A 115,343-nucleotide genomic window follows, 5' to 3' on the forward strand; every position below is an offset into this window, starting at 1 on the left:
CTTCACGCCGGCCGGATTCGTAAGCGGGCCGAGCATGTTGAACAGCGTGCGCAGGCCCAGGTCTTTACGCGGGCCGGCCGCATGTTTCATCGCACCGTGGTGAGACTGGGCAAACATAAAGCCGATGCCGACGTTATCGATGCAGCGCGCCACTTGCACCGGCGTCAGGTTCAGGTAGATACCGGCCGCTTCCAGCAGGTCGGCACTGCCGCTCTTGCCGGACACCGCACGGTTACCATGCTTGGCCACGGTGCAACCCGCCGCCGCGACGACAAAAGAAGCAGCCGTCGATACGTTGAAGATGTTCGCCCCATCGCCGCCGGTGCCCACCACATCGACCACGCCGTCGAGGGTCCTGAGTTCGACCTTGTCCGCCAGCTCGCGCATCACCGACACAGCGCCGACAATCTCGTCGATACTCTCGCTCTTCATGCGCATCGCCATCATGAACGCGCCGATCTGCGCGTCGGTGCATTGACCGGTCATGATCTCGCGCATCACATCGCTCATTTCGGCGGTGCTCAGGTCCAGATGGCCGACGATACGGCTCAGGGCAGTCTTGATATCCATGGAAAGTCCTTAGCGCGTGCCGCCGCTCTGCTTGAGAAAGTTGGCGAACAGCTCGTAGCCCTGCTCGGTCAGGATCGACTCGGGGTGAAATTGCACCCCCTCGATATTCAATGTCTTGTGGCGCAGGCCCATGATTTCATCGACGCTGCCGTCTTCCAGCTGGGTCCAGGCGGTCAGTTCAAGGCATTCAGGCAAGGTCTCGCGCTTGACCACCAGCGAATGGTAGCGAGTGACCGTCACGGGCAGATTCAAGCCCTGGAAAACGCCCACGTTGTTATGGAACACCGGGCTGGTCTTGCCGTGCATCACCTGGCGCGCGCGCACCACATCGCCGCCGAAGGCCTGGCCAATGGACTGATGGCCCAGGCACACGCCGAGGATCGGCAGCTTGCCGGCAAAATACTTGATCACGTCGAGGGAAACACCCGCCTCGGTCGGTGTGCACGGCCCCGGCGACACCACAATGCGCTCGGGGTTAAGTGCCGCGATGTCGGCCACAGTGAGCTCGTCGTTGCGCACCACTTTGACCTCGGCACCCAGCTCGCCCAGGTACTGCACAACGTTGTAGGTAAAGGAGTCGTAGTTATCAATCATCAGCAACATGGGAGCAAACACCTCTGGAATTCACTGATTTCTAGCCACGGCCTTCAAGGGGATACCCGCTGCCAGGCGCACGTTCCGGTTGCCGGCGTCGCAGGCAAGGGGCGTCAAACAGAGGGTGAAGAAGGCCAAACGGTACAGGTCCGGCGGAGCCGGTGGAGAAAAAGTCAGGCGCGCCAACGCCAACGGGCGTGTGCCTTGACGACTCGCATTAAGAGTTTGCTGATGATCAACACGGGGAGGGTCTCGTCCATACGTTCAGGCACAGTAACGTAGCCTCGGCAGCGGTGCAATATGGAGCAGCAAATACTGGGTGCGCGACGCAGAGCATGCAGGAAAAAACGGTTTTCATTGAAGGCAACCCTTACTACATTGCTCATGTTTCGTCGCCTTTACAAAAACAACTAAATGGATTTTCGCTATGTTCAGACCCACGGTATTCGCCCCTCTCGCCGGCTGCCTGCTGTCATTGGCCTGTGCCCAGGCGCTTGCAGCGCCAGCGCCGTACTCAACCATGGTGGTGTTCGGCGATAGCCTGGCCGATGCCGGCACATTCCCCGACGGCTCCAACGGCGCCACATTGCGCTTTACCAACCGCACCGGTCCGACGTTCCAAGGCGATTTCGGCCTGGTTTCATCGACCCTGCTCGGTTCACGGCTGGGCGTGCCCACCCACGATCTGAATGCCTCCACCTCCCCCGTTCGGGCCGCCCAGGGCCTGCCGGACGGAAACAACTGGGCCGTGGGCGGCTACCGTACCGACAACATCCTGGACTCCATTACCTCGGTCTCCAACGCCACGATCCCGCCCAACAACCCGGGTGGCGGCACCGTGCTGCGCAGTCGACAGGGCTACCTGCCGGCAAACGGCGGGCGCGCAGACCCGAACGCACTGTATTTTCTGTCCGGTGGAGGTAATGACTTCCTGCAAGGGCGCGTCCTCAGCCCAAGCCAGGCCGCAGCCGCGGGCGGGCGTCTGGCCGACAGCGCGGACGCCCTGCAACAGGCCGGTGCGCGCTACATCATGGTGTGGATGCTGCCCGACCTGGGTTTGACTCCGGCCCTCAACGGCACGCCGCTGCAGGCCTCGAGTTCGGCGCTGAGTCGCGTGTTCAACCAGGCGCTGGTGCAGCGATTGTCACGTGTCGATGCCCAAGTAATCCCGCTGAACATCCCACTGCTGCTTCAGGAAACTTTCGCCGACCCTGGCCGCTTTGGTCTGGGCATCGGGCAAAACCTCACAGGAACGTGCTTCAGCGGCAGCGGCTGTACCGCCAATCCCACCTATGGCCTCGGCGGCAGTGCCCCGGACCCGACCAAGCTCATTTACAACGATTCCGTCCACCCCACCATCGCCGGGCAACGACTGATCGCCGACTACGCCTATTCGCTGCTGGCCGCACCCTGGGAGCTGACCTTGCTGCCGGAAATGGCCCAAGGGACATTGCGCGCGCATCAGGACGAACTGCGTAACCAATGGCAAGGCGACAACGGCGCGTGGCAAGCCATCGGCCAGTGGCGCGCGATCGTAGCCGCGGGCGGCCAGCGCCTGGACTTCGACGAGCAAAACCACTCGGCCAGCGGCGACGGCAGCGGCTACAACCTCAATATCGGTGGCAGCTATCGGCTCGATGAAGCCTGGCGCGTCGGCGTCGCGACGGGTTTGTACCGCCAGACTCTGGAAGCAGGCGCCAGCGATTCGGACTACAAGCTCAACAACTACATGGGCAGCGCATTCGCTCAGTATCAATACAACCACTGGTGGGCCGACACCGCGCTGACCGCCGGCAAGCTGGATTTCGACAGCCTCAAGCGCAAGTTCGCCCTGGGCGTCAGCGAAGGCGCCGAGAAAGGCGACACCGATGGCTGGCTGTGGGCCTTGAGTGGCCGCCTGGGCTATGACATCGCCGCACCGGGCAGCGAATGGCACCTGTCGCCGTTCGTCAGCGCCGACTATGCGCGAGTTCACGTCGATGGCTACGCAGAGAAGGACAACCGCTCAACTGCCTTGACGTTCGCCGATCAACAGCGCGACTCCAAACGTCTCGGCGTCGGCCTGCAGGGCAGCTACCGCGTGACGCCACTCACCCAGGTTTTCGGCGAAGTGGCCCACGAACATGAGTTCGAAAACGACACCCAGAAGGTGAAGATTTCGCTCAACAGCGTGCAGGGGATCGATTTCAAACTGGATGGCTACACGCCGCGCAGCAATTCGGACCGCTTGAGCCTGGGGGTCAGCCATCGACTGACCCAGGAGCTGGCGCTGAAGGCCGCGTATAACCTGAGAAAGGATGACAACCTGACCCAGCAAGGGGTCAGCGTCGGTGTCAGCCTGGACTTCTGACCCGTGCGAAGCAATGTGGGACGGTGCCCCGTTCCCACATTGTGGCCGCCATCAATCCTGCGGGGTCTGTTCGGCCAACGCCACGGCGCGGAACATCGCGCGGCGCTTGTTCAAGGTTTCCTCCCATTCGAGGGCCGGCACCGAGTCGGCGACAATGCCGCCACCGGCCTGAACGTGCAGCTCCCCATCCTTAATCACCGCAGTGCGGATCGCAATCGCGGTATCCATGTTGCCGTTCCAGGCGAAATACCCTACCGCACCGCCATACACACCACGCTTGACCGGCTCCAGTTCGTCGATGATTTCCATCGCCCGAATCTTCGGCGCACCCGACAACGTACCCGCCGGCAGAATCGCCCGCAGTGCGTCCATTGCGGTGAGCCCGGCTTTCAACTCGCCGGTGACGTTGGACACGATGTGCATCACGTTGGAATAGCGCTCGATCACCATCTTCTCGGTGAGCTTGACCGAGCCGATTTCCGAGACACGCCCGGTGTCGTTGCGGCCCAGGTCGATCAGCATCAGGTGCTCGGCGATTTCCTTGTCGTCGCTCAGCAGGTCTTCCTCCAGCGCCAGGTCCGCTTCTTCGGTCGCGCCGCGCGGGCGGGTACCGGCGATCGGGCGCACGGTGATCAGGTTGTCTTCGACACGCACCAGCACTTCCGGCGAACTGCCCACCACGTGGAAGTCGCCGAAGTTGAAGAAGTACATGTACGGCGTCGGGTTGAAGCAGCGCAGCGCCCGGTACAGGTCAATGGGGGCAGCCTTGAAATCGATGGACATGCGTTGCGACGGCACCACTTGCATGCAGTCACCGGCGAGGATGTATTCCTTGATGGTGTCGACCGCGCGCTCGTAGTCATTCTGGGTAAAGCTGGAGCGGAACACCGGGTCGGCCGCCGGCGGACGGCTCAGGTCCAGACCGCGGCGCGGGGTGATCGGTTGGCGCAGCTTTTCCAGCAGCGCTTCAAGGCTGGCCAGGCCTTGCTCGAACGCGTCAGGTTGGGACGGGTCGGCGAGGACAATGGCGTGCATCTTGCCGGCCAGGTTGTCGAACACCACCACTGCGTCGGAGACCATCAGCAGGATGTCCGGTACGCCCAGGGGATCCGGGTTCGGGCACTTGCCCAGGCGTTGCTCCACATAGCGCACGCAGTCGTAGCCGAAATAGCCCACCAGGCCACCGTTAAAACGTGGCAGGCCGGCAATGGTCGGCACGTTATAGCGCGCCTTGAACGCCTCGACGAAGGCCAGCGGGTCTTCTACATCATGGCTTTCGATCTCGACACCATCATGGGTGATGCTGACGTGGTGGTCATACACCCGCAGCACGGTGCGGCACGGCAGGCCGATGATCGAGTAACGGCCCCACTTCTCGCCGCCCTGTACCGATTCCAACAGATAGGAATTAGGCTGGTCGGCCAGCTTCAGGTAGATCGACAGCGGCGTATCGAAGTCGGCCAGGGTTTCGCAGGCCAGGGGAATGCGGTTATAGCCGGCAGCGGCCAAACGCAGGAATTCTTCACGGTTCATGAGGTGCCTCGTGGTGTGAGGGTCTGACGGTCAGGTAGGCAAAACGTGCCGCAGGGCGCGGCCAGGATCGGTCAGGCGCGCCAACGCCAGCGGGCCAGGGCCTTCATGACTTTCATCCAGAGCTTGCGAGTGACCACCACGATGGCATTTCCAGAAGGGGACGGATCAAGGTCGGGCAACGTTATCTCAGCGCCCGCTCCCAGGCAACCGGGGATTAACCGTCGCAGGTCATCGATCACCAGCGCCGGCGATTCTTCAGCAATCGGCCGACCATGGTTGTAGCCGTAACTGAGCGCCACACACTGCACGCCCGCCGCCTTGGCCGCCAGCACGTCACTGCGCGAATCGCCGACGAACAACGACTGGGAGGCCGGGATATTGGCCATTTTCATCACAAAAAACAGCGCCGCCGGGTCTGGCTTCTTCTGCGGCAAGGTATCGCCGCCGATGATCCAGCGGAAATAACGACCGATTTTCATCTGGTCCAGCAACGGCGCGACAAAGCGCTCCGGTTTGTTGGTGATCAGGGCCATTTCCACGCCCTGCTTGCTCAACCATTTGAGGGTGTCCCGCACGCCGGGGTAGACCACGGTCAGCTCGTGGCCGCCTTCATACGCTTCGTTGAACAATTCCAGCGCCCGCTCGGCCTCGACGTCATCGACACCTTCGGCATCGATGTGATTGGCCAGGGCGCGGCGCACCAGCATCTGCGCGCCGTTGCCGACCCATTCGCGCACAGCCTCAATGCCCACCGGCTTGCGCCCCAGCTTGAGCAGCATCTGGTCCACCGCCGCCGCCAGGTCGGGCACCGAATCGATCAACGTACCGTCCAGATCGAACATCACCAGCCGTGGCAATTTGCCGGGGAACAACTGCTCAAAGCCGCTCATGGACGCGCCAGCGCCAGTTCGGCGCGCATCGTGGCGATGACGTCCTGATAGTCCGGGGCGTTGAAGATCGCCGAGCCGGCCACAAACGTGTCGGCGCCGGCGGCGGCGATTTCGCGAATGTTGTTGACGTTAACTCCACCGTCGATTTCCAGGCGGATATCACGCCCCGACGCATCGATCAGCGCGCGGGCTTCGCGCAGCTTGTCGAGGGTGCCGGGGATGAACTTCTGCCCGCCGAAGCCTGGGTTGACGCTCATCAGCAACACCATGTCGACCTTGTCCATTACGTACTTGAGCACGTCCAGCGGCGTGGCCGGGTTGAACACCAGGCCGGCCTTGCAGCCGCCTTCGCGGATCAACTGCAGAGTGCGATCCACATGCAGCGAGGCTTCCGGGTGAAAGGTGATGTACGTGGCGCCGGCGTCGACGAAGTCGCCGATGATGCGATCCACCGGGCTGACCATCAGGTGCGCGTCGATCGGCGCGGTGATGCCGTACTTGCGCAGCGCCGCGCAGACCATCGGGCCGATGGTGAGGTTGGGCACATAGTGGTTGTCCATGACATCGAAATGGACAAAGTCGGCACCGGCGGCCAATACCTTGTCCACTTCTTCGCCCAGGCGGGCGAAGTCGGCGGAGAGAATCGATGGAGCAATGACGAAGGGCTGCATGACGCACCTTTTCTGAGCTAAATCACGATGGCGCGCATTGTATACCTCATGCTTTGCCGCGCGCACCGTGACCTGGCTCAATGGCTAGTAGGCGGCCCGGTAGATTTTCTCGATGTCGGCCGCGCTGAGCTTGCGCGGGTTGTTGCGCATCAGGCGCTCGATACCTGCCGCCTCGGCCGCCATGGCGGGGATGGCATCCTCGGTCACTCCGAAATTGCGCAGCCCGGAGGGAATCTCCACATCCGCGCACAGGCGCGCCATCGCGTCGACGGCCCGGTCGGCGGCCTCAGTGACGCTCAAGCCTGCCACTTCTACCCCCATCGCCTCGGCGATGTCGCGCATACGTTCGACACACGCCAACTTGTTCCAGTGCATCACATAGGGCAGCAGCAACGAATTGCTCACGCCGTGTCCGACGTTGTAGCGCCCACCCAGCGGATAGGCCAGCGCATGCACGGCACCCACGCCGGCGTTGCCGAAAGCCATCCCGGCCATAAGACTGGCGGTGGCCATATCATCGCGCGCCTGCAGGTTGGCCGGATTGGCGTAGGCCTTGGGCAGCGCGTTGACGATCAGTTTGATCGCGCCAATGGCCAGCGCATCGGTGATCGGCGAGGCGTTGAGCGACAAGTAGGATTCGATCGCGTGCACCAGCGCGTCCACACCACTGGCGGCGGTGACGCTGCGCGGGCACGTCAGGGTCATCTGCGGGCTGATCAGCGCGACATCCGGCAACAGGTAGTCGCTGACGATGCCTTTTTTAAGCTGGGCGACCTTGTCGGAGAGGATCGCCACATTGGTCACCTCCGAACCGGTGCCGGCGGTGGTGGGAATCGCAATCAGCGGCGGGCCTTTGCGCGGCACCTGGTCGACGCCGAACAAGTCTTGCAGCGCACCGTGGTAACCGGCATAGGCGGCCACGCTTTTGGCAATGTCGATGGCGCTGCCGCCGCCCACGCCGATCAAGCCGTCGTGCCCACCGTCACGGTACGCCTGCATGCAATCCTCGACGATGGCAATCTCGGGGTCGGGCTTCACGCGGTCGAAAATCTCGTAGCTGCGCTCGCCCAAATGTTCAAGCGCCAGCGCCACCGTGCCGGACTGGACCAGTGCAGCATCGGTGACGATCAGCGGGTTATCCACATCCAGGCGCGTCAGCTCGGCGGCCAATTGCTCGATGGCACCGGCGCCGGTCAGTAGTTTGTGGGCGATCTTGAATGAGGAAGTACTCATGTGCGCGGCCTCTTTTTAATGGATGGGCTGGCACAAGAGTAGCTGACTGAAACAGGTTGTCTTCCATTCAGCGGCTGAATGGTCAAGGAACCTAAGTGGGAGGGGCAGGCCTCTCCCGCAGTTTGATCTGTATTGACCTTTAAACCTGGGCGGTGCGCAGTTTCTCGCTACGCCCGCGCAACCACTCAAGGGTCAGCAACAGCAGCACCGAGAAGGCAATCAGCAACGTCGCCGCTGCCGCGATGGTGGGGCTGAGGTTTTCGCGAATGCCGCTGAACATCTGGCGAGGCAAGGTCGCTTGCTCGGGCCCGGCGAGAAACAGCGTCACCACCACCTCATCGAACGAGGTGGCAAAGGCAAACAGCGCTCCGGAGATCACCCCCGGCGCGATCAACGGTAATGTCACCCGGCGAAACGCCGTCAACGGCGAAGCCCCCAGGCTGGCCGCCGCGCGCACCAGGTTATGGTTGAACCCCTGCAAAGTGGCGGACACGGTGATGATCACGAACGGCACACCCAGCACCGCATGCACCACGATCAGCGAGAAGAAACTGTTGCCCAGGCCCAACGGCGCGAAGAACAGGTAGCTGGCCACGCCGATGATCACCACCGGCACCACCATCGGCGAAATTACCATGGCCATCACCAGCGCCTTGCCGGGGAAGTGCCCACGGGTCAGCCCGATGGCCGCCAGGGTGCCGAATACCATGGCCAGCACCGTGGCCGCCGGGGCGACGATGATGCTGTTTTTCAGCGCGCGCATCCATTCCGCCGAAGCGAAGAAATCCTGGTACCAGTGCAGGGAGAAGCCTTGCAGCGGGTACACCAGAAAACTGCCGCTGTTGAACGACAACGGGATGATCACCAGCACGGGCAGTATCAGAAACAACAGGATCAGGCCGCAGAGAATCCGCAAGCTGTAAAACCACACCCGTTCCACCGGTGACATATAAGGGCTCAGCATCGCAACGTCTCCTCAGCTCAGGCGCAGGCGGCTGGCGCCTACCAGCCGGTTGTAGATCAGGTACAGCAAAACCGTCGCCAGCAGCAGCAGGCCGCCCAGTGCCGTGGCCATGCCCCAGTTGATGCTGGTGTTGGTATAGAAGGCCACGAAGTAGCTGACCATCTGGTCGTTCGGGCTGCCCAGCAGCGCCGGGGTGATGTAGTAACCAATCGCCAGGATGAACACCAGCAGGCAACCGGCGCCGACGCCGGCGTAGGTCTGCGGAAAGTACACGCGCCAGAAACTGCTGAACGGATGGCAGCCCAGGGAAATCGCCGCACGCATGTAGGTCGGCGAGATGCCCTTCATCACGCTGTAGATCGGCAGAATCATGAACGGCAGCAGGATATGCACCATCGAGATATAGACTCCGGTGCGGTTGAACACCAGCTCCAGAGGCTTATCGATCAAGCCCATGCTCAACAGCGCGCTGTTGATCAGGCCACCGGATTGCAGCAGCACGATCCATGCCGCCACCCGCACCAGGATCGAGGTCCAGAACGGCAGCAGCACCAGGATCATCAGCAGGTTGCTTTTGCGCGCCGGCAGATTGGCCAGCAAGTAGGCCAACGGATACGCCAGCAGCAAACAAATGGCGGTGATCACCAGACCCATCCAGAAGGTGCGAGCGAAGATATCCAGATAGATCGCCTGGTCTGGAGTGGCCGGCGCCACTTCGCCGAGGTCGTCGATACGGTGATCCACGGCCGCCAGCAGGTAAAAAGGCGTGACGCTGCTGGTATTGCGCCGGATCGCCTGCCAGTACGCCGGGTCGCCCCAGCGCTCATCAAGGTTTTCCAGCGCTTCTTTATAAGAGGCGGGCGCGTCGGTGAACGGCAGCGCCCGCGCGGTTTTAGTCAGCAGGCTGCGATAGCCGGCCAGTTCCATGTTCAAGCGCTTGGACAGATCGCCCAGGGTCTGGTTTTTGCGCGCCTCGCCCAAGTCCTCGCTGAGGGCCTGGTACACCGGCTCACCCGGCAGGCCACGCCCGTCCCACGCCTTCACCGCCACCACGGTACGCGGCAAACCGCCGACCACTTCCGGGTTGCCGACGCTTTTGTAGAGCAGCGCAACAATCGGCACCAGGAACACCAGCAGCAAAAACAGCACCAGCGGCGCAATCAAAGCCTGGGCTTTCCAGCGATTGAGCCGCTCCGCACGCGCCAGGCGCTGCTTGAGGGTGGGGCTGTCGACCTCGTTAGAGGGAACGGCGATGGCCATGGCTGACTCCGAAACTTGAAAATGAATGCAATCTCACACACACAAGAAATCCCCTGTGGGAGTGGGCTTGCCCCCTCCCACAGGGTTATGCGGTGTTACTTGGCAGCCCAGGAATTGAAGCGCTGCTCAAGCTGCTCGCCGTTATCCGCCCAGAAGCTCACGTCGATCTGCACCTGGTTGGCGATGTTTTCCGGGGTGGTCGGCATGTCCTTGAGGATGTCCTTGGCCAGCAGCGGGACGGCTTGGGTATTGGCCGGGCCGTAGGCGATGTTTTCCGAGTAGGTCTTCTGCTGCTGCGGCGCGACCGAGAAAGCGATGAATTTCTTCGCCGCTTCGGCACGGTCCTTGGCCAGGCCTTTTGGAATGGCCCAGGCGTCGAAGTCGTAGATACCGCCGTTCCACACCACTTTCAGGTTGCTTTCTTTCTGCACGGCGGCGATGCGACCGTTGTAGGCCGAGCTCATCACCACGTCACCGGAGGCCAGGTACTGCGGCGGTTGAGCGCCGGCTTCCCACCATTGAATCGACGGTTTGAGTTCATCGAGTTTCTTGAACGCACGGTCCTGGCCATCTTTGCCGGCCAGCACTTTGTAGACGTCCTTCGGCGCAACGCCGTCGGCCATCAGCGCGAATTCCAGGGTGTATTTGGCGCCTTTGCGCAGGCCGCGCTTGCCCGGGAATTTCTTGGTGTCCCAGAAATCCGCCCAGCTGGTTGGCGCCGAAGTCAGTTTGTCAGCGTTGTAGGCGAGCACCGTCGACCATACGAAGAAGCCCACCCCGCACGGCTGGATCGCGCCCTTCACGTAGTCGGCGGTGTTGCCAAACAGTTTCGGGTCCAGGGGCTCGAACATGTCTTCGTCACAGCCACGGGACAGTTCCGGCGACTCCACCTCCACCAGGTCCCAGGACACGCTCTTGGTGTCAACCATGGCTTTGACCTTGGCCATTTCACCGTTGTATTCACCGGCGACGATCTTGCCGTTGCCTGCGCTTTCCCACGGTGCGTAGAAGGCCTTGACCTGCGCCGCCTTGTTCGCGCCGCCGAACGACACGACGGTCAGGTCCGGGCCGGCCATGGCATGCGTTGCGCCCATCAAGCCAATTGCCAGGGCCGAATACTTCAGGGATCTCAACATTGTTGTTCTCTCCACGTGCAGGGTTGGTGAAGCCATGGGGGCGATCAATTCGCCTCTAGAAGGGGGTCGAGTGCGCGAACGTGCTCGACTTGCCAGCCAATCGGTACCACGTCGCCGACGGCCAGGGCTGGGTCCAGCTCGGCGATCGGTTGTTTCACAAAAAAATCGGTCTTGCCGCAGACTTCCAGGCGCACGCGCACGTGGTCGCCCAGGTAGATGAACTCCGCCACGCGCCCTGAGAAGCGATTGACGCAGCTTTCGCTGGAGCCATTGAGGCTGACGCGTTCCGGGCGCACCGACAGCGTCACCGGGCCGCCGACCTGGCCGACGTTCACCGCCAGCGCCTCGACCTTCTCGCCCCGCGCCAGCTCAACCACGCAACGTTCGCCGCTGCGGCTGTGCAGGCGGCCGTTGAGACGGTTGTTTTCGCCAATGAAGTTAGCCACGAAGGTGTTCTTCGGCTCTTCATACAGGGTGCGCGGCGCGGCGATCTGCTGGATCTCGCCCTGGTGGAACACCGCCACGCGGTCGGACATGGTCAAGGCTTCGCCCTGGTCGTGGGTCACGTACACCACGGTCACCCCGAGGCGCTGGTGCAGGTGCTTGATCTCCATCTGCATGTGTTCGCGCAGTTGCTTATCGAGTGCGCCGAGGGGTTCGTCCATCAGCACCAGTTGCGGTTCGAACACCAGCGCCCGGGCCAAGGCCACGCGCTGTTGCTGACCGCCGGAGAGCTGCGCCGGGTAGCGCTGGGCGAAGGCGTCGAGTTGGACCATGCTGAGCACGCGCTTGACGCGCTCGCTGATGTCGGTCTTGCTCAAACCGCGCACCGACAATGGGAATGCGAGGTTCTCGGCAACGGTCATGTGTGGGAACAACGCGTAATTCTGGAACACCATGCCGATATCGCGCTTATGCGGCGGCACGTTGTTGATGGAGCGCCCGGCCAGCTGGATTTCACCGGCGGTCGGCGTTTCGAAACCCGCGAGCATCATCAGGCTGGTGGTCTTGCCCGAGCCGGAAGGCCCAAGCAAGGTGAGGAACTCGCCCTTGCGAATCTCCAGGTTGAGGTCTTTGACGATCAGGTTCTCGCCGTCGTAGCTTTTCTGCACGCCACGAAAGCTGACCAGCACATCATTTGAATCCACCTCGCTCATACCCGCACCTTTTATTTTGGACTGCTGTGGCACAAGCGTAGTCCAGGCGCGAAGCCCCGGAAATCGGGGGCCAGGAGAGAATCACATCAGCCGGTTGGAAGGTTGGGGGTAGGGATCGCCCTACACCGATGGCGGGCACCGGACAGTGCGGCGGCAAGAACCCAGCTGCAAGCGGCAAAAATGGGTGCGGCGCGGTTTTGCGGGGTGTCGCAAATAGATATGCCGCTACAGAAGCTTGTGTTCCATGGCGTACCGCACCAGCTCGGCCAGGGAGGTGATATTAAGCTTCTGCATCAGGCGCGCCTTGTGGGTGCTGATGGTCTTGCTGCTGAGGGCCAGTTGCTGGGCGATGTCATTGACATTGGCGCCCTGCGCCAGGCGTTCGAACACCGAGAACTCGCGCTCCGAAAGCAATGAATGCAGGGGGCGGGCATCGGTGAGGCCGACTTCGAAGACCATCCGGTCGGCCAGGTCAGGGTCGATATAACGCCCGCCGGCCGCCACCTTGCGAATCGCCGTGAGCAGCAACGCCGGATCACTGTCCTTGGTGGCGTAGCCGGCGGCGCCGACCTTCAAGGCCCGCGCGGCCATCTGCGCTTCGTCATGCATCGACAGCACCAGGATCGCCGGCGGGTTGTTCAATGCACGAATCCGCGCAATCGCTTCCAGGCCATTGACGCCGGGCATTGAGATGTCCAGCAGCACCACCTCACAGGCGACGTGGCGCAGCGTCTCCAATAACTGCTCGCCATTGCTCGCCTCCCCCACCACCTGCAGGTCTTTGGCCAGGCCGATCAATTGCTTGATGCCTTCACGGACGATGGTGTGGTCTTCGGCTACCAGTACACGTATCACAAGGGCTTCCTCTTATTGTCAGGCATCCAACGGCACCGTCACGCTCAGGGTGGTGCCCTCCCCCTGCTCGCTGTGCAGGCTCAGTTGGCCGCCCATGATCAACACCCGCTCGCGCATGCCGACCAGGCCGAACGAGGTCGCTCGACCTTGGGCCGGAACGAAGCCGACACCATCGTCACTGATGGTCAGGCGCAGGTCGGCACCTTCGATCGCCAGGCTCAGTTCCACAGTATGCGCCTGGGCATGGCGCATCACATTGGTCAGTGCCTCTTGCAGGATGCGAAACAGGCCGACGGCCTTGGCGTCGCTCAGCGCCGGCAGGTTATCCGGCACTTGCACCAGGCAAGGAATGTGCGTGCGCGCTTCGAAGCGCCGGGCCTGCCACTCGATGGCCGAGGCAATGCCTGCGTCGAGAATCGGCGGGCGCAACGCGGTAGCCACGTCGCGCACCAATTGGAACAGCTGAGCGATCAGGCGCTTCATGCTGTTCAAGCGCTCATGCAGGCCGGGGTCCAACTGCGCGTAGGCCAGCTCGCACATCGAGGTTTCCAGCTTGAGCACGGTGAGCATCTGCCCGAGTTCGTCGTGTACTTCCCGGGCGATGCGGGCCTTTTCTTCTTCGCGCACGGTTTCCAGGTGGGCCGACAGCTCGCGCAGTTGCGCCTCGCTTTGCAACAGGGCGGCCAGGGTGCGGCGCAGTTCGGTGACGTCGTTGAGGTAGACCACCAGGTATTCGGCGTCGGCAAAGCGTACAAAACTCAAGGAGACGTTAGCCGGCAGGATGCTGCCATCGGCGCGCACACAATCGGTGGCGAAATTCTGCGGCCCCTCTTCGCTGGCCCGCGCGCGCTTCCACAGGTTGAGCCAGCGGTCCATGTCCAGCGTGGGGTCAAGGTCGACCAGCGGTCGCTCGATCAAAGCGCCGGGGCCATAACCGAGCATGGTCTCGGCCGCCCGGTTGGCATAGCGTACATGGCTGTCCCAGTTGACCCAGAGAATGCCGACAGTGCTTTGATCGATGGAAAACTGCGTCAACCGTAACGCCTGGGCACCGGCGGCGCGGGCGGCGCTTTCTTCACGGGCGGCCAGCAGATCGTGTTCCAGCTGGCGCTGGTGGCGGCGCTGCCAGACCACCACCGCCAGGCTGGCGAGCAGCAGCAGGCCCAGCAACAGGCTGAGGTTTTGCCACAGCCCGGGAGATTGCGACAGCCGAGGGTATTGGGGCTGCAGCCAACGGGTGTGCAGTTGGTCCAGGTCACGGGCGGGGATGGCGCGCAGCGCGCTTTCCATGATGCCGGCCAGCTGCGGCCATTCGCGGCGGGTGGCCACGCGCAAGAGTTGCGGCAGGCCGATATCGCCCACCACCGCCAGCCCGGCGAATTCCGCCTCCGCTGATAAACGGCTCAGTTGCGCTTCATCCACCACGGCGTAGCGCGCCTGCTGGCTGACCAGCAACTGCAGGGCCTGACGCTCGATGGGCACGCCTTGCAGATTCAGATTGGGGTACGTGCTGCGCAGGTAATCGGCCACGGCGCTGGGCATGCGCACCGCGACGCGAGATTGATCATCGAGTTTTTCCAGCTCCACCGCACCGCCGCCCTCCCGAATGCCGACCACACGCTGGGGCACGCGCATGTAGGGGTCGCTGAACAACCACAGGCGCAGGCCGGCCGGGGTTTGCTGCAGGCCGGGCGCGATGTCCACTTCACCTTCGCGCACAGCCTCTTCGAGCTGCTCCTGAGAGGGAAAATTGCGCCAGGTCAGCTCGATATTCAGCGCCTTGGCCAGCCACTGCATCAACTCAACGTTGGCCCCGGACAAGCGCTGCAGGCGCCGATCGTATTGCGCATAAGGCGCTTGCAGTACCACACCCACGCGCAGTTCCGGGTGCGCCGCCAGCCATTCGCGCTGCTGCGCGGTCAACTGCGCCGGCCCGACGGCAGACGCGGGAGCGGCGTTTGCCATCAAGGCAACGCACCAACAGCCGATAACCAGCAGACAGCGAAAACCCATGATCCACGTCTCACATCACTGACAAATACTGACCAACCCATTAGGCTGCTGGAATCACTTCTGGCCGGGAATTAACGATGCCCTTTCACCACCGCTCGGCACTGCCAGCATTGTGCCTGTCGCTGCTTTTTACCAGTGCCTTTTCCGTACAGGCCGCTGACGCTCCCGCGCCAGAAGCCGAAAAGCCCGTGGAACGCCAACCTCTGCCCGAACGCAGCCAGGCAGAGGCCAGCGCTCTGGAACGCAAAATCCCGCAACAGGAGCAACAGCAATTACAGGCCGGCAGCGATTCTTTCCTGGCCCTGTGGAAACCGGCCAACAGCGCCGAACCCGAAGGTCTGGTGATTATCGTACCGGGCGCCGGTGAAAATGCTGACTGGCCGCAGGCAATCGGCCCGTTGCGCCGCAAATTGCCGGACGCCAATTGGGGCAGCCTGAGCCTGTCGTTGCCGGACGTCAGCGTAGACACGCTGCCGCCGCGTGTCATGGAAGCACCCAACGCCACGGTCGACACCAGCAGCAAGGAAGCCAGCACCGCCGACAAACCCATCGAGCAAGCCGCCAGCGCCGAAGCCGAGGGCACCGACCCTTCGGTGGTTCCGGGTGCCGACGAGCAGGATAAAACCGATGCGTCGCGTATCTTTGATCGCATCGACGCCGCCGTGGCGTTCGCCCAGACCCAGAGCGCACGCAGCGTGGTACTGCTCGGCCATGGCACCGGGGCCTGGTGGGCCGCGCGCTACTTGAGCGAGAAGCAGCCGGCCCAGGTGCAGAAACTGGTCATGGTCGACGCCAAGACACCCCACGGCCGGCAGCCGGATGTGCAGCAACTGGCCCCAGGCTTGAAACTGCCGACCGCCGATGTCTTCTATCAGGATATCCCGCAAGCCAGCAAAAACGCCCTGGCCCGCCTGCAAGCGGCCAAGCGTTTGAAGAATGACGGCTATAAGCAGGTGTCGCTCAAGACCCTGCCCGGCAACAGCGCCGCCGAGCAGGAGCAGCTGTACCGCAGGATCCGCGGTTGGTTAAGCCCCCAGGCCAACACAGATTGAAGAACAGCACTCCCTTGAACGGCGGCGACTAACGAAAATCCCGGCGTTCGCGAATCAATGCGTAGGCGTTATGCAACTCGCGCGTGCGTTCGGTAGCTTCACGCACCTGCGCCGGGCTGGCGCCGGTGCCGGCGATCTTGTCCGGGTGGTGGCGGCTGAGCAGGCGGCGATAAGCACGCTTGATCGCCGACGGTTCCGTGGTAGCCGTTACTCCGAGCAGGCGCAAGGCGTCTTGATAACTCGCGCCTCGGTTCGCCAACGGCTTGCGCTCGGGGGTGTAGTCAGCGGCCAGAGCCTTGAGCTGTTGCGGTGTCCAGCCGAGCCAGCGGCCCCATTGATTGATCAGATCGCGCTCCGCATCGTCCGCGCGACCGTCCGCCCAGACCATCCGCCAACACGCTCGCAATACGCCTTCGGCGGCATGGGGTTGAGCCTTGAGCACGCGCAGGTACCTGCGCACACGGTCAGAACCGGACTTGCCCCGGTTGAACGCCGCAATCGCCCGACGCTGGGCCGATGCGCTCATGTCCAGCGCGCGCATCTCTTGGCGCGCCTGCTGGATATGCCCGTCCACCACGCGGCCATTGCTCTTGGCCAGCCGCCCCAACAACACAAACAGCAATTCGTCATTGCGTAACGCCGGGCGGCCGCCCAGGCGTTCGCGCAACTGCGCCCAACTGTGCAGTTGCAGGCGACGATCCAGCGCCTGCCCCAACAGCGCCCCTAACAAAGCCCCCGGAATACTGGCAATGGCATAGCCAGCCCCGGCGCCGATCAGCGTCCCTGGCCACAACATGCTACTGCCCCGCTGTGAGCAGGGTTTCGACTTGCGCCAGGCGCTCCAGCGTGCCGACATCAATCCAGCGTCCTGCCATGTGCTCCCCCGTTACCTGACCTTTCGCCATGGCCGCCCGCAACAGCGGCGCCAGCTTGAAGGCACCCGCGCTGCAACCCGCGAACAACTGAGGGTGGAGCACGGAAATGCCACTGAAGGTCAGGTTATCGGCACCGGGCGCCGCATCATGAAGCAGACCGTGATCCAGGTAGAAGTCACCACCCGACGGGTGATGCGCCGGGTTATCGACCATGACCAGGTGCGCCAGGCCCTGGAGCGGTTGCTTGAGCCGGCTGAAGTCGTAATCGGTCCAGATATCGCCATTGACCACCAGGAAGGGTTCGTCTCCTAACAAAGGCAGTGCCTGGAAAATCCCGCCGCCGGTCTCCAGCGGCTCGCCTTCCGGGGAGTAACGGATGCGCAGACCAAATTGCGCGCCGTCGCCCAGGTAGCTTTCGATCTGCTGGCCAAGCCAGGCATGGTTGATCACGATGTCGGTGAAACCGGCCCTGGCCAGCGCCTCCAGGTGATACTCGATCAAGCGTTTGCCGCCGGCCTGCACCAGCGGCTTGGGCGTGTGCAAGGTGAGCGGACGCATCCGCTCGCCTTTGCCGGCGGCCAGGATCATGGCCTTCATACCACCGCCTCCGCGGGCTGGCGCAGGCTGGTCAACAATTCGGAGAGTTCGCTCAGCTCCGAACGCTCAGCCAAGACCGCCTCTATAAAGGCGAAGAAGCGCGGCACGTCCGCCAGATAACGAGGCTTGCCGTCGCGATGGCAAATACGCGCAAAAATACCGATCACCTTGAGGTGGCGCTGCACGCCCATCAGGTCGCTGGCACGCAGGAACTCATTGAAATCCGTCTGCACCGGAATACCCAGTTGCACGGCGCGCTCCCAATAAACACGCTGCCATGCCCGCACACGGGCCTGGGGCCAGCTGAGAAAGGCGTCCTTGAACAGGCAGGTGATGTCGTAGGTGACCGGGCCGTAGACCGCATCCTGGAAATCCAGCACACCGGGGTTCGGCTCGCTGATCATCAGGTTGCGCGGCATGTAGTCGCGGTGCACCAGCACCTTCGGCTGCGCCAGGGCGCTGTCGATCAACCGGTCGCTGACGCGCTGCCAGAGCGCTTGTTGCTGGGTATCCATGTCGATACCCAGGTGGCGGCGCACGTACCACTCGGGAAACAGTTCCAACTCGCGACGCAGCAGGGCGACGTCGTAACTGGGCAGCGGTGCATCCATTGGCAACTGCTGGAAGGCCAGCAAGGCATCGATGGCGTCGGCGAATAATTGATCGGCGTTGTGCTCGTCGATCACGTCCAGGTAGGTTTTTGTGCCCAGGTCATTGAGCAAAAGAAAGCCTCGCGGCAGATCCTGCGCATAAATTTTTGGAACATTTATGCCCGACGTCGCAAGTAAATGGGCGATATCGACGAAAGGTTTGCAGTTTTCCTGGGGGGGCGGCGCGTCCATTACCACGAAAGTCCGGCCACCGCCCTCCCATCGAAAGTACCGCCTGAAACTCGCGTCGCTGCTGGCCGCGGTCAATGTGGCCGGGGGTACGACGCCCCAGTCCTGAGCGTTGAAAAGGATCGGCAACTGCTCATCCAGCCAGACTTTCAGCTGTTGTAAACGTAGATCTTGCTCGGGCATTACAAGGGTCTCCGACGGCGCTAGCCGTCAAGCGGGTCATGCTTTATTATCACGCATCTTTTTCAGACCATCGAGAGGCGTGCGGCCCACACCGCGGGCAGATGGCACGCAGGAAGCCCGGACTAATAAGATGGCATTGAAATCCCCCGCGTTTCGTAGAAAATTTCCGTTGCTGGTAACCGGCAGTCTGCTGGCCATGCAACCCTTCGCCACCTCATTCGTGGTCGCCGCGGAACAGTATGACTGCTCAGTCTCTGCTTCGGGTGCCTGGGATTGCGCGCCGAAAACCGCCGCAGCCCCGCTACCACCGCGTCCGGTGCATGACGGCGCTGCCGTCAGCTCGGCCAACAGCACGGCACAGGCCGAGGCGGGTGGCAGCACCGAGGCCGAGCCCAAGACCGCACTGGTCACCGAAGCCAAGGGCCGCGGCCTGCGTTCGCGCAGCGCCGACTACAGCCACCTGGATTGGGTGCCGCGCGACAAGCTGACCGCAGCCCAATTGGCCGAAACCGGTCCATATTGCGGCGGTGCGTACATCGAACCGACGCGTCCGGGCATGAACGACAAGACGAACAAGAGCGACGCGCCGACCTTCATCGGTGCCAAGGCCTCTCGTTACGAGCAGGAATCGCAAGTCGCGACCCTGGCCGGTGATGTCGTCATGCGCCAGGGCAGCATGCAGCTCGAATCCCAGGAAGCCAGCCTGTACCAGGCCGAGAACCGTGGCGAGCTGAACGGCAACGTGCGCCTGCGTGACAACGGTGCGCTGATCGTCGGCGACCACGCCCAGGTTCAACTGGACACCGGCGCCGCGCAGATCGACAACGCCGAATATGTGATGCACAAGTCGCGAATCCGCGGCAATGCGCTGTACGCCAAGCGTGCCGAAAACGCGATCATCCGTCTCAAGGACGGTACGTACACCACCTGCGAGCCGGACAGCAACGCCTGGCAGCTCAAGGGCAACAACATTACGTTGAACCCCGCCACCGGTTTCGGCACGGCGACCAACGCGACGTTGCGGGTCAAGAACATCCCGATCCTGTACACCCCTTACATCTATTTCCCGATCGACAATCGTCGTCAGTCCGGTTTCCTGCCGCCGAGCTTCAGCACCGGCAGCGAGACTGGCTTTACGCTGACCACGCCGTACTACTTCAACCTGGCGCCAAACTATGACGCCACGTTGTACCCGCAATACATGACCAAGCGCGGCCTGTTGATGGAAGGCGAATTCCGCTACCTCACCAAGGCCAGCGAAGGTCAGTTCGGCGGCGCGTACCTGAACGACGACAACGACGAGCGCAGCAAGCAGACCGATTACGAGAAAACCCGCTATATGCTCAATTGGCAGCATAAGGGTGGGTTGGATTCGCGGTTGTCGACTCAGGTGGATTACACCCGGATCAGCGATCCTTATTACTTCCAGGATCTGAAAAGCAACCAGATTGGGGTGGAGTCTCAGGACTTCCTGAATCAGCAGGGCTCTGTGACGTATCGCGGAGATTCCTATCAGGCTCGTTTGAACCTTCAGGCCTACCAACTGGCGACGATTTCCCAGATCACGCCGTATGATCGGTTGCCGCAGATTACCTTCAATGGCGCGCTGCCTTATAACCCGGGCGGTTTGAGATTCGCCTATGAGACCGAAGCTGTAAGATTTGATCGGGATCTGGAAAACGGCACGTTTACTGACGAAAACGGTGTAATAAGCAATCGCCTGGATACCAACGTAAGAGGGCTGACTCGCGCAAATGGTACGCGTCTGAACCTGGCGCCGAGCGTCGAGTTGCCGCTTACCACATCGTATGGCTTCATCACACCGAAGCTTAAGTACGTTTACACCAAATATGATCTGGACCTCGACACCATTGGTAAGAACTCGCTGGCTGCAGGAGATGAGTTCAAGAGTTCCCAAGATCGCGCAGTACCAATCGCCAGCATCGACAGCGGCCTGTACTTCGACCGCCACACCAACTGGTTCGGCAAAGATTACAACCAGACCCTCGAACCACGGGCTTTCTACCTCTATGTCCCGAATAAGGACCAGAGCGATATCCCGGTCTTCGACACCAGCGAATACTCGTTCAGCTACGCCTCGTTGTTCCGCGACAACCGCTTCAGCGGGTCTGACCGGATCGGTGACGAGAACAAACTGTCCCTGGGCTTGACCAGCCGCTGGATCGAAGAAAACGGTTTCGAACGTCAGCGCGTCAGCGTCGGCCAGGCGGTTTACTTCAAAGACCGTGAAGTTCAGCTTCCAGGCGTACTGGCAGCCGACCGTGCCGATGCGCAGTCCGACGTATCGCCTATTGCCCTGGAATACGAATTCCGCTTCAACCGCGACTGGCGCGCCACTGCCGACTACAACTGGGATACCGAGGAACACAGCGCTCGCTCCGGCAGCGCGATGTTCCACTACCAACCGGAAGACAACCCCAACAAGGTGGTCAACCTCGGTTATCGCTATCGCAACGACCAGGTGGTCTACAACCAGTTGACCGGCAAGTGGCAGTTCGGGGGTGACTATGGCCAACCAGGTGATCCGAACTTCGTGAAGGATTACTACAAAATCCAACAACACGACTTCTCGATGATGTGGCCGATCATTCCGCAGTGGAACCTGATCACCCGCTGGCAGTATGACTATGCCCGCAACCGCACCCTGGAAGCTTTTGGTGGTTTCGAATACGACAACTGCTGCTGGAAATTGCGCGTCATCAACCGTTACTGGGTATCCAACGACGAATACACCCAGATCGCCCCGCTTAACGAAAAGGGTGACCACGGGCTCTTCTTCCAGATCGTCCTCAAAGGACTCGGCGGCCTGACCGGCGCCAAGGTAGAGAGCTTCCTCGACAAAGGCATTCAAGGTTATCGTGAACGTGAAGATCAAGCTTTCTGATTGTCTGCGCCCGCTCGTACTGGGCGCGCTGTTCCTGGGGACCGTCTCGGCACACGCGGCGGTCCAGCAGTTGGACAAAGTGGTGGCCATTGTCGATAACGACGTGATCATGCAGAGCCAACTCGACCAACGGGTCAAGGAAGTTCAGCAGACCATCGCCAAGCGTGGCGGCGGTGTGCCACCTACCAGCGTGCTGGACCAGCAGGTGCTGGAACGCCTGATCGTCGAGAACCTGCAATTGCAGATCGGCGAACGCTCCGGCATCCGTATCTCGGACGAAGAGTTGAACCAGGCAGTGGGCACCATTGCCCAACGCAACAACATGAGCATTGACCAGTTCCGCGCGGCGCTGGCTCACGATGGTTTGTCCTACGAGGACGCCCGTGACCAGATCCGCCGTGAAATGATCATCAGCCGTGTACGTCAACGCCGCGTCGCTGAGCGCGTCCAGGTTTCGGAGCAGGAAGTGAAGAACTTCCTGGCATCGGACCTGGGCAAGATGCAGCTTTCCGAAGAGCTGCACCTGGCCAATATCCTGATTCCGACCCCGGACAGCGCCAACTCCGAACAACTCAATGCGGCAGCTGCCAAAACCAAGGCGATTTATGATCGCCTCAAGGCCGGTGCCGATTTCGCGCAAATGGCGATCGCCCAGTCCGGCAGTGACAACGCCCTTGAAGGCGGTGATATGGGCTGGCGTAAAGCCGCTCAATTGCCACCTCCGTTCGATCGTGAACTGAGCGCCATGGAAGTGGGCGGCATTACTCAGCCAGCTCGCACGCCAGGCGGTTTCATCATCCTCAAGTTGCTCGAGCGCCGTGGCGGCCAGACGTCGTTGAAAGACGAAGTGCATGTTCGCCACATCCTGGTCAAGCCAAGCGAAATCCGTAGCGAAGCGCAAACCAAGGAGCTGGCCGAGAAGATCTACGACCGTATCCAGAACGGTGAAGACTTCGCCACCCTGGCCAAGAGTTTCTCGGAAGATCCGGGTTCTGCCCTCAACGGCGGCGACCTGAACTGGATCGATCCGAAAGCCTTGGTACCAGAGTTCCAGCAGGTGATGGCCGATACTCCGCAGGGCGTGTTGTCCAAGCCGTTCAAGACGCAATACGGCTGGCATGTCCTGGAAGTCCTTGGCCGTCGTGCCACCGACAACACCAGCCAGGCTCGCGAGCAACAGGCTCTGAACGTGCTGCGTAACCGCAAATACGACGAAGAGCTGCAAACCTGGTTGCGTCAGATCCGTGACGAAGCCTATGTGGAAATCAAGCTGCCAGGCGCCGGACCAACAGGCACCGACCAGGCAGCCCAGTGAAACCAAAGCGTTTCGCGGTGACTCCCGGCGAGCCCGCCGGCATCGGTCCAGACCTGTGCCTGCTGCTCGCCTCGCAACCTCAGCCACACCCCCTGATTGCCATTACCAGCCGTGGCCTGCTCGTTGAGCGGGCCGCGCAGCTGGGTGTGGCTGTCACCCTGTTGGATGCGTCACCGGGCAATTGGCCTGACGCGCCCGCGCCCGCCGGCAGCCTGTACGTGTGGGACACCCCGCTGCAGGCCAAGGTCGTAGCGGGTCGCCTGGACAAGGCTAATGCGGCATTTGTGTTACAGACCCTGACTCGCGCCGGGCAAGGCTGCCTCGACGGCGACTTCGCCGGCATGATCACCGCGCCGGTGCACAAGGGCGTGATCAACGAGTCCGGCATCGCGTTTTCCGGACACACCGAGTTTCTCGCCGAGCTGACTCACACCGCGCAGGTGGTAATGATGCTGGCCACGGGCGGCCTGCGTGTGGCGCTGGTGACTACACACCTGCCCTTGCGCGAGGTGGCCGACGCCATCACCGCCGAGCGTATAGAGCGCGTGACACGCATCCTGCACGCCGACATGCGCCACAAATTCGGCATTGCCCAACCGCGTATCCTGGTCTGCGGGCTCAACCCTCATGCCGGAGAAGGTGGCCACTTGGGCTATGAAGAAATCGACATCATCGAACCCACCCTGGAGCGTCTGCGCCAAGAAGGCATGGACCTGCGCGGCCCGCTGCCCGCAGACACTCTGTTTACCCCCAAATATCTGGAGCACTGCGATGCAGTGCTGGCGATGTACCATGACCAGGGGCTGCCGGTGCTGAAATACAAAGGCTTCGGCGCCGCCGTCAACGTGACCCTGGGCCTGCCGATCATTCGTACCTCCGTCGACCATGGCACCGCCCTGGACCTGGCGGGCAGCGGCAAGATCGATACCGGCAGCCTGCACGTGGCCCTGGAAACCGCCTACCGGATGGCCGAGACCCGTATATGACCGAGCATTACCAACACCGGGCGCGTAAGCGCTTCGGGCAAAACTTCCTGCACGACGCTGGCGTGATCGACCGAATCCTGCGCTCTATTCATGCCAAGCCGGAAGATCGCCTGCTGGAAATCGGCCCGGGCCAGGGAGCATTGACCCAAGGCCTGCTGGCCAGCGGTGGGCAGCTGGACGTGGTGGAACTGGACAAAGACCTGATCCCGATCCTCAATCAGCAGTTCGCCGGTAAGCCCAACTTCAACCTGCATCAAGGCGATGCACTGAAGTTCGACTTCAATACCCTTAACGCCGCGCCCAACAGCCTGCGCGTGGTGGGTAACCTGCCGTACAACATTTCCACGCCGCTGATTTTCCACCTGCTGAATAACGCCGGGATCATCCGCGACATGCACTTCATGCTGCAAAAAGAAGTGGTGGAACGCCTGGCTGCCGGCCCTGGCGGCGGTGACTGGGGCCGCCTGTCGATCATGGTTCAATACCACTGCCGCGTCGAACATCTGTTCAACGTCGGCCCGGGGGCCTTCAATCCGCCGCCGAAGGTCGATTCGGCCATCGTACGCCTGGTTCCCCACGCAGTGCTGCCACACCCGGCCAAGGATCACAAACTGCTTGAGCGCGTCGTACGCGAGGCGTTCAACCAGCGGCGCAAAACCCTGCGCAATACGCTCAAGGCGCTGTTGAGCAACGCCGAGATCGAAGCCGCCGGCGTCGACGGCAGCCTGCGACCCGAACAACTGGATCTGGCCGCGTTCGTGCGCCTGGCTGACCAGTTGGCCGTCCAGCCTGCGCCAGCCGCGGACTGAGCCTGCCGTGCACCAGGCCGGACAGCATGTCTGGCCTAGTACACACTTCTTGGCCTAGACTGATCCGCATCTGCTGTCTTCCGCTTTTGCTTTTAAGGCCTCTTGCATGTCCGATCCTCGCTACCAGATCGACGTCAGCGTCGTCACCCGCTTCCTGGCGGAACAATCGCAACCTGAACAAAACCGCTTCGCCTTTGCCTACACCATCACGGTGAAAAACAATGGGCTGGTGCCGGCCAAACTGCTCTCACGCCACTGGGTGATCACCGACGGTGACGGCCAGGTCGAAGAAGTCCGTGGCGCCGGCGTCGTCGGCCAGCAGCCACTGATCGACAGCGGCGCCAGCCACACCTACAGCAGCGGCACGGTGATGACCTCCAAGGTTGGCACCATGCAGGGCTCATATCAGATGAAAGCCACCGATGGCCATGTGTTCGATGCCATGATCAAGCCTTTTCGGCTCGCCGTGCCAGGAGCCCTGCACTGATGGCGACATATGCGGTCGGGGATTTGCAAGGCTGCCTGGAGCCCCTCAAGTGCCTGCTGGAACGGGTAGCCTTCGACCCGGCGCAGGATCGCCTGTGGCTGGTGGGCGACCTGGTCAATCGTGGCCCCGCGTCACTCCAGACCCTGCGCTACTTATATAGCCTGCGCAATTCGTTGGTCTGTGTTCTGGGCAATCATGACCTGCACCTGCTGGCCGCCGCGAATAACATCGAACGCCTGAAAAAGGGCGATACCCTGCGGGAAATTCTCGACGCACCGGACCGCGCCGAGCTGCTCGACTGGCTACGTCGGCAAAAACTCATGCATTACGATGAAAGCCGCAATATCGCGCTGGTCCATGCAGGTATTGCGCCGCAATGGACACTGAAGAAAGCCCTCAAGTGTGCCGCCGAAGTTGAATGCGCCCTCGCCGACGACAGCCTGTACACCGCCTACCTCGACGGTATGTACGGTAACGAGCCGGTCAAGTGGGATAACGATCTCACCGGTGTCGCTCGCCTGCGGGTCATTACCAATTACTTCACCCGCATGCGCTTCTGCACCGCCGAAGGAAAACTTGATCTCAAGAGCAAGGAAGGCGCCGACACCGCCCTGCCCGGCTATAAACCCTGGTTCGCCCACAAGGAACGCAAGACCCGCGACACGAAGATCATCTTCGGTCACTGGGCGGCCCTGGAAGGCCACTGCGATGAACCCGGCGTATTCGCCCTCGACACCGGCTGCGTGTGGGGTGGCGCCATGACCTTGATGAATATCGACACCGGCGAGCGCCACCGCTGCCAGTGCCCACCCCCTCTTGCCGTTACACAGCCGGCCGCCGCCAAGCGCTAGACACCGCTTGCCGCCCGCCCAAGGAGCCCGCCATGAGCGAATTCAAACGTATCCCTCCCGAACAAGCCCAGGCCCTGCGCGAACAAGGCGCAGTGGTGGTCGATATCCGCGACCAGCCTACTTACGCCGCCGCCCACATTACTGGCGCCCAGCACCTGGACAACGTCAACATCGCCGATTTCATTCGCGCCGCCGACCTTGACGCACCGCTGATCGTGGCCTGCTACCACGGCAATTCCAGCCAGAACGCAGCCGCCTATCTGGTCAGCCAGGGCTTCTCCGACGTCTACAGCCTGGATGGCGGGTTTGAGCTATGGCGTGCGACCTTTCCTGCAGAAATCGCATCAGGCGATTCGCAATAATTTTTTTCACACCCCGCCACCCCGCGTGTCACTTGGGCTCGCGCCGTTTCTGACGAACGGCGCGGGCAAACTAATTACGTCTCGCACCTTGACCTCTCCGATTCCGAACTATCCTTAAGCGCAGGCCATCCGAATCAGGGGAGAGCCGGTACACCGGCGTGCGGGTCATCGGTAGCGTTTCAGGGTGTTCTGGGGGGAAAACAACCATTGGCGATCGTCAATGGTTGCCAGCATCAACTGATTGATCCGGCGTCGGCTCCACGTATCGAGCGAGGTGACGACGTCATGAGTATTTTTAGCCACTTCCAACAACGCTTCGCGTCCACACAGCAGGAAGAACTCACGCTTCAGGAGTATCTCGACCTGTGCAAACAGGACCGAAGCGCCTACGCATCCGCTGCCGAACGCCTGCTGCTGGCGATCGGCGAGCCGGAGCTGGTAGACACCTCGAATAATTCGCGCCTGTCACGAATATTCTCCAACAAGGTGATCCGCCGCTATCCGGCCTTTGAAGACTTCCACGGCATGGAAGAATGCATCGACCAGATCGTTTCCTACTTCCGCCATGCCGCCCAAGGCCTGGAAGAGAAGAAACAGATCCTCTACCTGCTCGGCCCCGTCGGCGGCGGTAAGTCGTCCCTGGCCGAAAAACTCAAACAGTTGATCGAGAAGGTGCCCTTCTACGCTATCAAGGGCTCACCCGTTTTCGAGTCGCCCCTGGGCCTGTTCAACGCCACGGAAGACGGCGCGATTCTCGAAGAGGACTTCGGCATTCCACGGCGCTACCTCAACACCATCATGTCGCCCTGGGCTACCAAGCGCCTGGCGGAGTTTGGCGGTGATATCAGTCAGTTCCGCGTGGTGAAACTCTACCCGTCGATCCTCAACCAGATCGGCGTGGCCAAGACCGAACCGGGCGACGAGAACAATCAGGATATTTCGGCGCTGGTCGGTAAAGTCGATATCCGCAAACTCGAAGAATTCCCGCAGAACGACGCCGACGCCTACAGTTACTCGGGCGCATTGTGCCGGGCCAACCAAGGCCTGATGGAGTTCGTGGAAATGTTCAAGGCACCGATCAAGGTGCTGCACCCACTGCTGACCGCCACTCAGGAAGGCAACTACAACAGCACCGAAGGCCTGGGGGCGATTCCGTTCACCGGGATCCTGCTGGCCCACTCCAACGAATCGGAATGGCACACCTTCCGCAACAACAAGAACAACGAGGCGTTCATCGATCGGATCTACATCGTCAAGGTACCGTACTGCCTGCGGGTCAGTGATGAAATCAAGATCTATGACAAATTGCTGTTCAACAGCTCCCTGTCCAAGGCCCATTGCGCGCCCGACACCTTGAAAATGCTCGCTCAATTCACCGTGCTGTCGCGCTTGAAAGAACCGGAAAACTCGAATATCTACTCCAAGATGCGCGTGTACGACGGCGAAAACCTCAAGGACACCGACCCCAAGGCCAAGTCGATTCAGGAATATCGCGACTCCGCCGGCGTGGACGAGGGCATGAACGGCCTGTCGACGCGTTTTGCGTTCAAGATCCTGTCCAAAGTGTTCAACTTCGACCCCCACGAAATTGCCGCCAACCCGGTGCACCTGCTTTATGTGCTGGAGCAGCAGATCGAACAGGAACAGTTCCAGGCCGAGACCCGCGAGCGTTACCTGCGATTCCTCAAGGAATACCTGGCACCGCGCTATATCGAGTTTATCGGCAAGGAAATCCAAACCGCGTACCTGGAGTCTTACAGCGAATACGGCCAGAACATCTTCGACCGCTACGTGCTGTATGCAGATTTCTGGATTCAGGACCAGGAATACCGCGACCCGGAAACCGGCGAGATTCTCAACCGCGTAGCCCTCAACGAGGAACTGGAAAAAATCGAGAAACCGGCCGGCATCAGTAATCCGAAAGATTTCCGCAACGAAATCGTCAACTTCGTGTTGCGTGCCCGCGCCAACAATAACGGCAAGAATCCGACCTGGCTCAGCTACGAAAAGCTGCGGGTGGTGATCGAGAAAAAAATGTTCTCCAACACCGAGGATCTGCTGCCGGTTATCAGCTTCAACGCCAAGGCCAGCAAGGAGGACCAGCAAAAACACAACGACTTCGTTACTCGAATGGTCGAGCGTGGCTACACCGACAAACAGGTACGCCTTCTTTCGGAATGGTACCTGCGGGTTCGGAAATCGCAGTGAGAGAAGCAGCTGTAAGCTTCTAGCGACAAGCGGCAAGGGAAAAGCGACAGAGCCCGTCAGCGGGTTCTGCCTTGCGGCTTGAAGCTCACGACTTGAAGCTCCCCGGAGGGGCCCCATGAGCTATGTGATCGACCGACGCCTCAATGGCAAGAACAAGAGCACGGTAAACCGCCAGCGTTTCCTGCGGCGTTACCGTGACCACATCAAAAAGGCGGTGGAAGAGGCCGTCAGCCGCCGCTCCATCACCGACATGGAGCATGGCGAACAAATCAGCATTCCCGGACGCGACATCGACGAGCCGGTGCTGCACCACGGCCGGGGCGGCAAACAGACCGTCGTGCATCCCGGCAACAAGGAGTTCACCACAGGCGAGCATATCCAGCGCCCTCCAAGTGGGGGTGGCGGCAAGGGGCCGGGCAAGGCCGGTAATTCCGGCGAGGGCATGGATGAGTTTGTGTTCCAGATCACCCAGGAAGAATTCCTCGAATTCATGTTCGAGGACCTGGAGTTGCCCAATCTGGTTAAACGCAATCTCACGGGCACCGACACCTTCAAGACGGTGCGCGCCGGCATCAGCAACGAAGGCAACCCTTCGCGGATCAATATCATCCGAACCCTGCGCTCGGCCCACGCCCGACGTATTGCCCTATCGGGCAGCAGCCGCGCCAAGCTCAAACAGGCCAAGGAAGAGTTGGCGCGGTTAAAGCGCGAAGAACCGGATAACTTCGGCGATATCCAGGAAATCGAGACGGAAATCGAAAAACTCAGCGCGCGGATTCGCCGCGTGCCGTTCCTCGATACCTTCGACCTGAAATACAACCTGCTGGTCAAGCAACCCAACCCCAGCTCAAAGGCAGTGATGTTCTGCCTGATGGATGTGTCCGGATCCATGACCCAGGCCACCAAAGACATCGCCAAACGCTTCTTTATCCTGCTGTACCTGTTCCTCAAGCGCAATTACGACAAGATCGACGTAGTTTTCATCCGTCACCACACCAGCGCACGGGAGGTGGACGAAGAGGAGTTTTTCTACTCGCGCGAAACCGGCGGCACCATCGTCTCCAGTGCCTTGAAACTGATGCAGGAGATCATGGCTGAACGTTACCCCGCCAACGAATGGAACATCTACGCAGCCCAAGCCTCCGACGGCGACAACTGGAACGACGATTCGCCGATCTGCCGCGACATTTTGATCAACCAGATCATGCCGTTCGTGCAGTACTACACCTATGTCGAAATCACCCCTCGGGAGCACCAGGCCCTGTGGTTCGAATACGAGCGTATCGGCGAAGCCTTCGCCGACACGTTCGCCCAGCAACAACTGGTCTCGGCCGGCGATATCTATCCGGTCTTCCGTGAACTCTTCCAGCGCAGGTTAGTGACATGACCGCCAAAAAAGAGACTAAGCGCCAACCCATTTCCACCGGGTCCGAATGGACCTTCGAACTGATCCAGGCCTATGACCGGGAAATCAGCCGTATCGCGGCGGGTTATGCCCTGGACACTTACCCCAACCAGATTGAGGTAATCACCGCCGAGCAGATGATGGACGCCTATGCCTCGGTCGGCATGCCCCTGGGCTATCACCATTGGTCCTACGGCAAGCACTTCCTCAGCACCGAAAAGTCCTACAGCCGCGGCCAGATGGGCCTGGCTTACGAAATCGTGATCAACTCAGACCCGTGCATCGCTTACCTGATGGAGGAAAACACCATCTGCATGCAGGCACTGGTGGTCGCCCACGCCTGCTATGGGCATAACAGCTTTTTCAAAGGCAATTACCTGTTCCGCACCTGGACCGACGCCAGTTCGATCATTGATTACCTGGTGTTCGCCAAGCAGTACATCATGCAATGCGAAGAGCGCCATGGCATCGACGCGGTGGAAGACCTGCTCGACTCCTGCCACGCGCTGATGAATTACGGGGTCGACCGCTACAAACGCCCTTACCCGATTTCCGCCGAAGAAGAACGCCTGCGTCAGAAAGAGCGCGAAGAACACCTGCAGAAACAGATTAACGACCTGTGGCGCACCATCCCCAAGCGCGCCGGTAAAAACAACGACAAGGATAATGCACGCTTCCCCGCCGAACCTCAGGAAAACATTCTGTATTTTCTGGAAAAGCACGCTCCGCTGCTGGAGCCGTGGCAGCGCGAGATTGTGCGAATCGTGCGCAAAATTGCCCAGTATTTTTACCCGCAGCGCCAGACCCAGGTGATGAACGAGGGCTGGGCCACCTTCTGGCACTACACCCTGATGAACGACTTGTACGACGAAGGCCTGGTCACCGACGGCTTCATGATGGAGTTCCTCACGTCCCACACCAGTGTCGTGTTCCAGCCAGGTTTCGACAGCCCGTATTACAACGGTATAAACCCCTACGCCCTGGGGTTTGCGATGTACCGCGATATTCGGCGCATGTGCGAAAACCCCACCGAGGAGGACCGCCGTTGGTTCCCGGAAATCGCTGGCAGCGACTGGCTGTCCACCATCAAGTTCGCCATGAGCAGCTTCAAGGACGAGAGCTTCATCCTGCAGTACCTGTCGCCCAAGGTGATCCGTGACCTGAAGTTGTTCAGCATTCTCGATGACGACCTCAAGGACGACCTGGTGGTACCGGCCATCCATGATGAACCGGGCTATCGCATTATTCGCGAGACGCTGGCCGCGCAATACAACCTGGGCAATCGCGAACCCAACGTGCAGATCTACAGCATCGATGTGCGCGGCGACCGCTCGCTGACCCTGCGTCATCAGCAACATGATCGCAAACCCCTGGGGGACTCCACCGAGGAAGTGCTCAAGCACCTGCATCGCCTGTGGGGCTTCGATATTCACTTGGAAACCCTGCAGGGCGATCAGGTGATGAAGACTCATCATGTTCCGCCGCGCAGCGACCACAACGATAATGACTACGGTCGCCTGGACATGGCCGTCGTCCATCTGTGAAACAGCAAAGCCTCCATTGGCCAGGGACAGGCGTTATCCTGTGCCGCTAATGGAGGCTTTTTCATGAAAATCTATAAAGTTGGCGGCGCGGTGCGCGACCGCTTGCTGGGCATCGACGTCACTGACATCGACCGTGTCGTTGTCGGCGCGACCACTGAAGAAATGCTCGCCAAGGGTTTCAAGCCGGTCGGGGCTGATTTCCCGGTGTTCCTGGACCCGAAAAACGGCGATGAATACGCCCTCGCCCGCACCGAACGCAAGAGCGGCAAGGGCTACGGCGGCTTTGTATTCCATGCAAGCCCAGACGTTACGCTGGAGGAAGACCTGATTCGGCGCGACCTGACTATCAATGCCATGGCGCAAGACGATGACGGCAACCTGACCGACCCCTATCACGGCCAACAAGACCTGCAAGCCCGCATACTGCGGCATGTATCCCCGGCGTTTGCCGAAGATCCGTTGCGCGTACTCAGAGTCGCGCGTTTTGCCGCGCGTTATGCACACCTGGGTTTCACAGTGGCGCCGGAAACCCTCGAGTTGATGCGCCAACTCAGCGAATCCGGCGAACTGGAGGCCCTGACGCCCGAACGCAGTTGGAAAGAAATCTCTCGCGCACTGATGGAAGATCAACCTCAGGTATTTATTCAGGTGTTACGCGACTGCAATGCGTTGAAAACCCTGATGCCAGAAATCGATGCGCTGTTCGGCGTGCCGCAACCCGTGGCACACCACCCTGAAATCGATACGGGCGTGCACACCCTAAGCGTGCTGGAACAGGCCGCCGTGCATCGGCAACCGCTGACCGTACGCTGGGCTTGCCTGCTGCACGACCTGGGTAAAGGCCTGACGCCTGTGGATAAGTTGCCGCAGCATATTGCCCATGAACACAGGGGTTTGAAGCTGATCAAGGCGGTCAATGCGCGCTTCAAAGTGCCAAGGGACTGCCAGGAACTGGCGCTGCTGGTCGGCCAGTATCACACCCACGGCCATCGCGCATTGGAGCTGAAGGCCTCGACGCTGCTGGAGTTGTTGCAGAGTTTTGACGTGTATCGCCGGCCGCAGCGCTTCGAGGAGTTCGTGGTTGCCTGTGAAATGGACGCGCGTGGCCGCAAAGGCCTGGAGCAGCGCAGTTATCCACAAGCCGATTATTTGCGCGGTGCAGCGCAGGCAGCGCGCGGCGTGGCCGTAGCGCCGCTGCTGGAGAAAGGTTTCAAAGGTCCGGAACTGGGCGAAGCGCTCAAGCGGGAAAGGCTCAAGGCACTCAAGGCCTACAAGGAAAAGTGCGCGTTATAACAACCCACTCGGCGTGAGCTGCTGGCCCTGCCATTCGAACGGGACGGGGGCCAGCACCTGATCAATGTGCGCATCGCGCCATAAGTGGGCCATTGTCTTGCCCGCCTCAGGGTGCATGCGATCCGGCGCCATCAACGACAACGGCCATAACACAAAGGCGTTTTTCAGGATCTCTGCCCGTGGCAGCACCAAACCGTCAAAGTTACCCACCAGCTCGCCATACAGCAGCACATCGATATCCAGCGGCAAGCCTTTGCGGTCCGGTGCATAGCGGCCGTTATCCGCCTCGATCAACTTCAACCGACGATCCAGTTCCATCAACGCCAGATCGGTATACGCCGACACCACCAAATTGAAGAACGGCCCGCTCTTGATGCCGACCGGCTGACTCTCGAACACCGCCGAACAGCGTATGTCCACCAGCAAACCCGCCAGCGCGTCCAGCCCCGCGCGCAAGTGGCGCTCACGCTCGATGTTGCTGCCAAGACCAAGGTAAACCTGAGTTAGCGACATCCGCGCTCGATCTCCACACCGACACCCTTGGCGGCCGGCACGGCGCCGGGCTTGGTCAATTTCAGGCGCAGCCAGGGAATGTTGAACTCGCGCATCAGCACTTCAGCCAGGCGCTCGGCAAACGTTTCCACCAACTGGTATTGGGATTGCTCGGCGAACGCCTGGATGCGCGCAGACACGCTCGCGTAGTCCAGCGCCAGGGTCAGGTCGTCGCCGGCCGCGGCCGGGCGGTTATCCCAGGCGAAGCTCAAGTCCAGACGCAGGCATTGTCGGATCCCGCGCTCCCAGTCGTAGGCCCCGATCACGGTGTCGACTTCCAGGCCTTCGATAAACACTCTGTCCAAGCACTCTTCTCCGCAGCACGACAAGGGCGCGATGCCCCGTTAGAATCAGGGCGTCCTCGCCCGGAATAGTTAGCATGTTTTGGTCACTGGCGATTCTCGCCTACCTGCTCGGCTCGCTGTCCTTCGCCATTTTGCTCAGCCGCCTGACAGGTAACCCCGATCCGCGAATGGGTGGCTCCGGCAATGCCGGCGCTACCAATATGCTGCGCCTGGCCGGCAAGAAGCTCGCCGTACTGACGTTGCTGGGCGACGTCTGCAAAGGCTTGTTACCCGTTCTGATCGCCAGCCTCGCCGGCCTCACCCTGCAACAGCAGGCCTGGGTGGGCGTATGCGCCGTCCTCGGCCATCTGTTTCCATTGTACTTTCGCTTTCGCGGCGGCAAAGGCGTCGCCACGGCGGCCGGCATGCTGCTGGGGATCTACCCACCCGCCGCGCTGCTGGCCGTACTGGCCTGGCTGCTGACGTTTTACTTGACCCGCACCAGCTCGCTGGCCGCGCTGATCGCCACGCCCCTGACCCTGCCACTGCTGGCCTGGCAGGAGCCGGCGGCGCTGTTACCCATGAGCGTGCTGACGCTGCTGATCGTCTGGCGCCATCGCGGCAATCTACGCGACCTGTTTGCCGGGCGCGAACGGCATTTTTAAATACCGACGCACCTCGTGTCCTACAACGGCGACAGCTGCTCCATCGGCCAACGCGCCTGCACGCTGATCGCCAGGCTTTCATGCTGCCCCGCCTGTAACCGCTGACAACCGGCGTAGGCGATCATCGCGCCGTTATCCGTGCAGAATTCAGGTCGGGCATAGAACACATCGCCGTTCATATCGCCGAGCATTTTCTCCAGGGAACTGCGCAACGCCTTGTTGGCGCTGACGCCGCCGGCGATCACCAGACGCTTCATGCCCGCCTCCTTGAGGGCGCGCTTGCACTTGATGGTCAAAGTCTCCACCACGGCCTGCTGGAACGCCAGTGCGATGTCGCAACGGACTTGCTCGCTGTCGTCCCCGGCGCCGAGGCTTTGCTGCCAGGTGTTGAGTGCGGAGGTTTTCAGGCCGCTGAAGCTGAACATCAGGCCTGGGCGATCGCACATCGGGCGCGGGAAGGTGTAGCGGCCGGCGACGCCCTTTTCGGCGAGGCGTGCGATCTCCGGACCGCCGGGGTAATTGAGGCCCATCATCTTGGCAGTCTTGTCAAAGGCTTCGCCGGCCGCGTCATCCAGGGACTCGCCGAGTAGCGTGTATTGGCCGATGCCATCCACCTGAACCAGCTGCGTATGCCCGCCCGACACCAACAAAGCGACGAACGGGAACTGTGGCGGTGTTTTTTCCAACATGGGTGCCAGTAAATGACCTTCCATATGGTGCACACCGAGTGCCGGAATGCCCCAGGCGAATGCCAGCGCCTGGGCGCAAGAGGCCCCAACCAGCAGGGCTCCGACCAATCCGGGGCCGGCCGTGTAGGCAATCGCATCGATCTCGGTGGGCACGCAACCGGCCTCATCCAGCACCTGGCGAATCAACGGCAGCATGCGCTTGACGTGATCACGGCTGGCGAGCTCCGGCACCACGCCGCCATAGGCGCGGTGCAAGTCGATCTGACTGAACAGTGCATCGGCCAGAAGCCCGCGTTCACTGTCGTAAAGGGCGACGCCGGTTTCGTCGCAGGAGGTTTCAAGTCCCAGTACTAGCATGGGTTTGCGCCTTGTAGAGGCTGAATTCGAAGGCGCGCATAATAGTCGCCGCTCCACCTCCCGACTAGCGGTTTTCGATCAGAGGCTTTGCATTCCAGGCAATGAGGGGTTAACATCCGCAACCCTTAAAAACCGACGACCTCAGCCGTGAATTGTTTGCGACGAGAACGTTGATCCCGGTAATGAAAGAAGGTAGCTCTGGATGCCAGCCGTCAAAGTTAAAGAGAACGAACCCTTCGACGTAGCTCTGCGTCGTTTCAAGCGCTCCTGCGAAAAAGCCGGTGTACTGGCTGAAGTTCGTAGCCGCGAATTTTACGAGAAGCCAACTTCTGAGCGTAAGCGTAAGGCAGCAGCCGCTGTTAAGCGTCACGCCAAGAAAGTTCAGCGCGAACAGCGCCGCGCCGTTCGTCTGTACTAATACACAGACGATCGTAGCAAGCTTCTGCCAAGCCCGGCCCTCAGCCGGGCTAATGGCATTTGCGGATATCGCTTGATGCTTCATCGTCGACGCCGCACACGCGACCGAGACACTGCTTCACACGTCAGGACTGGCTCTTCTGCCAGCGGTGCGCGTCTCTTCTGACGAGCCTTACAAGGCTACTGACGAGCACACTTATTTTATAAACAGGCGATCAACTGCGTCGGCTGTGCCCACCACCGAGCTTCCGAGGCCTGCCATGGGTCAAGACCGGATGCCTGGGCAACATTTCAAAGCCGAAGACTGATAGACACTAACGTCAGCGAATGTTCGGCAGATACACTTCCTGACAGTCCAAACAGATAATTGATGATCAAGCCCGCATGACGTGCGCTTGAATACTTCATGGGCCCTCATTTACACGCAGTGATGACGAGAACGCCATGGCCGGGCTGATTCCCCAGAGCTTTATTGACGACCTTCTGAACCGCACCGACATCGTCGATGTGGTCAGCTCGCGCCTGCAAATGAAGAAGGCGGGCAAGAACTACACCGCCTGCTGCCCGTTCCACAAAGAAAAGACCCCCTCGTTCAGCGTCAGCCCCGACAAGCAGTTCTATTACTGCTTTGGCTGCGGCGCAGGCGGTAATGCCCTTGGCTTTATCATGGACCACGACAACCTGGACTTCCCCCAGGCCGTCGAGGAACTGGCCAAAGCCGCCGGCATGGAAATCCCCCGCGAAGAAAGCGGCCGTTCGCACAAACCACGACAACCCACCGACTCGCCGCTGTACCCGTTGCTGACGGCCGCTGCCGACTTTTATCGTCAAGCGCTTAAAAGCCATCCGCAGCGCAAAGCGGCCGTCGAGTACCTCAAGGGGCGCGGCCTCACGGGTGAAATCGCCCGCGACTTCGGCCTTGGCTTTGCACCGCCGGGCTGGGATAACCTGTACAAACACTTGAGCAGCGACACCCTGCAACAGAAAGCCATGATCGATGCTGGCCTATTGGTGGAAAACGCCGAGACCGGCAAGCGCTATGACCGCTTCCGCGACCGCGTGATGTTTCCGATCCGCGACAGTCGCGGCCGCACCATCGCCTTTGGTGGCCGCGTGCTGGGTGACGACAAGCCTAAATACCTGAACTCCCCGGAAACCCCGGTATTCCACAAGGGCCAGGAACTTTACGGGCTGTTCGAAGCGCGCAAGAACAACCGCAACCTTGACGAAATCATCGTGGTTGAAGGCTACATGGACGTGATAGCCCTCGCTCAGCAAGGCTTGCGCAACGCCGTCGCTACCTTGGGTACCGCCACCAGCGAAGAGCACATGAAGCGCCTGTTTCGCGTGGTGCCCAGCGTCCTGTTCTGCTTCGATGGCGACCAGGCCGGCCGTAACGCCGCGTGGCGAGCGCTTGAGGCCACGCTGTCGAGCCTGCAGGACGGGCGTCGCGCGCGCTTCCTGTTCCTTCCCGAAGGCGAGGATCCGGACACCCTGGTGCGCTCAGAAGGCACCGACGCCTTCCGTGCACGAATCAACCAGCACGCGCAGCCGCTGGCGGATTATTTTTTCCAGCAACTGACCGAAGAAGCCGACCCACGCTCCCTTGAAGGCAAGGCCCACATGGCGACCCTCGCGGCGCCGCTGATCGACAAGGTGCCCGGCGCCAACCTGCGCACACTGATGCGTCAGCGCCTGCTGGAAATTACCGGTTTGAGCGGCGAGGCCGTGAGTCAGCTGGTGCAGAGCGCGCCACAGGACGCCCCGCCCGCCTACGACCCAGGCATGGACTACGACGCCATGCCGGACTATGCCGATTTTCATCCACAGCAAGACGCCTATGCGCCCCAGCAGGAGTGGACGGCGAAGAAGCCCGGCGCCGGCGGCAAGAAATGGGACAACAAAAAACCCTGGAGCAAGAACGGCAAGCGTGGCGATCGAGATGAAGCCTATGCCCCGCGCACACCGGTCGCGGTGGAAGCGCCTACGCTGATTGCACTGCGCACGCTTATTCATCACCCGCAACTGGCGGGCAAAGTTGACAGTGCCGAGCACTTTGCCAACGAGAGCAACACTTACGCGCAGGTACTGATCGCTTTGATCGAGGCGGTGCAGAAAAACCCCAGGCTAAACTCCATTCAGCTGATGGCAAGATGGCATGGCACCGAACAGGGTCGATTATTGAAGGCACTCGCGGAAAAGGAGTGGCTAATTGACGGCGAAAACCTTGAACAACAGTTTTTAGACACCATTACTAGGTTATCCGCGGGCCAGCACACGCAGACCCTCGACGAACTTATCAAGAGAGCAAGGCAGCCTGGATTATCGGCTGAAGAGCAGATTCAGATAGCAAAACAGATGCGCGACCTCTTAAAACAGAATGTTTCCGCATCAAACCCGACCTCAGCTGGCGTGTGAGGTCATAGCTCGGGTATAATCCTCGGCTTGTTTTTTGCCCGCCAAGACCTTCAGTGGATAGGGTGTTATGTCCGGAAAAGCGCAACAGCAGTCTCGTATCAAAGAGTTGATTCTTCTTGGTCGTGAGCAGGGTTACCTGACTTACGCGGAGGTCAACGACCACCTGCCTGAGGATATTTCAGATCCAGAGCAGGTGGAAGACATCATCCGCATGATTAACGACATGGGGATCAACGTATTCGAAACTGCGCCAGATAAGGATTCCCTTATGCTGGCCGACGCCGATACCGACGAAGCCGCCGCTGAAGAAGCTGCCGCCGCGTTGGCTGCGGTGGAGACCGATATCGGTCGCACGACGGACCCTGTGCGCATGTATATGCGTGAAATGGGCACCGTCGAGCTGCTGACACGCGAAGGCGAAATCGAAATCGCCAAGCGTATCGAAGAGGGCATCCGCGAAGTGATGGGCGCAATTGCGCACTTCCCCGGCACGGTTGACCACATTCTCTCCGAGTACACCCGCGTAACCACCGAAGGTGGCCGCCTCTCCGACGTCCTGAGCGGTTATATCGACCCGGACGACGGCATTGCGCCGCCAGCTGCCGAAGTTCCGCCGCCTGTCGACGCCAAGGCCGCCAAGGCGGACGACGACACCGACGACGACGAGGCTGAAGCCAGCAGCGACGACGAAGAAGAAGTCGAAAGCGGTCCGGACCCGGTGATCGCGGCTCAGCGTTTCGGTGCGGTTTCCGATCAAATGGAAATCACCCGCAAGGCCTTGAAAAAGCACGGTCGCGCCAATAAGCAGGCTATCGCCGAGCTGCTGGCATTGGCTGAGCTGTTCATGCCCATCAAGCTGGTGCCTAAGCAATTCGAAGGCCTGGTTGAGCGCGTTCGCAGCGCCCTTGAGCGCTTGCGTGCTCAAGAGCGAGCAATCATGCAGCTTTGTGTGCGTGATGCACGCATGCCGCGTGCCGACTTCCTGCGCCAGTTCCCGGGCAATGAAGTGGACGAAAGCTGGACCGACGCTCTGGCCAAGGGCAAGGCGAAGTACGCCGAAGCCATCGGCCGCCTGCAGCCGGACATCATTCGTTGCCAGCAGAAGCTGAGCGCGCTTGAGGCCGAGACCGGGCTGACGATTGCCGAGATCAAGGACATCAACCGTCGCATGTCGATCGGTGAGGCCAAGGCCCGCCGCGCGAAGAAAGAGATGGTTGAAGCAAACCTGCGTCTGGTGATCTCCATCGCCAAGAAGTACACCAACCGTGGCCTGCAATTCCTCGATCTGATCCAGGAAGGCAACATTGGTTTGATGAAGGCTGTGGACAAGTTCGAATACCGTCGCGGCTACAAGTTCTCGACTTATGCCACCTGGTGGATCCGTCAGGCGATCACTCGCTCGATTGCCGACCAGGCCCGCACCATCCGTATTCCGGTGCACATGATCGAGACCATCAACAAGCTCAACCGTATTTCCCGTCAGATGCTGCAGGAAATGGGTCGCGAACCGACCCCGGAAGAGCTGGGCGAACGCATGGAAATGCCTGAGGATAAAATCCGCAAGGTGTTGAAGATCGCTAAAGAGCCGATCTCCATGGAAACCCCGATCGGTGATGACGAAGACTCCCATCTGGGTGACTTCATCGAAGATTCGACCATGCAGTCGCCCATCGATGTCGCCACCGTTGAGAGCCTCAAGGAAGCCACCCGCGACGTACTGTCCGGCCTCACAGCCCGTGAAGCCAAGGTACTGCGCATGCGTTTCGGCATCGACATGAATACCGACCACACCCTTGAGGAAGTCGGTAAGCAGTTTGACGTAACCCGCGAGCGGATCCGTCAGATCGAAGCCAAGGCGTTGCGCAAGTTGCGTCACCCGACGCGAAGCGAGCATCTTCGCTCCTTCCTCGACGAGTGATCCCAGAACCCCCGGCCCAGGCCGGGGGTTTTGTTTTGCCCAGATAAAAATCCCCGCGACACCCCTCCTGCGAAATGCCCGTCTACACTCGAAACAATTCCCCGTGCCATAACGAGACCGTTATGCCCAGTTTGCCGACCGTGATACTACTGTCGCTGCTGATCTGGACCGCAACGGCTGGCGCGTTGACTCTCACCGATCAAGAGCGTGCCTGGTTGGCGGACCATCAGGAGCTGCGCCTTGGCGTGGACACTTCGTGGCCACCTTTCGAATACCGTGACGAGAATGGGCATTATCAAGGTCTCGCCGCCGACTATGTGCGACTGATCCAGGATCGCCTGGGCGTCAAGGTCAAACTGATCGAACCACCGCGCTGGGGCATGGTGCTGGAGCTGGCCCGACACAATCAACTCGATCTTGTCCCCGGCGTCATGTCTACGCCCGAGCGCCAGAAATACCTGGCCTTTACCCGGCCCTATATCGACTTTCCGATGGTCATTCTCGCCCATGAAGGCGGAGCGCGACCGCGAAACCTCAAAGACCTCTACGGGCTGAAAATCGCCGTAGTGGACAGCTACGCCCCCCACGAACTGCTGCGCACCCATCACCCTGACCTGAATCTGGTGGCCATGCCCAACGTCAGCTCCACCCTGCAGGCTCTGGCCACCGGAAAAGTGGACGCCGTTGTCAGCGACCTCGCGTCCAGTGTCTGGAGCCTGCGCGAACTCAAACTTGAAGGCCTTTACGTCAGTGGTGAAACGCCCTACCGCTATCAACTGGCGATGGGGGTACCAAGCGAAGACAAGCTATTGGTGGGTATCCTCGATAAAGTGCTGGCCAACCTCAGCCTGGACGAAACCAACGCAATCCAGCACCACTGGGTTGGCAACTTCTCGGATAACCGCACGTTCTGGAGCGATCTGCTGTTATACGGCGTGCCGGCGCTACTGCTGCTCAGCACCGTATTGGTCATCGTCATCCGAATCAATCGTCGGCTCAGCTCGGAAATTTCCCGCCGTGTCGCACTCGAACAGGAGCTGCGCAGCAGCGAATATCATTACCGTGGCCTGGTAGAAAGTCTGTCCGCCATCGCCTGGGAAGCCAGCATTACCGACTTCACCTACAGCTACGTGTCTCCCCACGCCGAAGAACTGCTCGGTTATCCACGCGCCCATTGGCTGATACCCGGCTTCTGGCGCAACATCATCCACCCCGCAGACCTCACCCGCGCCGAAGCTTATTGCTGGCGCGAAACCCGTGCCAATCGCGATCACAGCGTCGATTACCGAGTGATCACCGCCGACGGCCGCTGCCTGTGGGTGCGCGATATCGTCAGCCTGATCGAGCACGGCCATGAGCCGGTACTTCGTGGCTTGATGATTGATATCAGCGAGGCCAAGCGCACCGAGGAGGCCTTGCAACGCTCCGAACAGAAGTTCGCCTCGGTGTTCCAGCAATGCCCCGACATTCTGGTAATCGCACGCCTGAGCGATGGCTGCCTGCTGGAGGTCAACAAAGCGTTTGAAGACCAGATCGGTTTAAGCGCCGCCGACGTGCTGGGCAAAACCGCCACTGACCTGAATATCTGGGGTGTTGACCAAGCAGGCCCCGACCTGCTGCATCGCGTACAAACCACCAGCATTCGCAACCTGGAAATGGCGTTCCGACGCAGCAATGGCCATGCCTTCACCGGGCTGGTGTCCGCCGAACCGTTCCAGCTCGATACGGTGGAAGCCATCGTGGTAGTGGTGCGCGACATCAGCCAGTTGAAGGAAACCCAGCAACAACTGCAGACCTCCGAGGAGAAATTCGCCAAGGCCTTTCATGCCTCGCCCGACGGTTTACTGCTGAGCCGCCAGCGCGACGGGCTGCTGATCGAGGTCAACGAGGGTTTCAGCCGCATTACCGGTTTCACCGCTGCCACTTCGATTGACCAGACCGCATTGGAACTGGGCATCTGGGTCGACCTCAACGAGCGCAAACATCTGCTGGAACTGATGCGGCGCGACGGGTTTGTGCGTGACTTCATCTGCCACATCCGCCGGGCCGACGGGCTGATACGCCTGTGCGAATTGTCCAGCCGCCCGCTGCCCATCGGTGACGAGGACTGCATGCTCACCATCGCCCGGGATATCACCGAGCGCCAATTGATGCAGGAAAAGCTGCAACAGGCCGCTACCGTATTCGAGAGCACCGCCGAGGGCGTGCTGATCACCGACACCCGGCAAAACATCAGCGCCGTCAACCGCGCCTTCAGCGAGATCACGGGCTACAGCGAGGCCGAAGCGCTTGGCGAAACGCCGAGGCTGCTGGCATCAGGGCTGCACGACAGCGCCTTCTATGCCGCCATGTGGCACCAGTTGACCGCCTATGGACACTGGCAAGGCGAGATCTCCAACCGCCGTAAGAACGGTGAGCTATACCCGAGTTGGCTGACCATCAGCGCCGTGCGTAACGGCGACCAGGTGACGCATTTTGTCGCGGTATTCGCCGATATCTCCAGCCTCAAACTCGCCCAGGCCCGCCTCGACTACCAGGCGCACCACGACCCCCTCACCGGTCTGCCCAACCGCACACTGTTTGAAAACCGCCTGCAGGCCGCGTTGAACGGCCAGCAGGAAACCGGCAAACAGGGCGCGGTGCTGTTTCTCGACCTCGACCGCTTCAAGCACATCAACGACAGCCTCGGCCATCCCGTTGGCGACCTGTTGCTCAAGGACATCGCCCTGCGCCTCAAAGAGCAACTGCGGGACATCGACACCGTCGCGCGCCTGGGCGGCGACGAATTCATCATCCTGCTGCCCGGCCTGCAACACCCCAGCGATGCCGAGCACCTGGCCAATAAACTGTTGGCGTGCTTCACCCCGCCATTCCAGGCCGGCGAGCACGAGTTCTTTATCAGTGCCAGCATCGGCACCAGTCTCTACCCGCAGGACGGCACCGACGTCGCCACTCTGGTCAAGAACGCCGACGCCGCGATGTACCGCTCCAAAGCCAAGGGGCGCAACCGGGTTGAAAGCTACACCCGCGACCTCACCGCACAGGCCAAGGAGCGCGTCGCCCTGGAACAAGAACTTCGTCGCGCCATCGAACGCAACGAATGCAGCCTCTACTACCAACCCAAACTGTGCCTCAAGACCCACGCGCTGATCGGCGCCGAAGCCTTGATCCGCTGGCACCACCCGACCTTCGGCGACGTGCCGCCCGAACATTTCATCCCCCTTGCGGAAGAAAACGGCATGATCCTGCAGATCGGCGATTGGGTGCTGGAGCAGGCCTGCCGCCAGCTTCACGCCTGGCAAGGCACTTTCGACGATTTCGGCCCGCTGTCGGTCAACCTCGCCGGCGCACAACTGCGCCACCCCAAGCTGCTGCCGCGCATCGAACAGTTACTGCGCGACTACCGCCTGGAGCCAGGCTGCCTGCAACTGGAGATCACCGAAAACTTCATCATGAGCCAGGCCGAAGAAGCCCTCGACGTACTGCACGAACTCAAGCGCCTGGGCGTCCAACTGGCGATCGATGACTTCGGCACCGGGTACTCCTCCCTCAGCTACCTCAAACGCCTGCCGTTGGACTTCCTGAAAATCGATCAATCCTTCGTCCGCGGCCTGCCCGACGACACCCATGACGCCGCCATCGTGCGCGCCATCATCGCCCTGGGCCACAGCATGCAATTCACCATCATCGCCGAGGGCGTGGAAAACCCCGCACAGCAAGCCTTTCTGGCCGATGAAGGCTGCGAACAAATGCAAGGCTACATCGTCAGCCTGCCTCTGCCGCCAGCACTTTTCGCCGCAACCTTCCTTCGTATGAAGGTTGAGGACTTTTCGGATAGCACAGCGAGGAAACCATCGTTATAATCCGCGACCTGTTAAGGGCCTATAGCTCAGTTGGTCAGAGCAGAGGACTCATAATCCTTTGGTCCACGGTTCAAGTCCGTGTGGGCCCACCAACTCCAAAGCCGCGCATTGCGCGGCTTTCGCGTTTCTGGCAGTTGGAAAGTCGCGGGCAATCAATCTCTAAAAACCTGATTCCTTGCAAAAACGTCCACATCTCACTTGGCAAACAACTGCCCAATATCCCTGAACGCCTTGAACTACAGCCCACCCGATTTGCCAGTTCCCCCACTGTTCGCGCGCTGCCTGCCGCCGATGCAAGTCTGTAACATGCGCATCCATCGCTGCCCCACGGAGTTCTGCCCTTGTCTGTCCTGGATGAAATCGATCGCCAGCTGATCGCTGCGCTGCAGATCAACGCCCGCGAAAGCGTGGCCATGCTGGCCAGGCGCTTAGGCATTGCGCGTACCACGGTCACCTCGCGCCTGGCGCGCCTGGAAAAAACCCAAGTGATCACCGGTTATGGCGTGCGCCTGGGCCAGCGCGTGGTGGATGGCGGCCTGCAGGCTTATGTCGGCATCACCGTACAGCCGCGCTCCGGTAAAGAAGTGCTGCGCAGGCTTAGCGCCATGGCCCAGGTGCAACAGCTGTGCGCGGTGAGCGGCGAGTTCGATTACGTGGCCTGGCTGCGTACCGATTCGCCGGAGCAGCTGGACCAACTGCTGGACCAGATCGGTAGCGTCGACGGGGTCGAGAAAACCACCACCTCGATCATCCTCAGTAACAAATTGGATCGCGGTCAGCCAATCTGACCGAACGTTTCGTCATATCGACTGAAATGAAGCCAATTCGACGACACATTGCGCCTTATTAACGAGCGCAACGCTGCCTAAACTGGCTGCCATCTTTTCCTATACTCAGCGGGTCGCGTCCCGCCGAGCCTTCAGTAAGGTCAGCCATGAGCATTCCGTCGAGCACTGTCAGCAAGCCCCATCGCCACCCCGCAGACGGGAAAAAACCCATCACCATTTTTGGCCCGGACTTCCCGTTTGCCTTCGATGACTGGATCGAACACCCCGCCGGCCTGGGCAGCATCCCGGCTGAACAGCATGGCGCCGAAGTGGCGATCGTGGGGGCGGGCATCGCCGGGCTGGTCGCGGCGTACGAGCTGATGAAGCTGGGCCTCAAACCCGTGGTGTACGAAGCCTCGAAGATGGGCGGACGCCTGCGCTCCCAGGCGTTTGAAGGGGCCGAAGGTATCATCGCCGAACTCGGCGGCATGCGCTTCCCGGTGTCGTCCACCGCGTTCTACCACTACGTGGACAAGCTGGGGCTGGACACCAAACCATTCCCCAACCCACTGACGCCCGCCTCCGGCAGTACCGTGATCGACCTCGAAGGCCAGACCCACTACGCACAGAAACTGTCGGATCTGCCAGCCCTGTTTCAGGAAGTGGCTGACGCCTGGGCCGATGCGCTGGAGGCCGGCTCGCAGTTCGGCGATATCCAGCAAGCCATCCGCGACCGCGACGTGCCACGCCTCAAGGCCCTGTGGAATAAGCTGGTGCCGTTGTGGGACGACCGCACCTTCTACGATTTCGTCGCCACCTCCAAAGCCTTCGCCAAGTTGTCGTTCCACCACCGGGAAGTGTTCGGCCAGGTCGGTTTCGGCACCGGCGGCTGGGACTCGGACTTCCCCAACTCAATGCTGGAGATCTTCCGCGTAGTGATGACCAACTGCGACGATCACCAGCATCTGGTGGTCGGCGGCGTGGCCCAGGTGCCCATGGGCATCTGGCGCCATGTGCCGCAGCGTTGCGCCCACTGGCCGGCGGGCACCAGCCTCAGTTCGCTGCACCGTGGTGCGCCACGGGCCGGGGTCAAGCGCATTGCCCACGCCGCCGACGGCCGCTTTGCCGTCACCGACACCTACGGCGATACTCGCGAATACGCGGCTGTGCTCACCACTTGCCAGAGCTGGCTGCTGACCACCCAGATCGAGTGCGATGAAACGCTGTTCTCGCAAAAAATGTGGATGGCCCTCGACCGCACCCGCTACATGCAGTCCTCGAAAACCTTCGTGATGGTCGACCGCCCGTTCTGGAAAGACAAAGACCCTGAAACGGGCCGCGACCTGATGAGCATGACCCTCACCGATCGCCTGACTCGCGGTACCTACCTGTTCGATAACGGCGACGACAAACCTGGCGTGATCTGCCTGTCGTACTCGTGGATGAGCGACGCACTGAAAATGCTCCCGCAGCCAATCGATAAGCGGGTGAAACTGGCCCTCGACGCGCTGAGCAAGATCTATCCGAAAGTCGATATCAAAGCCCGCATCATCGGCGACCCAATCACCGTGTCCTGGGAGGCCGATCCACACTTCCTCGGTGCCTTCAAGGGCGCGCTGCCCGGTCACTATCGCTATAACCAGCGCATGTACGCGCACTTCATGCAAAAGGACATGCCTGCCGAACAACGCGGGATTTTCATCGCCGGCGATGATGTGTCCTGGACACCCGCCTGGGTGGAAGGCGCGGTGCAGACCTCGTTGAATGCCGTGTGGGGCATCATGAATCACTTCGGCGGCCGCACTCATCCTGAAAACCCAGGGCCAGGTGACGTGTTCGACGAGATCGGGCCAATCGCCCTCGCCGATTAAGGAGCCAAGCCATGCGTGTCGCCCTCTACCAATGCCCGCCCCTGCCGCTGGATGTGGCGGCTAACCTCAAGCGCCTGCACACCGTGGCGCATGAGGCATCCGGCAGCGCCGATGTGCTGGTGCTGCCGGAGATGTTTCTTACCGGCTATAACATCGGTGCCGAAGCCGCCGGGGCCCTGGCCGAAGCGCAGGACGGGGACTCGGCGCAGGCGATTGCCGAGCTTGCGAAAAACGCCCGCCTGGCCATCCTCTATGGCTACCCGGAGCGCGCCGCAAACGGGGATATCTACAATGCCGTGCAGTTGATCGACGCCAACGGCCAGCGCCTGTGCAACTACCGCAAGACCCATTTGTTCGGCGACCTGGACCACTTGATGTTCAGCGCCGGGGAGGATGATTTCCCGGTGGTGGAACTCAACGGCTGGAAGCTGGGGATGCTGATCTGCTACGACCTGGAGTTCCCTGAAAACGCCCGCCGCCTGGCCCTGGCCGGCGCTGAACTGATTCTGGTGCCCACCGCCAATATGGCGCCGTTCGACTTTATCGCCGACGTTACCGTGCGTGCGCGCGCGTTCGAGAACCAGTGCTACGTGGCGTATGCCAACTACTGCGGGAACGAAGAGGACATTCACTACTGCGGGCAAAGCAGCCTGGCAGCGCCGAATGGCGAGCGCATTGCCCTGGCAGGCCTGGATGAAGCCCTGATTGTCGGCACCGTGGATCACCAGGCAATCCTCGACGCACGCATCGCCAATGACTATTTGCATGACCGCCGCCCCGAGTTGTACGGCACGCTGCACAAGCCCTGATCCCGCGGGTTTGCTAGCATGGGCACTTCCCACGTTCTGGAAGTGCCCATGCCCGCCCCGGCCCACCCTCACTCTGCCACTCTGACTCTGGCCAATGGCCTGCGTGTCATCCTGCACGCAGCGCCCCATTTACAGCGCTGCGCCGCTGTTGTGCGGGTGGCCGCCGGTAGTCATGACGCGCCCTTGGCGTGGCCGGGGTTGGCGCATTTTCTGGAACACCTGTTGTTCCTGGGAACCGAGCGTTTTCCGACAGGCGAAGGGCTGATGACCTACGTGCAGCGGCATGGCGGACAGGTCAACGCCAGTACCCGCGAGCGCATCACCGAATTTTTCTTCGAACTGCCGGTGCCGAACGTTGCACAAGGGCTGGAGCGCTTGGCGGACATGCTCGCCCGACCACGCCTGGCACTCGACGATCAGCTACGCGAGCGCGAAGTGCTGCAGGCAGAGTTTGTCGCCTGGTCGAGGGATGCCAAGGCCCAGCAGCAAGTGGCATTGCTCGAAGGTGTCGCGAACGGTCATCCACTTCGGAACTTCCATGCCGGCAACCGGGACAGCCTGCCGGTCGAAACGGAAGCCTTTCAGCAAGCCTTGCGAGCATTTCACGCACAGTTCTACCAGAGTGGGCAGATGACATTGAGCCTAGCCGGTCCCCAACCGCTGGACGAACTCCAAGCCCTGGCGCACCGCTTCGGCGAAATCATCCCCACCGGATCTGGACATCCACAGGCCGCACCACCGGCCCTGATGGACGGCCAGCCCCAGGCTTATCGCCATGTCGCCGGCCAGCAACTGCACCACGTCATCGCCTGCAACGCGCCACGCGAAACCTTGGAGTTTCTGTGCACCTGGCTCAACAACCCGGCGCCCGGCGGGCTGCTGGCTGAACTGCAAGCCCAAGGCATGGCCACCGCGTTACATGCCAGCGTGCTCTACCACTTCGCCGGGCAGGCGCTGTTGGATATCGACTTTACCCTCAACCAGCCAGGCGAATCGGTCACACCGGTTGAAGCCTTGCTGCACGATTGGCTGAGCTTTTTCGCATACAGTGACTGGACGCCACTGCGCGAGGAATTCGCCCGAGTGACCGTGCGCCAGCGGCAGGTTCAGGGCGCACTGGCACTGGCCCGCAACGACAGCGAAGCGCTGTCAGACCACAGCATCGCGGCGCTGCACACGCTGCTGGATTCACTGCAACTGCCAGCCGCCAAGCACACGTGGCAACGGCCACCCGACAACCCCTTCCTACGCCCCTCCGACACAGAACCGCGTGCCGGCCTGATTCGTGGCCAGACCAGCGCCCACCGCGGCTTGCGTACCTTTGCCCAGGACCGCTCGCGGGGTCGCCGGGAAGCATCCGCGCTGACCTTCAACCAGGCTGTACCCACAGACCGCCAGGAAGGCGCGTTGTACCTGAACTGGCGGTTTGACTCACCCGCGCCGTCCGGACTGGAAGGTGCGTTGCACGTCTTGAGCGAAAACGCTCGCCAGGCTGGGCTGGCGTTAACGTTTGAAACGACCGGCCACGATTGGCGGATCAGCATGGTCGGGCTTCACGCGCTCATGCCGAAGGTACTCGAAGCGTTGGCGCAAAGCCTTACGCAGGCGCACCCAACACCCGACACCACGCCACCACCGCTCGCCATTCGCGCATTGCTTAAAGCATTGCCCGCTTACTGCGCAGAGACCACGGCCGAGCGCGCACATCAGCCTGCTTCCTGGCATACCGCCCGTTGGCATGGGCTGGGTATAGGCTTGCCGGCAACATGCGAGGCGCTGATAAAAACAGCTGCCGCCGGCTTGCCGGGGCAACCGGCGGGCATTGAGCGCCAACCCCGTGACCTCAACGGTCAGTGCGTGTGGCATGCAGTTAAAACCGACGCCAGCGAAGCCGCGTTGTTGCTGTTCTGCCCGACACCCAGTCTTTCCCTGGCGGATGAAGCCGCATGGCGCCTGCTTGTTCATCGAGTGCAGGGGCCGTTTTACCAACGCTTGCGGGTGGAACAGCAAATCGGCTACGCCGTGTTCAGCGGTATCCGACAGATCAACGGGCAGACCGGCCTGTTGTTTGGTGTGCAATCTCCGCACCTGTCTCTGGATGAAATTGTGCAGCACCTGCACCGCTTCCTGGCGCAAGTGCCTACGCTGATCGAGCGCGATACAGACTTGGGCAACACGGCCCTGGCGCAGCAATTCAACGTCGACACGCTGCCGACATCGCAAGCAGCGGAACTGCTGTGGCATGCGCACCTGGCGGGCCATCCGTCGGATTACCTGGAGCGCCTCCAGCAACATCTATATGCCTGCACCTACGCCGATTTGCAGCATGCCGCCCAGCACCTGAAGGACGCCGTCGGTGGCTGGCTCTGGGTCGCCAACGGCGCGCCTTCGACGGACCTCTGGAAGGTTAAAGGTTGATCATTGCCAACCCTGCAACAGCCTTTTTCCACCAAGACAGCGCTAACTTGAAAAGAATTGCGTAACATTCCCACGCACACATCTGAACATCTCCGACTGGAGGTGGACTATATGTATTACTTGGTAGTAAACGTCCCATCCCTTCGTAGGAGTAAGAATATGACCTGGTCCAAACCTGCTTACACTGATCTGCGCATCGGTTTCGAAGTCACCATGTACTTCGCCAGCCGTTAATCGGCTGGGTATGACAACGCCTCGGTTCGCCCGGGGCGTTTTTGTTTTGAGCTTTGCTTGATGGAGCGATCATGTTTGTCCAGATTCTAGGTTCCGCCGCCGGCGGTGGTTTCCCGCAGTGGAACTGCAATTGCGTGAACTGCGCAGGTTTTCGTGATGGCAGCCTACGAGCCCACGCGCGCACCCAGTCGTCCATCGCAATCTCCGACGATGGCGTGAATTGGGTGCTGTGCAATGCCTCGCCGGATATTCGCGCGCAACTGCAAGGCTTCGCGCCGATGCAACCGGGCCGCGCCCTGCGTGACACCGGCATCAGCGCAATCATCCTGATGGACAGCCAGATCGACCACACCACCGGCCTGCTGAGCCTGCGCGAAGGCTGCCCGCATCAAGTCTGGTGCACCGACATGGTCCATGAAGACCTGAGCACCGGTTTTCCGCTGTTCACGATGCTGACCCATTGGAACGGCGGCCTGGCCTGGAACCGCATCGAACTGGACGCCGGCTTCACCATCCCGTCCTGCCCCAACCTGCGTTTCACCCCGCTGCCGTTGCGCAGCGCGGCACCGCCCTACTCGCCGCACCGCTTCGACCCGCACCCAGGCGACAACATCGGCCTGATCGTCGAAGACCTGCGCACCGGCGGCAAACTGTTCTACGCCCCGGGCCTGGGCAAGGTCGATGCGCCATTGCTGGACATCATGGCCGGCAGCGATTGCCTGCTGGTGGACGGCACGATGTGGGACGACGACGAAATGCAACGCCGGGGCGTCGGCACCCGCACCGGGCGCGAGATGGGCCACCTGGCACAGAACGGCCCCGGCGGCATGCTGGAAGTGCTTGAGCAGTTGCCAACGCAGCGCAAGGTACTTATCCACATCAACAACACCAACCCGATCCTCGACGAAGACTCCCCCGAGCGCGCCGAGCTGGTGCGACGCAATGTGGAAGTGGCTTACGACGGCATGAGCATTGAATTGTAGGAGCTAGCCAAATGACTGACATACCAATGACGCGCGACGCCTTCGAACAGGCCCTGCGGGCCAAGGGCGCCTTCTACCATATTCATCACCCCTACCATGTGGCGATGTATGAAGGCCGCGCCACCCGCGAGCAGATCCAGGGCTGGGTTGCCAACCGCTTCTATTACCAAGTGAATATTCCGCTGAAGGACGCCGCCATCCTGGCCAATTGCCCGGACCGTGAGATACGTCGCGAGTGGATCCAGCGCATGCTCGACCACGACGGCGCACCGGGTGAAGACGGCGGCATCGAGGCCTGGCTGCGCCTGGGCCAGGCGGTGGGTCTGGACCCCGAGCAACTGCGCTCCCAGGAACTGGTCTTGCCCGGCGTGCGGTTTGCGGTAGACGCTTACGTCAACTTCGCCCGTCGCGCCAGTTGGCAGGAGGCCGCCAGCAGCTCGCTGACCGAACTGTTCGCGCCGCAGATCCACCAGTCGCGCCTCGACAGTTGGCCGCAGCATTATCCGTGGATCGATCCGGCCGGTTACGAGTACTTTCGCACTCGCCTGGGCCAGGCCCGCCGCGATGTGGAACACGGCCTGGCAATCACCCTGCAGCACTACACCACCCGCGAAGGCCAGGAGCGCATGCTGGAAATTCTCCAGTTCAAACTGGATATCCTATGGAGCATGCTGGACGCCATGAGCATGGCCTACGAACTGAACCGCCCGCCGTACCACAGCGTGACCGACCAGCGGGTGTGGCATAAAGGGATCACCCTATGACCTTTGATCGCAGCAGAAAACCGACCTGGCGCCAGGGCTACCGCTACCAGTACGAGCCCGCGCAGAAAGGCCATGTGTTGCTCTACCCCGAAGGCATGATCAAGCTCAATGACAGCGCCGCGCTGATTGGTGGCTTGATCGACGGAGAGCGCGACGTGGCGGCGATCATTGCCGCGCTCGAAGAACAGTTCCCCGGCGTGCCTGAGCTGGGCGACGACATCGAGCAATTCATGGAGGTCGCCCGTGCAGAGCACTGGATTACCCTTGCCTGAAAAACCGCCGATCGGCCTGCCGCTTTGGCTATTGGCCGAACTGACCTACCGCTGCCCGCTGCAATGCCCGTACTGCTCCAACCCGCTGGACTTCGCCGAGCAGGGCAAAGAGCTGAGCACCGAGCAATGGTTCAAGGTGTTTCGCGAAGCCCGCGAGATGGGCGCCGCGCAACTGGGGTTTTCCGGCGGTGAACCGCTGGTGCGACAAGACCTTGCCGAGCTGATCGGCGAGGCGCGCAGGCTAGGCTTCTATACCAACCTGATCACCTCCGGCATCGGCCTGACCGAGCAGAAGATCAGCGACTTCAAGAAAGCCGGCCTGGACCATATCCAGATCAGCTTCCAGGCCAGCGACGAACAGGTGAACAACCTGCTGGCCGGCTCGAAAAAGGCCTTCACGCAAAAGCTGGAAATGGCCCGCGCGGTGAAAGCACACGGCTACCCGATGGTGCTCAACTTCGTCACCCATCGGCACAATATCGACAAGATCGACCGCATCATCGAGCTGTGCATCGCCCTGGAAGCGGACTTCGTCGAACTCGCCACCTGCCAGTTCTATGGCTGGGCGCAGCTCAATCGTGTGGGTCTGTTACCGACTCAGGAGCAACTGGTACGCGCCGAGCGCATCACCAATGAATACCGCGCCAGGCTCGAAGCCGAAGGCCACCCGTGCAAACTGATCTTCGTGACGCCGGATTACTACGAGGAACGCCCGAAGGCCTGCATGAATGGCTGGGGCAGTATCTTTCTGACGGTGACGCCGGACGGCACTGCCCTGCCGTGTCACGGCGCCCGACAAATGCCGGTGCAATTTCCCAATGTGCGCGACCACAGCATGCAGCACATCTGGTACGACTCGTTTGGCTTCAATCGCTTTCGCGGCTACGACTGGATGCCCGAGCCGTGCCGTTCATGTGACGAAAAAGAGAAGGACTTCGGCGGCTGCCGTTGCCAGGCCTTCATGCTCACGGGAGATGCCAGCAATGCCGACCCGGTGTGCAGCAAGTCCGAGCATCACGGCCTCATCCTCAAGGCGCGGGAAGAAGCCGAACACGCCACCCAGACCATCGAGCAACTGGCCTTTCGCAACGAGCGCAACTCACGCCTGATCGCGAAAGGCTGAGGGCCTTAACGCTTGGCGATGATGTACACCGCGTGGACGATGCCTGGGATGTAACCGCACAGGGTCAGCAGAATATTCAGCCAGAACGCGCCGGCGAAGCCCACTTGCAGAAACACCCCCAGTGGCGGCAGCAGAATGGCGATGATGATGCGAATGAAATCCATGGGTCAGCTCCAATCAATCGGCTCGTGTGAGCCGTGTAGCTAATCGACCTTGGGTGTTCGTGAGGGTTCAGTGGGATCTGGCACGGAGCCATGCGTTAACAATCAGGCAAAAAAACACCCCCAGCCAAAAAAATCAGGCTGGGGGTGCTGCGTATACCGCGAGACGGTTCAGGAAATCGGGTTAAACAGCGATGCCTTTGCGACATTGCAATTGCGCAGTGCGCACGCGGGAGAAAGCGCGGGCCAGGCGCAGAAGCATTTCGTCGATGTTGCTTTTGCTCACGGTCAGCGCGGGGGTGAAGCGCAGGCAGTCGGGCTGCGGGGCGCTGAGGATCAGGCCTTCATGTAAAGCCGCATTGACCACCGCATCCGCGGATTCTTCCGACAACGTCAGCCCCCATAGAAGGCCCTGGCCGCGCGGTGCGCCATGGTCATAACGGTAGGCCAGGCGCGCCAGGCCCTCGCCCAGATAGAGGCCGGACTCACGCACGTGCTCAAGAAAACCATGCTCCAGCACGTTGTTGAGCACCGCGGCACCGGCCGACGCCATCAGCGCATTGCCATGATGGGTGCCTTCCAGCTCGCCCAGGTCGAAGCAACAGGCGTTACCCCGCGCCAGCAAGGCCGCCAACGGCACACCGCCGCCCAAGCCTTTGCCCAGGGTGATGATGTCGGCGCGCACCCCATAGTGCTGCTCGGCCAGTAACGTCCCGCAACGCCCCATGCCGGTTTGCACCTCGTCGAGGATCAGCAGAATCCCCAATTCCCGGCACAGCCGTTCGACGCCCTTAAGATAGTGCTCGGTCGCCGGCACCACTCCGGCACCCTGGATCGGCTCAAGCATGATGGCCACGGTCTGGGCGTCCACGGCGGCGTGCAGTGCTGGCAAGTCGTTGAAGGGTACGTGGCTGAAGCCGGGCAACTGCGGCTCGAAACGGTTTTCCTGGGCGCCGGTGGAGGCCGCGAGCGCCGCGAAGCTGCGACCGTGTCGCGCGTTGCTCGCACTGATAATGCGGTAAGCCCCACCGCGATGCAGTTGGCCCCATTTACGCGCCAGCTTGATCGCCGCCTCGCACGCCTCCGCGCCGCTGTTAAGCAGGTAAGCCTGGTCGCTGCCGGTGCGATGGCACAAGCGTTCGACCAGACTGAGTTGCGTACGGTTGTGCAGGGCCATGCCGGGGTTGATCAATGCCTGGGTCTGGTCGGCAAGCGCCTTGATCAGCACCTGTGGGCTGTGGCCGAGGCTATTGGCGGCATTGCCCTGGCTGAAATCGAGATAGGCGCGGTCGTCACTGTCCCATAACCAGGAACCCTGTCCGCGCACGAATACTTGCGGGGGCTTGGCGACGGTGGGCATCAGCGCATCACCGGACGGTTCACCGGGTGACACTTCGAGCACCAGGTCATCCAGGCTCGGCGCGGGACGGCGCAAGGTGAACAGATTCACACTTCACCTCCAGCGGCAAGTGAACCTTGCCCACCCACGGGCTGGAGGTTTTTTGAGTTGCCTATATAAACGCTATCAACGTGAACGCTGTTCATTGCTCGATTCGGCCCTGTAAGCCCTGCGAATAGGCGCTAGACTAGGCGTCTCGAGGGCCCTGGGCCATTTCGTTTTTCCAGCTTTTTCGATAAGCAAACCTTATGGATTTTAAGCAACTGCGTTATTTCGTCGCGGTGTATGAAGAAGGCCATGTGGGCCGGGCTGCAGAACGCCTGTCGATTTCCCAACCGGCGTTGTCACAGCAGATCCGTCATTTGGAGCAGCACCTGGACGTCAGCCTGTTCGAGCGCAGCAGCAAACGCCTGCTGCCAACCCTGGCTGCGCACACGCTCTACAACCATGCACTGCCGTTGATCGATGGCATGCAGCACGCCGTCGAAGCGTTGCGTCACTTCAAAGGCCAGGCATTGCGCACGTTGGCCATCGGTGTGCTGCAGACCGTGCACACCAGCCTGGTGCCGCAGATGCTCGAACGGGTGCGCAAAGCCCAACCGCACCTGGTGGTGCAGATCTATGAATTGACCGGGCTGGAGATTGAACGGCGCCTGCTCAACGGCTCGCTGGACATCGGCATCAGCTACCTGCCGCCACGTCAGCCTGGGTTGCAAGGCGTGTTGCTATACGAAGATGAGCTGAAAGTGGTCATCCCCGAGGACCATCCTTTGCGGGAATTCAAGAAGGTCTCGTTGAAGCAGGCGGCTGAGTTGCCGATGTTGCTGCTGGGGGAGGAGTTTCAGATTCGGCAGATCTGGCAAGGCCAGCTCGCCAACCTCGGACGGCGTCCGCAGGTGCAGGCCGAGCTCAATACCATGGTGGGGATTCTCGACAGCTTGCCTCATACGCGGCTGGCGACGGTGCTGCCGGGACGCTCCCAGGATGAGCACAACAGTCAGTCACTGCTATGGAAACCCTTGAGCGAACCACGGGTGCCGCTCAAAGTCGGGTTGGTGTGCCGCGATGTGCAGCGCCAGCAGGCAACGATGGCCTTGCTGCGCACCTTGCTCGAAGACGTGATGAATGCCCCGCAGACGCCCGCCTGACTTTTTCGCGGGCAAAAGAAAACCCCGCCGAAGCGGGGCTTTGCAGACTGTTTCCCTGACATCCATTTCACTCCGCCGTCCTGGCAGAATCCTACGTGTCCGTGTTGTTGCTTTGCGCTTCCTGCGCGACGTCCATGTGAAGTAGATTATCGATGGATCCAATGTGGCGATAGAGGACGATTAGCAGCACGTCATGTAAGAGATTGCTTACACGCCCTCCACGCCTTTAGAACTGGGCTTCATCCAGCAAAAACAGCGATTCGCTCCCGGCTTTTACCGACGCACTCAACGAGTGGATACGCGGCAACAGGCGCGCAAAGTAGAAGCGCGCGGTGCCCAGTTTGCTGGCGTAGAAATCGTCTTCGCCCTCCTTGCCCCACGCGGCCTTGGCCATGCGCGCCCACATGTAGGCATACGCCATGTAACCAAACGCATGCAAATACTCCACCGACGCCGCGCCGATTTCGTTGGGGTTGGTCTTGGCGCGATCAAGCACCCAGGCGGTCAATTCATCCAGGTTATCCACCGCCGCATTCAGCGGGCGGATGAATTCGCCCAGCTCAGGTCCGGCGTTGGCGGTGAACTGGCGGATTTCGTCGGCAAACAAGCGGTAGAACGCGCCGCCACTGCCGACGATCTTGCGTCCCATCAAGTCCAGGGCCTGGATGCCATTGGTGCCTTCGTAGATCTGCGTAATACGCACATCGCGCACCAGTTGCTCCTGGCCCCATTCGCGGATGTAACCGTGGCCACCAAACACCTGCTGGCCAAGCACAGTGGTTTCCAGGCCCAGGTCGCTGAGGAAAGCCTTGGCCACCGGCGTGAGCAAAGCCACCAGGTTGTCGGCGCGCTCGCGGGCTGCGGCGTCGTCGCTGAACTTGGCGATATCCAGTTGAGTCGCCACGTAGGTGGAGAACGCACGACCACCTTCGTTCGACGCTTTCATGGTCAGCAGCATGCGACGCACGTCGGGGTGGACGATAATCGGATCAGCCACTTTGTCCTTGGCCTGGGCGCCGGTCGGCGCGCGGCTCTGCAAGCGGTCACGCGCGTACCCGATGGCGTTCTGGTAGGAACGCTCACCGGATGCCAGGCCTTGAATACCAACGCCCAGGCGCTCGTAGTTCATCATCGTGAACATCGCCGCCAAACCACGGTTAGGCTCGCCCACCAGGTAACCCACGGCTTCGTCGAAATTCATCACGCAGGTGGCGGAGGCCTGGATACCCATCTTGTGCTCGATGGAACCGCAGCTCACCGGGTTACGCGCACCCAGGCTGCCATCGGCATTGACCATGAATTTGGGCACCAGGAACAGCGAGATGCCCTTGGGCCCGGCCGGGGCGTCAGGCAACTTGGCCAGCACCAGGTGGATGATGTTTTCGGTCAGATCGTGTTCACCGCCGGTGATAAAGATCTTGGTTCCGCTGACCTTGTAGGAACCGTCCGCCTGCGGCTCGGCTTTGGTACGAATAATTCCCAGGTCGGTGCCGGCGTGGGCTTCGGTGAGGCACATGGAACCGGCCCACTCGCCCGAATACATTTTCGGCAGGTAAGTGGCCTTGAGCGTTTCGGTGGCGTGAGTCGCAATCGACACGCAGGCGCCGGAGGTCAGCATCGGGTACAGGCCGAAGGCCAGGCTCGACGAGTTGATCATCTCTTCAACCTGGGCCGACACTGCCTTGGGCATGCCCATCCCGCCAAACGCAGGATCGCCGCCCACCCCCACCCAACCACCTTCGGCGTAGGTTTTGTAGGCCTGTGGAAAACCATCCGGGGTGAACACCACCGTGTCCGCCCAGCGGCAGCCCTGCTCATCGCCGCCGCGACTGAGCGGGGCGATGGATTTGGCAGTGACTTTGCCGGCTTCTTCGAGGATCGCCTCAACGGTTTCGGCGTCCACGCTGTCCGCCAATGCCGGCAGTTGGGCCCACGTGTCGGCAACCTCGAACACTTCGTTGAGGACGAAGCGCATATCCCGCAGCGGCGCTTTGTAATCAGCCATGGCAAACCTCGTTAGAACGTAAAAAAGTGATTCGGTAGGATCGGTTTTACAGGCCCCGAGTGTAACCGAACAACTTTTGAGACACATAGGGTCCACTTGTGACTGATTGGTATTTTTAAGTCATCCAGGCAGAAATGCCTCCGCAGGCAGACTCATCAGGCAGTCACTGCCTGCTTCCACGGCCGCGCGATGGGTGGAGGTACGCGGCAACAGGCGTTTAAAGTAGAACTCGCAGGTGGCCAGCTTGGCCTTGGCGAACTCACCGTCGCTGTGGGCCTGCGCGGCAATGGCCATGCGCAACCACAGATAGGCGAGGATGATGTAGCCGCTGTACATCAAGTAATCCACAGCCGCCGCGCCCACTTCGTCCGGGTTCTTCATCGCGGCCATACCCACCTTGGTGGTCAGCTCGCCCCAGTCCTGGTTCAGTTGATTGAGCTGCGCCACATACGCGTTGAATTGCGGGTGCTCGGCATTCGCGGCGCAGAACTTATGCACCACTTTGGTAAACCCGCGCAGCAGCCTGCCTTGGCTGCCAAGCACCTTGCGGCCCAGCAGGTCGAGGGCCTGGATGCCGTTGGTGCCCTCATAGATCGGCGCGATGCGTGCATCCCGTGCCAGTTGCTCCATGCCCCATTCGCGAATGTAGCCGTGGCCGCCGAAGACCTGCATGCCGAGGTTGGTCACCTCCAACCCGGTATCGGTCATAAAGGCTTTGCAGATCGGTGTCAGAAAGGCCAGCAGGTCTTCAGCTTCCTGGCGCTGGGCGGCATCGTCGCTCAGATGGGCGGTGTCCAGCAGCTGCGCGGTGAAATAGGCCAGTGCGCGATTGCCTTCGTTGAAGGCTTTCATGGTCAGCAGCATGCGTCGCACGTCGGCGTGCACGATGATCGGGTCGGCGGCTTTGTCCGGGGCTTTGGCGCCGGTCAGCGAGCGCATCTGCAGCCGGTCATTGGCGTACTTGATGGCGCCCTGGAAACTCGCCTCGCCGTTGCACAGGCCTTGCATGCCGGTGCCCAGTCGCGCGTGGTTCATCATGGTGAACATGCAGTTAAGGCCTTTGTTGGCCTCACCGATCAGGAAGCCTTTGGCGCCATCGAAGTTGAGCACGCACGTGGCCGATGCCTTGACGCCCATTTTGTGTTCGATGGAGCCGCAGTGCACCGCGTTGCGCTCGCCGGAATCGGCGTGGAACTTGGGCACGATAAACAACGAAATACCTTTGGTGCCCGCCGGCGCGTCCGGCAGCTTGGCCAGCACCAGATGGATGATATTGGCGCTCAGGTCGTGCTCGCCGGCCGAGATGAAGATTTTGCTGCCGGTGACGGCATAGCTGCCATCGGCCTGGGGCACGGCGCGGGTCTTGATCAGGCCCAGGTCGGTGCCGCAATGGGCCTCGGTCAGGCACATGGTGCCGGTCCATTCGCCGGCTGTGAGCTTGCTCAGGTAGGTGTCCTTCTGCTCGGCCGTGCCGTGGGCGTGAATCGCCGACATGGCGCCGTGGGTCAGGCCTGGGTACATGCCCCACGAGGTATTGCTGGAGCCGATCATCTCGCTGAGCACCAGGCCCAGGGACTGCGGCAAGCCCTGGCCGCCGTAGGCCGGGTCGGCCGCTACTCCGTGCCAGCCGCCTTCCACGTACTGGGCGAAGGCTTCCTTGAAGCCTTTGGGTGTGGTCACCACACCATTGTCGAAGTGGCAGCCCTCTTCATCGCCGCTGCGGTTGAGGGGCGACAGCACGTTCTCGCAGAATTTCGCACCCTCTTCAAGGATTGCACTGACCATATCCGGGCTCGCGTCCGTCGCGCCCACTGCGGCGTAGTGGCCGTGGAAATCAAATACGTTGTCGATCAGAAAGCGCATGTCGCGCAGGGGAGCTTTGTACTCAGGCATGGCGATGTCTCCGGCGGCAGATGGCTCCAACCTACTGCCGGCCCGCGCGTCGTTCAATCACTGTAGGGCCGCTGAATACACCGCCATCAGTCAACCGGCAGCGCTCTGCATGCGCACCGCGCCACGACGGTTCTGCCCGGCCGCGACCACGCAGTTACGCCCCGCGCCCTTCGCTGCGTACAGTGCCTGGTCGGCGGATTTGAGCACCTCTTCGGGCGTACGCTGCTCCACCTGGCGCTCGGCGACGCCGATACTGACCGTCACCGAAACACTCGACGCCCCACTGCCCGCCCGGCGTTGGCGACCCTGCTGGTCATCCTGCGGGCGGTCCGAGTTGCGCAGCTTGATATCGTAGTTGGCGACGATCTCGCGGATCTCCTCCAGATGCGGCATGCATTCGTCCAGGGTCTTGCCGGCGAACACCACGGCAAACTCTTCGCCGCCGTAACGGTAAGCGCGCCCGCCACCATTGACCTTGGACAGCTTGCTCGCCACCAGGCGCAGCACCTGGTCGCCGACATCATGGCCGTGGGTGTCGTTGAAACGCTTGAAGTGATCGACATCGGTCATCGCCAGCACATAGTTGCGCCCCAGGCGCTGCATGCGCTCGTTGAGGGCGCGTCGCCCCGGCAGACCGGTCAGTTCGTCACGGAATGCCATTTGATAGGCCTCATGGGCCACACCGGCCGCAATCATCAGCATGACCTGGCTGCACATGATGTTCAGGGTGAACGGCAGGATGAAGGTTTGCGGCAGCATCCAGAACAACCCCATCACGCCTACCAGTTGCGCCGCATGCAAGGGACGTGGCTGGTACCAGTACTGCGCCGCGAGGGTGACAAAACCGATCAGGAACATCGGATACGACAGTTGAATCAGGCTCATCCAGTTGCCATGCAGCGCCGGCCAGCGAATTTCCGCCAACCAGTTCAACAGCGCCTGGGGATAACTTTGCTCCAGCGCCAACGCGACACTGCCGACAGCCAGCAGCACCGCGCAACGTGCGACAAAGTCGCGGAACAAGTGGGTTTTTTCCTGCCACAGCGCGTAGATGCTGAACAGTAACGGCAATAGCAGGCAGCACAGATGAAACACCACTGCCGCGTCTTCGCGCACGCGGCCGTTGTCGCGATAAAAATCAGTCTGGGTGTCGAGCAGGAAGTAAGCGACGTACACCGTGATCATCAAAAACAGTTCGCGCTGGCGGCGGTACACCGCGCAGTACGAACCACCGAGCAACAGCACCAGGGTCGGCAATACGTTGAACAGCGAGGTGAAGAAGACGTTGAGGTCCTTGACGTACGCAGCCGAGAGCCCGGCCAGCAACAGCAGCAATGACGGAAGGAAATGGCTGAAACGGACAGCGGACACGCGTGACAAGGGTAAAGCTCCGACCCGCAGAAAAGTAATGGCACTTCGCCTTAGCGCGAACAGTTAAGCACACCCTGTTCGACATGTATCACATTGCCATCACTTTAACGGCAGGCCTGCGCATTCCCTGAGCGATAAGCTGCGTTTTTTATCAGGCAAAAAAAACCGCCGCTCCCCAGGGGAAGCGGCGGCATTGGAAGTAACCCGGTAAGGCTTAGTAAGCCAGGCCGAAGTTTTCTTCTTTCATGTCCATCAGGTTGCTGGCGCCCGACAGCATGGTCGCCACGTGGGTACGGGTGCGTGGCAGGATACGCTGGAAGTAGAAGCGCGCGGTCTGCAGCTTGGCGGTGTAGAACGCCTCTTCGGTGGTGCCGGCAGCCAGTTTCTCGGCGGCCAGGCGTGCCATGTCGGCCCAGAAGTAGGCCAGGCAGGCGTAGCCGGAGTACATCAGGTAGTCCACCGACGCGGCACCGACTTCTTCACGATCTTTCATCGCCGCCATGCCGACCTTCATGGTCAATTCGCCCCACTCTTTGTTCAACGCCGCCAACGGCGCGACGAACTCGCTGACCGCTTCGTTGCCTTCGTTGGCCTGGCAGAACTTGTGCACGATCTTGGTGAAGCCCTTGAGCGCTTCGCCTTGGGTCATCAGCACTTTGCGGCCGAGCAGGTCCAGGGCCTGGATGCCGGTGGTGCCTTCGTACAGCATCGAAATGCGGCTGTCGCGCACGTTCTGCTCCATGCCCCACTCGGCGATGAAACCGTGACCGCCGTAGATCTGCACGCCGTGGTTGGCCGCTTCAAAACCGACTTCGGTCATGAAGGCCTTGGCGATCGGGGTCATGAAGGCCAGCAGGCCGTCGGCCTGTTTCTTGGCTTCGTCGTCGGTGCCGTACTTGACGATGTCCACTTGCTTGGCCGTGAAGTACACCATCGCACGGTTGCCTTCGGCGAAGGCTTTCATGGTCAGCAGCATGCGGCGCACATCAGGGTGCACGATGATTGGGTCGGCGGCCTTGTCCGGGGCTTTCGGGCCGGTCAGGGAACGCATTTGCAGGCGATCGCGGGCGTATTTCAGGCCGCCCTGGAAGCCGATTTCAGCGTGAGCCAGGCCTTGCAGCGCAGTGCCCAGGCGAGCGGTGTTCATAAAGGTGAACATGCAGTTCAAGCCTTTGTTGGCCGGGCCGATCAGGTAACCGGTGGCCGCATCGAAGTTCATCACGCAGGTGGCGTTGCCGTGGATGCCCATCTTATGTTCCAGGGAACCACAGCTCACCGCATTGCGCTGGCCGATCGAGCCATCGGCGTTGGGCAGGAACTTGGGCACGATGAACAGCGAGATGCCTTTGGTGCCGGCCGGTGCGTCCGGCAGGCGAGCCAGCACGATGTGCACGATGTTATCGGCCATGTCGTGTTCACCGGCCGAGATGAAGATTTTGGTGCCGGTGACTTTGTAGGAACCGTCGGCCTGAGGCTCGGCCTTGGTGCGCAGCATGCCCAGGTCGGTGCCGCAGTGCGGCTCGGTCAGGCACATGGTGCCGGTCCATTCGCCCGACACCAGCTTGGTCAGGTACGCCTCTTGCTGCTCGGGCGTGCCGTGCTCGGAAATGGTGTTCATCGCGCCGTGAGACAGGCCTGGGTACATGCCCCACGACCAGTTGGCCTCGCCGACCATCTCGCTGACCGCCAGGCCCAGGGATTCCGGCAGGCCTTGGCCGCCGTGCTCCACATCATGGGCCAGGCTTGGCCAGCCGCCTTCGACGAATTGCTTGTAGGCTTCCTTGAAACCGGTTGGCGTTTTAACGCCCGACTCACTCCAGGTGCACCCTTCCAGGTCGCCCACGCGGTTCAGCGGTGCCAGCACTTGCTCACAAAACTTGGCGCCTTCTTCGAGGATGGCGTCGACCATGTCCGGGGTAGCGTCCTGGCAAGCCGGCAGGCTCTGATAGTGCGCTTCATAGCCAAGCAGTTCGTCACGAACGAAGCGAATATCACGCAAGGGGGCCTTGTAGTCAGGCATAGCGATAAACCTCTGCTGATGTATCTGGAATGAACAACCGCGTGGATGTGCTGTGGCGGTCAAACAGGTGTTTGAAACATACGTTTACGACCTGGGGATGTCAAGCGCCGTCCAGATGCCGTTTGTCATGACGCACATCAATGCCGCCCACGACTACGCTTGGGGCGCAATGCCACATGAGGTGAGTGTAGAGAATCAAAACAAACACGCCGGGCCGAGGTCAGGACCAGCGCGTTGGATCGGGGGAGTGGATAGGAGCGTCCGGGCTGCCAAGCAGCCCGCGCGGGGCAGGCCCGCTGCGCAATAAAGCGCGGGCTAAGCGTAGGTGTCGATCAGCGTACCGAGCATTTCATCCGAAGCCTTGGCGACTTTGACGCCCAGCTCCACCTGAAACTTGCCCTCGGCCATTTCGACCATATTGCTGGCGGAGTTGGAAGGTTGGGCACGGTCGTTGGCGCGCAGGCGGTCGATCTGCGCATCCGACGGCTGGCTCGTGGCGGCGCTGGCAATTCTGCCGGCGGCCTGGTCGACACGGCTCTGCCCGGCCTGAATGCTGCTCAGGCCCGAATAAAACGCGCTGCTTCCAGAGATTTCCATGGCGTCAACCTGCCTTTAGAGAATCATGAGCTGTGATTGAAGCAGAGTTGGTGGCAAAACGCCCGTTAAAAACACTAATGGCACAATGCCCAAGCGATAGCCAAAATCAGTCAAGCAGGTCCAGTTGCAGGTACTCAGCGACCGCCTCGGCGCTGGCGTGCTTGAGCTTGGGTACGCGCCCCAGGCATGGCGCGGGCAAGCGCTCGGCCAGGGTGGCGAGGTTTTCTTCCAGACGAGAGGTCTTGGGGTCGACGATATTGGCCACCCACCCCGCCAGCGACAAACCATCCCGCGCAATCGCTTCTGCAGTCAACAAGGCATGGCTGATGCAACCCAGGCGTACACCCACGACCAGGATCACCGGCAGCTTGAGCGCCATCGCCAGGTCCGAGAGGTTGGCCTGATCGGCCAATGGCACGCGCCAGCCGCCGGCTCCTTCGATCAGGGTGAAATCGGCCTGCCGCGCCAGGACCTGTTGCATCGGCTTGAGCAGCGACTGCACCGTCAGTGCAACACCCGCCTCACGCGCGGCCAAATGCGGAGCGATGGCGGGTTCGAAGGCCACGGGGTTGACTTCGGCATAGATCAGCGGCACCGAACACTCAGCCAGCAGCGCCAGTGCATCGGCGTTGCGCAGGCCCTTGGGCGTCACCGCGCAACCGGACGCCACCGGTTTACCGGCCGCCGTGCTTTTGCCCGCCTGCCGAGCTGCGTACAACAGGCCCGCGGCGATGGTGGTCTTGCCCACATCGGTGTCGGTGCCGGTGATGAAATAGGCGGCGCTCATAGAGGCTTCTCCAGTACGGCATAGACCACTTGGTAAGTCGCCGGCAGACCCTGGGCCTGGCGGAACTGCTCATAGGCCTGCACCAGTGCAGCAATCCGCGCGCGCCCCGTCAAGCCACCCGGCCGGCCGGGGTTCAGGTTGTGCGCACCAAGTGCCTTGAGTTCATGGGTCAGGCTGCGTACATCCGGGTAGTGCAGCACATGGGCGTGACGCGTCAGGCTCAATGTACGCAGGCCACTGGCGGCGCACAGTTGCTGGTACGTGTCGAAGGTGCGGAAGCGGTTGACGTGCACCAGGCCATCGGCCGCGCGCCAACTTTCACGCAGTTCCTCCAGCGTGCCCACGCACAGGCTGGCGAACGCCAGCACACCGCCCGGCTGCAGCACGCGACGGGCTTCGCTGAGCACCGACTCGAAATGGGCGCACCACTGCACCGCCAGGCTGGAGAAAATCAGCCCGCAGCTGTCGTCTTTGAGCGGCAGACGCTCCGCGTCCCCGGCAATAAAGTGCGCCGCGCCGCCCAACGGCCGCGCGTGATTGAGCATGCCTTCGGCGATATCCAGCGCCACGCCGTGGCTGTGGGGCAGCCGCTCGCGCAACGCCCGACTGAAATAACCGGTACCGCAGCCCATATCCAGCCAGCGCGCGGGTGCGATGCCCGCCGGCAAACGCGCCAGCAATTCACCACCCACTGCCCGTTGCAACTCGGCAACGCTGTCATAGCTGGCCGCCGCGCGGGAGAACGACGCCGCGACCTGGCGTTTATCCGGCAAGGCGCCGGGCAGCGGGGGATGGGATAAGTCAGTCATCAACGCACTCATGCAAAAAAGCCTGGATGGCCGCCGCAACACCGTGGGGATCTTCCAGAAGAAAAGCGTGACCGGCCTGCTCAATCAGGCCGATTTCAACCTCGGGCAGCAGGGCCAGCAATTCACTGGCGGCTTCGGCGGGCACCAGCTCATCCATGCCGCCAAACAGGTGCAATTGCGGCCCGCGATAGGCCAGCAACGCATCGCGAGTGTCCAGTTGCGCGAGCAGTTCGAGGCCGTTCATCAACCCCTCAGAAGGCGTATTCGGTGCGCCGCCGACCAACAAACGCGCCAGACCGCGCGGGTCGGCGGCGCCCTTGGCACACAGCAGGCCGAAGCGCTTGAGCGTGACTTGGGAATCGGCGTGGCAACCGGCGAGGAAGGCATCGAACGTCTCGGCGGGCATCGCGTTGGGCCAGCCGTCATGGCCGACAAAACACGGGTTGCTTGCCAGTGTCACCAGGCCGCAGCAGCGTGCGCCGCGGCGTGCCGCCAGCTCGCTGGCCAGCATCCCGCCGAGAGACCAGCCGCCCAGCCAAACGTTGTCCGGCAGGGTGGCGTCGAGTTCGTCGAGCCATTCATTCAGGTCGCTGGAGTCCAGCGCGGGCAGCGGCTCGATGTGCACCTGCAGGTGTTCATCCACGCCACGCAAGGCCGCGGCCAACGGCTCCAGCGGTGAGATACCCAGGCCCCAGCCCGGCAACAGAATCAGTCGATCACGCATGGTCGCGCTCCCAACACACTTGCAACGCGTCTAGCAACAACTGCACCTGTGCTTCGGTATGGGCGGCCGTCAGCGTCACACGCAAACGCGCACTGCCGGCGGGCACGGTCGGCGGGCGGATTGCGCTGACCATCAGGCCACGCTCGCGCAGCATCCGGGACAGGCGCATAGCCCGGGCACTGTCGCCCACCAGGATCGGTTGGATCGGCGTAAAGCTGGGCATCAAGTCCAGACCGATCTGTTCGGCGCCGTGGCGGAACTGGCGAATGAGCGCATTGAGGTGTTCGCGGCGCCAGTGTTCGGTGCGCAGCAGCTCCAGGCTTTTCAAAGTGGCACAGGCCAGCGCGGGCGGTTGGCTGGTGGTGTAGATGTACGGCCGGGCGAACTGGATCAGGCTCTCGATCAGGTCTTCACTGCCCGCCACAAACGCACCGGCGGTGCCGAACGCCTTTCCTAAGGTCCCGACCAGCACCGGCACATCCTCCTGGTTCAGGCCGAAATGCTCGACAATCCCGCCGCCGTTGGCGCCCAGGGGGCCGAAGCCGTGGGCGTCATCCACCATCAGCCAGGCGCCTTTTGCGCGGGCTTCCCGAGCCAGCGCGGGCAGGTCCGCGAGATCGCCGTCCATGCTGAACACGCCGTCGGTGACCACCAGGGTGTTGCCGGTGGCCGTCTCCAGGCGCTTGGCCAGGCTGGCGGCGTCGTTATGCAGGTAGCGATTGAAACGCGCCCCGGACAGCAGCCCCGCGTCCAGCAATGACGCATGGTTGAGGCGGTCTTCGAGCACGGTATCGCCCTGGCCTACCAGCGCCGTGACCGCACCGACGTTGGCCATGTAGCCAGTGGTGAACAGCAGAGCGCGTGGGCGACCGGTGAGGTCTGCCAAGGCTTCTTCCAGTTCATGGTGTGGCGTCGAATGGCCGACCACCAGGTGCGAAGCGCCGCCGCCCACGCCCCAGCGGGACGCACCGGCGCGCCAGGCTTCGATCACCTGTGGATGATTGGCCAGGCCCAGGTAATCGTTGTTGCAGAATGCGAGCAATGACTGGCCGTCGACGACTACCTGCGGGCCTTGAGGACTGGCAAGCAACGGCCGTTGGCGATAAAGGTGTTCGGCACGACGGGCAGCGAGGCGCGCGGCGAGATCGAAAGACATGCAGGCCTCGGATTGGCAGGTTTAACTCGGTCAAACATAGGGGAGGGAGCTTGCTCCCGATGAGGGTGTGCCAGCGCATGTGTTGACTGACCCACCGCTATCGGGGGCAAGCCCCCTCCCACATTGGGATCGCACTTCAATTAAACAACGGCGTTGTAGAACTGCTCGCTGCTTTTCTGCTCCACCAAGGCCTGTTCGATCGCCGCCTGGTGCACCTCATCGGCGTGCTCTTCGCGCGCCTCCGGCTGGATGCCCAGACGGGCGAACAGCTGCATGTCCTTGTCCGCCTGCGGGTTGGCGGTGGTCAGCAGTTTGTCGCCGTAGAAGATCGAGTTGGCGCCGGCAAAAAAGGCCAGTGCCTGCATCTGCTCGTTCATGGCTTCGCGACCGGCCGACAGGCGCACATGGGAGGTGGGCATCAGAATGCGCGCCACCGCCAGCATACGAATAAAGTCGAACGGGTCGATGTCATCGGCATTTTCCAGCGGCGTACCGGCCACCTTCACCAGCATGTTGATCGGCACCGACTCGGGATGCTCCGGCAGATTGGCCAGTTGGATCAGCAGGTTGGCGCGGTCGTCGAGGGACTCGCCCATGCCGAGGATGCCGCCGGAACAGATCTTCATTCCCGACTCACGCACATAGGCCAGGGTCTGCAGGCGCTCGCTATAGGTGCGGGTGGTGATGATCGAGCCGTAGAACTCCGGCGAGGTGTCGAGGTTGTGGTTGTAATAGTCAAGGCCAGCCTCGGCCAGGGCTGCGGTCTGGTCCTGATCGAGGCGACCGAGGGTCATGCAGGTCTCCAGGCCCATGGCCTTGACGCCTTTGACCATCTGCAGCACGTAGGGCATGTCTTTGGCCGACGGGTGTTTCCACGCGGCGCCCATGCAGAAACGGGTCGAACCGATGGCCTTGGCGCGCGCGGCCTCTTCGAGCACCTTCTGCACTTCCATCAGCTTTTCTTTTTCCAGGCCGGTGTTGTAGTGACCCGACTGCGGACAATATTTGCAATCTTCCGGGCAAGCACCGGTTTTGATCGACAGCAGGGTCGACACCTGTACGCGGTTGGCGTCGAAATGCGCGCGGTGCACGGTCTGCGCCTGGAACAACAGGTCATTGAACGGTTGCACGAACAACGCTTTGACTTCGGCTAACGACCAATCGTGACGCAAGGTGGCGGTGGTGCTGGCGCTCATGGGCGATTCCTTGATTATGCTTCGGCAGGCGCTACGGGCAGGCAATACCCACAGGCACGACACGGATGCTCGGCATATTTAAGGAAGATTCATGCACTGTCAACCTGGACACAAACACCAAGTTTACAACTGGTTAAAAAACGAACAAATCTGTTTAATCTGCGATGAAACCACCGAATCGGCGCAGTGTGTGTGCAACGTCTGCGAAACCGAGCTGCCGTGGCTGCTGGACCAGTGCGACGTGTGCGCACTGCCCTTGCCGATGGACGGACTGACCTGTGGCCAATGCCAGAAAAAGCCGCCTGCGTTTAAACAGGTGATCGCGCCCTGGTCCTACAGCTTTCCGGTCGACAGCCTGATCAGCCGCTTCAAGCATCAGGCGCGCTGGCCGTTGGGGCAGATGCTTGCCCGACTGCTCGCGCAGCACGTGCAGCATCGCTTCGACAACACCGACCTGGCGCGTCCCGACTGCCTGCTGCCGGTGCCTCTGGCCCGCAAGCGCCTGCGCGAGCGCGGCTACAACCAGGCGCTGATGGTTGCGCGCTGGCTCAGCCAGGACCTGAACATTGCCTGCGATGCACAGCTGCTGCTGCGTCCCCACGAAACCGTCGCGCAACAGGCCCTCGACGCCCGGACACGCCGACGCAACCTGCTCAACGCCTTTGCCCTGGCGCCCGATGCGCAGGTGCAAGGCCGCCACTTTGCGCTGGTGGACGATGTGCTCACCACGGGCGCCACCGCCCACAGCCTGAGCCACCTGCTGATCAGTGCCGGCGCGCGCCAGGTCGATGTGTATTGCCTGGCCCGCACGCCCAGGCCCGGCGCCTGACTTGACGGCGGTCCGTCTTGCCCGCAACGTTCGGTCGAGCCCATTCAAGCGTATTGCCATGCCTCTGCCGACGCCCCTCAGCCAACACATCATCCGCCGCCCGCAGCGTATTGCGCTGCTGGCCCATATTGCCGAACAAGGCTCGATCACCCGCGCGGCCAAGAGCGCGGGCCTGAGTTACAAAGCCGCGTGGGACGCCATCGATGAGCTTAACAACCTCGCGCAACAGCCCTTGGTCGAGCGCAGTGTGGGCGGCAAAGGCGGCGGCGGTGCACGGCTGACCCACGAGGGCGAGCGGGTGTTGCGCCTGTATCAGCGCCTGCAACTACTGCAGGCCGAGGTGCTGGCGTCGGACGAAGCGGCCAGTGATTTCAACCTGCTCGGCCGCCTGATGCTGCGCACCAGCGCCCGCAACCAGTTGCATGGCCGGGTCCACGCCATCGAGTCTCAGGGCCGCAATGACCTGATCCATCTGCAGTTGGCCGGTGGCCTGACGCTCAAGGCGCAGATCACCCACGACAGCACGCAACGGCTGGAACTGGAACCGGGCGTGGAAACCGTGGCGCTGATCAAGGCCGGGTGGCTGGAGCTGCTGGGCCCAGGGCAAACCGCAACACCTGGAAACAATTGCCTGGACGGCGTAATCGAGACAATTCTCCACGCCGACGATGGCCCCGCCGAAGTGCGCATCATCTTGCCAAATGGCCTGGTCCTCTGCGCTTTGGCCCAGGCCAATGCATTTGAAGCACTGGGCGCGGCAACCGGCCAGCCGATCCAGGTGCAATTCGCGCCGAGCCAGGTATTGCTGGGAACGCCGGTATAAGGGAGGCGTTTCTTCAAACTGCAACAATTTCGTCACGGCCGCTGCTTAAGGTGTTGGCAAAAAGCACTCAAGGAGCCTGAGATGAGCCTGTTAGAAGAGAACCAAGCCACCGACCTCGAACAGATGGTCGGCCTGACCCGTCGCCGCTTTATCGGTGCCGGCGCCCTGTGCGGTGCCGCGATGTTCCTGGGCGGCAACCTGCTCAGCCGCAGCGCCCTGGCGGTCAATGCCGCTAACGCCAGCCCGTTGCTGGGTTTCGACAGCATCGCCGCCGCCACCAGCGACACCATCAGCCTGCCGCCAGGCTACAGCGCCTCGGTGCTGATCAGCTGGGGCCAGCCGCTGCACAAGAATGCGCCGGCCTTCGACCCGTCCGGCAACGGCACAGCGGTGGCACAGGAGCAGCAGTTCGGTGATCACAACGACGGCATGAGCCTGTTCCCCTTCCCCGGCGACAACAACCGCGCGCTGATGGCGATCAATAACGAATACACCAACTACCGTTATCTCTATGCCCACGGCGGTACGCCGCAATCGGCCGAAGAGGTGCGCAAGGCCCAGGCCAGCGAAGGCGTATCGGTCATCGAAATTCGGCGTAAGGGTGACACCTGGCACTTCGTTCAGGACTCACGCTACAACCGTCGCATTCACGGCAACACGCCGATCCGCCTCAGTGGCCCCGCCGCCGGCCATGAGTGGTTGAAGACCAGCGCCGACAAGTCCGGCAAGAAAGCCCTCGGCACCTTCCAGAACTGCGCCAACGGCATGACCCCCTGGGGCACCTACCTGACCTGCGAAGAAAACTTCACCGACTGCTTCGGCAGCAGCAACCCGCAGCAAGCCTTCGACGCCGGGCAGAAACGCTACGGCGTGGTGGCGGCCAGCAAAGAGATCAACTGGCACCTGCACGACCCGCGTTTCGACATGGCCAAGAACCCCAACGAACTCAACCGCCATGGCTGGGTAGTGGAAATCGACCCGTTCGATCCGCAGTCCACCCCGGCCAAACGCACGGCCCTGGGCCGCTTCAAACACGAGAACGCGGCACTGGCGCAAACCCGTGATGGCCGCGCCGTGGTGTACATGGGCGATGACGAGCGCGGTGAGTTCATTTACAAGTTCGTCAGCCGCGACAAGATCAACCACAAGAACCCCAAAGCCAACAAAGACCTGCTCGACCACGGCACCTTGTACGTGGCGATCTTCGATGCCGGCGACGGCAACGCCGACCATCCGCGTGGCAAGGGTCAGTGGGTGGAGTTGACCCATGGCAAAAACGGCATCGACGCCGGCAGCGGTTTCGCCAGCCAGGCCGAAGTGCTCATTCACGCGCGCCTGGCCGCCAGCGTGGTCAAGGCCACGCGCATGGACCGCCCGGAATGGATCGTGGTCAGCCCCACCGACGGCCAGGTCTATTGCACCCTGACCAACAACGCCAAGCGCGGCGAGGACGGCCAGCCAGTGGGCGGGCCCAACCCACGCGAGAAGAACGTCTACGGCCAGATCCTGCGCTGGAAGGCCAACGCCGACGACCATGGTGCCGACGATTTCAGCTGGGACCTGTTCGTGGTGGCCGGCAACCCGCAGGTGCACGCCGGCGCGCCCAAGGGCGGCTCGTCGAACATCAACCCGCAGAACATGTTCAACAGCCCCGACGGCCTGGGCTTCGATAAGGCCGGGCGTCTGTGGATTCTCACCGACGGCGACTACAGCAACAGCGGCGACTTCGCCGGCATGGGCAACAATCAAATGCTCTGCGCCGACCCGAGCACCGGCGAAATCCGCCGTTTCATGGTCGGACCGGTGGCGTGCGAGGTGACCGGCATCAGCTTCGCGCCGGATCAGAAGACGCTGTTTGTGGGCATCCAGCACCCGGGCGAAACCGGCGGTTCGACCTGGCCGGAGCACTTGCCCAACGGCAAACCGCGCTCGTCGGTGCTGGCCATTCGGCGGGATGACGGCGGGATCGTCGGCGCCTGACACGGCCTTATCGGGGGCAAGCCCCCTCCCACATTTTGACTGGTGATGACCTTCAAAGGTGGGGGGAGTTTGCCCCCGATGACAATGGCACAGTCGCCCCCTATCTCAAGCCGTGTGCGTTACCATACCCGGCCGGACGCGGCGCCCTGCTGCGCGCAGGAGTTCGCATGGCCCACCCGTTTGAAACACTCACCCCCGACCTGGTACTCGACGCCGTCGAAAGCATCGGTTTTTTAAGCGATGCCCGCGTATTGGCGCTCAACAGCTACGAAAACCGCGTGTACCAAGTGGGCATCGAAGACGCCGAGCCGCTGATCGCCAAGTTCTACCGGCCGCAGCGCTGGACCAACGAAGCGATTCTGGAAGAACACCGTTTCACCTTTGAACTGGCCGAGTGCGATGTACCGGTGGTGGCGCCGCTTATCCACAACGGCGAAAGCCTGTTCGAGCATGCGGGGTTCCGCTTTACCCTGTTCCCTCGGCGCGGCGGCCGTGCGCCGGAACCGGGCAATCTGGACCAACTCTATCGCCTGGGGCAACTGCTGGGGCGCTTGCACGCCGTGGGCTCCACGCGGCCGTTCGAACACCGCGAAGCATTGGGAGTGAAGAACTTCGGGCACGATTCGCTAACCACGCTGCTGGAGGGTAATTTCATTCCCAAAAGCCTGCTGCCGGCCTACGAATCGGTGGCGCGCGACCTGCTCAAACGCGTGGAGGAGGTGTACAAGGCCACCCCGCACAAGAACATCCGCATGCACGGCGATTGCCACCCCGGCAACATGATGTGCCGCGACGAGATGTTCCATATCGTTGACCTGGACGACTGCCGCATGGGCCCGGCGGTGCAGGACCTGTGGATGATGCTCGCCGGTGATCGCCAGGAATGCCTGGGCCAGCTGTCGGAATTAATGGACGGCTACCGGGAGTTTCACGATTTTGACCCGCGAGAACTGGCGCTGATCGAACCGCTGCGCGCCTTGCGTTTGATGCACTACAGCGCCTGGCTGGCGCGGCGTTGGGATGATCCGGCGTTCCCCCACAGCTTCCCGTGGTTCGGCACGGAGCGGTATTGGGGCGATCAGGTCCTGGCGTTGCGTGAGCAACTCTCAGCCCTCAACGAAGAGCCGCTGAAACTCTTCTGATTGCTTTTAAGGTGGGAGGGCCTTGCCCCTCCCATACAAAGCACAACTCATTACCAAGCAGTCCCATTGGTTGAGAAATATCCTTACAATCGCGCTTTGTTAGCTGCCTAAGCAAGGATTCCGCATGCAAGCCGCCAACCCCCGCAAGGGGTACATCCTGGGCCTGAGCGCCTACGTCATCTGGGGCCTGTTCCCGCTCTACTTCAAAGCCATCGCCAGCGTACCCGCCGCCGAGATCATCGTGCATCGGGTGCTGTGGTCGGCGCTGTTCGGGGGCTTGCTGCTGATGGTGTGGAAACATCCCGGCTGGTTTCGCGAGCTGCGCGACAACCCCAAGCGACTGGCGATTTTGGCACTGAGCGGTTCGCTGATTGCGGCCAACTGGCTGACCTATGTGTGGTCGGTCAACAGCGGGCGCATGCTCGAAGCGAGCCTGGGTTACTACATCAACCCGCTGGTGAACGTGCTGCTGGGCATGCTGCTGTTGGGCGAGCGTCTGCGCCGCTTGCAATGGGTGGCGGTGATATTGGCCGCCGTGGGCGTGGCGCAACAGGTGTGGCAGGTCGGTAGCTTGCCATGGGTGTCGCTGGCGCTGGCGTTGACCTTCGGTTTCTACGGATTGATCCGCAAGCAGGCACCGGTCAAGGCGTTGCCGGGGCTGGTGGTAGAGACGTGGATGCTGGTGCCGATTGCAGTCGCGTGGCTGCTGTTCAACCCCAGCGCCCACAGTGCGCAACTGGCATTCTGGAGCACCTCCGAAGCCTGGTGGCTGGTGGCCGCGGGCCCGGTGACGCTGATCCCGCTGGTGTGTTTCAACGCCGCCGCGCGGCATTTGCCTTACACCGCATTGGGCTTTTTGCAGTACGTGGCGCCCACGTTGGTGTTGCTGGAAGCGGTGCTGCTGTTCGGCGAACATTTGGCGCCGAGCACGCTGCTGGCCTTCGCGTTCATCTGGGCCGGGCTGCTGGTGTACAGCGTGGACGCCTGGCTGAGCGTACGTAAACGCTGATCAAATAACGTACAAAACTCTGCAAGCCACGGTCTGTGTGGCTTGCAGACATTCACCCCAAGGTTATCCACAACCTGGTCCCCGCCATTTGTGCACAAGCCATTGAAACTGCTCGTTTTTTGCTCAGTTTACGAAGAGCCTCGGCCCACGTGGCCTGCCGAGCAGTCTCTACAGGTTATCCACAGGCCCATGCAAGATTTCCATGCATAACCCTGTGATTACTCTTCGTGGTGCAGTTCCACCATCAGATCATCGGCCAGTTTTTCCAGCGAGGCTTGCAACGCATCCAGGGGCAACGTCGACGGCACCTGCAACAGCGCCTCGGCCTTGAACAGCAGGTCCCCACTCATCGGCGCCGGGCTTACGCCCGTACTCAGGCTCTCGAGGTTGACGCCCTGCCGGCTCAACAGCGCCGTGATCTCACGCACGATGCCCGCGCGATCATTGCCCACCAACGTCATCACGATGGGCTTGGAAGCCGGTGCCTGCCCGGTGCTGCCCTCGCCCACCAGCACGCGAATGCCGTGGGTGGATAAGTCCTCCAACGCCCCCACCAGGGCCTGACAATTCTCCGTCGGCACACTCACCCGCAGGATGCCGGCAAACTGCCCCGCCATGTGGGCCATGCGGCTTTCCAGCCAGTTGCCGCTGTGGGCAGCGATGTTCTGCGCGATGCGTTCCACCAGGCCGGGTTTGTCGGCGGCAATAATAGTGAGTACAAGATGGTCCATAGCGAAGCCCTCTGGAAGTCAATCTACAAGGTGGACCCGAGGGCCCTCGAAAACAAATCGTGTACCATTTTTATATTTATCTGGAACAATCCAATAGGTTTTTGAGAACATACCGTTCTCCGCTGTGACCGTACGACCAAAGTGGGTCGCTAAACGACGTATTTAGTCTAATTTTCACAACCGCAAGTCATCATGTAGTATGCCCAACCGTGCACTACATAATGAAAATCTGAAACAGCGCATAAGCTCCGCAGAGTGAGGCAAGCAATGACTGAACACGTTCAAGTCGGTGGCCTGCAGGTCGCCAAAGTCCTGTTCGACTTCGTGAACCACGAAGCCATTCCCGGTACCGGCATCACTGCCGACCAGTTCTGGGCCGGTGCCGACAAGGTCATCCACGACCTGGCGCCGAAGAACAAAGCCCTACTCGCCAAACGCGATGATTTCCAAGCGCGGATCGATACCTGGCACCAGACCCATGCCGGCCAGGCCCACGACCCGGTGGCCTACAAAGCCTTCCTGCAAGACATTGGATACCTGCTGCCAGAAGCCGCGGATTTCCAGGCCTCGACCCAAAACGTCGATGACGAAATCGCGCGCATGGCCGGCCCGCAGTTGGTGGTGCCGGTAATGAATGCGCGCTTCGCCCTCAACGCATCCAACGCCCGCTGGGGTTCGCTGTACGACGCGCTCTACGGCACCGACGCCATCAGCGAAGCCGATGGCGCCGAGAAGGGCAAAGGCTACAACAAGGTGCGCGGCGACAAGGTCATCGCCTTCGCCCGCGCCTTCCTCGACGAAGCCGCACCGCTCAGCGCCGGCAGCCATGTCGATTCCACCGGCTACAAAATTGCCGACGGCAAACTGATCGTCAGCCTCAAAGGCGGCAGCAACAGCGGCCTGCGCGACGACAGTCAATTGATCGGCTTCCAGGGCGACAGCGCCCAACCGATCGCGATCCTGCTCAAGCACAACGGCCTGCACTTCGAAATCCAGATCGATGCCAGCACCCCGGTCGGCCAGACCGACGCCGCCGGCGTCAAAGACGTGCTGATGGAAGCCGCGCTGACCACCATCATGGACTGCGAGGATTCCGTCGCCGCCGTGGATGCCGACGACAAAGTGGTGATCTACCGCAACTGGCTCGGCCTGATGAAGGGCGACCTGGCCGAAGACGTGGCCAAGGGTGGCAAGACCTTCACCCGCACCATGAACCCCGACCGTGTCTACACCGGCGTGGATGGCCAGGACGTGACGCTGCATGGCCGCTCGCTGCTGTTCGTGCGCAACGTTGGCCACCTGATGACCATCGACGCGATTCTGGATAAAAACGGCAACGAAGTGCCCGAAGGTATTCTCGACGGCCTGATCACCAGCCTGGCGGCGATCCATAGCCTCAACGGCAATACCAGCCGCAAGAACAGCCGTACCGGTTCGGTGTACATCGTGAAACCGAAGATGCACGGCCCGGAAGAAGTCGCGTTCACCAACGAGCTGTTCGGCCGCATCGAAGACGTGCTGAACCTGCCGCGCAATACCCTCAAAGTCGGGATCATGGACGAGGAGCGCCGCACCACGGTCAACCTCAAAGCCTGCATCAAGGCCGCCAGCGAGCGTGTGGTGTTTATCAACACCGGCTTCCTCGACCGCACCGGCGATGAAATCCACACCTCCATGGAAGCCGGCGCGATGGTGCGCAAGGCAGCGATGAAGTCGGAAAAGTGGATCGCGGCGTATGAAAACTGGAACGTCGATATCGGCTTGAGCACCGGCCTGCAAGGGCGTGCACAGATCGGTAAAGGCATGTGGGCAATGCCCGACCTGATGGCGGCGATGCTCGAACAGAAAATCGCCCACCCCCTGGCCGGCGCCAACACCGCCTGGGTGCCTTCACCCACGGCGGCCGCATTGCACGCGCTGCACTACCACAAGGTCGACGTGTTCGCGCGCCAGGCCGAGCTGGCCAAGCGCGAGCGCGCCTCGGTGGACGATATCCTGACCATCCCGCTGGCGCAGAACACCGCTTGGACCGAGGAAGAAATCCGCAACGAGCTGGACAACAACGCCCAGGGCATCCTCGGTTATGTGGTGCGCTGGATCGACCAGGGCGTCGGCTGCTCGAAAGTGCCGGACATCAACGACGTCGGCCTGATGGAAGACCGTGCCACCCTGCGTATTTCCAGCCAGCACATCGCCAACTGGCTGCGCCATGGCATCGTCAATCAAGCGCAAGTGATGGAAAGCCTCAAGCGCATGGCGCCGGTGGTGGACCGCCAGAACGCCGGGGACGCGCTGTATCGCCCTTTGGCACCGGATTTCGACAGCAACATCGCGTTCCAGGCGGCGGTGGAACTGGTGATTGAAGGGACCAAGCAGCCTAATGGGTATACCGAGCCGGTGTTGCACCGTCGGCGTCGGGAATTCAAGGCTAAAAACGGCCTGTAAATGAAAAAGCCCTGATCGAAAGATCAGGGCTTTTTCTTTGAGGGTGAACGAGCAAACGGTGAACGCATTCCTACAGGAAGTACGCGGTCAACAGTGTGAGAAGCCTGCCGCCGTTGAGCCCCGCACATTCACTGCAAAATCAGGAAGCCATCCCCAGCTCCCGCTTCACCAACTTCGCCAGTTTCACGCTATCAATCGGCTTGAGCAGAAAATCCACCACACTCAAATGCATGGCATCAATGACATCGGGCGCTTCGGCATCCCCCGACATGATGATGATCGGCAGCGCCGCGCGGGTGGATTCGCGCACCTGTTTGATCAGCTCCAACCCGTTGCTGGGTTGCATGCGCAGGTCGGTAATCAACAAGCCGATGGAGCTGCTGGATTTCAACAAGTCCCACGCCCGCTCACCACTGTCGGCGGTCATGCAGCGAATGCCGTCCAGGCCCAGGATCTCCGCCAGCAGTTCGCGCGCGTCCTTGTCGTCGTCGACAATCAACACGCGTTGTGGCGGTAGATCGGGTTCCAGCATCACGGCGTTGAGCGCCTCGCGCTCGGCATCACTCAAAATATCGTGGTCGGACATACGGTTCTCAGCGGTTCTAATCAATCTCCCAGCACTCGTCAGACATCTGCGGAAGGTCGAACAATGTGCACTTCGTCGGAAAGTTTGCCTAGTGGGCGTTCTACGGGGTTTGGACGATAACCATGTAAGGTTTTTCCCTAGTCCCGCTGCGTTTTCATAGACCTAGACTTACGTCCAATGGGCACCCGTGGCGCAGGAGCCGACCATGCACCTCGATAACGACAAAAAAACGCGGTCACTGTAATGAGTAAAGCTGATGCCTTCGCCCAGGCGGGGAAAACTGCCGTGTTGCAAAATATCCAGGGCACGCTGCAGTTCCTGCAACGCTTCCCGCCGTTCAACCAGATGGAAAACGCGCACCTGGCGTACCTGGTGGAACAATGCCAATTACGCTTTTATGCTCCCGGTGACAGCATCCTCAAACCCTCCGGCGGGCCGGTCGAACATTTCTACATTGTCAAACAAGGCCGCGTGATCGGCGAACGGCCGGACACCACCGAGACCACCTTCGAAATCACCACCGGCGAATGCTTCCCCCTGGCCGCGCTGTTGGGCGAACGCGCCACGCGCACCGAGCACAAGGCCGCCGAAGACACCTTTTGCCTGCAACTGAACAAGCCAGCCTTTATCAAGCTGTTCGCCCTCTCCAGCCCATTTCGCGACTTTGCCCTGCGCGGCGTCAGCAGCCTGCTGGATCAGGTTAACCAGCAAGTGCAGCAAAAAGCGGTGGAAACCCTCGGCACCCAATACTCGCTCAATACGCGCCTGGGCGATTTGGCCATGCGCCATCCGGTCACCTGCAGCCCGCACACGCCATTGCGCGAAGCGGTGACACTGATGCACGAGCAGCAAGTGGGCAGCATTGTCATCGTCGACGACAACAAGGCGCCGCTGGGGATTTTTACCCTGCGCGACCTACGCCATGTGGTGGCCGACGGCGTCAGCGATTTCAGCCAGGCCATCGACGCGCACATGACCCAGGCACCGTTCTTCCTGACGCCGGACCACAGCGCCTTCGACGCCGCCATCGCCATGACCGAACGGCATATTGCCCATGTGTGCCTGGTCAAGGACCAGCGCCTGTGCGGCGTGGTGTCCGAGCGCGATCTGTTTTCCCTGCAACGCGTGGATCTCGTGCACCTGGCGCGCACCATCCGCAACGCCCCGCGTATCGACAACCTGGTGGCGATTCGCGGCGAGATCGGCCAATTGGTCGAGCGCATGCTGGCCCACGGCGCGTCATCCACCCAGATCACCCACATCATTACCCTGCTCAACGATCACACCGTTTGCCGGGTGATCGAGCTGACCCTCGCTGAAAAGGGCGACCCGGGCGTGCCTTTCAGCTGGCTGTGCTTCGGCAGCGAAGGCCGTCGCGAGCAGACGCTGTACACCGACCAGGACAACGGCATTCTGTTCGAGGCCAGGGACGCCGCCGACGCGGCTGCGATCCGTGCTCGCCTGCTGCCGCTGGCCCAGCAGATCAACCAGAGCCTGGCGCTATGCGGTTTCAGCCTGTGCAAGGGCAATATCATGGCCGGCAACCCGGAGTTGTGCCTGTCGCGGGCCGAATGGGCACGGCGCTTTGCGGCGTTCATTCGCGAGGCGACGCCGGAAAACCTGCTGGGTTCGAGTATCTATTTTGACTTGCGCGTGGTGTGGGGCGACGAGCAAGGCTGCGAGCTGCTGCGCCAGGGCGCTCTCGATCAGGTCGCGGATAACCGCCTGTTCCAACGCATGCTGGCCGAGAACGCGCTGCGCCAGCGCCCTCCGGTCGGACGTTTCCGTGACTTTGTGCTGAGCCGCAAAGCCGGCGAAAAAGCCACCCTGGATCTCAAGGTGCAGGGCCTCACCCCGTTCGTGGATGGCGCGCGTCTGCTGGCCCTGGCCAATGGCATTCACGCCAACAACACGCTGGAGCGGCTGCGCCAATTGGTGGTCAGGGAGGTCATCGAAGCGTTGGACGGCGCCGCGTACGAAGAGGCCTACCACTTTATCCAGCAAACCCGCATGCAGCAGCATCAACGGCAAAGTCGCGAAAACCAGCCCTATTCGAACCGCGTCGACCCCGACAGTCTCAACCACCTGGACCGGCGCATCCTGCGCGAATCCCTGCGCCAGGCCCAGCGCCTGCAAAGCAGCCTGACCTTGCGGTATCAGCTGTGAGCCTGTTCGGCTGGCTGCGCACGGCCAAACCCCAGCTTGATGCGACGCAGCAACGACGCTTGGCGCAACTGCGCAAACCCGCGCCGCTGAGTGAAGACGCCTTGCGCAGCCAACGCTGGGTGGTGCTGGACCTGGAAACCAGCGGCCTGAACCTCAACCGTGACCAGGTGCTGTCCATTGGCGCAGTGGTGATCGAGGATGGCGCGGTGGATTTTTCCCAGTTGTTCGAACGCACCCTGCACCGCGCCCACACCCGACTCAGCCCCAGTGTGCTGATCCACGGCCTGGGGCCCAGTGCGATTGCCGCCGGCAGCGACCCGGTGGAGGCCCTGCTGGACTTCATGGAGTTCCTCGGTGACAGCCCGTTGCTGGCGTTCCATGCGCCGTTCGATCAACACATGCTGGGCCGCGCGCTCAAGGACAGCCTGGGGTATCGCCTGGTTCACCCGTTTCTGGATGTGGCCGACATCGCCCCGCTGCTATGCCCCGAAGCACCTATTCGCGAGGCTGGGCTGGACGATTGGGTCAAGTATTTCCACCTGGAGGTCGGCGAACGCCACCACGCCAGCGCTGACGCCCTGGCCACGGCGGAATTGATGCTGATCCTGTTCAGCCGTGCGCGTCGGCAGTTCATCGACACGCCGCACGCATTGCACGGGCGCGTAAGCCAATGGAAACGGCGCCAACAGGCGCCATCGTTTTAATCTCATCTCCCGACAGACGCCAATTGCGCCCACCCACCGCCTCTGACACAATCGCGAATAATTCTCGTTAGTTTAAACCTCTTGTTTATTCGGTGATGCCTTGTCGTCGATCCAGACCCCACACAGTGAGCGGGTTGGTGCGTTGTATCGCGACCATCGCGGCTGGCTGCTGGCCTGGTTGCGGCGCAACGTGGCCTGCCCGAGCCGCGCCGAAGACCTGAGCCAGGACACGTTCATGCGCCTGCTGGGTCGCGTCACGTTGCCGGAACCGCGCGAGCCAAGGGCATTTCTGGTGGCCATCGCCAAGGGCCTGCTGTTCGACTATTTCCGGCGCACGGCGCTGGAGCAGGCTTACCTGGCCGAGTTGATGCTGATCCCGGAAAGCGAACACCCCTCCCCCGAAGCCCAGCACCTGATCCTCGAAGACCTCAAGGCCATCGACCGTCTGCTTGGCACACTGTCGAGCAAGGCTCGCGCGGCGTTTCTCTACAGCCGCCTCGACGGCCTCGGCCATGCGCAGATCGCCCAGCGCCTCGGCGTGTCGGTGCCGCGCGTGCGCCAGTACCTGGCCCAGGGCATTCGCCAGTGCTACATCGCGCTGTATGGCGAGCCGACATGAGTGCGATCGGCACCCGACCGGTCTCGGCCCGCGTGCTCGATGCCGCCATTGCCTGGCAGTTGTCCCTGGATTCGGGCGATGACAGTGCCCTGGAACGGGAAGAGTTCAGCAAATGGCTGGCCAGCGATGAAGAACACGCCCGCGCCTGGCGGCAGCTGGGCATGCTCGACCAACGTTTCAGCGTCGCCTCGGGCCCGGCGCGGGCGGCGCTGTTGCAGTCGCGCCAGGCCATTCGCCAACGGGTGCGCAAGCTCGGCAGCGGCCTGGCGAGCATCGCGCTCATCTGCGGCCTGGCTTTGTTTGCGGGCGAGCGCTATGTGCCGATCCACTACTGGCTGGCCGATCAACGCACCGCCACCGGCGAGCAGCGCACCCTGAAACTGTCGGACGGCACGCAGATCAACCTCAACACGCACAGCGCCATCGACGTGCGCTTCGATGAAAAGCGCCGATTGATCGTGTTGCAGGACGGTGAAATCCTCGTCGAAACCGGCCACAACGACGCTCGCCCGTTCTACGTGCAAACCCGCGACGGCCGCCTGCGGGCGCTGGGCACGCGGTTTATCGTCAAGCGCGAAGACGACGCCACGCGCCTGAGCGTGCTGCAGTCAGCCGTGGCGGCGCAGCCGCAGGCACTGCATCAGGAACAGATCTTCAAAGAAGGCCAGCAGGTGCTGATGCGCAGCGACGGCCTCGGCCCACTGCTGGCGGTGAGCCCTGCCACCGATGCGTGGACACGCGGCATGCTGGTGGTGGACAACGCGCGCCTGGGCGACGTGATCGAGGAATTGAGCCGCTACCGGCCCGGTTACCTGGGTGTGGATAAAACCGTGGCCGACCTGCGCATCACCGGCAGCTTCCCGCTGCACGACACCACACTGGCGCTCAATGCGCTGTTGCCGACATTACCGGTGCAGATCAGGCAGCGCACGCCGTGGTGGGTGACGGTGGGTGCCAGGCCTTAGGCATCAGTAATGCCTGGGCTGAGGCTATCGGGGGCAAGCCCCTCCCACATTTACCTGAACAAAACCCGATTAACTGTGGGAGGGGGCTTGCCTCCGATAGGCCTTCAAACACACCGAGAAATCCCCGGCAAAAAATATTTTCATCCCGCCCTATCACTTTTCGAATCTCGCTCGGCACATAGGCAATTGCGAATTACTTCCATTCAGGAGCCGCCTTATGTCCCGCACGCTAGATACCCTGCTGCGCCCCAGTCTGTTGGCCGTGGCCATTGCCCTCAGCACACCGCTGATTACGCCTCAGCTGTTGGCCGCCGAACAGGCCTCCAGTGTGCGTGCCTACAACCTGCCGGCGGCGCCTTTGGCCAGCACGCTCAACCAGATCGCCAGCCAGGCCGGCCTGGCGTTGACCCTCGACCCGGCCCTGGCCGCCGGTAAAACCTCCGCCCCCGTAAACGGCCAGTTCGATGCCCAGAGCGCACTGCGCCAGGCCCTGCGCGGCACGGGATTGCAGTTGGAACAGAGCAGCGCCGGGACATTTACCCTGGTGGCGATTCCGGACGGCGTGGTGGCATTGCCGGAAACCAACATCACCGGGCAAGGCAGCTATGAAAGTGCCTGGGGCCCGGCCCAAGGCTACCTGGCGACACGCACCGCCGCCGGCACCAAGACCGACACCGCCCTGGTGGAAGCGCCACGCTCGATCTCCGTCGCCACCCGCCAGCAAATGCAGGACCGCAGCGTTCACACCCTCGATGATGCGGTGAAATACATGCCCGGCATCGTGTCCGCCAGCTACGGCAGCGACACACGCTACGACTGGATGCGGGTACGCGGCTTCGAACCCACCCAATTCCTCGACGGCCTGCCCCTGCCACGCGGCGTGTATGCCAACCCAAAAGCCGAGACCTGGAACCTCGACCGCCTGGCCCTGCTGCGCGGGCCGGCCTCGTCGGTGTACGGCCAGACCCCGCCGGGTGGCCTGCTGGACATGGTCAGCAGCCGTCCCAGCGAGCAGGCCAGCCATGCGGTGCAAGTGCAGTACGGCAGCGACAACCACCGCCAGATCAACTTCTCCAGCACCGGCAAGATCGACGACGACGGCCAGTTTCTCTATGGCCTGAGCGGCGTGGTGCGCGACTCCGGCACCCAGGTCGATCACATCGATAACAAGCGCTACAACATCGCCCCCAGCCTGACCTGGAACATCGACCCCGACACCCGGCTGACCTTGCTGTCGCAGTTCACCCGCGACGATACCGGCGCCACCAGCCAGTTCCTGCCGATCCAGGGCACCAAGATCAAATCGCCGCTGGGGGAGGTGTCTCACCACAAGAACCTCGGCGATCCGGACTATGAGTTCTACGACCGCACCTATTACGCGCTGGGCTATGCCTTCGAGCATCGCTTTAACGATACGTGGCAGTTCAAGCAGAACCTGCGTTACACCAAGTCCGAGCTGTCGTTCCAGCAACTGACCGTGGGCTCCTACGCCTTCTCGCCGGCCGATGCGGCGGGCAATATCAGCCGGTCCACCACCAATGTGGACGAGAACATCGGCCAGTTCGCCGTGGACAACAACTTCCAGGCCGACATTGCCACGGGCGACATCACCCACACCCTGCTGCTGGGCCTGGATCATCAGCGTACCGACACGTCCTATCTGTCGATCTTCGGCGTGGCCTCGGGCACCAATATTTTCAACCCGACCTACGGGGGCCCGACCGTACGTCCTGCACGCTCCACAGCGTTCTATGACTACAACCAGAAAACCGTGCAAACCGGGCTCTACGTCCAGGACCAAATGGCGTTGGACAACTGGCGCCTGACCTTGGGTGGCCGTGAGGACTGGGTGCACCAGGGCACCACCTACTTCAACAAGAACGACGCCACCAACACTGACCGCAGCAAGAACTTCAGCGGCAACGCGGCCTTGAGCTACGTGTTCGACTCCGGTTTCGTGCCGTACTTGTCCTACGCCGAGTCGTTCCAGCCGGCGAGCAACGCCAGCGTCGACCCCGTGAAGTCGTATAAACCCACCGAAGGCAAGCAATGGGAACTGGGGGTCAAATACCAGCCGCCCGGCTCCAACACCCTGCTGAGCGCGGCGGTCTATGACCTGACCCAAAAGAACGTGCTGGTGACCAGCTTCCAGGCCGGCGGCGTTTCCGTCACCGACCAGACCGGCGAAGTGAAGGTCAAGGGCCTGGAATTGGAAGCGGTGTCTGACGTGACCGATAACCTCAAGGTGATCGCCGCCTACACCCTGGCCAAATCCGAGGTGCAAAAAGGCCAATACAAAGGCAACCGCCTGCAACTGATGCCCAATCAGCAAGCGTCGCTGTGGACCGACTACACCTGGCACACCGGCGTGCTCGATGGCTTCGGCATTGGCTTTGGCGCGCGTTACACCGGCAACACCTACGGCGACCAGGCGAACACCTGGCTGGGTAAGGCCAACGCCTACACCGTGTTCGATGGCGCTGTGCATTACGACCTCGGTCGCCTGGACAACAGCCTCAAAGGCGCGTCGCTGAAGGTGAACGCCACCAACCTGTTCAACAAGGACTACCTGTCCACCTGCGATGGCAACTACTGCTACTTCGGCGACCAGCGCAGCGTCGTCGCCAGCGCCACGTACCAATGGTGATCGGCGCACAGGCAGCAGGCTGAAGCATGAAAAGCACAACCATCCGACGCTGGTCCTTCGTCCACACCTGGACCAGCCTGATCTGCACGGTGTTCCTGCTGCTGCTCGCCCTCACCGGCCTGCCGCTGGTGTTTCACCATGAGATCGACCATCTGCTGGGCAACGAACCCCAGCTCCAGCAGATGCCGGCCGATACGCCGCGATTGAACCTGGAACAACTGGCGAACAAGGCCCTGGCCCATCGCCCCGCAGAGGCCCTGCAATACCTGGCCTGGGATGAAGACGACCCGAACGGTGTGATCGCGATTATGGCCGCCACCGCCGGCACGGAGCCGAACGCGTCCCACACCTTCAAGCTCGATGCACGCACCGGCGAAGCGCTGGAGATGCCCTCGGCCAATGGCGGTTTCACCTTGTTTTTGCTGCGCCTGCATGTGGATATGTTCGCCGGTCTGCCGGGCAAGCTGCTGCTGGCGTTCATGGGCGTGCTGTTTGTGCTGGCGATCATTTCCGGCACGGTGCTGTACCTGCCGTTCATGCGCCGTCTGAAATTCGCCAGCGTGCGCCGGGACAAAACCACTCGCCTGCGCTGGCTCGACCTGCATAACCTGATCGGCGTGGTCACGTTGACCTGGGCGCTGGTGGTGGGCGTGACCGGCGTGATCAGCGCCTGCGCCGACCTGATCATCGCCGCCTGGCGCCAGGACAGCCTTACGGCCCTGATCGAACCGTACAAGGACGCGCCGCCGCTGACCTCACGCGCCCCGGCCAGCGAGTTGCTGAACATCGCCGCACGCGCCGCACCCGGCATGCAGCCGGACTTTATCGCCTTCCCCGGTACGCGCTTTTCCAGCGAGCATCACTACGCGGTGTTCATGAAAGGCAGCACCCACCTGACCTCGCACCTGCTCACCCCGGTGCTGATCGACGCCAGCACCCTGCAGGTCACGGCCATCGCCGAGCGGCCCTGGTACATGGACGCCATGGGCCTGTCCCAGCCGCTGCACTTTGGCGACTATGGCGGCATGCCGATGAAAGTCCTGTGGGCGCTGTTGGACGGGCTGACCATCGTCGTGCTGATCAGCGGGATCTACTTGTGGATCGCCAAGCGCAGGGCGGGCAAGGCATGAGGCCACGCCAGTCGAGTTTCTGGAAGGTATTTGGCATTCCGCTGGGGATTGGCGTGCTCAGCGCCGCGGGGTTGTTTGCGGCGTTGCTGGGGGATGGGCTATGGGATTCGTTGAGCTGGGTGGGGTTGGGCATACCGGCGGCCATTGGTAGTTGGGGGTTGTTCAAGCGTCGTGGCTGAGGGCCTCATCGGGGGCAAGCCCCCTCCCACATTTTTGATTTGTGAACACATTCAAAGTGTGGGAGGGGGCTTGCCCCCGATGAGCCCTCAACCTGCCCCTCGCCAGCCACCGCGCGACCCTCTAGGCTAGCCACAGTCAATCCAGAGGAATGCCCATGTCCACGCCCAACATGACCTTGTTCCACAACCCTGCATCGCCGTTCGTGCGTAAAGTGCGCGTGCTGTTGTTCGAAACCGGCCAGCAGGACCGCGTGGCCCTGCACGCCTGCATGCCGACGCCGGTCAACCCCGATGCGCAGTTGGTCGACGGCAATCCCGTGGGCAAGATCCCGGCCCTGCGCCTGGCCGATGGCAGCGTGCTGCACGACAGCCGGGTGATCCTCGATTACTTCGACCACCAGCACGTCGGCAACCCGCTGATCCCCCGCGACGGCTCGGCGCGCTGGCGTCGCCTGACCCTGGCCTCGATGGCCGACGGCATCCTGGATGCCGCCGTGCTGGTGCGCTATGAAACCGCCCTGCGCCCGGTGGAGAAACACTGGGATCAGTGGCTCGACGAACAGCGCAACAAAATCCGCCGCACCCTCGCCGAGCTGGAACAGAATGCCATCGCCGAACTGGCCAGCCATTTCGACGTCGCCGCGATCAGCGTGGCCTGTGCCTTGGGCTATCTGGATTTTCGCCATCCGGATATGCAATGGCGCGTAGACAACCCGCAGCTTGCCGCCTGGTACGCCGACGTCAGCCAGCGGCCTTCGATGCAGCAGACCCAACCACCGGCCTGACCTGCACACCGACCCAATGTGGGAGCGGGCTTGCCCGCGACTGCGGTATGTCATTCAGTACATCTGTTTGTGAACCACCGCTATCGCGGGCAAGCCCACCCCCACCTTGGACGGTGGCGACAGCAAGGAATGTGGCGATCCTTGTGGCTAACTGCGCCCCTACTTGTCGATCCTCGCGCAAGCCGATCATTGCACCGCCTCCAGATCAAACTGCAGCGGCTCGGTCGCCTTGCGCTTGCCCACGCCGTACCAGTCCAGGTTGCGCGTCAGCACCATCACCGTCCCGAGCAGGCCGAACAGCAGCAGCGAGCCCATCAGCAGTGCGTAATCCTCCGCACTCAGCAGCCCATACAACAAGCCATACAACGCCGCGAGCCCCGCTGAGAACCCCAGGCCATGGGCGACGCTTCGCAGCACATGGCACACATAGAAACCGATCAACATCACGCATGCGCTTGCGGAAATCAGGTACGCCAGGGCAAACCCCAGGTGCTCGGACAGCGACAACAGCAGCAGATAAAAGAACGCCAGCGCCACGCCCACCAAGGCATATTGAATCGGGTGTACCGCCAGGCTCTTGAGCACTTCGAACAGGAAGAAGCCGGCAAAGGTCAGGGCGATGAACAGCAGCGCATATTTGATCGCACGGTCGCTCTTGAGGTACTGGTCCACCGGATCGATGAAGTTCACGCCGAAGCTGCGGTTGTTGAAGTCCTCACAGCCCTGGCGATCCAGGCAGGCTTGCAGGGCCTGTTCGAGGTTGGTGGAGAAGAACGAGGTTTGCCAGCTGGCGGTGAAGCCTTTGTCGGTGATGTCACGCTGGGCCGGCAGGAAGTTGCCGATAAAGCTGGGGTGCGGCCAGTTGGACGCGAGGGAAACCTGGCTGGTCTTGCCCACCGGTACCACTTGCAGTTGTTCGGTGCCTTGCAGGCGCAGGTCGAAGGCGAAGTCCACCATCGCCGGCTTTTTGCTGTCCTGTTCCGGTAGCGCCACATGCACGCCCTCCCCCAGCCAGTCCACTTGTGAGCCTGGTTCGAATTCCAGGCGCTGGCTGCCCAGCTCCAGCTTCAGCGCATTTTCGATGCCGCGAATATCGCTGATACCCACCGCCAGAAAAGCCGGCTCAAAACGGTAATCCTCAAAGTGTTCGGTGATGCCCAACTGCGCAGGCAGCTCAAAACGCCCGCTGATACGGGTGTCGGCATGGAACAGCCGCGCCTGGTAAATACCCCGCGCGCGCAACTCGGTCTGCACCTTGCCATCGAGTTCAAAACGGTCCGGCAAGAAATACAAGCGGCCGCGCTCTTCACGGGTTTCCTCGTAGCGCTTGTTGAGCTTCTCGTTGAGCTTCCACTCACGCACGGTCTTGCGATATGGCACCACCATCACCGGCCCGGTCAGGCGCTGGGCGTAGCTGGAGCTGCGGGCGATGTCCATCACGACACCGTCGCGCAGTTGCTGGCGGTCACTGATGATGCCGTTGATCATCAACAACGGAATCAGCAACAGCAGGATCAGTAGCGCAATGGCGCCAAGTTTGAAAAGCAGGCTGCGGTTCATGGGGCTCTCCCTGTTTTGATGGGCAGAGCGTGAGCCGCGTGCGTGGGTGTTTTATGTGGGCATTGTGGAGACTGTGTGGAGATGCAGCACCACCTGCACGCCGCCCGACGTGTTGCCGATCTGCAGGGCGCCGCCGTGCAGCTTCATTACCTCCTCGACGAAGTTCAAACCCAGGCCCGTGCTCTTGCGCCCACTGACCGGACGCGGCAATGAATAGAACCGCTCACTCAAGCGGGGCAAGGCATAGTCGGGAATCGGCGCGGCCTGGTTGAACAGGCTCACCTGCACATCGTTGTGCCGGCTGCTCGCACTGAAGCGCAACGTGCCACCCGACGGGGTGAAATCCAGGGCGTTGTCCAGCAGATTGCCCAACGCCTGACGCAACAGGAAGGGTTCGCCAAACACTTTCACATCCGCCGCAATCGCTTGTTCGACGTGTAACCCGGCGCCTTCGATGCGCGCACATTGGGCATTGAGCACATCGTCTACCAGGGCCGCCAGCGGGATACTCACTTGTTCTTCCAATCCCTGGCGCTGCTCCACCTGCGCCAGGTTGAGCAGGCGTTCGATCAACTGCTGCAAGCGCGCGCTTTCGCTGTCGATATTGCCGACGAAGCGCTGCTGCTGCTCACGGCTCATATCGCCCTGCAACAGCTCCGCCGCGCCGCGAATGGCCGCCAGCGGGCTTTTCAGCTCGTGGGTCAGGGTGTGCACATAATGTTCGACGTAGGCCTTGCCCTCCAACTGCGTGCGCATGTGCTCCACCGCGGTGGATAACTGCTTCAACTCGCCGCCGCGGTAATGCGGCAACTCGGCACGCCGGCCCTCGCTGACCGCTTCGGCATAGGCGGTCAGTCGTCTTAACGCAACGCTTAACCACCACGACAACAAGGCGCCCAACAGCAAACCAAGGGTCACCAGGCCGGCGCCGTACCACAGCAGGCGCCGCTCGGTACGGTCGACGTAAGGCTGCAACGAGCTGTTCGGCTTGGCCACGGTGACCACGCCGATGATCTGGCCGTTATCGCGGATCGGCGCGCCCACGTGCATCACCGACGAGGTGGCGTCCTCCGGGTTGCTGCGGGTGGAGCGCGCGCCGTATTCGCCACGCAGGGTCAGGTAAACGTCGTTCCATTTCGAATAGTCCTGGCCCACCGCCACGCCGCTGGAATCGAGCAGCACGGTGCCGTTGGCGTCGGTCACGTAGATACGGTGGTTGACCTGGTTTTTCGGCAGCCCCCAAATGGTCGCGCCCGGCTGGCGGTTGCCGTAGGCCTTGAGCAATTCGGGCCAGTGGCTTTGGCCGAGGGTGCCATTTTTCACATCATCGCGCAGGATCTCGGCCAACAGGTTGGCAGTGTCCACCAGGGTTTCTTCGGTGGACTGGCGCACGCCGGGGCGGATTTCCTTCATTACGGTGCTGAGCACGAAATAGCCGGTCAGGCCGATAAACAGCGCGTACACCAGGAAAATCCGCAGCCCCAGGCGCATCAGCCGTGGCTCGGACTGTAGCTGTAGCCGAGGCCGCGATGGGTCTGGATCGGTTCGGCTTCGGCGGCAACGCCGCGCAGTTTGCTGCGCAGGCTTTTGATATGGCTGTCGATGTTGCGCTCGTAGCCGGCATCGGCGGGCACGCCCACGGCGTCGAGCAGCTGTTCGCGGCTGAACACCCGCTCAGGTTGTTCCAGCAGGCTCTGCAGCAGACGAAATTCATGGCGCGTCAGGCTCAAGGGCTGACCGCGATAGGCGATCTGCATGCGCTCCAGGTCCACCTGGAACAGCGTCGGCGCCACGCCGGGGCCGACGCGCTTGAGGATCGCCTTGACCCGCGCCGCCACTTCCCTTGGGCTGAACGGCTTGACCACGTAATCGTCGGCGCCGATCTCCAGCCCCACCACCCGGTCGATCTCGCCGTCGCGGGCACTGAGGAACATGACAGGCACTTCGCTGAAACGGCGCAACTGCTTGCAGGTCTCAAAGCCACTGATATCCGGCAGACCGATGTCGAGAATGATCAGGTCGGCCGGCGTCTTGCGTTGATGCTCCAGCGCCGCCTGGCCCAGGCTCAGCCAAGTAGTGCCGAAGCCCTCGCCTTGCAGGGCGAATATCAACGTGTCGGCAATCGCGGCTTCGTCTTCGACAATCAGGATGTGGGGCATGGCGGTCCGTCAGCAGTCCGGTTTGTCAGCAGTGTACCGACGGGCCGGGTTTACCGCAGCGCCGAATTCACGCAGGGCCTTGGCACCGATCAGCAGCGGGTAATTGAAACTGCTGCGGTCGGTGAGGTTGACCTCGACGGTGCGCTTGACGTTGCCCAGGCACATTTCCAGGTCGATGACCGGGCGTTTGGCCACGGTGGCTTCGTCCTTGTCATCATCTTCGTCGGCACGGCTCTTGATCTTGCTGATGCGCGAGACTTTGTGTTCGTAGACCTTGTCGGATGCGCCCGTGCCGCCGAGGCGGAAGCGCACCCAGTCGTCGCCATCGCGGGTGAAGGTCTGGATGTCACGGGCCGACAGCGAGGCGGTCAGCGCGCCGGTGTCCATCTTGGCCTTAAAGGTCTCGCCGATCTCCGGCAACTGGATGTATTCGTAGCGACCGTAAAGGGTCGGTTCGGCGGCCATGACCGGCAGGGCAACCAGGGCGAGGGAGGCAAGGAGCAGTTTCACGAAGTGATTCCTTGGAAAAGAAGTAGGCGGATTCTAGACCGCATAAGCGCTACTTAGTTAGATCCCCCGGCGTTTTGTGATTTGGCCTCTAGACTCAAGCTGCTTATCATGGCCCGCCCACACCCTGCCAAAGAGTTGCTTATGCGCCGCCTGCTCACCGGCTGTCTGGTTACATTGCTGCTGTTACTCAATACGCTGGTCCTGATCGGGCCGCTGATGGTGTTTGCCCTGCTCAAGCTGGTGGCGCCCGGTCGTTATCGGGACTACATGTCCTGCGCGGTGATGTGGATCGCCGAGACCTGGGCCGAGATCGACAAGCTGATCTTCGCCCTGTGCATTCCAACGCAGTGGGACATTCGTGGCGGGGAGGATTTGCGCAGCGACACGTCGTACCTGGTCATCGGCAACCACCAGTCCTGGGTGGACATCCCGGCGCTGGTCCAGGCCCTCAACCGGCGTACGCCGTTCTTCAAGTTCTTCCTGAAAAAAGAGCTGATCTGGGTGCCCTTCCTGGGGCTGGCCTGGTGGGCGCTGGATTACCCGTTCATGAAGCGCTACACCAAGGCGTTCCTGGCCAGGCACCCGGAGCTGGCGGGCCAGGACTTGAAGATCACCAAACAGGCCTGTGAGCTGTTCAAGCGCCAGCCGGTAACGGTGGTCAATTACCTGGAAGGCACGCGCTTCAGCCAGGCCAAGCACGCGCAGCAGGCGTCACCGTTCAAGCGGTTGCTCAAGCCCAAGGCGGGCGGTGTGGCGTTTGTGCTGGCGGCGATGGGTGAACAGCTGGATGCGGTTCTCGACGTCACCGTGGTCTACCCGTCGCAGCACACTCCGGGGTTCTGGGACTTGATCAGCGGCGCGGTGCCGAAGGTGATCATCGATATCCAGACCCGCGAGCTGGACCCGGCGTTGTGGCAGGGAGATTACGAGAACGATCCGGCGTTTCGCCAGACCGTACAGAGCTGGGTCAACCAGCTCTGGGAAGAGAAAGACGCGCGCATCGAACACCTGCGCACGCAGGGGTAATCAGCTGCCGGTGCCCCAGGCCTGAGCCAGTTTGCCCAGCACCGAGCTGTTGGCGCCCTGGCTGCCCAGGAACTGCAGGATCACCGGGGCAAACTGACCGACCATGCCGCTGTCCATGCCCAGGGCGCTGAACGCGGTGTTGAGGTCGTTGGTGTTCTTCACGTTACCCAGCAGGCCGTCGAGGCCGCTGGTCTTGCTGCCGCCGGTCTGGCCGAGCATCCCGCTCAAGGCTCCGAGGCTGCCCAGAGCATTGTTGCCCGACAACTGGTCAAGCCCGGGCACGCTCTGGCCCAACTGTGAGTAGTCTTTGCCGCTCAACTGGTTGCGCGCCAGGCCAAGCATGGCGCCGGTGCCGCCGATGGCTTGCTCCGGCGTGACGTTCAGTTGCGAGGTCAACGCGCTCAGCAGGTCGGCCGTCTCGGACGACGGTGCGGCAGCGGCGGCTTTGTTGTTGCCACCCTGCATACCGGAAATCGCATTGGCCGCGTCGCCCAGGCTGAAGCCTGCGGCGAATGCGGGCCCGGCAGCCAGCGTCATCAGGCAGGAAAGGGCGAAACCGCGTGAAATCTTCATTGGACCAACCTCGGGATATAAGGGCAAAAGCAGGCGTTGGACTGGGTAACCGGTCGGTTGTTCCAAGCCCTGGGAGGAACCGATCCAGCCAAAGCGGGTCCATGAACTGACTACAAAATTTGTCAGGAAGAGACTTATGACTGCGATCCAACCCCCAGTGATTGAGCACAAGCCTGCATTCTGGAGCCGCCCTCGCCTGTTCGTCGGCGCCTGTGTCGTGGTGGTTGCCGGCATCGGCGGCGCGATCTACACCCACGACAGCGTCAAATCCGCCGCCACCCTGGTGACCACCACCCAGCAGCCGGCCGCGCAGATCATGGCGCACAAGGATTACCTCGAAGTGCAACCCATCGCCGCCGCCGCGGCGGAGCCGGATAAGAGCCTGGAACTGTGGGCGATCCCCAAAGACGGCACCCCGATCTCCCTGGGCCTGTTGCCGGAGGACGGCAAAGGCATCATTGGCCTGAACCCACGTCAGCAAGCGTCCATCAGCAAACCGGTGGAGTTGATGGTGAGTTCGGAGACCAAAGGCGGTTCGGTGAGCAAGCAACCCACCGGCCCCACCGTCTATCAGGGCGCCCTGGCCAACCGCTGATATCCCAAATACCACAACCCCCTTTCCCACATTTTGGCTCTCATCGCATCACCGGATTGCTCACGCCAAAGCCCATATGCCCGAGGTCGTCTACATGGCGACACGGGTTTGATGAGCAGGTGAATGTGTGCAGCTTCGGCTTTTTGCAGGTTCTTTTAGCCGACCACAAACTTAATCACAACAAACGAAAGTCATCTCTTTGAGGCATTCGAAATAACGCACGCCTTCAATAATCACTAATCAATATATAAAACTGTCATTTATTACAGTATCCAACGCTAGAAGCCAAACTTATCATCAGACTTCAATTCACGTATAAGGGATGCGCCATGACTTACAAAATTGCTATGGGAACTTTGGCCGTTTTGGCATTCGCGGGAAGTGTTCACGCTGCAGATATCAAAGATTGCCCTGAAAAAAACTCTATTAAGTCTGAAAAGTTCCACGACGCTAGCCTTCCGGGGGCTTACGGTGACGGCTTCAAGTACACAGCTACCAGCAACGGCAAGACATGGACAGGGCAAACATCCGGAACTGAAGATGATTATCTAGCAGATAAATACGCACTCAAGGTAGAAACTTTCGGCGTAGTGGACGGAAAACTACGCTGCGACTACGGTGGAAAGCGGTTAGTAGAAAACGGTAAAGTTTCAGACCCCCACCTAAGACTCTCAACACCTCAATAAGTAATAAGGGCGGCCTTGAAGGTCGCCCTTATCATTTTCTACCACTCAGGCCGCGCTGAACAACTTATGCGGATCAATCACAAACTTCTTCGGCACGCCCGCATCGAACTCGCCGTACCCACGTGGCGCGTCGTCCAGGCTGATCACCTGCACGCCGACGATTTCGGCGATGTTGATGCGGTCCCACATGATCGCCTGCATCAGCTGCCGGTTGTACTTCATCACCGGGGTCTGGCCGGTGTGGAAGCTGTGAGACTTGGCCCAGCCCAGGCCGAAACGAATGCTCAGGCTGCCCATTTTCGCGGCGGCATCCACGGCACCTGGATCTTCGGTGACGTACAGGCCAGGGATACCGATTTTGCCGGCCACGCGCACCACGCCCATCAGTGAGTTGAGCACCGTGGCCGGGGCTTCGGCCTTGACGCCGTCATGGCCGTGGCCGCGTGCTTCAAAACCCACGCAGTCGACGGCGCAGTCCACTTCCGGCTCGCCGAGCAGCGCGGCGATCTGTTCATGCAACGGCGTATCGGTGGACAGGTCGACGATTTCAAAACCCTGGGCCTTGGCGTGGGCCAAGCGGATGGAGTTCACATCGCCGATGATCACCACCGCCGCGCCCAACAGCCGCGCAGAGGCAGCAGCGGCCAGGCCGACTGGGCCGGCACCGGCGATGTAGACGGTGCTGCCTGGGCCAACACCGGCGGTAACAGCGCCGTGGTAGCCGGTAGGCAGAATGTCGGAGAGGCAGGTCAGGTCACGGATTTTCTCCATGGCCTTGTCGCGATCCGGCAGTTTGAGCAGGTTGAAGTCGGCATACGGCACCAGCACGTATTCGGCCTGGCCGCCGGTCCAGTCGCCCATGTCGACATAGCCGTAGGCGCCACCGGCACGGGCCGGGTTAACGGTGAGGCACACCCCGGTATGTTGCTCTTTGCACGAACGGCAGCGGCCGCACGCTACGTTGAAAGGTACGGAAACCAGGTCGCCGATCTTCAGGTTTTCGACGTCGCTGCCCTTCTCGATCACTTCACCGGTGATTTCGTGACCGAGCACCAGACCGGTCTGGGCAGTGGTACGGCCGCGCACCATGTGTTGGTCGGAGCCGCAGATGTTGGTGGAGACCACGCGCAGGATGACGCCGTGCTCAATCTTCCTGCCACGGGGGTCCTGCATTTTGGGATAGTCGATTTTCTGTACTTCGACCTTGCCGTTGCCGAGATACACGACACCACGATTACCAGACATGTCAGTCACCTCTATATTTATCGTTGTTGAGAGAGTGGAGCGAGCTTCAAGCGGCAAGCTACCCGCCGCAAGAAGTGTGCAGTGCCGCTTTTTCCTGCGGCTTGAAGCTTGCAACTTGCCACTAAAGAACGACCGTCCTGTTAGCGTTCAAGAACACACGTTTTTCGATGTGATACCCAACGGCCCGGGCCAGCGTCAGCCCTTCAATATCGCGCCCCTTGGCAATCAAGTCCTCGGGATAGTGGCTGTGATCCACCACCTCCACGCCCTGGGCGATGATCGGGCCTTCGTCCAGGTCGTTGTTGATGTAATGCGCCGTGGCGCCCACCAGTTTGACGCCCTTGTTGTACGCCTGGTGATACGGCTTGGCACCCTTGAACCCCGGCAACAACGAGTGGTGAATGTTGATGGCCTTGCCATCGAGCTTGCGGCACAGCTCCGGCGACAGCACTTGCATATAACGCGCAAGAATCACCAGTTCAGCGCCGGTGTCTTCCACCACTTGCCACACCTGACGCTCCTGGGACGGTTTGTCGTTGGGGTCGAGGGGGAAATGGTAGTAGGGAATCTGATGCCAGTCGGCCAACGGCTTGAGATCGGGGTGGTTGGACACCACCGCCACCACGTCCATCGACAGTTGGCCGATGCGCTGGCGGTACAGCAGGTCGTTGAGGCAGTGATCGGCCTTGGAGACCATGATCACCACTTTTGGCCGGTAGTTCGGTGCCGTCAGCTCGAAGATCATGCCAAAGGCTTTACCGCGCGTGGCCAGGCCATCGCGGAAAGCCTGCTCGTCGAAATCGCCGGGCTGACGGAATTCAACGCGAATGAAAAACCGGCCCGAGAGGCGGTCATCGAACGAATGGTGCTCGGTGACGTAGCAGCCCTGCTCGAACAGGTAGCGGGTGACCGCGTCCACCGTGCCGAGCACGCTGGGGCAGTCGGCGGTCAAAATCCATGTATCGGGTGCGCGGCTCATTGTGCGTGACTCCTTGATCGTTCCTACGCTTTGCGTGGGAATGCCGCCATGGACGCTCGGCGTCCGCTCTTGGGACGCGGAGCGTCCCGGGATGCATGCCCACGCAGCGCGTGGGAACGATCATCCTCAGGCTTGAACGCTCAGACCGAACTCGGCCGAGGCATCCTGCAACCACAACCACCAGTAATCCGAAAAACTGCGACGAATCACCAGTTCCCAGGTGTCTTCAGCGGTATGGCGGATCACCAGTTGGGACTTGGCGAACACCGTGCCCACCGCCTTGCCCACCGGGAAGTTGTTGGGGTGGACGTCGTAGCTGGTGGACTTCATCAGCACGTCGCGTACGTTCGGGCCGCTCAGTTCAAGGATCTGCTGGCCGCCGCTGACATTGACGATCTGGATATGCAAATCAGCCAGAGCGGCACGCAGGTTCTGCTCGGCGGCGAACTCTTCACCGCTCGGCACGATCAGCAACCATTCATCCGGGCCGAGCCATTGCAGGCTGGTTTCGCCTTTGACGATCACCTGCAGGGCGCCCGGCAATTCGATGCCCAGAGCCTTGTGCACGCCGGCGGCAAAGGCCGCGTCATGGCCGTCACCACGGATCGTGAGATGGCCGAGCAGTTTCTTTTCACGCACGGTCACGCCGGCGTTCTTGCGACCCTTGCCGACCAGGCTGGCGAGGTCGGCATGGTGCAGTGACGACTCGGCCTTGGCGCCGGAGGTGGGGCGTTGTTGGTAAACATTGGCTGCTGTCATAAAGCACCTGTGTCTTAAATTGATCGTTCCCAGGCTCTGCGTGGGAATGCCGCTTTGGACGCTCTGCGTCCGCTCTTGGGACGCAGAGCGTCCCGGGATGCATTCCCACGCGGAGCGTGGGAACGATCAGGTGTCAAATGTTCTGGCGATCGCCTTTCGGGTCAAAGAACACCGAAGACACAATCTCCGCTTCGATCACGCTGCCATCGGCCTGGGGCGAGAACACCCGTTCGCCGATGCGCTTCAAGCCGCCCTTGACCACGCCCATGGCAAACGAATAACCCAGGGAGTTGTGCGCATAGCTTGAGGTGACGTGACCGACCATCTTCATCGGGATCGTCTGCTTCGGATCGAGCACCAGTTGCGCGCCTTCCGGCAGCCATACCTTCGGATCGATCGGCTTGAGGCCCACCAGTTGCTTGCGCTCTTCACGCACGCAGTCTTCACGGTTCATGCCGCGCCAGCCGATCCACGAGAACGGCTTGGTACGGCCTACGCACCAGCCCATGTTCAGGTCGTCCGGGGTCATCGAGCCGTCGGTGTCCTGGCCGACGATGATGAAGCCCTTCTCGGCCCGCAGTACGTGCATGGTCTCGGTGCCGTACGGGGTCAGGTTGTACTTCTTGCCGGCCTCGACGATTTTTTCCAGTACGCCCATGGCGTAGTCGGCCTGCACGTTGACTTCGTACGACAGCTCACCGGTAAACGAGATACGGAACACCCGCGCCGGAACACCGCCTACCAAACCTTCTTTCCAGGTCATGAACGGGAAGCCGTCCTTGTCCAGGTCGATGTCGGTGACTTCCGCCAGCAGCTTGCGGCTGTTGGGGCCGGACAGGGTCATGGTTGCCCAATGGTCAGTGACCGAGGTGAAGTACACCTTGAGGTCCGGCCATTCGGTCTGTTGGTAGATTTCCAGCCACTGCAGTACGCGGGCGGCGCCGCCGGTGGTGGTGGTCATCAGGAAGTGGTTGTCAGCCAGGCACGCGGTCACACCGTCGTCGAAGACCATGCCGTCTTCCTTGCACATCAGGCCGTAGCGCGCCTTGCCCACGTCAAGCTTGGTCCAGGCGTTGGTGTAGATGCGGTTGAGGAACTCACGGGCATCCGGGCCTTGAATGTCGATCTTGCCGAGGGTGGACGCATCCAGCAGGCCGACGCTGTCGCGCACGGCCAGGCATTCGCGTTTCACCGCAGCGTGCAGGTCTTCACCGTTGCGTGGGAAGTACCACGGGCGTTTCCACTGGCCGACGTCTTCAAACTCGGCGCCGTTCTTCACGTGCCAGGCGTGCAGCGCGGTGTAGCGCACCGGTTCGAAGATATGCCCACAGTGCCGGCCCGCTACGGCGCCGAAGGTGACCGGCGTGTAGTTGGGACGGAACATGGTGGTGCCCATCTGCGGGATGGTCACGTTCAGCGAGCGCGCGGCAATCGCCAGGCCGTTGACGTTACCCAGCTTGCCCTGGTCGGTGCCGAAGCCCAGCGCGGTGTAGCGCTTGACGTGCTCGACCGACTCGAAGCCTTCGCGGGTGGCCAGTTCGATGGCGGCAGCGGTGACGTCGTTCTGCAGGTCGACGAATTGCTTCGGCGCCCGTGCGGTCGGCTTGTCGTGCGGCACTTGGTAAACGGCCAGTGTTGGCTCTTCCAGACGGCTCAAGGCCTTTGGCAGGGTGCCTTCCACCGGGGCAAAACCGGCTTCGCTGGCGGCGCGCACGCCGCCTTCAAAACCATCGGCCAGGGAATCGCCGAGGCCGTAGACGCCGTTGATACCACCGACGCACACGCGTTTCTGCGGCGCTTCACCCGGTACAAAACCGAGAATGTCTTCACGCCAGGTCGGCTTGCCGCCCAGGTGCGAGGCCAGGTGGACCACCGGGCTGTAGCCGCCGGAGCTGGCCACCAGGTCGCAGTCCAGCCACTCGCCGGGGCTGGTGACCTTATGCGCCTTGACGTCAATCGCGGCGACACGCGCAGCGGTCACGCGCTTGGTGCCACGGGCTTCGACCACAGCGCTGCCGGTGAGGATGCGAATACCTTTGGCGCGGGCTTCCTCCACCAGCGCGCCGCGTGGGTTGTGGCGCACATCAGCGACCGCCACCACTTGCAGGCCCGCATCCAGCCAGTCCAATGCGACGCGGTAGGCGTGGTCGTTGTTGGTCGACAGCACCAGTTTTTTACCTGGCGCTACACCGTAGCGGCGCACGTAGGTGGAAACCGCACCAGCGAGCATGTTGCCCGGCACGTCGTTGTTGCCGTACACCAGCGGACGCTCGCACGCACCGGTGGCCAGCACCACGCGCTTGGCACGTACACGGTGGATACGCTGACGCACCACGCCAATCGGCGCGCGGTCACCGAGGTGGTCGGTCAGGCGCTCGTGAATGGTCAGAAAGTTATGGTCGTGGTAGCCGTTGACGGTGGCGCGGGGCAGCAGCACCACGTCCGGCAGGGCTTTCAGTTCGGCGATAACGCTGGCCACCCATTCAGTGGCCGGTTTGCCGTCCAGGCTTTCGCGCGAATCGAGCAACGAACCGCCGAACTCTTCCTGCTCATCGGCCAGGATCACGCGGGCACCGCTGCGCGCCGCCGCCAGTGCCGCAGCGAGGCCCGCAGGGCCTGCGCCGACAACGAGCACGTCGCAGTGTCGGTTGAAGTTGTCGTAGGTGTCCGGATCGTTCTCGGTCGGCGAGCGACCAAGGCCGGCAGCCTTGCGGATGTACTTCTCGTAGGTCATCCAGAACGATTGCGGGTACATGAAGGTTTTGTAGTAGAAGCCCGGTGGCATCAGCTTGCCGCCGACCTTGCCGAGGATGCCCATCATGTCGTTGTTGACGCTCGGCCAGCCGTTGGTGCTGGTGGCAACCAACCCTTGGTACAGCGCCTGTTGCGTAGCGCGCACGTTAGGGATTTGCGTGGCCTCGGTAGCGCCGATCTGCAGCACGGCGTTCGGCTCTTCGGCGCCGGCGGCGTAGATACCCCGTGGACGCGAGTACTTGAAGCTGCGGCCGATGATATCGACGCCGTTGGCCAGCAAAGCAGCGGCCAGGGTGTCGCCCTCGAAGCCTTTGTAGCTCTGGCCGTTGAAGCTGAAGGTCAGGACTTTATTACGGTCGATCCGGCCACCGTTGGACAGGCGATTGATCTGGCTCATACCTTCTCTCCAGAGGCCTTGGCGGTGAACTGAGGCTTCTCACCGATCTTGTAGGTTTCAAGAATTTCGTAGGTCACGGTGTCGCGGGTCGCGTTGAAGTACTGGCGGCAACCGGCGGCGTGAATCCACAGTTCGTGGTGCAGGCCACGCGGGTTGTCGCGGAAGAACATGTAGTCGCCCCACTCTGCGTCGGTGCAGGCATTCGGGTCCAGCGGACGCGGGATGTGCGCTTGGCCGGATGCATGGAATTCCTCTTCGGAGCGCAGTTCGCCACAGTGAGGACAGAAGATATGCAACATAGGGAATTTCTCCTGTTAGTGGGCGACGGCCGCGGCGCCGTGTTCGTCGATCAACGCACCGTTGTGGAAACGGTCGATGGAGAAAGGTGCGGCCAACGGGTGCATTTCACCCTTGGCGAGGCTCGCGGCAAATACGTTGCCTGAGCCCGGCGTGGCCTTGAAGCCACCGGTGCCCCAACCGCAGTTGAAGAACATGTTCGGTACCGGGGTCTTGGAGATGATCGGGCACGCATCCGGCGTGGTGTCGACGATGCCGCCCCACTGGCGGTTCATGCGCACCCGCGACAGCACCGGGAACATCTCGACGATGGCCTGGATGGTGTGCTCGATCACCGGGTACGAGCCGCGCTGGCCGTAGCCGTTGTAGCCGTCGATACCGGCGCCGATCACCAGGTCGCCCTTGTCGGACTGGCTGATGTAACCGTGCACGGCGTTGGACATGATCACACTGTCGATAATCGGCTTGATCGGCTCCGACACCAGTGCTTGCAGCGGGTGGGATTCGATCGGCAGGCGGAAACCGGCGAGCGAAGCCATGTGACCGGAGTTACCGGCAGTCACTACACCGACACGCTTGGCGCCGATAAAGCCCTTGTTGGTTTCCACACCGATGCACACGCCATTTTCCTTACGGAAGCCGATCACTTCGGTCTGCTGGATCAAGTCCACGCCAAGTGCGTCGGCGGCGCGAGCAAAGCCCCAGGCCACGGCATCGTGACGGGCCACGCCGCCGCGCCGTTGCACGGTGGCGCCGAGCACCGGGTAGCGGGTGTTTTTCGAGCAATCCAGGTACGGAATTTCGTCCGCAACCTGCTTGGCGTTGAGCAGTTCGCCGTCCACACCGTTGAGACGGTTGGCGCTGACGCGACGCTCGGAGTCACGGATGTCCTGCAGGGTGTGGCACAGGTTGTAGACGCCACGCTGGGAGAACATCACGTTGTAGTTCAGGTCCTGAGACAGGCCTTCCCACAGTTTCATCGCGTGTTCGTACAGATGCGCCGACTCGTCCCACAGGTAGTTGGAACGCACGATGGTGGTGTTGCGCGCGGTGTTACCGCCGCCCAGCCAGCCTTTTTCAACCACGGCCACGTTGGTGATGCCGTGCTCTTTGGCCAGGTAGTAGGCAGTCGCCAGACCATGCCCGCCGCCGCCGACGATGACCACGTCGTAGACCTTTTTCGGGGTCGGCGTGCGCCACATCTTCTGCCAGTTTTCGTGGTGGCTGAGTGAGTGCTTGAAGAGGCCGAAGCCCGAGTAGCGTTGCATAGTCATTACTCCAAAACCGCGCTCAGCGATAAACCGGGAAATCAGCGCACAGGGCAGACACGTGCTTGGCCACGTTGGCCTCGACATCGGCGTCGCCGAGGTTGTCGAGGATGTCGCAGATCCAGCCGGCCAGCTCGATGCACTGCGGCACTTTGAAACCACGCGTGGTCACCGCCGGGGTGCCGATGCGCAGGCCCGAGGTCACGAACGGCGACTGCGGGTCATTCGGCACCGCGTTCTTGTTGACGGTGATGTGGGCGCGACCGAGAGCGGCATCCGCCTCTTTGCCGGTCAGGCCCTGACGGATCAGGCTGACCAGGAACAGGTGGTTGTCGGTGCCGCCGGACACTACATCGTAGCCGCGCTTGATAAACACGCTGGCCATGGCCTGGGCGTTGTCGATCACTTGCTGCTGATAGGCCTTGAAGCCGGGCTCCAGCGCTTCCTTGAAGCACACGGCTTTGCCGGCGATGACGTGCATCAGCGGGCCGCCCTGGGCACCGGGGAAGACGGCGGCGTTGAGTTTCTTCTCGATCTCTTCGTTGGCCTTGGCCAGGATCAGGCCGCCACGCGGACCGCGCAGGGTCTTGTGGGTGGTGGTGGTGACCACATCGGCGTACGGCAGCGGGTTCGGGTACAACCCGGCGGCGACCAGGCCGGCGACGTGGGCCATGTCGACGAACAGCAGTGCGCCTACTTTGTCGGCGATCTGACGGAAGCGTGGGAAATCCAGGGTCTTGGAGTAGGCGGAGAAACCGGCCACCACCATCTTCGGCTTGTGTTCCACCGCCAGGCGCTCGACTTCGTCGTAGTCGATCAGGCCGGTGTCGGTATTGATGCCGTACTGCACCGCGTTGTACAGCTTGCCCGAGGACGACACCTTGGCGCCGTGGGTCAAGTGACCGCCGTGGGCCAGGCTCATGCCGAGGATGGTGTCGCCGGCATTGATCAGCGCCAGGTACACCGCGCTGTTGGCGGACGAACCGGAGTGCGGCTGCACGTTGGCGTAATCTGCGCCGAACAGTTGCTTGGCGCGTTCGATGGCCAGGGCCTCGACTTTATCCACATGCTCGCAGCCGCCGTAGTAGCGCTTGCCTGGGTAGCCTTCGGCGTACTTGTTGGTGAGGCCGCTGCCTTGTGCTTGCATCACACGCTTGCTGGTGTAGTTCTCTGACGCGATCAGCTCGATATGATCTTCCTGGCGCTGCTCCTCGGCATTCATCGCCGCCAACAGTGCGTCGTCATATCCCTGGATCTGGTCTTGTTTGCTGAACATCGCGTCTCTCCCAGCCTTTCGTCTTGTTAAGGCCCTCGCAGGGCCCTTTGATGCGATGGTAGGGCTGGTGCAGACAGGTCAAATGCCTGCGCACGCCACGCAAAGGTGCGTTTACGACATTGTTCAAACAACACGGAATAAATGTGGGAGGGGGTTAGGCAATGATGTGGCGCAGGAGCAGCAGCAGGAGGAAGTGCATGGGATACAGGGCGTAGGCCCAGCGGCGCATTGCTGGCGGCGAGGTGCGGTGGGCATGTCGCAATAAGACTAAGCCCGCCCATGGCGCAATCAGGCACGCGACCAACCCCAACAGCGCCACCGCCGTGCCGATATTGAGCAGGATCTGCCATTGATTGGCGGCCACGCAGACCAATCCTGGCAACACACTGAAATACCAGGGCAGGCGAAACACCAGCAACATCGCCAGCGGCAGCAATACGCCAAAAAAACCGAACATCAGCTGACTGGAGAGCACCGCCGCCAAGGCAAGGGCAATCAGCGCCAATCCTCGATCAATGGTGGTCTTCTGCTGCCATCCTCGTGCAACCAGCAGGCCCAGTGCGAGGGTGGGCAGCACGTTCAACGTATCGGCATCCTCGATAAACAAGCGATACGGCACTTCGCTGATCACACTGAACAGCAGCAACCACCCCAGGTAGCGCCTTTGACCGCTTACCGGCGCGTTTCGGACCCGATGCAGGTTCGCCGCAATCGCCAGGCAAAACCACGGAAACGCCAGACGCCCCGGCACATACAGGCCATCCAGGCTCAAACCGACATAACGCAGGTGGTCGAGCACCATGCTCAGCAGCGCCAGCCACTTGAGCAGGTCCAGGGCGCCGTCTCGGACGGGTCCGACAGGCAAGGCGTGAGCGCTGTGCATAAATCCCCAATGACTTTGCATTTACAGAGCGTGCGCGCGCCCAACAATCTTGGTTACAGTGCGCACCAACATCGACCACAGGAACGGGCCATGACCGACAAGAGCCAACAATTCGCCAGTGACAACTATTCCGGCATCTGCCCGGAAGCCTGGGCCGCCATGGAACAAGCCAACCACGGCCACCAGCGCGCCTATGGCGATGATGAATGGACCCACCGCGCCGCCGACGGTTTCCGCAACCTGTTCGAAACCGACTGCGAAGTGTTCTTCGCCTTCAACGGCACCGCCGCCAACTCACTGGCGCTGTCGTCTTTGTGCCAGAGCTACCATAGCGTGATCTGCTCGGAAACCGCCCACGTCGAAACCGATGAATGCGGCGCGCCGGAGTTTTTCTCCAACGGCTCCAAGCTGCTCACCGCACGTACCGAAAACGGCAAGCTGACCCCGGAATCGATCCGCGAGATCGCCCTCAAGCGACAGGACATCCACTATCCCAAACCGCGTGTGGTCACCCTGACCCAGGCCACTGAAGTCGGCAGCGTGTACACCCCCGAAGAAATCCGCGCCATCAGCGCCACCTGCAAGGAACTGGGTCTGAACCTGCACATGGATGGCGCGCGCTTCGCCAACGCCTGTGCGTTCCTCGGCTGCTCGCCGGCCGATCTGACCTGGAAAGCCGGGGTGGACGTGTTGTGCTTTGGCGGCACCAAGAACGGCATGGCCGTGGGTGAAGCGATCCTGTTCTTCAACCACAAGCTCGCCGAAGACTTCGATTACCGCTGCAAACAGGCGGGTCAGTTGGCCTCGAAAATGCGCTTCTTGTCCGCCCCCTGGGTGGGCCTGCTGGAAAACGACGCCTGGCTCAAGCACGCACGCCACGCCAACCATTGCGCGCAACTGCTGAGCAGCCTGGTGGCCGATATTCCCGGCGTCGAACTGATGTTCCCCGTGCAGGCCAATGGCGTGTTCCTGCAGCTCTCGGAACCCGCCATAGCCGCACTGACGGGAAAAGGCTGGCGCTTCTACACCTTCATCGGCAAAGGTGGGGCGCGCTTCATGTGTGCGTGGGATACCGAAGAGGAACGCGTAAGAGAACTGGCTGCGGATATCAGGGAAGTGATGAACGCCTGAGCCTGGCGAATACTGGCGCAATGCCGAGTCTGTTATCTGGTATTTCCGACAGCAGCGCGCTGGGTTTTCATTGGCTAGCCTCTTGGAACCCGCAAGGAAACGGTCGCTGCAGCGGCCGACCTTTCGGGCACAACCGCCCGCCGACAATCGGCTGGAAACGGAAATCCAGAAGAGGTTTGATCATGGAATATCAAAGCAACGGCAATATGCTCAAAAGCGACGGCAGTGTCAGCACCACGGTGATCGACTGGGATGAGTTCAGAAAGACCGCCCAAATCGGCGACACCATCCGCGAGCCGTCGAGGACGTTGAGGATCTATGACAAAGTCTATGAATTGACAGCTTCAGGCCAGCACTTCGTAGTCCACCTCTACGCCCAGTAACCTTCTGACCATTCCCACTCTCAGCGTGGGAATGCCTCCACGGACGCTCCGCGTCCGGGCCACACGCCTGTCCAAGGATGATTCCATGGGTAGAAGCCGCTATGTCATCACCGAACCCGAGAAACCGCATTTCCTGACCTGTACCGTCATGGAGTGGCTACCGCTGTTTACCCGCGACTACATCGTCGGCCATCTCCTGGATTGCTGGCGATATCAACAACGCCATGAGGCGCTCAACCTTTACGCCTACGTCGTCCTCGAAAACCACCTGCATTTCGTCGCTCAAGCGCCTGACTTGGGCAAGTGCGTCAGCCAATTCAAATCCTTCACCGCCCGTACCATCATCGATGACCTGCAGAGTAAAGGCGCTGAGCGCGTATTGCGGCGCCTGCGCTTCAGCAAACGTGCGCATAAAGCCGATCGAGTTTATCAACTGTGGCAGGAAGGCTCACATGCCGAGCTGGTGTATAGCGACGCCGTGATGCGCCAGAAGCTGGATTACATCCACCACAACCCGGTGAAGCGAGGATATGTGGATCAGGCAGAACACTGGCGGTATTCCAGCGCTCGCGACTACTCAGGGATGCAAGGATTGATCGACATCCAGCACTGGCACTGAACATCAAGTTCTATGCACCTTGTGACGCGGAGCGTCACGGGCTGCATTCCCACGCGGAGCGTGGGAACGATCGACGCTCAGAACCCAGTGAACCTCGTTCCCACGCTCTGCGTGGGAATGCCTCCCCGGACGCTCCGCGTCCCGCCAAGCACGCAAGACTCGAACCTTGTGCACCTTGTGACGCGGAGCGTCAAGGGCTGCATTCCCACGCGGAGCGCGGGAACGATCGACGCTCAGAACCCAGTGAACCTCGTTCCCACGCTCTGCGTGGGAATGCCTCCCCGGACGCTCCGCGTCCCGGCAAACACGCAAGACTTGAACCTTGTGCATCTTGTGACGCGGAGCGTCAAGGGCTGCATTCCCACGCGGAGCGCGGGAACGATCGACGCTCAGAACCCAGTGAACCTCGTTCCCACGCTCTGCGTGGGAATGCCTCCCCGGACGCTCCGCGTCCCGGCAAACACGCAAGACTTGAACCTTGTGCATCTTGTGACGCGGAGCGTCACGGGCTGCATTCCCACGCGGAGCGTGGGAACGATCGACGCTCAGAACCCAGTGAACCTCGTTCCCACGCTCTGCGTGGGAATGCCTCCCCGGACGCTCCGCGTCCCGCCAAGCACGCAAGATTTGAACCTTGTGCACCTTGTGACGCGGAGCGTCACGGGCTGCATTCCCACGCGGAGCGTGGGAACGATCGACGCTCAGAACCCAGTGAACCTCGTTCCCACGCTCTGCGTGGGAATGCCTCCCCGGACGCTCCGCGTCCCGCCAAGCACGCAAGATTTGAACCTTGTGCACCTTGTGACGCGGAGCGTCACGGGCTGCATTCCCACGCGGAGCGTGGGAACGATCGACGCTCAGAACCCAGTGAACCTCGTTCCCACGCTCTGCGTGGGAATGCCTCCCCGGACGCTCCGCGTCCCGGCAAGCACGCAAGATTCGAACCTTGTGCATCTTGTGACGCGGAGCGTCACGGGCTGCATTCCCACGTGGAGCGTGGGAACGATCTATCGTCAGAACTCGATACGCACATCACCCTTCGGCACGCTGCAGCACGACAGGATGTAGCCTTCGGCCTCGTCTTCCTCGGTAATTCCGCCGTTGTGCTCCATCTCTACTTCCCCGCCCAGCTTCATCACCTTGCACGTACCGCAGATACCCATGCCGCAGGCCTTGGGGATCATCAGGCCAAGCTTGGCGGCGGCCGCGTGCACGGTTTCGCCCGGCGCCACGCGGATGCTTTTGCCCGAGGCGATGAACTCCACCTGGTGCAGATCCGCCAGGTCAACTTCCGGCGCGTCGGCAGCTTGTTCAGCTTGCTCCACGGCGTCGGCCCGCGCTTCGGGTGGCGTGGCGCCGAAAGACTCCTCGTGGTAGCGCGTCATGTCGAAACCGGCCGCCTCCAGCAGGCGTTTCACCGCGCTCATGTACGGTGTGGGGCCGCAGCAGAACACTTCGCGCTCGAGGAAGTCTGGCACCATCAACTCAAGCATCTTGTGGTTCAGGTAGCCGCGATACCCGGCCCAGGGCTCGCCCAGGCCATGCTTCTCGCAGATCAGGTGCAGGCTGAAGTTGTCGATCCGCGATGCCATGTGCTCCAGCTCGCGGTGATAAATGATGTCTTTGGGCGAGCGGGCGCTGTGGACAAACGTCATGTCGACATTGGCGTTGGTGTCGTAGAACCAGCGCGCCATCGACATCACCGGCGTGATACCCACACCTCCGCTGAGGTACAGCACCTTCGGGCTCGGGTAATCGATGGCGTTGAACAGCCCGACCGGCCCATGCACTGCCAGCTCCTGGCCTTCATGCAACGTGTCGTGCAGCCAGTTGGACACCTTGCCGCCAGGCACGCGCTTGATGGTCACCGAAAAGCTGTAGGGCACCGACGGCGAGCTGGAGATGGTGTACGAACGCATGATCGGCTGGCCTTCGATTTCCAGCTCCAGGGTCACGAACTGCCCCGGCTTGAAAAAGAACAGGATCGGCTGGTCGGCCATGAAACAGAAGGTGCGCACATCCCAGGTTTCCTGGATGACTTTGACGCAACGGACGATGTGCCGACCATTGGCCCAGGTCTGGGTGGTTACCGGATTCAGGAAATTATTGGACATGTTGTTCTCCACCGCCGACGTCGGCCTTATGGTGGCGATTCTGCGTAACGCGAGAACCGCCCATTTACCTATCTGCGACATTCACATACTTATCGCGACCAGCCCCCATACCACGGGGCTTGCGCGTCGGGATCAGAGTGGGCCATGTCGCTCATGGATAAGGTTCGGCACATCAGCAGCCCCACACTCGCTCCCAACAACGACGCTTTGTTTACGCCTTGCTGCACACCTGATCAGCCACTATTCGCCGGCCACACAGAATGGCCATGAGGACACACACGATGGACGTCACCGCAACCCTGAGCTTGGGCGATCCGCTGGAACCCGCACGCAAGGCCACCGCGCAAATGCTGCAAGAGCGCGAGCGCACGTTTTCGCTGCCGCAGCCGTTCTACTCTGATGAACGGCTGTTCGAAATCGACATGCAGGAGATCTTCCAGAAAGAGTGGCTGATCGCCGGCATGACCTGCGAGATTCCCACCAAAGGCAACTACCTGACCCTGCAGGTGGGCAAGAACCCAATCATCGTGATCCGTGGCGCCGAGGGCGTGGTGCATGCGTTCCATAACGTGTGTCGCCACCGTGGCTCGCGCCTGTGCACCAGCGACAAAGGCAAGGTGGCCAAATTGGTCTGCCACTACCACCAGTGGACCTACGAACTGGACGGTCGCCTGTTGTTCGCCGGCACCGAGATGGGAGCCGACTTCGACATGAAGCAGTACGGCCTCAAGCCCGTGAACGTGAAGACCGCCGGCGGTTACATCTTCATCAGCCTGGCCGAGAACCCGCCGGCCATCGATGACTTCCTGTCGACGCTGAACCACTACATGGAACCCTACGACATGGAGAACACCAAAGTGGCGGTGCAGACCACCTTGATGGAAAAGGCCAACTGGAAACTGGTGCTGGAAAACAACCGCGAGTGCTACCACTGCAACGCGTCGCACCCGGAGCTGTTGAAAACCCTGTTGGAATGGGACGACGTCACCGACCCACGCGCCGACCAGGCCTTCAAGGACCACGTGGCCGCTTCCGCTGCCGCCTGGGATGCCGAGAAGATCCCTTATGCCCACGCCAGCTTCGGCCTGCGTAACCGTATCGTGCGCATGCCGCTGCTCAAGGGCACGGTGTCGATGACCCTGGACGGCAAGCAGGGCTGCGCCAAGTTGATGGGCCGCATCAAGAACCCTGATCTGGGCTCGATGCGCATCCTGCACCTGCCGCACTCGTGGAACCACTGCATGGGCGATCACATCATCGTGTTCACGGTGTGGCCGATCAGCGCCCAGGAAACCATGGTGACCACCAAGTGGCTGGTGCATAAGGACGCCGTGGAAGGTGTGGACTACGACGTGGAGCGCATGCGCCAGGTGTGGGACGCCACCAACGATCAGGACCGTCGCCTGGCCGAAGAGAACCAGCGCGGCATCAACTCCACCGCCTACCAGCCGGGGCCTTACTCCAAGACCTATGAGTTCGGTGTGGTGAACTTCGTGGACTGGTACAGCGAGCGCATGCTGAACAACCTCGGCGCAGCCCCAGCCCCTTACCTCAAAGGCGTGGCTGCACACGAATAACCGATACCCATAGCTCAAAAAACAGATGGGAGGGGCTTACCCCTCCCACATTTGATCCTCACACTGCTCAACATTTGATCATATCCCTCGCAGGCCACTGCCAGCCTGCCCTGCAGCCTTTACCCAACAACTTATCCACAAACCCACCCACAGCAATTGTGGGCAACTGCGCTACCCAGCCAAAATTAATTGAAGAAAATCCGTGACTTATTCAAGTTGACGGCTCACTTAAAATATTGATCATTTATTAATCACAAGCTTATAAGCCACGTAAGCCGTGACCTGTAGCGGTGCGCAAACACCTTATCCACAGAACCGCCAACAGACTTTGGGGGCAACTTCTACCAGGCTGTGGAAAACCGCGCACAACCTTCATAAGGCGAGGGTTTCAGCGCCATTCTTTGGTTTAAGCGGCGATTTGATCAATAAACAACCAAACCATTAAGAACCCCGTCTTATAAGGCCTGTAGCGGATAGCGAACATCTTATCCACAGAAGCGCCAACAGACTTTGGGGGCAAGTCCAACCGATGCTTGACCTTTATCCACATGAAAAAGCACTAAAAAACCGTGACTTAGCTTGACCAATTTTTGTACAGGAGCCTGCAGCCCTCGATTGACGAGGCTTGTGGGCACCCACGAACACCTTATCCACAGCTGCGCTCACAGCGTTTGTGGGTAACTGCATACCTGTACAAAAAACACACTGCATCTACACTCACCTTTGCAGTCAATTCCATGGCCTGGGTTAACGCGGAAGTCCTTGGCAGCCTGATCGGGAGGTAGAACGGTGATGTGGCAGGGCACGCCCAGCCATCACTGCGCCAAAGGTTTTACGCTGATTGAATTACTACTGACGCTGGCCTTGCTGGCCACGCTTGCGACAGTGGCTTATCCGCTGACAGCATTGATGGGTAAACGCGACCGAGAACTCGACTTGCAACGTTCGTTGCGAGAGATACGCCGCGCCATTGATTCCTACAAAGGAGCCAGTGACGACGGACGCATCGAGAAGAGCGTCACCGACAGTGGTTACCCGCCCTCCTTGCGGATATTGGTCGACGGCGTCACCGACAAAACCAACCTGCAGGGCAACAAACTCTATTTTCTGCGGCGCATTCCTCGGGACCCTCTTTGCGAGTGCCCCGAACTTGCGCCGGAAAAGACCTGGCAACTGCGCAGTTACAAGAGCACCGCCGACAACCCACAAGAGGGAGAAGATGTATTCGACGTTTCATCCCGCAGCCCCCGGGAGAGTTTGAATGGAACGTTATACAGCCAGTGGTGAGCGCGGTTTTACCTTGATCGAATTGCTGGTGGTGATGGCAATCATCGCCACACTCATGACGCTGGTCACGCCACAATATTTTCGCCAGCACGCCAAAGCCCAGGAGACCGTGCTGCGCCATAACCTCTCCACCATTCGCCAGGCACTGGATCAATACCGTGAAGACCACGGTGAAAACCCCGACTCCCTGCAAGCCCTGGTGGACCGCCGTTACCTGCGCGAAATCCCCCTGGACCCGCTGACCGGCAAGCGCGACACCTGGCAACTGCAGCCCTCCGACGAACAAGGCCTGGGCGACGTACGCAGCGGCGCGCCCGGCACCGCCAATGACGGGAGCGCCTATGCCGACTGGTAAACAGCGCCAGCAAGGCTCGGTGTTCATGGGCATGTTGGTGACCGTGGCCGTAGTGGCCGTGATGCTGATGGAAGTGGGCACGCTGTGGTCCAGTGTGCTGCAGCGCGAACGCGAGCTGGAACTGCTGGCCCGCGGCAATGAAATCCGACGGGCCATCGGCTTGTACTATGCGGCCGGCAACACCTTTCCCAAATCACTTGAAGATCTGGTCCTCGACCGCCGCCAACCGACCACCAAGCGTTATTTGCGCCGGGTCTACGCCGACCCGCTGACCGGCACCACCGATTGGGGCGTGGTCGCGGGTCCGGGCGAAACCATCATGGGCGTATTCAGCCAGGCCGAAGGCACGCCATTCAAGCAAGGCAACTTTTCTGTCATTAACCAAAGTTTTACAGGGCAAGGCAGTTATCAAGGGTGGGTGTTTCTGTATGGCTCTGTACAGAGTAACCCTGCAACCCGCACCGCTCCCATGGGAGATCAGCTGACTCAATGACTTAACGACGTAAACACACTGATCGTTCCAGCAGTTCGGAACTTGTTTATCTGAGTTGAAGGTGGACTAGAGCATGAATAACTTACAGAGCTACGCGAGAGATTTATTCAAGTGGGTCCTGGCAGCGGTGTTATTGGCACCCGCAGCGGGATGGGGGCATGGGGCTGTCGAAACGCCTCCATCCCGTGCTTTGAACTGTTACGTAACGGGAGGTCAGTGGGGCTCTGACAATGGCTCATCTATTAACGATGAAGGCTGTCGAGAGGCTTTTACAAAAACATTCAATTCCCGCTATGACTGGGCAATTGCCGCCGATCAATGGCACGAGGTTGCGAAGATTCCGAATATCAACCATCCGACGTTGGATCAGATCAAGGCCATTATCCCGGACGGCCACATATGCGCAGCAAATGATCCGATAAAAGCCAGCTTGGATTACCCCACTCCGTTATGGACCAAGTACGAGAAAAATGTAGTGCCAGGTCAATCACTGGCTATACGCCTTGTTGGCACGATTCTTCATGTGCCCAGCACGTTTAATGCGTTTATAACCAGGCCTGGTTTTAACAGCGCAACTGACGTATTGAAATGGAGTGATTTAATCGCCTTGGGGGGACCCGAAAGACTCGAAAAGGCGTACACCAATTGGAACCCAGACGCCTTGCTCCCCGGACTTGCAGGTTTTTATGTGATCAATCGGACTATCCCCAGCAACGCATCGGGTAATGGATTGGTAGTAGGAATATGGGTCAGGGATGATCCAAATGGCGAGTTCTTCATTTCTTGTTCAGATGTAAGGTTCCAAAGTGGCGGTGTTCCGGACCCGCTGACAAATATCGGCCCTTACATTGGTCCCGATATGCAATCGCTCAAAGTCGGCGACTCCGTCCACTTCCGGATCTTTGGGGTCGATGCCAAAGGAACGGAATTGGTGGATATCACCCAGAAAATCCGAACCGATAATTTGGCACCGGCCAAATGGGGACTGGAAATAGCCAACCAGGTCCCCCCTGCCATTGCCAAAATCGGCGTAAAAACCAATGGTACGGTTACGTTCAACTCTGCTAACCCGCAGGCCAATGCAACCTATGCCACTAACCCGCATTACAAACAGGTGATGTCGATCATTACCGGCGGCGGTGAAACCCCCGATCAACGCCCTCCTACTGCCAACTTCCAAGGCCCAACCGAAGCCAAAGAAGGTGAAACCGTCACATTCGACGGCAGAAGCTCAGTCGGACACAACGGTCCTCTTACGTATATGTGGTCCACAAACGCTTCGGACCATGCTTCGCCCTCACCCAACCAACAGAGCACCTTTTCCTTCAAGGTGGGTCCGTATGTCGATCCCGTTCCGGGCGCTCCGCAGCCTAACTACATTATTAAATTAGGCGTTTATGACGCGCAAAATGGGAAAAACGGCCAGAAGGAAACGACCTTCGTGATCAAAAAGGCTGGGGACAATGACGGTTTCCCTCAGTGGATACGAGATGGCGGCTACAACAGCGGCTCACAAGTCTCCAACCATGGAGTGAAGTATCGGTGCAAACAGGGATCAGCAGGCGCATGGTGCGGGCAGAATGAAAATGAACCCGGCAAACCCAACTCCACCTTCTGGCAGCGCGCATGGGATGTTGTTCCTTGAGTCACTTGCATATGCATTGACTTGATAACAGCAAGCGCCAAACGTTATAGGGCGCCTGACGGCGCCTTATATCGCGCAACGCTACAATTGAAAGTAGTACTGGTTATAACGCAGTCCTACCGGCGGTGCCCGCTTCCCCAACGGGCCGGCAGAGAGTTACTCCCAACCGTCGAGGATCGCCATGCGCGCACGCACGCTTATCACCCCGCCTCAGGGCGGCTTTACGTTGCTTGAACTGCTGGTCGTCCTGCTGATCATCGCCCTGCTCGCCGGCTACGTCGGCCCGAAGATGTTCGACCGCCTTGAACTCGCCAAGGTGCAAACCGCCCAGGGCCAGATGAAGTCCCTCGCCGATGCCTTGAACCAGTACCGTCTGGACAATGGCAACTACCCCGACGAAACCCTCGGCCTGAATGCGTTGACCACGCGGCCCGCCAATTCGGGCAATTGGCAGGGGCCGTATTTGAAAACGTTACCCCCAGACCCTTGGGGCAACGCTTATCTCTACAAGAACCCCGGCACGCCGCCCAACGATGCGGAAATCATCTCGCTGGGCCGCGACGGTAAGGCCGGCGGTGTGAACACCTACGCCGACATTGTGTACGGTCTGTGACATGCGCACGCTGCGGCTGGTCCTGACGCTCCTGTGCCTCACGGGTACAGCCCAGGCCAACTGCTGGCAACTGGCAGCCAGCCGCTACCATGTCGACCCACTGCTGCTGTATGCCATTGCCAAGGTCGAGTCCGGCCTCAACCCTGACGCGCGCAATATCAACACCGACGGCAGCCAGGATATCGGCCTGATGCAAATCAACAGCCGCCATTTGCCCGCGCTGGCCGCGTTCGGCATCACCGAACGGCACCTGCTCCAGCAACCCTGCACCAGCGTGATGGTCGGCGCGTGGATCCTCGCCGGTTTCATCCGCGAAAAAGGTTATGGCTGGCAGGCCGTGGGCGCTTACAACGCAGGCGCCAAGCCGGAGCGTGAAGCGCGGCGTACACGCTACGCTCGCGCCGTGTGGCGTTATTACGGCGAGCTGCTGCAGCAGCGCCAGCAACTGGCCAGGCAAACGCCATGATCGACATCGACGCGCGCATCATCCGCGATGGCCACTTGCAGTCCCTGCATCTGCAAGCCACCGACCTGGCCCAGGCGCGCCGGCAATTGCAGGCCGACGGCGCCCAGGTCATCTCGTTGAAAGCCCGTCGCCAACTCAAATTACCGAGCCGGCGGTCCAGGTTCGCCCTTGGCTTGTTCATCCAGGAATTGGTGGTGCTGCTCGACGCCGGCCTGGTGCTGGTGGAAGCCGTGGAAACCCTGCGCGACAAGGCACCGCCTGGCATCAACCGGCAAGTGCTGAGCGACCTGCTGGCGTCGATGTATGAGGGCAACTCGTTATCCAAAGCGCTGCAGCTCAAGCCGCA

Annotated in this window: 102 protein-coding genes and 1 tRNA gene (2 of these 103 only partly in view); 57 read left to right on the plus strand and 46 right to left on the minus strand. The window is 61.2% G+C overall.

The window, feature by feature from the left end; translation table 11 throughout:
- Positions 1-570, minus strand: the 5' portion of a protein-coding gene (trpD, locus tag PSH94_RS23115) for an anthranilate phosphoribosyltransferase (protein ID WP_181080252.1). Its footprint begins 480 nt before the window's first position; only the first 570 of its 1,050 coding nucleotides appear in the window; it begins with the start codon at positions 568-570; its stop codon lies off the left edge, out of view.
- A 9-nt stretch (positions 571-579) separates the two neighbouring features.
- A complete protein-coding gene (locus PSH94_RS23120) occupies positions 580-1,173 on the minus strand; it encodes an aminodeoxychorismate/anthranilate synthase component II (protein WP_181080251.1) in 594 nt (197 codons plus the stop codon).
- A 418-nt stretch (positions 1,174-1,591) separates the two neighbouring features.
- On the opposite strand from PSH94_RS23120, the gene estP reads away from it, so the two are divergent.
- The gene (gene estP / locus PSH94_RS23125; RefSeq protein WP_305435863.1) at positions 1,592-3,514 is read left to right on the plus strand and encodes an esterase EstP; all 1,923 of its coding nucleotides are present in this window, start codon (positions 1,592-1,594) and stop codon (positions 3,512-3,514) included.
- A 51-nt stretch (positions 3,515-3,565) separates the two neighbouring features.
- Here estP and trpE read toward each other — a convergent pair whose 3' ends face one another.
- From trpE to PSH94_RS23175, 10 genes are all read right to left on the minus strand, one after another.
- Positions 3,566-5,047 (minus strand): anthranilate synthase component I, encoded by a 1,482-nt coding sequence (gene trpE, locus PSH94_RS23130; protein WP_181080249.1) that lies wholly within the window; start codon positions 5,045-5,047, stop codon positions 3,566-3,568.
- A gap of 71 nt (positions 5,048-5,118) precedes the next feature.
- Positions 5,119-5,937: a phosphoglycolate phosphatase gene (locus tag PSH94_RS23135; RefSeq protein ID WP_181080248.1), complete on the minus strand. Its 819-nt coding sequence runs from the start codon at positions 5,935-5,937 to the stop codon at positions 5,119-5,121.
- On the minus strand, positions 5,934-6,608 hold the full coding sequence (gene rpe, locus PSH94_RS23140; RefSeq protein ID WP_181080247.1) for a ribulose-phosphate 3-epimerase: 675 nt from the start codon (positions 6,606-6,608) through the stop codon (positions 5,934-5,936). The genes PSH94_RS23135 and rpe overlap by 4 nt, the downstream gene beginning before the upstream one ends.
- An 84-nt stretch (positions 6,609-6,692) precedes the next feature.
- The gene (locus tag PSH94_RS23145) at positions 6,693-7,841 is read right to left on the minus strand and encodes an iron-containing alcohol dehydrogenase (protein ID WP_285428021.1); all 1,149 of its coding nucleotides are present in this window, start codon (positions 7,839-7,841) and stop codon (positions 6,693-6,695) included.
- Between the two features lie 139 nt (positions 7,842-7,980).
- Positions 7,981-8,805, minus strand: coding sequence for an ABC transporter permease (locus PSH94_RS23150; RefSeq protein ID WP_305435864.1), 825 nt, complete (start codon positions 8,803-8,805; stop codon positions 7,981-7,983).
- Between the two features lie 12 nt (positions 8,806-8,817).
- On the minus strand, positions 8,818-10,065 hold the full coding sequence (locus PSH94_RS23155; protein ID WP_181080245.1) for an ABC transporter permease: 1,248 nt from the start codon (positions 10,063-10,065) through the stop codon (positions 8,818-8,820).
- Positions 10,066-10,160: 95 nt separating this feature from the next.
- Positions 10,161-11,201: an ABC transporter substrate-binding protein gene (locus tag PSH94_RS23160; protein WP_253509604.1), complete on the minus strand. Its 1,041-nt coding sequence runs from the start codon at positions 11,199-11,201 to the stop codon at positions 10,161-10,163.
- 44 nt (positions 11,202-11,245) lie between these two features.
- On the minus strand, positions 11,246-12,358 hold the full coding sequence (locus PSH94_RS23165) for an ABC transporter ATP-binding protein (protein ID WP_040267156.1): 1,113 nt from the start codon (positions 12,356-12,358) through the stop codon (positions 11,246-11,248).
- Positions 12,359-12,583: 225 nt separating this feature from the next.
- Positions 12,584-13,213: a response regulator transcription factor gene (locus tag PSH94_RS23170; protein WP_034101058.1), complete on the minus strand. Its 630-nt coding sequence runs from the start codon at positions 13,211-13,213 to the stop codon at positions 12,584-12,586.
- Between the two features lie 18 nt (positions 13,214-13,231).
- The gene (locus PSH94_RS23175; RefSeq protein ID WP_305435865.1) at positions 13,232-15,226 is read right to left on the minus strand and encodes a transporter substrate-binding domain-containing protein; all 1,995 of its coding nucleotides are present in this window, start codon (positions 15,224-15,226) and stop codon (positions 13,232-13,234) included.
- Positions 15,227-15,303: 77 nt separating this feature from the next.
- Here PSH94_RS23175 and PSH94_RS23180 point away from each other — a divergent pair, with 77 nt between their 5' ends.
- On the plus strand, positions 15,304-16,278 hold the full coding sequence (locus PSH94_RS23180) for an alpha/beta hydrolase family protein (protein WP_253509606.1): 975 nt from the start codon (positions 15,304-15,306) through the stop codon (positions 16,276-16,278).
- Between the two features lie 28 nt (positions 16,279-16,306).
- On the opposite strand, the gene PSH94_RS23185 is transcribed toward PSH94_RS23180, so the two are convergent.
- Genes PSH94_RS23185 through PSH94_RS23195 form a run of 3 tightly spaced genes read right to left on the minus strand, consistent with a single transcriptional unit; the run spans position 16,307 to position 18,772 of the window.
- Entirely contained in the window at positions 16,307-17,074 is a 768-nt protein-coding gene (locus PSH94_RS23185) for a TerB family tellurite resistance protein (RefSeq protein WP_181080241.1), read from the minus strand.
- Between the two features lies 1 nt (position 17,075).
- A complete protein-coding gene (murU, locus tag PSH94_RS23190) occupies positions 17,076-17,750 on the minus strand; it encodes an N-acetylmuramate alpha-1-phosphate uridylyltransferase MurU (RefSeq protein WP_181080240.1) in 675 nt (224 codons plus the stop codon).
- Positions 17,747-18,772, minus strand: a complete 1,026-nt coding sequence (locus PSH94_RS23195; RefSeq protein WP_253509607.1) for an aminoglycoside phosphotransferase family protein — start codon at positions 18,770-18,772, stop codon at positions 17,747-17,749. Before PSH94_RS23195 ends, murU begins: the two co-directional genes overlap by 4 nt.
- A 130-nt stretch (positions 18,773-18,902) precedes the next feature.
- Between PSH94_RS23195 and PSH94_RS23200 the strand changes: the two genes are divergently transcribed.
- The 11 genes from PSH94_RS23200 (at position 18,903) to PSH94_RS23250 (ending at position 32,937) form a co-directional block, all read left to right on the plus strand.
- Positions 18,903-21,677 (plus strand): LPS-assembly protein LptD, encoded by a 2,775-nt coding sequence (locus PSH94_RS23200; protein WP_305435866.1) that lies wholly within the window; start codon positions 18,903-18,905, stop codon positions 21,675-21,677.
- Complete coding sequence (locus PSH94_RS23205) at positions 21,652-22,992, plus strand: peptidylprolyl isomerase (RefSeq protein ID WP_181080237.1); 1,341 nt, start codon at positions 21,652-21,654, stop codon at positions 22,990-22,992. Before PSH94_RS23200 ends, PSH94_RS23205 begins: the two co-directional genes overlap by 26 nt.
- The gene (gene pdxA / locus PSH94_RS23210; protein ID WP_305435867.1) at positions 22,989-23,978 is read left to right on the plus strand and encodes a 4-hydroxythreonine-4-phosphate dehydrogenase PdxA; all 990 of its coding nucleotides are present in this window, start codon (positions 22,989-22,991) and stop codon (positions 23,976-23,978) included. Before PSH94_RS23205 ends, pdxA begins: the two co-directional genes overlap by 4 nt.
- On the plus strand, positions 23,975-24,787 hold the full coding sequence (rsmA, locus tag PSH94_RS23215; RefSeq protein ID WP_181080235.1) for a 16S rRNA (adenine(1518)-N(6)/adenine(1519)-N(6))-dimethyltransferase RsmA: 813 nt from the start codon (positions 23,975-23,977) through the stop codon (positions 24,785-24,787). Before pdxA ends, rsmA begins: the two co-directional genes overlap by 4 nt.
- A 106-nt stretch (positions 24,788-24,893) precedes the next feature.
- Positions 24,894-25,274, plus strand: a complete 381-nt coding sequence (gene apaG, locus PSH94_RS23220; RefSeq protein WP_181080234.1) for a Co2+/Mg2+ efflux protein ApaG — start codon at positions 24,894-24,896, stop codon at positions 25,272-25,274.
- On the plus strand, positions 25,274-26,125 hold the full coding sequence (locus PSH94_RS23225) for a symmetrical bis(5'-nucleosyl)-tetraphosphatase (protein ID WP_181080233.1): 852 nt from the start codon (positions 25,274-25,276) through the stop codon (positions 26,123-26,125). Before apaG ends, PSH94_RS23225 begins: the two co-directional genes overlap by 1 nt.
- 32 nt (positions 26,126-26,157) lie before the next feature.
- Entirely contained in the window at positions 26,158-26,487 is a 330-nt protein-coding gene (glpE, locus tag PSH94_RS23230; protein WP_305435868.1) for a thiosulfate sulfurtransferase GlpE, read from the plus strand.
- A 285-nt stretch (positions 26,488-26,772) separates the two neighbouring features.
- Complete coding sequence (locus tag PSH94_RS23235; protein ID WP_181080231.1) at positions 26,773-28,695, plus strand: PrkA family serine protein kinase; 1,923 nt, start codon at positions 26,773-26,775, stop codon at positions 28,693-28,695.
- A gap of 115 nt (positions 28,696-28,810) precedes the next feature.
- The gene (locus tag PSH94_RS23240; RefSeq protein ID WP_266247075.1) at positions 28,811-30,082 is read left to right on the plus strand and encodes a YeaH/YhbH family protein; all 1,272 of its coding nucleotides are present in this window, start codon (positions 28,811-28,813) and stop codon (positions 30,080-30,082) included.
- Positions 30,079-31,644 (plus strand): SpoVR family protein, encoded by a 1,566-nt coding sequence (locus PSH94_RS23245; protein ID WP_181080229.1) that lies wholly within the window; start codon positions 30,079-30,081, stop codon positions 31,642-31,644. The genes PSH94_RS23240 and PSH94_RS23245 overlap by 4 nt, the downstream gene beginning before the upstream one ends.
- Before the next feature lie 63 nt (positions 31,645-31,707).
- Positions 31,708-32,937, plus strand: coding sequence for a multifunctional CCA addition/repair protein (locus PSH94_RS23250; RefSeq protein WP_305435869.1), 1,230 nt, complete (start codon positions 31,708-31,710; stop codon positions 32,935-32,937).
- Here the strand turns inward: PSH94_RS23250 and folK are convergent.
- Both folK and folB read right to left on the minus strand, forming a co-directional pair.
- Positions 32,932-33,450, minus strand: coding sequence for a 2-amino-4-hydroxy-6-hydroxymethyldihydropteridine diphosphokinase (folK, locus tag PSH94_RS23255; RefSeq protein ID WP_305435870.1), 519 nt, complete (start codon positions 33,448-33,450; stop codon positions 32,932-32,934). The genes PSH94_RS23250 and folK overlap by 6 nt on opposite strands.
- Positions 33,441-33,794, minus strand: coding sequence for a dihydroneopterin aldolase (gene folB, locus PSH94_RS23260; RefSeq protein WP_181080226.1), 354 nt, complete (start codon positions 33,792-33,794; stop codon positions 33,441-33,443). The genes folK and folB overlap by 10 nt, the downstream gene beginning before the upstream one ends.
- Positions 33,795-33,868: 74 nt before the next feature.
- Here folB and plsY point away from each other — a divergent pair, with 74 nt between their 5' ends.
- Positions 33,869-34,438, plus strand: a complete 570-nt coding sequence (plsY, locus tag PSH94_RS23265; RefSeq protein ID WP_034101082.1) for a glycerol-3-phosphate 1-O-acyltransferase PlsY — start codon at positions 33,869-33,871, stop codon at positions 34,436-34,438.
- A 20-nt stretch (positions 34,439-34,458) separates the two neighbouring features.
- Here plsY and tsaD read toward each other — a convergent pair whose 3' ends face one another.
- The gene (tsaD, locus tag PSH94_RS23270) at positions 34,459-35,484 is read right to left on the minus strand and encodes a tRNA (adenosine(37)-N6)-threonylcarbamoyltransferase complex transferase subunit TsaD (protein ID WP_305435871.1); all 1,026 of its coding nucleotides are present in this window, start codon (positions 35,482-35,484) and stop codon (positions 34,459-34,461) included.
- A 202-nt stretch (positions 35,485-35,686) separates the two neighbouring features.
- Here tsaD and rpsU point away from each other — a divergent pair, with 202 nt between their 5' ends.
- The 14 genes from rpsU (at position 35,687) to pqqE (ending at position 53,341) form a co-directional block, all read left to right on the plus strand.
- Positions 35,687-35,902: a 30S ribosomal protein S21 gene (gene rpsU / locus PSH94_RS23275; RefSeq protein WP_002551877.1), complete on the plus strand. Its 216-nt coding sequence runs from the start codon at positions 35,687-35,689 to the stop codon at positions 35,900-35,902.
- Between the two features lie 443 nt (positions 35,903-36,345).
- Positions 36,346-38,319, plus strand: coding sequence for a DNA primase (dnaG, locus tag PSH94_RS23280; RefSeq protein ID WP_305435872.1), 1,974 nt, complete (start codon positions 36,346-36,348; stop codon positions 38,317-38,319).
- Between the two features lie 67 nt (positions 38,320-38,386).
- Entirely contained in the window at positions 38,387-40,237 is a 1,851-nt protein-coding gene (rpoD, locus tag PSH94_RS23285; protein WP_181080222.1) for an RNA polymerase sigma factor RpoD, read from the plus strand.
- Positions 40,238-40,359: 122 nt separating this feature from the next.
- Positions 40,360-44,100, plus strand: a complete 3,741-nt coding sequence (locus PSH94_RS23290) for a bifunctional diguanylate cyclase/phosphodiesterase (protein ID WP_305435873.1) — start codon at positions 40,360-40,362, stop codon at positions 44,098-44,100.
- A 15-nt stretch (positions 44,101-44,115) separates the two neighbouring features.
- A tRNA-Ile gene (locus PSH94_RS23295) sits at positions 44,116-44,192 on the plus strand.
- Between the two features lie 249 nt (positions 44,193-44,441).
- On the plus strand, positions 44,442-44,888 hold the full coding sequence (locus PSH94_RS23300; RefSeq protein WP_181080220.1) for an Lrp/AsnC family transcriptional regulator: 447 nt from the start codon (positions 44,442-44,444) through the stop codon (positions 44,886-44,888).
- A gap of 146 nt (positions 44,889-45,034) precedes the next feature.
- The gene (locus PSH94_RS23305) at positions 45,035-46,738 is read left to right on the plus strand and encodes an NAD(P)/FAD-dependent oxidoreductase (RefSeq protein ID WP_181080219.1); all 1,704 of its coding nucleotides are present in this window, start codon (positions 45,035-45,037) and stop codon (positions 46,736-46,738) included.
- 11 nt (positions 46,739-46,749) lie between these two features.
- Positions 46,750-47,547, plus strand: a complete 798-nt coding sequence (locus PSH94_RS23310) for a carbon-nitrogen hydrolase family protein (RefSeq protein ID WP_305435874.1) — start codon at positions 46,750-46,752, stop codon at positions 47,545-47,547.
- A gap of 48 nt (positions 47,548-47,595) precedes the next feature.
- On the plus strand, positions 47,596-49,965 hold the full coding sequence (pqqF, locus tag PSH94_RS23315) for a pyrroloquinoline quinone biosynthesis protein PqqF (protein ID WP_305437749.1): 2,370 nt from the start codon (positions 47,596-47,598) through the stop codon (positions 49,963-49,965).
- Positions 49,966-50,124: 159 nt separating this feature from the next.
- Positions 50,125-50,199, plus strand: a complete 75-nt coding sequence (gene pqqA, locus PSH94_RS23320) for a pyrroloquinoline quinone precursor peptide PqqA (RefSeq protein ID WP_003194766.1) — start codon at positions 50,125-50,127, stop codon at positions 50,197-50,199.
- A gap of 71 nt (positions 50,200-50,270) precedes the next feature.
- The gene (pqqB, locus tag PSH94_RS23325; RefSeq protein WP_253509618.1) at positions 50,271-51,182 is read left to right on the plus strand and encodes a pyrroloquinoline quinone biosynthesis protein PqqB; all 912 of its coding nucleotides are present in this window, start codon (positions 50,271-50,273) and stop codon (positions 51,180-51,182) included.
- Positions 51,183-51,193: 11 nt separating this feature from the next.
- Positions 51,194-51,946 (plus strand): pyrroloquinoline-quinone synthase PqqC, encoded by a 753-nt coding sequence (gene pqqC, locus PSH94_RS23330; protein ID WP_305435875.1) that lies wholly within the window; start codon positions 51,194-51,196, stop codon positions 51,944-51,946.
- Positions 51,943-52,218 carry a pyrroloquinoline quinone biosynthesis peptide chaperone PqqD gene (gene pqqD, locus PSH94_RS23335; protein WP_305435876.1) on the plus strand — a complete coding sequence of 92 codons (276 nt, stop codon included), beginning with the start codon at positions 51,943-51,945 and terminating at the stop codon, positions 52,216-52,218. Before pqqC ends, pqqD begins: the two co-directional genes overlap by 4 nt.
- Entirely contained in the window at positions 52,211-53,341 is a 1,131-nt protein-coding gene (pqqE, locus tag PSH94_RS23340) for a pyrroloquinoline quinone biosynthesis protein PqqE (RefSeq protein WP_181080215.1), read from the plus strand. Before pqqD ends, pqqE begins: the two co-directional genes overlap by 8 nt.
- Positions 53,342-53,346: 5 nt before the next feature.
- Here pqqE and PSH94_RS23345 read toward each other — a convergent pair whose 3' ends face one another.
- The gene (locus PSH94_RS23345; protein WP_007904205.1) at positions 53,347-53,505 is read right to left on the minus strand and encodes a YqaE/Pmp3 family membrane protein; all 159 of its coding nucleotides are present in this window, start codon (positions 53,503-53,505) and stop codon (positions 53,347-53,349) included.
- Between the two features lie 181 nt (positions 53,506-53,686).
- Positions 53,687-54,952 (minus strand): aspartate aminotransferase family protein, encoded by a 1,266-nt coding sequence (locus PSH94_RS23350; protein ID WP_305435877.1) that lies wholly within the window; start codon positions 54,950-54,952, stop codon positions 53,687-53,689.
- Between the two features lie 197 nt (positions 54,953-55,149).
- On the opposite strand from PSH94_RS23350, the gene PSH94_RS23355 reads away from it, so the two are divergent.
- Positions 55,150-56,049 carry a LysR family transcriptional regulator gene (locus tag PSH94_RS23355; protein WP_181080213.1) on the plus strand — a complete coding sequence of 300 codons (900 nt, stop codon included), beginning with the start codon at positions 55,150-55,152 and terminating at the stop codon, positions 56,047-56,049.
- A 226-nt stretch (positions 56,050-56,275) separates the two neighbouring features.
- Here PSH94_RS23355 and PSH94_RS23360 read toward each other — a convergent pair whose 3' ends face one another.
- The 10 genes from PSH94_RS23360 to bioB all read right to left on the minus strand — a co-directional run bounded on the left by PSH94_RS23360 (position 56,276) and on the right by bioB (position 68,607).
- Positions 56,276-58,054 carry an acyl-CoA dehydrogenase C-terminal domain-containing protein gene (locus tag PSH94_RS23360; RefSeq protein WP_305435878.1) on the minus strand — a complete coding sequence of 593 codons (1,779 nt, stop codon included), beginning with the start codon at positions 58,052-58,054 and terminating at the stop codon, positions 56,276-56,278.
- A gap of 120 nt (positions 58,055-58,174) precedes the next feature.
- Positions 58,175-59,947: an acyl-CoA dehydrogenase C-terminal domain-containing protein gene (locus PSH94_RS23365; protein ID WP_305435879.1), complete on the minus strand. Its 1,773-nt coding sequence runs from the start codon at positions 59,945-59,947 to the stop codon at positions 58,175-58,177.
- 90 nt (positions 59,948-60,037) lie between these two features.
- Entirely contained in the window at positions 60,038-61,327 is a 1,290-nt protein-coding gene (locus tag PSH94_RS23370) for a diguanylate cyclase (RefSeq protein ID WP_181080210.1), read from the minus strand.
- Between the two features lie 205 nt (positions 61,328-61,532).
- Positions 61,533-63,338 carry a phenylacyl-CoA dehydrogenase gene (locus PSH94_RS23375; RefSeq protein WP_181080209.1) on the minus strand — a complete coding sequence of 602 codons (1,806 nt, stop codon included), beginning with the start codon at positions 63,336-63,338 and terminating at the stop codon, positions 61,533-61,535.
- A gap of 315 nt (positions 63,339-63,653) precedes the next feature.
- The gene (locus tag PSH94_RS23380) at positions 63,654-63,935 is read right to left on the minus strand and encodes a pyrroloquinoline quinone biosynthesis protein PqqE (protein WP_181080208.1); all 282 of its coding nucleotides are present in this window, start codon (positions 63,933-63,935) and stop codon (positions 63,654-63,656) included.
- 106 nt (positions 63,936-64,041) lie between these two features.
- Entirely contained in the window at positions 64,042-64,722 is a 681-nt protein-coding gene (gene bioD, locus PSH94_RS23385) for a dethiobiotin synthase (protein WP_305435880.1), read from the minus strand.
- Positions 64,719-65,531 carry a malonyl-ACP O-methyltransferase BioC gene (gene bioC / locus PSH94_RS23390; protein WP_266247119.1) on the minus strand — a complete coding sequence of 271 codons (813 nt, stop codon included), beginning with the start codon at positions 65,529-65,531 and terminating at the stop codon, positions 64,719-64,721. The genes bioD and bioC overlap by 4 nt, the downstream gene beginning before the upstream one ends.
- Positions 65,524-66,255: an alpha/beta fold hydrolase gene (locus tag PSH94_RS23395; RefSeq protein ID WP_305435881.1), complete on the minus strand. Its 732-nt coding sequence runs from the start codon at positions 66,253-66,255 to the stop codon at positions 65,524-65,526. The genes bioC and PSH94_RS23395 overlap by 8 nt, the downstream gene beginning before the upstream one ends.
- Entirely contained in the window at positions 66,248-67,411 is a 1,164-nt protein-coding gene (gene bioF, locus PSH94_RS23400) for an 8-amino-7-oxononanoate synthase (protein WP_305435882.1), read from the minus strand. Before bioF ends, PSH94_RS23395 begins: the two co-directional genes overlap by 8 nt.
- 140 nt (positions 67,412-67,551) lie before the next feature.
- The gene (bioB, locus tag PSH94_RS23405; RefSeq protein ID WP_181080203.1) at positions 67,552-68,607 is read right to left on the minus strand and encodes a biotin synthase BioB; all 1,056 of its coding nucleotides are present in this window, start codon (positions 68,605-68,607) and stop codon (positions 67,552-67,554) included.
- 91 nt (positions 68,608-68,698) lie between these two features.
- On the opposite strand from bioB, the gene PSH94_RS23410 reads away from it, so the two are divergent.
- The 5 genes from PSH94_RS23410 (at position 68,699) to rarD (ending at position 74,390) form a co-directional block, all read left to right on the plus strand.
- On the plus strand, positions 68,699-69,436 hold the full coding sequence (locus PSH94_RS23410; RefSeq protein ID WP_181080202.1) for a ComF family protein: 738 nt from the start codon (positions 68,699-68,701) through the stop codon (positions 69,434-69,436).
- 58 nt (positions 69,437-69,494) lie between these two features.
- The gene (locus PSH94_RS23415) at positions 69,495-70,259 is read left to right on the plus strand and encodes a TOBE domain-containing protein (RefSeq protein WP_253509629.1); all 765 of its coding nucleotides are present in this window, start codon (positions 69,495-69,497) and stop codon (positions 70,257-70,259) included.
- A gap of 81 nt (positions 70,260-70,340) precedes the next feature.
- Positions 70,341-72,239 carry a PhoX family phosphatase gene (locus PSH94_RS23420; protein ID WP_181080200.1) on the plus strand — a complete coding sequence of 633 codons (1,899 nt, stop codon included), beginning with the start codon at positions 70,341-70,343 and terminating at the stop codon, positions 72,237-72,239.
- A 167-nt stretch (positions 72,240-72,406) separates the two neighbouring features.
- Complete coding sequence (locus PSH94_RS23425; RefSeq protein WP_305435883.1) at positions 72,407-73,381, plus strand: serine/threonine protein kinase; 975 nt, start codon at positions 72,407-72,409, stop codon at positions 73,379-73,381.
- A gap of 124 nt (positions 73,382-73,505) precedes the next feature.
- A complete protein-coding gene (rarD, locus tag PSH94_RS23430) occupies positions 73,506-74,390 on the plus strand; it encodes an EamA family transporter RarD (RefSeq protein ID WP_285428038.1) in 885 nt (294 codons plus the stop codon).
- Between the two features lie 218 nt (positions 74,391-74,608).
- Here rarD and PSH94_RS23435 read toward each other — a convergent pair whose 3' ends face one another.
- Positions 74,609-75,121, minus strand: coding sequence for a glycine cleavage system protein R (locus PSH94_RS23435; RefSeq protein WP_305435884.1), 513 nt, complete (start codon positions 75,119-75,121; stop codon positions 74,609-74,611).
- A gap of 267 nt (positions 75,122-75,388) precedes the next feature.
- On the opposite strand from PSH94_RS23435, the gene PSH94_RS23440 reads away from it, so the two are divergent.
- Complete coding sequence (locus PSH94_RS23440; RefSeq protein ID WP_305435885.1) at positions 75,389-77,566, plus strand: malate synthase G; 2,178 nt, start codon at positions 75,389-75,391, stop codon at positions 77,564-77,566.
- 139 nt (positions 77,567-77,705) lie between these two features.
- Here the strand turns inward: PSH94_RS23440 and PSH94_RS23445 are convergent, their stop codons facing one another.
- Entirely contained in the window at positions 77,706-78,152 is a 447-nt protein-coding gene (locus tag PSH94_RS23445; protein ID WP_181080196.1) for a response regulator, read from the minus strand.
- 243 nt (positions 78,153-78,395) lie between these two features.
- On the opposite strand from PSH94_RS23445, the gene PSH94_RS23450 reads away from it, so the two are divergent.
- The 8 genes from PSH94_RS23450 (at position 78,396) to PSH94_RS23485 (ending at position 87,347) form a co-directional block, all read left to right on the plus strand.
- Positions 78,396-80,318, plus strand: a complete 1,923-nt coding sequence (locus PSH94_RS23450; protein ID WP_305435886.1) for a putative nucleotidyltransferase substrate binding domain-containing protein — start codon at positions 78,396-78,398, stop codon at positions 80,316-80,318.
- On the plus strand, positions 80,315-81,022 hold the full coding sequence (locus PSH94_RS23455) for a PolC-type DNA polymerase III (protein WP_266247134.1): 708 nt from the start codon (positions 80,315-80,317) through the stop codon (positions 81,020-81,022). The genes PSH94_RS23450 and PSH94_RS23455 overlap by 4 nt, the downstream gene beginning before the upstream one ends.
- 100 nt (positions 81,023-81,122) lie before the next feature.
- A complete protein-coding gene (locus PSH94_RS23460; RefSeq protein WP_305435887.1) occupies positions 81,123-81,641 on the plus strand; it encodes an RNA polymerase sigma factor in 519 nt (172 codons plus the stop codon).
- A complete protein-coding gene (locus tag PSH94_RS23465) occupies positions 81,638-82,606 on the plus strand; it encodes a FecR domain-containing protein (RefSeq protein ID WP_181080192.1) in 969 nt (322 codons plus the stop codon). Before PSH94_RS23460 ends, PSH94_RS23465 begins: the two co-directional genes overlap by 4 nt.
- Before the next feature lie 217 nt (positions 82,607-82,823).
- Positions 82,824-85,253, plus strand: a complete 2,430-nt coding sequence (locus tag PSH94_RS23470; RefSeq protein ID WP_305435888.1) for a TonB-dependent siderophore receptor — start codon at positions 82,824-82,826, stop codon at positions 85,251-85,253.
- Between the two features lie 26 nt (positions 85,254-85,279).
- Positions 85,280-86,383, plus strand: coding sequence for a PepSY domain-containing protein (locus PSH94_RS23475; protein ID WP_305435889.1), 1,104 nt, complete (start codon positions 85,280-85,282; stop codon positions 86,381-86,383).
- Positions 86,380-86,562 (plus strand): hypothetical protein, encoded by a 183-nt coding sequence (locus PSH94_RS23480; protein WP_181080189.1) that lies wholly within the window; start codon positions 86,380-86,382, stop codon positions 86,560-86,562. The genes PSH94_RS23475 and PSH94_RS23480 overlap by 4 nt, the downstream gene beginning before the upstream one ends.
- Positions 86,563-86,717: 155 nt before the next feature.
- Entirely contained in the window at positions 86,718-87,347 is a 630-nt protein-coding gene (locus tag PSH94_RS23485) for a glutathione S-transferase (RefSeq protein WP_305435890.1), read from the plus strand.
- A 186-nt stretch (positions 87,348-87,533) separates the two neighbouring features.
- Here PSH94_RS23485 and creD read toward each other — a convergent pair whose 3' ends face one another.
- From creD to PSH94_RS23505, 4 genes are read right to left on the minus strand one after another with little or no spacing between them, the layout of a single operon-like run.
- The gene (creD, locus tag PSH94_RS23490; RefSeq protein WP_181080187.1) at positions 87,534-88,907 is read right to left on the minus strand and encodes a cell envelope integrity protein CreD; all 1,374 of its coding nucleotides are present in this window, start codon (positions 88,905-88,907) and stop codon (positions 87,534-87,536) included.
- A gap of 51 nt (positions 88,908-88,958) precedes the next feature.
- A complete protein-coding gene (creC, locus tag PSH94_RS23495) occupies positions 88,959-90,398 on the minus strand; it encodes a two-component system sensor histidine kinase CreC (protein WP_285428044.1) in 1,440 nt (479 codons plus the stop codon).
- Positions 90,398-91,066, minus strand: a complete 669-nt coding sequence (creB, locus tag PSH94_RS23500) for a two-component system response regulator CreB (RefSeq protein ID WP_305435891.1) — start codon at positions 91,064-91,066, stop codon at positions 90,398-90,400. Before creB ends, creC begins: the two co-directional genes overlap by 1 nt.
- Positions 91,067-91,075: 9 nt before the next feature.
- Positions 91,076-91,576: an ATP-dependent zinc protease gene (locus PSH94_RS23505; RefSeq protein ID WP_181080184.1), complete on the minus strand. Its 501-nt coding sequence runs from the start codon at positions 91,574-91,576 to the stop codon at positions 91,076-91,078.
- Between the two features lie 141 nt (positions 91,577-91,717).
- On the opposite strand from PSH94_RS23505, the gene PSH94_RS23510 reads away from it, so the two are divergent.
- Positions 91,718-92,602 (plus strand): acyltransferase, encoded by an 885-nt coding sequence (locus PSH94_RS23510; protein ID WP_305435892.1) that lies wholly within the window; start codon positions 91,718-91,720, stop codon positions 92,600-92,602.
- Here the strand turns inward: PSH94_RS23510 and PSH94_RS23515 are convergent, their stop codons facing one another.
- Complete coding sequence (locus PSH94_RS23515) at positions 92,603-93,175, minus strand: DUF2780 domain-containing protein (protein WP_181080182.1); 573 nt, start codon at positions 93,173-93,175, stop codon at positions 92,603-92,605. It lies immediately after the preceding gene.
- A gap of 136 nt (positions 93,176-93,311) precedes the next feature.
- Here PSH94_RS23515 and PSH94_RS23520 point away from each other — a divergent pair, with 136 nt between their 5' ends.
- Both PSH94_RS23520 and PSH94_RS23525 read left to right on the plus strand, forming a co-directional pair.
- The gene (locus PSH94_RS23520) at positions 93,312-93,770 is read left to right on the plus strand and encodes an anti-sigma factor domain-containing protein (RefSeq protein WP_181080181.1); all 459 of its coding nucleotides are present in this window, start codon (positions 93,312-93,314) and stop codon (positions 93,768-93,770) included.
- 329 nt (positions 93,771-94,099) lie between these two features.
- Complete coding sequence (locus PSH94_RS23525; protein WP_305435893.1) at positions 94,100-94,456, plus strand: hypothetical protein; 357 nt, start codon at positions 94,100-94,102, stop codon at positions 94,454-94,456.
- A gap of 45 nt (positions 94,457-94,501) precedes the next feature.
- Here the strand turns inward: PSH94_RS23525 and fdhA are convergent, their stop codons facing one another.
- The 8 genes from fdhA to PSH94_RS23565 form a co-directional block, all read right to left on the minus strand.
- Complete coding sequence (fdhA, locus tag PSH94_RS23530; RefSeq protein WP_005792122.1) at positions 94,502-95,701, minus strand: formaldehyde dehydrogenase, glutathione-independent; 1,200 nt, start codon at positions 95,699-95,701, stop codon at positions 94,502-94,504.
- A gap of 121 nt (positions 95,702-95,822) precedes the next feature.
- Positions 95,823-96,680: a formyltetrahydrofolate deformylase gene (gene purU, locus PSH94_RS23535; protein WP_253509643.1), complete on the minus strand. Its 858-nt coding sequence runs from the start codon at positions 96,678-96,680 to the stop codon at positions 95,823-95,825.
- A 126-nt stretch (positions 96,681-96,806) separates the two neighbouring features.
- Positions 96,807-97,439 carry a sarcosine oxidase subunit gamma gene (locus PSH94_RS23540; RefSeq protein ID WP_181080178.1) on the minus strand — a complete coding sequence of 211 codons (633 nt, stop codon included), beginning with the start codon at positions 97,437-97,439 and terminating at the stop codon, positions 96,807-96,809.
- A 133-nt stretch (positions 97,440-97,572) separates the two neighbouring features.
- Positions 97,573-100,590, minus strand: a complete 3,018-nt coding sequence (locus PSH94_RS23545) for a sarcosine oxidase subunit alpha (protein ID WP_305435894.1) — start codon at positions 100,588-100,590, stop codon at positions 97,573-97,575.
- A complete protein-coding gene (locus tag PSH94_RS23550) occupies positions 100,587-100,889 on the minus strand; it encodes a sarcosine oxidase subunit delta (protein WP_065885450.1) in 303 nt (100 codons plus the stop codon). Before PSH94_RS23550 ends, PSH94_RS23545 begins: the two co-directional genes overlap by 4 nt.
- A 15-nt stretch (positions 100,890-100,904) precedes the next feature.
- Positions 100,905-102,155 (minus strand): sarcosine oxidase subunit beta, encoded by a 1,251-nt coding sequence (locus tag PSH94_RS23555; RefSeq protein WP_010207084.1) that lies wholly within the window; start codon positions 102,153-102,155, stop codon positions 100,905-100,907.
- A gap of 22 nt (positions 102,156-102,177) precedes the next feature.
- The gene (gene glyA / locus PSH94_RS23560) at positions 102,178-103,431 is read right to left on the minus strand and encodes a serine hydroxymethyltransferase (protein WP_181080176.1); all 1,254 of its coding nucleotides are present in this window, start codon (positions 103,429-103,431) and stop codon (positions 102,178-102,180) included.
- Between the two features lie 154 nt (positions 103,432-103,585).
- Entirely contained in the window at positions 103,586-104,314 is a 729-nt protein-coding gene (locus PSH94_RS23565; protein WP_305435895.1) for a TraX family protein, read from the minus strand.
- Between the two features lie 90 nt (positions 104,315-104,404).
- Between PSH94_RS23565 and PSH94_RS23570 the strand changes: the two genes are divergently transcribed.
- From PSH94_RS23570 to PSH94_RS23580, 3 genes are all read left to right on the plus strand, one after another.
- Positions 104,405-105,445 carry a low specificity L-threonine aldolase gene (locus tag PSH94_RS23570; RefSeq protein ID WP_253509645.1) on the plus strand — a complete coding sequence of 347 codons (1,041 nt, stop codon included), beginning with the start codon at positions 104,405-104,407 and terminating at the stop codon, positions 105,443-105,445.
- 182 nt (positions 105,446-105,627) lie between these two features.
- The gene (locus tag PSH94_RS23575; RefSeq protein ID WP_181080173.1) at positions 105,628-105,828 is read left to right on the plus strand and encodes a hypothetical protein; all 201 of its coding nucleotides are present in this window, start codon (positions 105,628-105,630) and stop codon (positions 105,826-105,828) included.
- Between the two features lie 85 nt (positions 105,829-105,913).
- Positions 105,914-106,447 carry a transposase gene (locus PSH94_RS23580; RefSeq protein WP_285428050.1) on the plus strand — a complete coding sequence of 178 codons (534 nt, stop codon included), beginning with the start codon at positions 105,914-105,916 and terminating at the stop codon, positions 106,445-106,447.
- Between the two features lie 1,013 nt (positions 106,448-107,460).
- Here the strand turns inward: PSH94_RS23580 and gbcB are convergent.
- Positions 107,461-108,561, minus strand: a complete 1,101-nt coding sequence (gene gbcB / locus PSH94_RS23585; RefSeq protein WP_181080731.1) for a glycine-betaine demethylase subunit GbcB — start codon at positions 108,559-108,561, stop codon at positions 107,461-107,463.
- A gap of 281 nt (positions 108,562-108,842) precedes the next feature.
- Between gbcB and gbcA the strand changes: the two genes are divergently transcribed.
- The 8 genes from gbcA to PSH94_RS23625 all read left to right on the plus strand — a co-directional run.
- Positions 108,843-110,138, plus strand: coding sequence for a glycine-betaine demethylase subunit GbcA (gbcA, locus tag PSH94_RS23590; protein WP_253509646.1), 1,296 nt, complete (start codon positions 108,843-108,845; stop codon positions 110,136-110,138).
- Between the two features lie 792 nt (positions 110,139-110,930).
- Positions 110,931-111,425 (plus strand): prepilin-type N-terminal cleavage/methylation domain-containing protein, encoded by a 495-nt coding sequence (locus PSH94_RS23595; RefSeq protein WP_305435896.1) that lies wholly within the window; start codon positions 110,931-110,933, stop codon positions 111,423-111,425.
- Positions 111,400-111,780 (plus strand): type II secretion system protein, encoded by a 381-nt coding sequence (locus PSH94_RS23600; RefSeq protein WP_305435897.1) that lies wholly within the window; start codon positions 111,400-111,402, stop codon positions 111,778-111,780. The genes PSH94_RS23595 and PSH94_RS23600 overlap by 26 nt, the downstream gene beginning before the upstream one ends.
- Entirely contained in the window at positions 111,767-112,273 is a 507-nt protein-coding gene (locus PSH94_RS23605; protein ID WP_305435898.1) for a type II secretion system protein, read from the plus strand. Before PSH94_RS23600 ends, PSH94_RS23605 begins: the two co-directional genes overlap by 14 nt.
- Positions 112,274-112,346: 73 nt before the next feature.
- On the plus strand, positions 112,347-113,918 hold the full coding sequence (locus PSH94_RS23610) for a lytic polysaccharide monooxygenase (RefSeq protein WP_305435899.1): 1,572 nt from the start codon (positions 112,347-112,349) through the stop codon (positions 113,916-113,918).
- Positions 113,919-114,099: 181 nt separating this feature from the next.
- Entirely contained in the window at positions 114,100-114,531 is a 432-nt protein-coding gene (gene gspG, locus PSH94_RS23615) for a type II secretion system major pseudopilin GspG (RefSeq protein ID WP_305435900.1), read from the plus strand.
- 1 nt (position 114,532) lies between these two features.
- A complete protein-coding gene (locus PSH94_RS23620) occupies positions 114,533-114,997 on the plus strand; it encodes a transglycosylase SLT domain-containing protein (RefSeq protein WP_181080725.1) in 465 nt (154 codons plus the stop codon).
- Positions 114,994-115,343 carry the 5' portion of a type II secretion system F family protein gene (locus PSH94_RS23625; protein WP_305435901.1) on the plus strand. It continues 835 nt past the right edge of the window, so 350 of the gene's 1,185 nt are visible here — the first part of the coding sequence; its start codon is at positions 114,994-114,996; its stop codon lies off the right edge, out of view. The genes PSH94_RS23620 and PSH94_RS23625 overlap by 4 nt, the downstream gene beginning before the upstream one ends.

Source organism: Pseudomonas sp. FP2254 (genome assembly GCF_030687695.1).
Taxonomy (GTDB): Bacteria; Pseudomonadota; Gammaproteobacteria; order Pseudomonadales; family Pseudomonadaceae; genus Aquipseudomonas; species Aquipseudomonas quebecensis.

What these genes read in the sequence shown, in the direction of transcription:
- PSH94_RS23620 (WP_181080725.1), top strand. Translation starts at nt 114,533, where the DNA reads ATGCGCACGCTGCGGCTGGTCCTGACGCTCCTGTGCCTCACGGGTACA.
- PSH94_RS23395 (WP_305435881.1), bottom strand. Translation starts at nt 66,255, where the DNA reads ATGCGTGATCGACTGATTCTGTTGCCGGGCTGGGGCCTGGGTATCTCA.
- creD (WP_181080187.1), bottom strand. Translation starts at nt 88,907, where the DNA reads ATGAACCGCAGCCTGCTTTTCAAACTTGGCGCCATTGCGCTACTGATC.
- PSH94_RS23415 (WP_253509629.1), top strand. Translation starts at nt 69,495, where the DNA reads ATGCCTCTGCCGACGCCCCTCAGCCAACACATCATCCGCCGCCCGCAG.
- PSH94_RS23250 (WP_305435869.1), top strand. Translation starts at nt 31,708, where the DNA reads ATGAAAATCTATAAAGTTGGCGGCGCGGTGCGCGACCGCTTGCTGGGC.
- PSH94_RS23515 (WP_181080182.1), bottom strand. Translation starts at nt 93,175, where the DNA reads ATGAAGATTTCACGCGGTTTCGCCCTTTCCTGCCTGATGACGCTGGCT.
- murU (WP_181080240.1), bottom strand. Translation starts at nt 17,750, where the DNA reads ATGAAGGCCATGATCCTGGCCGCCGGCAAAGGCGAGCGGATGCGTCCG.
- PSH94_RS23475 (WP_305435889.1), top strand. Translation starts at nt 85,280, where the DNA reads ATGAAAAGCACAACCATCCGACGCTGGTCCTTCGTCCACACCTGGACC.
- bioD (WP_305435880.1), bottom strand. Translation starts at nt 64,722, where the DNA reads ATGAGCGCCGCCTATTTCATCACCGGCACCGACACCGATGTGGGCAAG.
- PSH94_RS23510 (WP_305435892.1), top strand. Translation starts at nt 91,718, where the DNA reads ATGCGCCGCCTGCTCACCGGCTGTCTGGTTACATTGCTGCTGTTACTC.
- fdhA (WP_005792122.1), bottom strand. Translation starts at nt 95,701, where the DNA reads ATGTCTGGTAATCGTGGTGTCGTGTATCTCGGCAACGGCAAGGTCGAA.
- PSH94_RS23225 (WP_181080233.1), top strand. Translation starts at nt 25,274, where the DNA reads ATGGCGACATATGCGGTCGGGGATTTGCAAGGCTGCCTGGAGCCCCTC.
- PSH94_RS23235 (WP_181080231.1), top strand. Translation starts at nt 26,773, where the DNA reads ATGAGTATTTTTAGCCACTTCCAACAACGCTTCGCGTCCACACAGCAG.
- PSH94_RS23180 (WP_253509606.1), top strand. Translation starts at nt 15,304, where the DNA reads ATGCCCTTTCACCACCGCTCGGCACTGCCAGCATTGTGCCTGTCGCTG.
- PSH94_RS23195 (WP_253509607.1), bottom strand. Translation starts at nt 18,772, where the DNA reads ATGCCCGAGCAAGATCTACGTTTACAACAGCTGAAAGTCTGGCTGGAT.
- gbcA (WP_253509646.1), top strand. Translation starts at nt 108,843, where the DNA reads ATGGACGTCACCGCAACCCTGAGCTTGGGCGATCCGCTGGAACCCGCA.
- rpoD (WP_181080222.1), top strand. Translation starts at nt 38,387, where the DNA reads ATGTCCGGAAAAGCGCAACAGCAGTCTCGTATCAAAGAGTTGATTCTT.
- PSH94_RS23575 (WP_181080173.1), top strand. Translation starts at nt 105,628, where the DNA reads ATGGAATATCAAAGCAACGGCAATATGCTCAAAAGCGACGGCAGTGTC.
- PSH94_RS23155 (WP_181080245.1), bottom strand. Translation starts at nt 10,065, where the DNA reads ATGGCCATCGCCGTTCCCTCTAACGAGGTCGACAGCCCCACCCTCAAG.
- tsaD (WP_305435871.1), bottom strand. Translation starts at nt 35,484, where the DNA reads ATGCTAGTACTGGGACTTGAAACCTCCTGCGACGAAACCGGCGTCGCC.
- rarD (WP_285428038.1), top strand. Translation starts at nt 73,506, where the DNA reads ATGCAAGCCGCCAACCCCCGCAAGGGGTACATCCTGGGCCTGAGCGCC.
- plsY (WP_034101082.1), top strand. Translation starts at nt 33,869, where the DNA reads ATGTTTTGGTCACTGGCGATTCTCGCCTACCTGCTCGGCTCGCTGTCC.
- PSH94_RS23345 (WP_007904205.1), bottom strand. Translation starts at nt 53,505, where the DNA reads ATGGATTTCATTCGCATCATCATCGCCATTCTGCTGCCGCCACTGGGG.
- estP (WP_305435863.1), top strand. Translation starts at nt 1,592, where the DNA reads ATGTTCAGACCCACGGTATTCGCCCCTCTCGCCGGCTGCCTGCTGTCA.
- PSH94_RS23360 (WP_305435878.1), bottom strand. Translation starts at nt 58,054, where the DNA reads ATGGCTGATTACAAAGCGCCGCTGCGGGATATGCGCTTCGTCCTCAAC.
- PSH94_RS23610 (WP_305435899.1), top strand. Translation starts at nt 112,347, where the DNA reads ATGAATAACTTACAGAGCTACGCGAGAGATTTATTCAAGTGGGTCCTG.
- PSH94_RS23565 (WP_305435895.1), bottom strand. Translation starts at nt 104,314, where the DNA reads ATGCACAGCGCTCACGCCTTGCCTGTCGGACCCGTCCGAGACGGCGCC.
- PSH94_RS23200 (WP_305435866.1), top strand. Translation starts at nt 18,903, where the DNA reads ATGGCATTGAAATCCCCCGCGTTTCGTAGAAAATTTCCGTTGCTGGTA.
- trpE (WP_181080249.1), bottom strand. Translation starts at nt 5,047, where the DNA reads ATGAACCGTGAAGAATTCCTGCGTTTGGCCGCTGCCGGCTATAACCGC.
- creC (WP_285428044.1), bottom strand. Translation starts at nt 90,398, where the DNA reads ATGCGCCTGGGGCTGCGGATTTTCCTGGTGTACGCGCTGTTTATCGGC.
- rsmA (WP_181080235.1), top strand. Translation starts at nt 23,975, where the DNA reads ATGACCGAGCATTACCAACACCGGGCGCGTAAGCGCTTCGGGCAAAAC.
- gbcB (WP_181080731.1), bottom strand. Translation starts at nt 108,561, where the DNA reads ATGTCCAATAATTTCCTGAATCCGGTAACCACCCAGACCTGGGCCAAT.
- PSH94_RS23240 (WP_266247075.1), top strand. Translation starts at nt 28,811, where the DNA reads ATGAGCTATGTGATCGACCGACGCCTCAATGGCAAGAACAAGAGCACG.
- PSH94_RS23570 (WP_253509645.1), top strand. Translation starts at nt 104,405, where the DNA reads ATGACCGACAAGAGCCAACAATTCGCCAGTGACAACTATTCCGGCATC.
- bioC (WP_266247119.1), bottom strand. Translation starts at nt 65,531, where the DNA reads ATGACTGACTTATCCCATCCCCCGCTGCCCGGCGCCTTGCCGGATAAA.
- PSH94_RS23555 (WP_010207084.1), bottom strand. Translation starts at nt 102,155, where the DNA reads ATGCAACGCTACTCGGGCTTCGGCCTCTTCAAGCACTCACTCAGCCAC.
- PSH94_RS23410 (WP_181080202.1), top strand. Translation starts at nt 68,699, where the DNA reads ATGCACTGTCAACCTGGACACAAACACCAAGTTTACAACTGGTTAAAA.
- glpE (WP_305435868.1), top strand. Translation starts at nt 26,158, where the DNA reads ATGAGCGAATTCAAACGTATCCCTCCCGAACAAGCCCAGGCCCTGCGC.
- PSH94_RS23425 (WP_305435883.1), top strand. Translation starts at nt 72,407, where the DNA reads ATGGCCCACCCGTTTGAAACACTCACCCCCGACCTGGTACTCGACGCC.
- PSH94_RS23420 (WP_181080200.1), top strand. Translation starts at nt 70,341, where the DNA reads ATGAGCCTGTTAGAAGAGAACCAAGCCACCGACCTCGAACAGATGGTC.
- PSH94_RS23135 (WP_181080248.1), bottom strand. Translation starts at nt 5,937, where the DNA reads ATGAGCGGCTTTGAGCAGTTGTTCCCCGGCAAATTGCCACGGCTGGTG.
- PSH94_RS23595 (WP_305435896.1), top strand. Translation starts at nt 110,931, where the DNA reads ATGTGGCAGGGCACGCCCAGCCATCACTGCGCCAAAGGTTTTACGCTG.
- PSH94_RS23440 (WP_305435885.1), top strand. Translation starts at nt 75,389, where the DNA reads ATGACTGAACACGTTCAAGTCGGTGGCCTGCAGGTCGCCAAAGTCCTG.
- bioB (WP_181080203.1), bottom strand. Translation starts at nt 68,607, where the DNA reads ATGAGCGCCAGCACCACCGCCACCTTGCGTCACGATTGGTCGTTAGCC.
- gspG (WP_305435900.1), top strand. Translation starts at nt 114,100, where the DNA reads ATGCGCGCACGCACGCTTATCACCCCGCCTCAGGGCGGCTTTACGTTG.
- PSH94_RS23550 (WP_065885450.1), bottom strand. Translation starts at nt 100,889, where the DNA reads ATGTTGCATATCTTCTGTCCTCACTGTGGCGAACTGCGCTCCGAAGAG.
- PSH94_RS23185 (WP_181080241.1), bottom strand. Translation starts at nt 17,074, where the DNA reads ATGTTGTGGCCAGGGACGCTGATCGGCGCCGGGGCTGGCTATGCCATT.
- rpe (WP_181080247.1), bottom strand. Translation starts at nt 6,608, where the DNA reads ATGCAGCCCTTCGTCATTGCTCCATCGATTCTCTCCGCCGACTTCGCC.
- pqqD (WP_305435876.1), top strand. Translation starts at nt 51,943, where the DNA reads ATGACCTTTGATCGCAGCAGAAAACCGACCTGGCGCCAGGGCTACCGC.
- PSH94_RS23305 (WP_181080219.1), top strand. Translation starts at nt 45,035, where the DNA reads ATGAGCATTCCGTCGAGCACTGTCAGCAAGCCCCATCGCCACCCCGCA.
- PSH94_RS23145 (WP_285428021.1), bottom strand. Translation starts at nt 7,841, where the DNA reads ATGAGTACTTCCTCATTCAAGATCGCCCACAAACTACTGACCGGCGCC.
- PSH94_RS23450 (WP_305435886.1), top strand. Translation starts at nt 78,396, where the DNA reads ATGAGTAAAGCTGATGCCTTCGCCCAGGCGGGGAAAACTGCCGTGTTG.
- pqqF (WP_305437749.1), top strand. Translation starts at nt 47,596, where the DNA reads ATGCCCGCCCCGGCCCACCCTCACTCTGCCACTCTGACTCTGGCCAAT.
- PSH94_RS23365 (WP_305435879.1), bottom strand. Translation starts at nt 59,947, where the DNA reads ATGCCTGAGTACAAAGCTCCCCTGCGCGACATGCGCTTTCTGATCGAC.
- PSH94_RS23160 (WP_253509604.1), bottom strand. Translation starts at nt 11,201, where the DNA reads ATGTTGAGATCCCTGAAGTATTCGGCCCTGGCAATTGGCTTGATGGGC.
- PSH94_RS23605 (WP_305435898.1), top strand. Translation starts at nt 111,767, where the DNA reads ATGCCGACTGGTAAACAGCGCCAGCAAGGCTCGGTGTTCATGGGCATG.
- glyA (WP_181080176.1), bottom strand. Translation starts at nt 103,431, where the DNA reads ATGTTCAGCAAACAAGACCAGATCCAGGGATATGACGACGCACTGTTG.
- dnaG (WP_305435872.1), top strand. Translation starts at nt 36,346, where the DNA reads ATGGCCGGGCTGATTCCCCAGAGCTTTATTGACGACCTTCTGAACCGC.
- PSH94_RS23435 (WP_305435884.1), bottom strand. Translation starts at nt 75,121, where the DNA reads ATGGACCATCTTGTACTCACTATTATTGCCGCCGACAAACCCGGCCTG.
- PSH94_RS23290 (WP_305435873.1), top strand. Translation starts at nt 40,360, where the DNA reads ATGCCCAGTTTGCCGACCGTGATACTACTGTCGCTGCTGATCTGGACC.
- apaG (WP_181080234.1), top strand. Translation starts at nt 24,894, where the DNA reads ATGTCCGATCCTCGCTACCAGATCGACGTCAGCGTCGTCACCCGCTTC.
- PSH94_RS23580 (WP_285428050.1), top strand. Translation starts at nt 105,914, where the DNA reads ATGGGTAGAAGCCGCTATGTCATCACCGAACCCGAGAAACCGCATTTC.
- rpsU (WP_002551877.1), top strand. Translation starts at nt 35,687, where the DNA reads ATGCCAGCCGTCAAAGTTAAAGAGAACGAACCCTTCGACGTAGCTCTG.
- PSH94_RS23465 (WP_181080192.1), top strand. Translation starts at nt 81,638, where the DNA reads ATGAGTGCGATCGGCACCCGACCGGTCTCGGCCCGCGTGCTCGATGCC.
- creB (WP_305435891.1), bottom strand. Translation starts at nt 91,066, where the DNA reads ATGCCCCACATCCTGATTGTCGAAGACGAAGCCGCGATTGCCGACACG.
- PSH94_RS23355 (WP_181080213.1), top strand. Translation starts at nt 55,150, where the DNA reads ATGGATTTTAAGCAACTGCGTTATTTCGTCGCGGTGTATGAAGAAGGC.
- PSH94_RS23470 (WP_305435888.1), top strand. Translation starts at nt 82,824, where the DNA reads ATGTCCCGCACGCTAGATACCCTGCTGCGCCCCAGTCTGTTGGCCGTG.
- PSH94_RS23520 (WP_181080181.1), top strand. Translation starts at nt 93,312, where the DNA reads ATGACTGCGATCCAACCCCCAGTGATTGAGCACAAGCCTGCATTCTGG.
- PSH94_RS23485 (WP_305435890.1), top strand. Translation starts at nt 86,718, where the DNA reads ATGTCCACGCCCAACATGACCTTGTTCCACAACCCTGCATCGCCGTTC.
- bioF (WP_305435882.1), bottom strand. Translation starts at nt 67,411, where the DNA reads ATGTCTTTCGATCTCGCCGCGCGCCTCGCTGCCCGTCGTGCCGAACAC.
- purU (WP_253509643.1), bottom strand. Translation starts at nt 96,680, where the DNA reads ATGAGCCGCGCACCCGATACATGGATTTTGACCGCCGACTGCCCCAGC.
- PSH94_RS23165 (WP_040267156.1), bottom strand. Translation starts at nt 12,358, where the DNA reads ATGAGCGAGGTGGATTCAAATGATGTGCTGGTCAGCTTTCGTGGCGTG.
- pqqB (WP_253509618.1), top strand. Translation starts at nt 50,271, where the DNA reads ATGTTTGTCCAGATTCTAGGTTCCGCCGCCGGCGGTGGTTTCCCGCAG.
- PSH94_RS23480 (WP_181080189.1), top strand. Translation starts at nt 86,380, where the DNA reads ATGAGGCCACGCCAGTCGAGTTTCTGGAAGGTATTTGGCATTCCGCTG.
- PSH94_RS23245 (WP_181080229.1), top strand. Translation starts at nt 30,079, where the DNA reads ATGACCGCCAAAAAAGAGACTAAGCGCCAACCCATTTCCACCGGGTCC.
- PSH94_RS23120 (WP_181080251.1), bottom strand. Translation starts at nt 1,173, where the DNA reads ATGTTGCTGATGATTGATAACTACGACTCCTTTACCTACAACGTTGTG.
- PSH94_RS23380 (WP_181080208.1), bottom strand. Translation starts at nt 63,935, where the DNA reads ATGGAAATCTCTGGAAGCAGCGCGTTTTATTCGGGCCTGAGCAGCATT.
- PSH94_RS23545 (WP_305435894.1), bottom strand. Translation starts at nt 100,590, where the DNA reads ATGAGCCAGATCAATCGCCTGTCCAACGGTGGCCGGATCGACCGTAAT.
- PSH94_RS23375 (WP_181080209.1), bottom strand. Translation starts at nt 63,338, where the DNA reads ATGCCTGACTACAAGGCCCCCTTGCGTGATATTCGCTTCGTTCGTGAC.
- pqqC (WP_305435875.1), top strand. Translation starts at nt 51,194, where the DNA reads ATGACTGACATACCAATGACGCGCGACGCCTTCGAACAGGCCCTGCGG.
- PSH94_RS23175 (WP_305435865.1), bottom strand. Translation starts at nt 15,226, where the DNA reads ATGGGTTTTCGCTGTCTGCTGGTTATCGGCTGTTGGTGCGTTGCCTTG.
- PSH94_RS23150 (WP_305435864.1), bottom strand. Translation starts at nt 8,805, where the DNA reads ATGCTGAGCCCTTATATGTCACCGGTGGAACGGGTGTGGTTTTACAGC.
- PSH94_RS23445 (WP_181080196.1), bottom strand. Translation starts at nt 78,152, where the DNA reads ATGTCCGACCACGATATTTTGAGTGATGCCGAGCGCGAGGCGCTCAAC.
- folK (WP_305435870.1), bottom strand. Translation starts at nt 33,450, where the DNA reads ATGTCGCTAACTCAGGTTTACCTTGGTCTTGGCAGCAACATCGAGCGT.
- PSH94_RS23310 (WP_305435874.1), top strand. Translation starts at nt 46,750, where the DNA reads ATGCGTGTCGCCCTCTACCAATGCCCGCCCCTGCCGCTGGATGTGGCG.
- PSH94_RS23600 (WP_305435897.1), top strand. Translation starts at nt 111,400, where the DNA reads ATGGAACGTTATACAGCCAGTGGTGAGCGCGGTTTTACCTTGATCGAA.
- PSH94_RS23540 (WP_181080178.1), bottom strand. Translation starts at nt 97,439, where the DNA reads ATGACAGCAGCCAATGTTTACCAACAACGCCCCACCTCCGGCGCCAAG.
- PSH94_RS23525 (WP_305435893.1), top strand. Translation starts at nt 94,100, where the DNA reads ATGACTTACAAAATTGCTATGGGAACTTTGGCCGTTTTGGCATTCGCG.